Source organism: Gillisella taibaishanensis (assembly GCF_001938985.1).
Taxonomy (GTDB): Bacteria; Pseudomonadota; Alphaproteobacteria; order Rhizobiales; family Rhizobiaceae; genus Allorhizobium; species Allorhizobium taibaishanense.
This window is the reverse complement of the sequence record NZ_MKIN01000018.1, coordinates 1-115,343: the sequence shown is the minus strand read 5'-3', so window position 1 is coordinate 115,343 and position 115,343 is coordinate 1. Positions and strand designations below refer to the sequence as shown.

Annotated in this window: 100 protein-coding genes, 1 tRNA gene and 2 pseudogenes; 46 read left to right on the top strand and 57 right to left on the bottom strand. The window is 60.4% G+C overall.

The annotated features are described in order from the left end of the window. Positions 1–304: 304 nt before the first annotated feature. On the top strand, positions 305–958 hold the full coding sequence (locus BJF91_RS02825; protein WP_075612964.1) for a TetR/AcrR family transcriptional regulator: 654 nt from the start codon (positions 305–307) through the stop codon (positions 956–958). Positions 959–961: 3 nt separating this feature from the next. On the opposite strand, the gene BJF91_RS02820 is transcribed toward BJF91_RS02825, so the two are convergent. Continuing rightward, positions 962–1,525: a nucleotidyltransferase family protein gene (locus BJF91_RS02820; RefSeq protein WP_324615701.1), complete on the bottom strand. Its 564-nt coding sequence runs from the start codon at positions 1,523–1,525 to the stop codon at positions 962–964. A gap of 141 nt (positions 1,526–1,666) precedes the next feature. Between BJF91_RS02820 and BJF91_RS02815 the strand changes: the two genes are divergently transcribed. Beyond that, positions 1,667–2,125, top strand: a complete 459-nt coding sequence (locus BJF91_RS02815) for a cupin domain-containing protein (protein WP_075612963.1) — start codon at positions 1,667–1,669, stop codon at positions 2,123–2,125. Here the strand turns inward: BJF91_RS02815 and BJF91_RS02810 are convergent. Together BJF91_RS02810 and speB are read right to left on the bottom strand one after the other, a co-directional pair. Continuing rightward, positions 2,115–3,320 (bottom strand): winged helix-turn-helix domain-containing protein, encoded by a 1,206-nt coding sequence (locus tag BJF91_RS02810; RefSeq protein WP_075612962.1) that lies wholly within the window; start codon positions 3,318–3,320, stop codon positions 2,115–2,117. The two genes, BJF91_RS02815 and BJF91_RS02810, sit on opposite strands and share 11 nt — an antisense overlap. Positions 3,321–3,601: 281 nt before the next feature. Beyond that, positions 3,602–4,579: an agmatinase gene (gene speB / locus BJF91_RS02805; protein ID WP_075612961.1), complete on the bottom strand. Its 978-nt coding sequence runs from the start codon at positions 4,577–4,579 to the stop codon at positions 3,602–3,604. A 216-nt stretch (positions 4,580–4,795) separates the two neighbouring features. Between speB and BJF91_RS02800 the strand changes: the two genes are divergently transcribed. Genes BJF91_RS02800 through BJF91_RS02785 form a run of 4 tightly spaced genes read left to right on the top strand, consistent with a single transcriptional unit; the run spans position 4,796 to position 7,654 of the window. Then, positions 4,796–5,476 (top strand): energy-coupling factor ABC transporter ATP-binding protein, encoded by a 681-nt coding sequence (locus BJF91_RS02800; RefSeq protein WP_075613090.1) that lies wholly within the window; start codon positions 4,796–4,798, stop codon positions 5,474–5,476. Further along, on the top strand, positions 5,470–6,087 hold the full coding sequence (locus BJF91_RS02795; RefSeq protein ID WP_083943063.1) for an energy-coupling factor transporter transmembrane component T family protein: 618 nt from the start codon (positions 5,470–5,472) through the stop codon (positions 6,085–6,087). The genes BJF91_RS02800 and BJF91_RS02795 overlap by 7 nt, the downstream gene beginning before the upstream one ends. 50 nt (positions 6,088–6,137) lie before the next feature. After that, positions 6,138–6,701, top strand: a complete 564-nt coding sequence (locus tag BJF91_RS02790) for a biotin transporter BioY (protein WP_075612960.1) — start codon at positions 6,138–6,140, stop codon at positions 6,699–6,701. A 56-nt stretch (positions 6,702–6,757) separates the two neighbouring features. Next, positions 6,758–7,654: an aminoglycoside phosphotransferase family protein gene (locus BJF91_RS02785; protein WP_075612959.1), complete on the top strand. Its 897-nt coding sequence runs from the start codon at positions 6,758–6,760 to the stop codon at positions 7,652–7,654. On the opposite strand, the gene BJF91_RS02780 is transcribed toward BJF91_RS02785, so the two are convergent. After that, positions 7,651–8,652 carry a HEAT repeat domain-containing protein gene (locus tag BJF91_RS02780; protein ID WP_139310562.1) on the bottom strand — a complete coding sequence of 334 codons (1,002 nt, stop codon included), beginning with the start codon at positions 8,650–8,652 and terminating at the stop codon, positions 7,651–7,653. The genes BJF91_RS02785 and BJF91_RS02780 overlap by 4 nt on opposite strands. 155 nt (positions 8,653–8,807) lie before the next feature. After that, positions 8,808–9,218 carry an acyl-CoA thioesterase gene (locus BJF91_RS02775; RefSeq protein ID WP_075612957.1) on the bottom strand — a complete coding sequence of 137 codons (411 nt, stop codon included), beginning with the start codon at positions 9,216–9,218 and terminating at the stop codon, positions 8,808–8,810. Between the two features lie 70 nt (positions 9,219–9,288). Between BJF91_RS02775 and BJF91_RS02770 the strand changes: the two genes are divergently transcribed. Next, on the top strand, positions 9,289–10,224 hold the full coding sequence (locus tag BJF91_RS02770; protein ID WP_075613088.1) for a histone deacetylase family protein: 936 nt from the start codon (positions 9,289–9,291) through the stop codon (positions 10,222–10,224). 2 nt (positions 10,225–10,226) lie between these two features. Next, the gene (locus BJF91_RS02765) at positions 10,227–10,478 is read left to right on the top strand and encodes an exodeoxyribonuclease VII small subunit (protein WP_075612956.1); all 252 of its coding nucleotides are present in this window, start codon (positions 10,227–10,229) and stop codon (positions 10,476–10,478) included. Positions 10,479–10,490: 12 nt separating this feature from the next. Here the strand turns inward: BJF91_RS02765 and BJF91_RS02760 are convergent, their stop codons facing one another. The 3 genes from BJF91_RS02760 to BJF91_RS02750 are packed head-to-tail and all read right to left on the bottom strand — an operon-like array spanning position 10,491 to position 13,637. Further along, positions 10,491–12,035, bottom strand: coding sequence for a DHA2 family efflux MFS transporter permease subunit (locus tag BJF91_RS02760; protein WP_075612955.1), 1,545 nt, complete (start codon positions 12,033–12,035; stop codon positions 10,491–10,493). Continuing rightward, complete coding sequence (locus BJF91_RS02755) at positions 12,032–13,189, bottom strand: HlyD family secretion protein (protein ID WP_407639852.1); 1,158 nt, start codon at positions 13,187–13,189, stop codon at positions 12,032–12,034. Before BJF91_RS02755 ends, BJF91_RS02760 begins: the two co-directional genes overlap by 4 nt. Position 13,190: 1 nt before the next feature. Next, positions 13,191–13,637 (bottom strand): MarR family winged helix-turn-helix transcriptional regulator, encoded by a 447-nt coding sequence (locus tag BJF91_RS02750; RefSeq protein ID WP_075612954.1) that lies wholly within the window; start codon positions 13,635–13,637, stop codon positions 13,191–13,193. 366 nt (positions 13,638–14,003) lie between these two features. Between BJF91_RS02750 and dxs the strand changes: the two genes are divergently transcribed. After that, positions 14,004–15,926 carry a 1-deoxy-D-xylulose-5-phosphate synthase gene (gene dxs / locus BJF91_RS02745; RefSeq protein ID WP_075612953.1) on the top strand — a complete coding sequence of 641 codons (1,923 nt, stop codon included), beginning with the start codon at positions 14,004–14,006 and terminating at the stop codon, positions 15,924–15,926. 136 nt (positions 15,927–16,062) lie between these two features. On the opposite strand, the gene BJF91_RS02740 is transcribed toward dxs, so the two are convergent. After that, complete coding sequence (locus BJF91_RS02740) at positions 16,063–18,009, bottom strand: methyl-accepting chemotaxis protein (protein WP_075612952.1); 1,947 nt, start codon at positions 18,007–18,009, stop codon at positions 16,063–16,065. Between the two features lie 637 nt (positions 18,010–18,646). On the opposite strand from BJF91_RS02740, the gene BJF91_RS02735 reads away from it, so the two are divergent. Continuing rightward, positions 18,647–19,156 (top strand): hypothetical protein, encoded by a 510-nt coding sequence (locus tag BJF91_RS02735; protein ID WP_075612951.1) that lies wholly within the window; start codon positions 18,647–18,649, stop codon positions 19,154–19,156. Between the two features lie 84 nt (positions 19,157–19,240). Here the strand turns inward: BJF91_RS02735 and BJF91_RS02730 are convergent, their stop codons facing one another. After that, complete coding sequence (locus tag BJF91_RS02730) at positions 19,241–21,199, bottom strand: methyl-accepting chemotaxis protein (RefSeq protein ID WP_075612950.1); 1,959 nt, start codon at positions 21,197–21,199, stop codon at positions 19,241–19,243. A gap of 425 nt (positions 21,200–21,624) precedes the next feature. Here BJF91_RS02730 and BJF91_RS02725 point away from each other — a divergent pair, with 425 nt between their 5' ends. Together BJF91_RS02725 and BJF91_RS02720 are read left to right on the top strand one after the other, a co-directional pair. After that, on the top strand, positions 21,625–22,473 hold the full coding sequence (locus BJF91_RS02725) for a TlyA family RNA methyltransferase (protein ID WP_075612949.1): 849 nt from the start codon (positions 21,625–21,627) through the stop codon (positions 22,471–22,473). Further along, complete coding sequence (locus tag BJF91_RS02720) at positions 22,470–23,726, top strand: class I SAM-dependent RNA methyltransferase (protein WP_075612948.1); 1,257 nt, start codon at positions 22,470–22,472, stop codon at positions 23,724–23,726. The genes BJF91_RS02725 and BJF91_RS02720 overlap by 4 nt, the downstream gene beginning before the upstream one ends. Positions 23,727–23,753: 27 nt before the next feature. Here the strand turns inward: BJF91_RS02720 and BJF91_RS02715 are convergent, their stop codons facing one another. The 3 genes from BJF91_RS02715 to BJF91_RS02705 form a co-directional block, all read right to left on the bottom strand. Beyond that, positions 23,754–24,050 (bottom strand): hypothetical protein, encoded by a 297-nt coding sequence (locus BJF91_RS02715; RefSeq protein ID WP_075612947.1) that lies wholly within the window; start codon positions 24,048–24,050, stop codon positions 23,754–23,756. Positions 24,051–24,260: 210 nt separating this feature from the next. Next, a complete protein-coding gene (locus BJF91_RS02710) occupies positions 24,261–25,040 on the bottom strand; it encodes a crotonase/enoyl-CoA hydratase family protein (RefSeq protein WP_075612946.1) in 780 nt (259 codons plus the stop codon). A gap of 11 nt (positions 25,041–25,051) precedes the next feature. Then, complete coding sequence (locus BJF91_RS02705) at positions 25,052–26,821, bottom strand: acyl-CoA dehydrogenase (RefSeq protein WP_075612945.1); 1,770 nt, start codon at positions 26,819–26,821, stop codon at positions 25,052–25,054. A 292-nt stretch (positions 26,822–27,113) separates the two neighbouring features. Here BJF91_RS02705 and BJF91_RS02700 point away from each other — a divergent pair, with 292 nt between their 5' ends. After that, complete coding sequence (locus BJF91_RS02700) at positions 27,114–28,115, top strand: transporter (RefSeq protein ID WP_075612944.1); 1,002 nt, start codon at positions 27,114–27,116, stop codon at positions 28,113–28,115. A gap of 58 nt (positions 28,116–28,173) precedes the next feature. On the opposite strand, the gene BJF91_RS02695 is transcribed toward BJF91_RS02700, so the two are convergent. Continuing rightward, complete coding sequence (locus BJF91_RS02695; protein ID WP_407639854.1) at positions 28,174–28,653, bottom strand: BA14K family protein; 480 nt, start codon at positions 28,651–28,653, stop codon at positions 28,174–28,176. Between the two features lie 313 nt (positions 28,654–28,966). Between BJF91_RS02695 and BJF91_RS02690 the strand changes: the two genes are divergently transcribed. After that, positions 28,967–29,572, top strand: coding sequence for a DUF6656 family protein (locus tag BJF91_RS02690; RefSeq protein ID WP_075612942.1), 606 nt, complete (start codon positions 28,967–28,969; stop codon positions 29,570–29,572). 103 nt (positions 29,573–29,675) lie between these two features. Here BJF91_RS02690 and BJF91_RS02685 read toward each other — a convergent pair whose 3' ends face one another. Then, a complete protein-coding gene (locus tag BJF91_RS02685; protein ID WP_075612941.1) occupies positions 29,676–30,755 on the bottom strand; it encodes a hybrid-cluster NAD(P)-dependent oxidoreductase in 1,080 nt (359 codons plus the stop codon). A 2-nt stretch (positions 30,756–30,757) separates the two neighbouring features. Next, positions 30,758–32,002, bottom strand: coding sequence for an aromatic ring-hydroxylating oxygenase subunit alpha (locus BJF91_RS02680; RefSeq protein WP_075612940.1), 1,245 nt, complete (start codon positions 32,000–32,002; stop codon positions 30,758–30,760). 579 nt (positions 32,003–32,581) lie between these two features. Between BJF91_RS02680 and BJF91_RS02675 the strand changes: the two genes are divergently transcribed. Both BJF91_RS02675 and BJF91_RS02670 read left to right on the top strand, forming a co-directional pair. Further along, positions 32,582–33,493: a retron St85 family effector protein gene (locus tag BJF91_RS02675; RefSeq protein ID WP_139310561.1), complete on the top strand. Its 912-nt coding sequence runs from the start codon at positions 32,582–32,584 to the stop codon at positions 33,491–33,493. Beyond that, positions 33,486–34,469: a retron St85 family RNA-directed DNA polymerase gene (locus BJF91_RS02670; protein WP_075612938.1), complete on the top strand. Its 984-nt coding sequence runs from the start codon at positions 33,486–33,488 to the stop codon at positions 34,467–34,469. The genes BJF91_RS02675 and BJF91_RS02670 overlap by 8 nt, the downstream gene beginning before the upstream one ends. Positions 34,470–34,647: 178 nt before the next feature. Here the strand turns inward: BJF91_RS02670 and BJF91_RS02665 are convergent, their stop codons facing one another. Further along, positions 34,648–35,718: a GGDEF domain-containing protein gene (locus BJF91_RS02665; RefSeq protein ID WP_075612937.1), complete on the bottom strand. Its 1,071-nt coding sequence runs from the start codon at positions 35,716–35,718 to the stop codon at positions 34,648–34,650. 310 nt (positions 35,719–36,028) lie between these two features. Here BJF91_RS02665 and BJF91_RS02660 point away from each other — a divergent pair, with 310 nt between their 5' ends. From BJF91_RS02660 to BJF91_RS02645, 4 genes are all read left to right on the top strand, one after another. Next, positions 36,029–37,000 carry an L-threonylcarbamoyladenylate synthase gene (locus BJF91_RS02660; RefSeq protein WP_075612936.1) on the top strand — a complete coding sequence of 324 codons (972 nt, stop codon included), beginning with the start codon at positions 36,029–36,031 and terminating at the stop codon, positions 36,998–37,000. A 67-nt stretch (positions 37,001–37,067) separates the two neighbouring features. After that, positions 37,068–38,522, top strand: coding sequence for an FAD-binding oxidoreductase (locus BJF91_RS02655; protein ID WP_075613086.1), 1,455 nt, complete (start codon positions 37,068–37,070; stop codon positions 38,520–38,522). Next, positions 38,519–38,929, top strand: coding sequence for a winged helix-turn-helix domain-containing protein (locus tag BJF91_RS02650; RefSeq protein ID WP_075612935.1), 411 nt, complete (start codon positions 38,519–38,521; stop codon positions 38,927–38,929). Before BJF91_RS02655 ends, BJF91_RS02650 begins: the two co-directional genes overlap by 4 nt. 155 nt (positions 38,930–39,084) lie before the next feature. After that, complete coding sequence (locus tag BJF91_RS02645) at positions 39,085–39,864, top strand: methyltransferase domain-containing protein (RefSeq protein WP_075612934.1); 780 nt, start codon at positions 39,085–39,087, stop codon at positions 39,862–39,864. 44 nt (positions 39,865–39,908) lie between these two features. Here BJF91_RS02645 and modC read toward each other — a convergent pair whose 3' ends face one another. The 4 genes from modC to BJF91_RS02625 form a co-directional block, all read right to left on the bottom strand. Then, a complete protein-coding gene (gene modC, locus BJF91_RS02640; protein ID WP_075613085.1) occupies positions 39,909–41,006 on the bottom strand; it encodes a molybdenum ABC transporter ATP-binding protein in 1,098 nt (365 codons plus the stop codon). Beyond that, positions 41,003–41,698 (bottom strand): molybdate ABC transporter permease subunit, encoded by a 696-nt coding sequence (gene modB / locus BJF91_RS02635; protein WP_075612933.1) that lies wholly within the window; start codon positions 41,696–41,698, stop codon positions 41,003–41,005. Before modB ends, modC begins: the two co-directional genes overlap by 4 nt. A 31-nt stretch (positions 41,699–41,729) precedes the next feature. After that, the gene (gene modA / locus BJF91_RS02630; protein ID WP_234801525.1) at positions 41,730–42,566 is read right to left on the bottom strand and encodes a molybdate ABC transporter substrate-binding protein; all 837 of its coding nucleotides are present in this window, start codon (positions 42,564–42,566) and stop codon (positions 41,730–41,732) included. Between the two features lie 127 nt (positions 42,567–42,693). Further along, positions 42,694–44,877 (bottom strand): DUF1217 domain-containing protein, encoded by a 2,184-nt coding sequence (locus tag BJF91_RS02625; RefSeq protein WP_075613083.1) that lies wholly within the window; start codon positions 44,875–44,877, stop codon positions 42,694–42,696. Positions 44,878–45,433: 556 nt separating this feature from the next. On the opposite strand from BJF91_RS02625, the gene BJF91_RS02620 reads away from it, so the two are divergent. After that, entirely contained in the window at positions 45,434–46,015 is a 582-nt protein-coding gene (locus tag BJF91_RS02620) for a DUF6101 family protein (protein ID WP_075612932.1), read from the top strand. Between the two features lie 101 nt (positions 46,016–46,116). Here BJF91_RS02620 and dmeF read toward each other — a convergent pair whose 3' ends face one another. The 6 genes from dmeF to BJF91_RS02590 form a co-directional block, all read right to left on the bottom strand. Next, a complete protein-coding gene (dmeF, locus tag BJF91_RS02615) occupies positions 46,117–47,217 on the bottom strand; it encodes a CDF family Co(II)/Ni(II) efflux transporter DmeF (RefSeq protein WP_075612931.1) in 1,101 nt (366 codons plus the stop codon). Then, the gene (locus BJF91_RS02610; protein ID WP_075612930.1) at positions 47,214–47,489 is read right to left on the bottom strand and encodes a metal/formaldehyde-sensitive transcriptional repressor; all 276 of its coding nucleotides are present in this window, start codon (positions 47,487–47,489) and stop codon (positions 47,214–47,216) included. The genes dmeF and BJF91_RS02610 overlap by 4 nt, the downstream gene beginning before the upstream one ends. A gap of 64 nt (positions 47,490–47,553) precedes the next feature. Then, the gene (ubiA, locus tag BJF91_RS02605) at positions 47,554–48,507 is read right to left on the bottom strand and encodes a 4-hydroxybenzoate octaprenyltransferase (protein ID WP_075612929.1); all 954 of its coding nucleotides are present in this window, start codon (positions 48,505–48,507) and stop codon (positions 47,554–47,556) included. 219 nt (positions 48,508–48,726) lie between these two features. Further along, positions 48,727–49,191: a hypothetical protein gene (locus tag BJF91_RS02600; protein ID WP_075612928.1), complete on the bottom strand. Its 465-nt coding sequence runs from the start codon at positions 49,189–49,191 to the stop codon at positions 48,727–48,729. 1 nt (position 49,192) lies between these two features. Continuing rightward, a complete protein-coding gene (locus BJF91_RS02595; RefSeq protein WP_075612927.1) occupies positions 49,193–50,461 on the bottom strand; it encodes an SAM-dependent methyltransferase in 1,269 nt (422 codons plus the stop codon). A gap of 185 nt (positions 50,462–50,646) precedes the next feature. Next, positions 50,647–52,977 carry a Tex family protein gene (locus tag BJF91_RS02590; RefSeq protein ID WP_075612926.1) on the bottom strand — a complete coding sequence of 777 codons (2,331 nt, stop codon included), beginning with the start codon at positions 52,975–52,977 and terminating at the stop codon, positions 50,647–50,649. Positions 52,978–53,306: 329 nt separating this feature from the next. Between BJF91_RS02590 and BJF91_RS02585 the strand changes: the two genes are divergently transcribed. The 4 genes from BJF91_RS02585 to BJF91_RS02570 all read left to right on the top strand — a co-directional run bounded on the left by BJF91_RS02585 (position 53,307) and on the right by BJF91_RS02570 (position 58,278). After that, positions 53,307–54,383: an acyltransferase family protein gene (locus BJF91_RS02585; RefSeq protein WP_075612925.1), complete on the top strand. Its 1,077-nt coding sequence runs from the start codon at positions 53,307–53,309 to the stop codon at positions 54,381–54,383. A 53-nt stretch (positions 54,384–54,436) separates the two neighbouring features. Next, positions 54,437–55,717 (top strand): phosphoribosylamine--glycine ligase, encoded by a 1,281-nt coding sequence (gene purD / locus BJF91_RS02580; protein ID WP_075612924.1) that lies wholly within the window; start codon positions 54,437–54,439, stop codon positions 55,715–55,717. Between the two features lie 107 nt (positions 55,718–55,824). Then, positions 55,825–56,280, top strand: coding sequence for a plant virulence effector HPE1-like domain-containing protein (locus tag BJF91_RS02575; RefSeq protein WP_075612923.1), 456 nt, complete (start codon positions 55,825–55,827; stop codon positions 56,278–56,280). 165 nt (positions 56,281–56,445) lie between these two features. Then, positions 56,446–58,278: a methyl-accepting chemotaxis protein gene (locus BJF91_RS02570; RefSeq protein WP_075612922.1), complete on the top strand. Its 1,833-nt coding sequence runs from the start codon at positions 56,446–56,448 to the stop codon at positions 58,276–58,278. A gap of 146 nt (positions 58,279–58,424) precedes the next feature. On the opposite strand, the gene BJF91_RS02565 is transcribed toward BJF91_RS02570, so the two are convergent. The 11 genes from BJF91_RS02565 to BJF91_RS02515 all read right to left on the bottom strand — a co-directional run bounded on the left by BJF91_RS02565 (position 58,425) and on the right by BJF91_RS02515 (position 69,010). Beyond that, positions 58,425–58,874 carry a DUF523 domain-containing protein gene (locus BJF91_RS02565; protein WP_075612921.1) on the bottom strand — a complete coding sequence of 150 codons (450 nt, stop codon included), beginning with the start codon at positions 58,872–58,874 and terminating at the stop codon, positions 58,425–58,427. 18 nt (positions 58,875–58,892) lie between these two features. Then, the gene (glyS, locus tag BJF91_RS02560; protein WP_075612920.1) at positions 58,893–61,382 is read right to left on the bottom strand and encodes a glycine--tRNA ligase subunit beta; all 2,490 of its coding nucleotides are present in this window, start codon (positions 61,380–61,382) and stop codon (positions 58,893–58,895) included. Positions 61,383–61,498: 116 nt separating this feature from the next. Continuing rightward, a complete protein-coding gene (locus BJF91_RS02555) occupies positions 61,499–61,828 on the bottom strand; it encodes a TM2 domain-containing protein (protein WP_075613082.1) in 330 nt (109 codons plus the stop codon). A gap of 110 nt (positions 61,829–61,938) precedes the next feature. Then, positions 61,939–63,210: a 3-phosphoshikimate 1-carboxyvinyltransferase gene (locus tag BJF91_RS02550; RefSeq protein ID WP_075613081.1), complete on the bottom strand. Its 1,272-nt coding sequence runs from the start codon at positions 63,208–63,210 to the stop codon at positions 61,939–61,941. Between the two features lie 85 nt (positions 63,211–63,295). Next, positions 63,296–64,048: a DUF4328 domain-containing protein gene (locus BJF91_RS02545; RefSeq protein ID WP_075612919.1), complete on the bottom strand. Its 753-nt coding sequence runs from the start codon at positions 64,046–64,048 to the stop codon at positions 63,296–63,298. A 45-nt stretch (positions 64,049–64,093) separates the two neighbouring features. Continuing rightward, the gene (locus BJF91_RS02540; RefSeq protein ID WP_075612918.1) at positions 64,094–65,026 is read right to left on the bottom strand and encodes a glycine--tRNA ligase subunit alpha; all 933 of its coding nucleotides are present in this window, start codon (positions 65,024–65,026) and stop codon (positions 64,094–64,096) included. Between the two features lie 87 nt (positions 65,027–65,113). After that, a complete protein-coding gene (locus BJF91_RS02535; RefSeq protein WP_234801524.1) occupies positions 65,114–66,328 on the bottom strand; it encodes a sensor histidine kinase in 1,215 nt (404 codons plus the stop codon). 313 nt (positions 66,329–66,641) lie between these two features. Beyond that, positions 66,642–66,842: a hypothetical protein gene (locus BJF91_RS02530; RefSeq protein WP_075613079.1), complete on the bottom strand. Its 201-nt coding sequence runs from the start codon at positions 66,840–66,842 to the stop codon at positions 66,642–66,644. A gap of 138 nt (positions 66,843–66,980) precedes the next feature. Further along, the gene (locus BJF91_RS02525; protein WP_075612917.1) at positions 66,981–67,847 is read right to left on the bottom strand and encodes a S49 family peptidase; all 867 of its coding nucleotides are present in this window, start codon (positions 67,845–67,847) and stop codon (positions 66,981–66,983) included. A gap of 99 nt (positions 67,848–67,946) precedes the next feature. Further along, complete coding sequence (locus BJF91_RS02520; protein ID WP_075613078.1) at positions 67,947–68,741, bottom strand: tRNA1(Val) (adenine(37)-N6)-methyltransferase; 795 nt, start codon at positions 68,739–68,741, stop codon at positions 67,947–67,949. Positions 68,742–68,779: 38 nt separating this feature from the next. Next, on the bottom strand, positions 68,780–69,010 hold the full coding sequence (locus BJF91_RS02515) for a putative signal transducing protein (protein ID WP_075612916.1): 231 nt from the start codon (positions 69,008–69,010) through the stop codon (positions 68,780–68,782). Positions 69,011–69,436: 426 nt separating this feature from the next. Here BJF91_RS02515 and BJF91_RS02505 point away from each other — a divergent pair, with 426 nt between their 5' ends. From BJF91_RS02505 to moaB, 4 genes and pseudogenes are all read left to right on the top strand, one after another. Continuing rightward, a complete protein-coding gene (locus tag BJF91_RS02505; protein WP_075612914.1) occupies positions 69,437–70,453 on the top strand; it encodes a polyprenyl synthetase family protein in 1,017 nt (338 codons plus the stop codon). 227 nt (positions 70,454–70,680) lie between these two features. After that, positions 70,681–72,606, top strand: a pseudogene (locus BJF91_RS02500) (tetratricopeptide repeat protein); the annotation flags it as partial. A gap of 239 nt (positions 72,607–72,845) precedes the next feature. Next, positions 72,846–73,772, top strand: a complete 927-nt coding sequence (locus tag BJF91_RS02495; protein ID WP_075612913.1) for a 4-(cytidine 5'-diphospho)-2-C-methyl-D-erythritol kinase — start codon at positions 72,846–72,848, stop codon at positions 73,770–73,772. A gap of 1 nt (position 73,773) precedes the next feature. Beyond that, positions 73,774–74,322, top strand: coding sequence for a molybdenum cofactor biosynthesis protein B (moaB, locus tag BJF91_RS02490; RefSeq protein ID WP_075612912.1), 549 nt, complete (start codon positions 73,774–73,776; stop codon positions 74,320–74,322). 14 nt (positions 74,323–74,336) lie between these two features. Here moaB and BJF91_RS02485 read toward each other — a convergent pair whose 3' ends face one another. Beyond that, a complete protein-coding gene (locus BJF91_RS02485) occupies positions 74,337–74,870 on the bottom strand; it encodes a glycosyl transferase (protein WP_075612911.1) in 534 nt (177 codons plus the stop codon). A 250-nt stretch (positions 74,871–75,120) separates the two neighbouring features. On the opposite strand from BJF91_RS02485, the gene BJF91_RS02480 reads away from it, so the two are divergent. Further along, positions 75,121–76,278, top strand: coding sequence for a PA0069 family radical SAM protein (locus BJF91_RS02480; RefSeq protein WP_075612910.1), 1,158 nt, complete (start codon positions 75,121–75,123; stop codon positions 76,276–76,278). Positions 76,279–76,739: 461 nt separating this feature from the next. Further along, positions 76,740–77,429 (top strand): ribonuclease HII, encoded by a 690-nt coding sequence (locus tag BJF91_RS02475; RefSeq protein ID WP_075613077.1) that lies wholly within the window; start codon positions 76,740–76,742, stop codon positions 77,427–77,429. A 154-nt stretch (positions 77,430–77,583) separates the two neighbouring features. Here BJF91_RS02475 and BJF91_RS02470 read toward each other — a convergent pair whose 3' ends face one another. The 10 genes from BJF91_RS02470 to BJF91_RS02425 form a co-directional block, all read right to left on the bottom strand. Further along, positions 77,584–78,069 (bottom strand): F0F1 ATP synthase subunit B, encoded by a 486-nt coding sequence (locus tag BJF91_RS02470; RefSeq protein ID WP_075612909.1) that lies wholly within the window; start codon positions 78,067–78,069, stop codon positions 77,584–77,586. A 4-nt stretch (positions 78,070–78,073) separates the two neighbouring features. Beyond that, positions 78,074–78,658 (bottom strand): F0F1 ATP synthase subunit B, encoded by a 585-nt coding sequence (locus tag BJF91_RS02465; protein WP_075612908.1) that lies wholly within the window; start codon positions 78,656–78,658, stop codon positions 78,074–78,076. A 79-nt stretch (positions 78,659–78,737) separates the two neighbouring features. Then, on the bottom strand, positions 78,738–78,965 hold the full coding sequence (locus BJF91_RS02460; protein WP_003588243.1) for a F0F1 ATP synthase subunit C: 228 nt from the start codon (positions 78,963–78,965) through the stop codon (positions 78,738–78,740). A 67-nt stretch (positions 78,966–79,032) separates the two neighbouring features. Then, entirely contained in the window at positions 79,033–79,785 is a 753-nt protein-coding gene (locus BJF91_RS02455; protein ID WP_075612907.1) for a F0F1 ATP synthase subunit A, read from the bottom strand. Between the two features lie 77 nt (positions 79,786–79,862). Further along, positions 79,863–80,210, bottom strand: coding sequence for an AtpZ/AtpI family protein (locus BJF91_RS02450; RefSeq protein ID WP_075612906.1), 348 nt, complete (start codon positions 80,208–80,210; stop codon positions 79,863–79,865). 381 nt (positions 80,211–80,591) lie between these two features. Continuing rightward, on the bottom strand, positions 80,592–82,496 hold the full coding sequence (locus BJF91_RS02445) for a potassium transporter Kup (protein WP_075612905.1): 1,905 nt from the start codon (positions 82,494–82,496) through the stop codon (positions 80,592–80,594). 16 nt (positions 82,497–82,512) lie between these two features. Next, positions 82,513–83,490 carry a magnesium transporter CorA family protein gene (locus BJF91_RS02440; RefSeq protein ID WP_075612904.1) on the bottom strand — a complete coding sequence of 326 codons (978 nt, stop codon included), beginning with the start codon at positions 83,488–83,490 and terminating at the stop codon, positions 82,513–82,515. A 402-nt stretch (positions 83,491–83,892) separates the two neighbouring features. Next, positions 83,893–85,056, bottom strand: a complete 1,164-nt coding sequence (gene apbC / locus BJF91_RS02435) for an iron-sulfur cluster carrier protein ApbC (RefSeq protein WP_075612903.1) — start codon at positions 85,054–85,056, stop codon at positions 83,893–83,895. Positions 85,057–85,542: 486 nt separating this feature from the next. Then, positions 85,543–86,820, bottom strand: a complete 1,278-nt coding sequence (locus BJF91_RS02430; protein ID WP_234801522.1) for a CmpA/NrtA family ABC transporter substrate-binding protein — start codon at positions 86,818–86,820, stop codon at positions 85,543–85,545. Positions 86,821–86,880: 60 nt separating this feature from the next. Next, positions 86,881–87,588, bottom strand: a complete 708-nt coding sequence (locus BJF91_RS02425) for a LuxR family transcriptional regulator (RefSeq protein ID WP_407639853.1) — start codon at positions 87,586–87,588, stop codon at positions 86,881–86,883. A gap of 639 nt (positions 87,589–88,227) precedes the next feature. Here BJF91_RS02425 and BJF91_RS02420 point away from each other — a divergent pair. Then, positions 88,228–89,109, top strand: a complete 882-nt coding sequence (locus tag BJF91_RS02420) for an SMP-30/gluconolactonase/LRE family protein (protein WP_075612902.1) — start codon at positions 88,228–88,230, stop codon at positions 89,107–89,109. A 215-nt stretch (positions 89,110–89,324) separates the two neighbouring features. Then, positions 89,325–89,846 carry a PRC-barrel domain-containing protein gene (locus tag BJF91_RS02415; RefSeq protein ID WP_075612901.1) on the top strand — a complete coding sequence of 174 codons (522 nt, stop codon included), beginning with the start codon at positions 89,325–89,327 and terminating at the stop codon, positions 89,844–89,846. Between the two features lie 165 nt (positions 89,847–90,011). Here the strand turns inward: BJF91_RS02415 and BJF91_RS02410 are convergent, their stop codons facing one another. Continuing rightward, on the bottom strand, positions 90,012–91,445 hold the full coding sequence (locus BJF91_RS02410) for an MFS transporter (RefSeq protein WP_075612900.1): 1,434 nt from the start codon (positions 91,443–91,445) through the stop codon (positions 90,012–90,014). Between the two features lie 283 nt (positions 91,446–91,728). Here BJF91_RS02410 and BJF91_RS02405 point away from each other — a divergent pair, with 283 nt between their 5' ends. Then, positions 91,729–92,715 carry an MBL fold metallo-hydrolase gene (locus BJF91_RS02405; RefSeq protein WP_075612899.1) on the top strand — a complete coding sequence of 329 codons (987 nt, stop codon included), beginning with the start codon at positions 91,729–91,731 and terminating at the stop codon, positions 92,713–92,715. Between the two features lie 49 nt (positions 92,716–92,764). On the opposite strand, the gene BJF91_RS02400 is transcribed toward BJF91_RS02405, so the two are convergent. Beyond that, positions 92,765–93,214: a nucleoside deaminase gene (locus tag BJF91_RS02400; protein WP_184412733.1), complete on the bottom strand. Its 450-nt coding sequence runs from the start codon at positions 93,212–93,214 to the stop codon at positions 92,765–92,767. Between the two features lie 72 nt (positions 93,215–93,286). On the opposite strand from BJF91_RS02400, the gene BJF91_RS02395 reads away from it, so the two are divergent. The 3 genes from BJF91_RS02395 to BJF91_RS02385 all read left to right on the top strand — a co-directional run bounded on the left by BJF91_RS02395 (position 93,287) and on the right by BJF91_RS02385 (position 97,012). Continuing rightward, positions 93,287–95,371, top strand: coding sequence for a pseudouridine synthase (locus tag BJF91_RS02395; RefSeq protein WP_075612897.1), 2,085 nt, complete (start codon positions 93,287–93,289; stop codon positions 95,369–95,371). Positions 95,372–95,377: 6 nt separating this feature from the next. Beyond that, entirely contained in the window at positions 95,378–95,938 is a 561-nt protein-coding gene (gene rsmD / locus BJF91_RS02390; protein WP_075612896.1) for a 16S rRNA (guanine(966)-N(2))-methyltransferase RsmD, read from the top strand. Between the two features lie 198 nt (positions 95,939–96,136). After that, positions 96,137–97,012: a patatin-like phospholipase family protein gene (locus BJF91_RS02385; RefSeq protein ID WP_075612895.1), complete on the top strand. Its 876-nt coding sequence runs from the start codon at positions 96,137–96,139 to the stop codon at positions 97,010–97,012. Positions 97,013–97,027: 15 nt separating this feature from the next. Here the strand turns inward: BJF91_RS02385 and BJF91_RS02380 are convergent, their stop codons facing one another. Continuing rightward, entirely contained in the window at positions 97,028–98,839 is a 1,812-nt protein-coding gene (locus BJF91_RS02380) for a monovalent cation:proton antiporter-2 (CPA2) family protein (protein WP_075612894.1), read from the bottom strand. Between the two features lie 217 nt (positions 98,840–99,056). On the opposite strand from BJF91_RS02380, the gene BJF91_RS02375 reads away from it, so the two are divergent. The 6 genes from BJF91_RS02375 (at position 99,057) to lpxK (ending at position 104,809) form a co-directional block, all read left to right on the top strand. Continuing rightward, positions 99,057–100,403, top strand: a complete 1,347-nt coding sequence (locus BJF91_RS02375) for a TldD/PmbA family protein (RefSeq protein WP_075612893.1) — start codon at positions 99,057–99,059, stop codon at positions 100,401–100,403. 55 nt (positions 100,404–100,458) lie between these two features. Beyond that, entirely contained in the window at positions 100,459–101,259 is an 801-nt protein-coding gene (locus BJF91_RS02370; protein ID WP_075612892.1) for a 3'(2'),5'-bisphosphate nucleotidase CysQ, read from the top strand. A 121-nt stretch (positions 101,260–101,380) separates the two neighbouring features. Continuing rightward, a complete protein-coding gene (locus BJF91_RS02365) occupies positions 101,381–101,617 on the top strand; it encodes a DUF4170 domain-containing protein (RefSeq protein ID WP_075612891.1) in 237 nt (78 codons plus the stop codon). 125 nt (positions 101,618–101,742) lie between these two features. Continuing rightward, positions 101,743–103,062, top strand: a complete 1,320-nt coding sequence (gene waaA / locus BJF91_RS02360) for a lipid IV(A) 3-deoxy-D-manno-octulosonic acid transferase (protein ID WP_075612890.1) — start codon at positions 101,743–101,745, stop codon at positions 103,060–103,062. Positions 103,063–103,073: 11 nt separating this feature from the next. Continuing rightward, on the top strand, positions 103,074–103,775 hold the full coding sequence (locus BJF91_RS02355; RefSeq protein WP_075613074.1) for an HAD family hydrolase: 702 nt from the start codon (positions 103,074–103,076) through the stop codon (positions 103,773–103,775). Then, the gene (gene lpxK, locus BJF91_RS02350) at positions 103,772–104,809 is read left to right on the top strand and encodes a tetraacyldisaccharide 4'-kinase (protein WP_075612889.1); all 1,038 of its coding nucleotides are present in this window, start codon (positions 103,772–103,774) and stop codon (positions 104,807–104,809) included. The genes BJF91_RS02355 and lpxK overlap by 4 nt, the downstream gene beginning before the upstream one ends. A 6-nt stretch (positions 104,810–104,815) precedes the next feature. Here the strand turns inward: lpxK and BJF91_RS02345 are convergent, their stop codons facing one another. Together BJF91_RS02345 and mutL are read right to left on the bottom strand one after the other, a co-directional pair. Further along, positions 104,816–105,046, bottom strand: coding sequence for a DUF2093 domain-containing protein (locus BJF91_RS02345; RefSeq protein WP_015915055.1), 231 nt, complete (start codon positions 105,044–105,046; stop codon positions 104,816–104,818). A gap of 177 nt (positions 105,047–105,223) precedes the next feature. Continuing rightward, the gene (mutL, locus tag BJF91_RS02340; protein ID WP_075612888.1) at positions 105,224–107,122 is read right to left on the bottom strand and encodes a DNA mismatch repair endonuclease MutL; all 1,899 of its coding nucleotides are present in this window, start codon (positions 107,120–107,122) and stop codon (positions 105,224–105,226) included. 618 nt (positions 107,123–107,740) lie between these two features. Here mutL and BJF91_RS02335 point away from each other — a divergent pair. After that, entirely contained in the window at positions 107,741–109,429 is a 1,689-nt protein-coding gene (locus BJF91_RS02335) for a response regulator (protein ID WP_083943055.1), read from the top strand. A gap of 213 nt (positions 109,430–109,642) precedes the next feature. Further along, a complete protein-coding gene (locus BJF91_RS02330; RefSeq protein WP_075612886.1) occupies positions 109,643–111,010 on the top strand; it encodes a putative bifunctional diguanylate cyclase/phosphodiesterase in 1,368 nt (455 codons plus the stop codon). A gap of 18 nt (positions 111,011–111,028) precedes the next feature. Here the strand turns inward: BJF91_RS02330 and BJF91_RS02325 are convergent. The 3 genes and pseudogenes from BJF91_RS02325 to BJF91_RS02315 form a co-directional block, all read right to left on the bottom strand. Next, positions 111,029–111,414: pseudogene (locus tag BJF91_RS02325) on the bottom strand (VOC family protein). 39 nt (positions 111,415–111,453) lie between these two features. Further along, positions 111,454–112,239, bottom strand: a complete 786-nt coding sequence (locus BJF91_RS02320) for an RlmE family RNA methyltransferase (protein ID WP_075612885.1) — start codon at positions 112,237–112,239, stop codon at positions 111,454–111,456. Between the two features lie 266 nt (positions 112,240–112,505). Further along, positions 112,506–114,434 carry a Ppx/GppA phosphatase family protein gene (locus BJF91_RS02315; protein ID WP_407639851.1) on the bottom strand — a complete coding sequence of 643 codons (1,929 nt, stop codon included), beginning with the start codon at positions 114,432–114,434 and terminating at the stop codon, positions 112,506–112,508. A 342-nt stretch (positions 114,435–114,776) separates the two neighbouring features. Here BJF91_RS02315 and BJF91_RS02310 point away from each other — a divergent pair. Further along, positions 114,777–114,850: transfer RNA gene (locus BJF91_RS02310), tRNA-Gln, on the top strand. Positions 114,851–115,343 lie beyond the last annotated feature (493 nt).

Genomic DNA, 115,343 nt, shown 5'->3' with positions numbered 1-115,343 from the left:
CGCATGGCCGCCGGGCCTGGTGTCGAGAAGGATGACCTTTCCTGAATTCCCGTCCTGAGGCGCCTTCATGACCTGACCTCTCTCCTGTTTCCTGAATAAAAGAAACGAAACGTTTCATTTTTTATTGACCTAGATCTGGAGCCGGTGGTAGTCAAGACTGACGGGCACAAAAGAATCACCTGTAACGAAAGAGTGAGGGCGAGTTTTGAGTACCGAGACGCGAAAGCGACAGCCGACGGCGAAGAAGCTGCAACCAAACCATTCCCTGCCCAGCAAACCGCGACGCGGCAGGCCGCCGCGCGAGATGGCGGGAGAGGTAGAAGATAGGATTGTCGAAGCAGCTCTCAAGGTCTTCATCGCACGCGGCTATGAAGGCGCCAGCATCGACGAGATCGCCGAAGTGGCACGGGCCGGTAAACCAAGCATCTATGCGCGCTTCACCAACAAGGAGACGCTGTTTCGGGACGTCGTGCTACGCTGGTCGCAAAAATCGACGGCAAACCTGCTGGTCTGCAGCGGCGGCGATATCGAAAAGCGTTTTCAATCGATGGCGCTGACCATCGTGCGCAACGTCATCAAGGAAGAGACCGTCGGTCTGATGCGCAGCGTCATTGCCGAAGTCACGCGCCATCCGGAACTGGCGACGACGATCCACTACGCGCTGCGCGAACATACGGTCAAACTGGTGACATCGCTTATCCTGGATATGGTGGACGCAGAGGAAACCCGTGACCTGACCGCGTTTGCCCCCGACAACCTCGCGGCAACCGCCCGCCGCTTCATCGATACCGTGCTTTTGCCACAGATGGTCTCCGCGCTGTTTCACGCTGACCTGACGCCGGTGCGCGAGCAGATGGAAGACAACGTCCGTAAAACCGCGTCCTTCTTTCTGCGCGGCTGCGGTTTCGAGCCGAAAGCCCCGGTCCAGACCTCGGCAGACGGTAAGGCGAACGGCTAACAGTTAGCCCATGATGCAGAGCCATGGCCATCTGGCCTTGTAGTCCTGACATTTGCTCAGAAATCGATCCGGCTGAACATTGTTTGGATTGGTGCGCAGATGGCCGTTTTCCATGTCTTCAAATCCGTTGGGCGCATAGACTGTGCCGGTCTCAATGCAGATGCCGAGCTTGGTGCAGGCAATCAGGAAGCGGTCGATTCCATCCGTGGCGGATGTCAGCGGCGGACAGGTCCTGCCAAATTTTTGTAAATACCAGAGATGGACACGCGCCTGATTTCTGATCTGAACCTTGTCTGCCAGCGGACCGAGCAGGTCTTTCGCCCGCTGAATGACCGCATTTTCCGCCTCCCAGGACAGATCGTCGTCACAGAAATAGAAGAGGTCATAATCCCTGATCGCCCAATCCGGCGGGTTGTTGCTTCTCAGGTTCCAGACGGTCTGAAACAGGCAACCCGCCGTCAGCATGGCCTGCGGCAGGTGCAGGTCCGGGAGCATATCGAGCAAGCGGCGGTTGGTGTCGTTGCGCTTGATTTGCTCGATGAACTGTTGCGACGATAAAGACATCATTGATCGCCTCTCTGGTTTCCGGCTGGTTTCGACAATGCCCGTAATGCGGGTCTTGTCCGAAAGCTCCTTGTGCCATGTCCTGTCCTTCCATAAGCAATGGATATTCCCTGACAACAACCCGTGCGCCGGAAGAGTGAGACGATGCCGATCATCAAAACCGAAGACGCACCGCTCGATATCGGCACCGCAGAAGGCCTCCACGCCGAGCTCGGTCCCTATGGCGCCAGGCGTTTAAGCGATGCCGGCGGGCTGACGCAGTTTGGAGTGCTTCTCGAAACCCTGCCGCCGGGTTCTCGCTCCTCCCACAAACATTGGCACGAGCAGGAAGACGAGTTCATCTACATGCTCTCGGGAACCGCCACCTTGCTCGAAGGCGAAGCCGTGAACGAACTACATCCGGGCGATGCCGCCACCTTCAAAGCCGGTACGCCGCTCGGCCATTGCCTAGAAAACCGCAGCAGCGAGAATTGCGTCTATCTCGTCGTCGGCAGCCGCTCTCCCAATGAAACCGTCCATTACAGCGATAAGGACATGATCCTCACCAAGGTGAATTTCGTCAAAAGCCTGACGGACCGGGCGGGCAAGCCGCTTACGGATTGAGCCACCCCTCCCCGTAAACCACCCGCTCCACTCCGGTAAACCGCGCCAGTCGCCCCAGTTCCTGATCGAGTTTCTCCAGCCGTCCGGTCGACGGTCGCACGCCTTTTTCCAGCCAGAGCCGTTTGACGTCGAGCGTGCCGGCTTTGCGATTGGCCTTCATGTCGATCCGGCCGATCAGCCGGTCGCCCTCCAGGAGCGGAAAGACGTAGTAGCCGTATTGGCGCTTCGGCTCGGGCACGAAAACCTCAATGCGGTAGAAGAAGCCGAACAGGCGCTCGGTGCGAGCCCGGTCGCGGATCAGCGGATCAAAGGGGCTGAGCACGCGGACACGCCCGGGCGGTTCCGGCGGCGCCAAGAGCATGGGCAGCCGATCGGCCAGCGTCAGCGACAGACGCGGCTTGCCGCCATCGGCGGGTGCAATTTCCACCTCTTGCAGTTCGGCGCGATGGGCATCTACCCAATGCTTCGCCTCCTGCGATGTCACCAGATTCCAGAAGGCCGCGATTTCGCCTGATGTGGCAAAGCCCAACCGGATCAGCGCCTCGCGGCAGGCCCAGTCGATAAAGGCCTCTTGGCTGACCTCGACCTCAGCATGATCAGAGGCGATGCAGCGTTCGGTGAGATCATAGATCTTCTGGAAATTGTCGCGTCCCGATATCGCCAGCTTGCCGGTGCGCCAGAGAAATTCCAGCGCGGTCTTTGACGGATGCCAGTTCCACCAGCCGCCGGACTTGTGATCGCCCTCTTTCAATTCACGCGATAGGGCCGGCCCGTGCTCGGCAATCCGCCGATAGGTTTCCTCGAAGGCATCTTCAAAGCCCGGCTCGCGCCAATTGCGCCAGCGCTCCAGAATCCGGCTTTCCTCGCGGCGGAACCGGTGCTTCCAATAGGGAAAGAAGGCGGCGGGCAGGATCGAGGCATCGTGGGTCCAGTGCTCGAACAGCAGCCGGTCCTGCTCCAGCAGCGCCGTCAGATCCTCACGCCGATAGGTCTGGTTGCGCGAAAACAGGATCTGGTGATGGGCGCGCTCTACCGTGCCGATGCTATCGACCTGCACGAAGCCGAGATCGGTGATCAGCGCCAGCAACCCGTCACGCCCCAGCGCCCGTCCCATTGCCCGCCCAGGCGGCCGCGACAGCGCCTGCCGCTCCAGAAAAATCCGCCTTGCGGTGGGATTGTCGATCCTGATCGTCATGGGACGACGATCACAGCAGAGGGCGGAATGAAAAGATGGCCGCTCCCCAACCCTCCCCACAAGGGGGAGGGAGCAGGTTGAGGACAGCTCCAGCCTTGTGCCTCTTGAAGATTTGCAATGAAAACCATCGGCTTACCAGACATACGACCGGCCCCCTCCCCCTTGTGGGGAGGGTTGGGGGAGGGGTTTTCCTGACGCACAGTCCTGCGCGTCGTGTATTGTGACCGACGATAGGATATGTTCTCTTTTTGTTCAAGACGAAATCCGCCTTGAATGCGGGTTCACCTTCTCTCCGCAACACCTTTCGCCATCACGCAGAGCAGTTCGAACAGCATGGTGGCGCCAGCGAGCGCGGTCATGCCGCCGACATCGAAAGGGGGTGCGACTTCGACCACGTCGGCGCCGACGATATTGACGCCGTCGAGCCGCCGCACCATGGCCTGGGCCTCGCGGGTCAGGAAGCCGCCGATCTCGGGCGTGCCGGTGCCAGGCGCCATCGACGGATCGATGCAGTCGATATCGAAGCTGACATAGGTCGGGCCAGTGCCAGCAATGGCGCGGGCTTCCGCCATCACATCGTCGACGCTGCGGGCGCAAAACTCTTCCATGTAGATGATGCGGATGCCCTGATCCTTCGCCCATTGATGTTCGTCGAGTTCGTAATTGGAGCCGCGAATGCCGATCTGCACCATGCGTTTCGGGTCGAGCAGACCTTCTTCGATGGCGCGACGAAACGGCGTGCCGTGGGTAAAGCGCTGGCCGCCGAAATAGCTGTCATTGGTATCGGAATGGGCGTCGAAATGGATGAGGCCAACGGGCCGGGACTTGGCGACGGCCCGCAGCACCGGCAGCGTCGTCAGATGATCGCCGCCAGCCGACAGCGGCAGCGCACCGGCGGCCACAACAGCCGCAACGCCATCCTCTATCTGTTGCAGCGCCATCATCAGGTCGATGGGGTTGACGGCGAGGTCGCCGGCATCGGCAATATTGGCGAGATTGAACGGCTCGATCTTGGAGACGTGATGCACCCGGCGCATCAGGCTCGACTGGTTGCGGATTTCGCGCGGCCCATGGCGGGCGCCGGCCCGGTTGGTGGTGCCGCCATCCCAGGGAATGCCGATCAGCGCAATATCCAGCCCCTTGGCCGAGGTCACCGCCGGCAAGCGCATGAAGGTGGCATGGCCTGCAAAACGCGGCACTTCAGCGGCATCGATGGGCTGGTGGAAGGATGAGGTCACGGGCGCGGTCCTTGCGGTCATGGAGTTTGTCAGGGAAAAGTGGAACCCGGTTTTCCCGCAAAGACAAACGAAAAAAAGAATCTAGAGGCTGCCTGGTTCAATCTGAACCTGGCAGCCTCTAAGAGAAGGAACCGGCATCGGAGCAAATAGCAGGGCGGCTGTAAACGGAAAAATCCCGGATTTGCCTTTGCGGCTGCAGAGGTTATAGATCCCAGCACTGATGACGGGGTGACGTTTGTGCTGATCCAATTCGACCGGGCTACGGCCATATTCGATGGTCATGTGGCGCTGGAGCCTTTGACGCTGACGCTGACCGAGACGCGGATCGGCGTGATCGGCCTGAACGGCTCGGGCAAATCCACCTTCGCCCGGCTGATCAACGGCCTGGTCAAGCCGAGTGCCGGCTGCGTGACGCTTGATGGCCTGGATACGGCCAGGGATGCCAAAGCGGTGCTGGCGCTGACCGGCTTCATCTTTCAAAACCCAGCCAACCAGATCATTCTGCCCGTTGTCGGCGAAGATATCGCCATGGGGCCGCGCGCGCGGGGCCTAAAGGGCAAGGCGCTGGATGAGGCGGTCGGCGCGGTCGCGGAACGGCTCGGCATCGCCCATCTGCTGCTGCGCCGCCCTCATGAACTGTCGGGCGGTGAGTTGCAGCTGGCGGCGCTGGCCGCCGTGCTGGTCAACCGACCGAAACTCGTGATTTTCGACGAGCCAACCAACCAGCTCGACCTGAAAAACCGGAAACGGGTGGCTGCCACCATCCATGGGCTCGAAGAACAGGCGCTTGTCATCAGCCATGATCTGGAACTGATTGCCGATTTTCCCCGCGTACTCGTCTTCGATCGGGGCCGGCTAGCCTTCGACGGCGCAGCCGAGGATGCCATCGTCCGCTACAGGGAGATCGCCGCATGCTGACCAGCCTGCATGTCGAGGGCAATACCTGGCTGCATCGCCTGCCGGTGCGGCTGAAACTTGGCGGGCTGCTGGTCTTCGGTCTCGGTCTTGCCTTCAGCCTGTCCATGCCTTTGCAGGCGGCAGCCGCCGTTCTAACGGGCGGCCTCTATTTCAGCCTTGGCCTCGGGTTGCGCCCGGCGCTGCGGCGTATCCGGCCGATGCTGGTTAGCATTGCCGCGCTAGGCCTCTTCAATATCTACGCGCTCGACCTCGCGACATCGGTGACGCTGACGCTGCGGCTGGTCGCCATCCTGTTTCTCGCCTCGGCGATCACGGCCACCACTTCACTCGCGCAGTTCATGGCCGTTCTGGAGGAGGTACTGGCGCCGCTCGACCGGCTGGGTCTGGTGCGCGCCGCCGATGTCAGCCTGGCGCTTGGCCTCACCTTGCGCTTCGTGCCTGAGATCGCCAGCCAATACGAAGCGCTGAAGGCAGCGCACCAAGCGCGTGGCCTGCCGGTGCGGCTCCACCGGCTGTTGGGGCCGCTGTTCATCCTGGCGCTGAAACAGGCTGATTCGATTGCCGAGGCCATTGACGCGCGCGGCATTCGCGGCCACGAAAAGACACGCTGATTTTTTGGAGCATGGCGTTAACGTCATGCCGTCATGATTGGGAGATCACCATGACCACGCGAGATCTGGTTCTGATTGCCTTGTTTGCCGCCATCGTCGTGGTGCTCGGCCTCATTCCGCCGGTGCCGCTCGGCTTCATTCCGGTGCCGATCACCGCCCAGTCCATGGGCGTGATGCTGGCCGGCTGCATTCTCGGCGCCAAGCGCGGCGCGCTCGCCTATGCGCTGTTCGTGCTGCTGGTGGCCATGGGTCTGCCGGTTCTGTCAGGCGGACACGGCGGGCTGAATGCGCTGTTCGGCGCCACCGGCGGCTATATCTTCGGCTGGATTCTTGGCGCCTTCGTCACCGGCCTTGCGGCGGAACGCTTTATCCGCAATTCCTCGACCGCCAGCGGCCAGACCATCGGCTTCTTCGCCGCCAGCATCATCGGCGGCATCGGCGTGGTCTATGCCTGCGGCATGCCCTGGTGGAGCTTCGTGGCGGGCACCCCGATCGACAAGGTGCTGATCGGCTCGCTGGCCTTCCTGCCCGGCGACCTGATCAAGGCCGCCATCGCGGCGCTTGCCGCCCGCGCCGTCATGGTCGGCTATCCGCTACTGCCGAAGCGGGCCTGAATTTCTGTCACCATTCCCGCGTATAGCAGCTGCAGAACAAGAGGGCTGCCGCAGACATGGATGACAGATTGACGATCCCGACGGATCTGGTCGAGCGGCTGATCGCCGACCACTTTCCACAGTTTTCATCGCTGGCCGTCCAGCCGCTCGTCCCGGGCGGCTGGGACAACAGAAGTTTTCGCCTTGGCTTACAGATGATCATTCGTTTGCCAAGCGCCCAAAGTTACGAAGCGCAGGTGGCAAAGGAACAGCGCTTCCTGCCACTCCTGGCGCCGCATCTGCCGCTTCCCATTCCAGAGCCTGTCGCGATGGGGCGTCCGGGCCATGGCTATCCATTCTGCTGGGGCATCTATCGGTGGATCTCCGGCGAAACGGCCCTTTCGGCTGATATCACCGACCGCGATCAGTTTGCAGTTGATCTCGCAGGCTTCCTCAAAATCCTGCACAGAATGGATGGCGGGGATGGCCCGCCGGCTGGGGCACATAATTTCTATCGCGGCGGCTCACTCGCCACCTATGACCAGGAAAGCCGCGCAGCGATCGACCAGCTCGGCGAAGACATCGATGCTGATCGCGCATTATCACTTTGGGAGCAGGCCCTTGCCAGCCAGTGGCAGAAGCCGCCGGTCTGGCTGCATGGCGATATCGCGCCCGGAAATCTGCTTGTCGACAATGGCCGCCTCGCCGCCATAATCGATTTCGGTTGTTGTGGCACAGGCGACCCCGCCTGCGATCTCGCCATCGCCTGGACCTTCATGGATCGAGCGATCGCCGCGCGTTTTCGCGCCACACTCGACCACGACGAAGCGACCTGGACCCGTGCACGCGGCTGGGCCTTGTGGAAGACGCTGATCACCCTGCAAAAGCAGGTGGAAACCGGCGCCCCGGAGGCGACGGAAAGCCGGATCGTGCTTGAGCGCATCCTCGCAGAAGATCACGCCAACAAAGCCTAGATTTTGAAACCCGGCTGTTGGCTTCGCCTCAGAAAATCCAATCGACCCTGCACGGCAGGATTTGGGTCGTTGGCAAGATCGACGAGAGTCTTTTGTACCAAAGGCTTGAGCTCGTCCTCGTCGCGGCGCCTGGTCAGCAGATCAAGGGCGCGCCGACGGACCAAGCTTGAGCGGTCGTGCAGGGATGCAGTCAGAATCGGAACGATATCAACGTCTAACGTCAAAGGGCGTGTGCGCCATATCTCTTTGTCTTGATAACGCCCGAAAACCTTGTCGTGCCAAACTCTCTCGAACTTTCCAGTAGACCATCGTGCCTCTCGTTCCATGATGGAAACAAGAGCAAGCGTTCGAACGTGAGGCTGGCAGGCTCCAAGAGCCAAGTCAGGTAGGAAGCGATCAAAATTTGGACTGCGTGCGAGCAATCGAAACATCGTGGTTGAGCCGGATGACCGGCTCGCCGCCAATCTCGAAACAAGACCTTGCAGTTGCTCCTGTCTATTGGCGGCCGCACTGTAGAGAACCTCCTCGTGTTTCTGCTGCATGAACCACCGCCGCCATTCGGTGGATCGGGGCAGCAGATGCCAAAGCGCCTCCTCCCAAATTTCCGGTGGCGTTGACGCATAGCATCTATCAAATGTTATCTTCGCAACCCGCCTGATTTCGGGAACCCAATCGTTCAGCCTTAGCCCAAGGCCATAAGCTACAAAGGGATGATTCAGGGGTGAGGCCAGTCTTTCAAGTGCCATTTGCCGGAGAAACCCGTCATCATGGAAGAGGAAGATCTGGCTCAATGCCTGGCAAGCATTCAACTGCCTTTCGTGTTGCTTAACCCACTGCGTATTAAATGATTCGCTCCACCATGAGGGATCGTAACGGAGCGCGGCTTTGACAACCTTTTGAGTCTTTTGAAAATCGTACGAACTTTCAACGTCGTCGAGGATAGCCAACAGGGTCGAGGATGACGCGAAGTGGTATTTCGTTGAGGTCTGATCATCCAATCGCATCTCGGCCCGCGGCTCATCGGCAACGAATGGCGGCGGTTGTTCACTCTTATGAGCCCGATTGGGCGTAGGGGCCCGATTACGAGGATGCTTAAGCTTCAACCTGAAGATCTGAACCAGCTTTCTAACAAACTTTGCCAGGCGATGTGCCATCACGGCAGCCACTGATAGAGCCAGTCGCGCAGGGCTTCCGGCAGCGCTACCGGTTCGGCGCTATCCTTGTTGACGGCGGTCCAGGTGATTTCGACGTCGGCGGCGCGGGTTTTGGCGCTTTCGACCGAGATGGCGAAGCCGACGGATTTGCCGCCGATCTTGTCGACCTGCACGGTGAAGCGTAGCGGGTCGCCGGGGCCGAGGGCTTCATAGAGGCGGGCCTCGAATTTGGTGGTACGGAATTCCGGCTCGGTGCTGCCATCCTCCTGGCTCGGCCTTGCCTGCCAGAAGCGATGCAGCGCTTCCTCGGCAAGCGCCATCAGCGCGCTGGTGTTGAGCCGGCCGTTTAAGCCGACGTCGCGCAGGCCGACCGCCGTATCGGTAATGTCAAGCCGTTCTCTTTTCGCCATGGCCCTTGCCCTCCCTGCCGTGATCGCTCATGTAATGGCAAACAGATTTGTCGTGCAAGGTGACTGGATCATGACAACCCGGCTCTACGAAAATCCGATCTTCCTCGAGCACAATACGCCGGAGGGTCATCCTGAACGGGCCGACCGGCTGCGTTCGCTGAATATTGCGCTCAACCATCCGAATTTTTCGGCGCTGGAGCGGCGCGAGGCCCAACAGGCCAATGAGGACGCGGTCATGCTGGCCCATCCGGAAGAGCATTTCATCGCCGTGATGCGTCAGGTGCCCGAGGAAGAGGACCGGATCAACCAGCTGGAAGCCGATACCTACGCCTCGCAAAAGAGCCTGCAATGCGCGCTGACCGCCATTGGCGGGGCCATGGCCGCCGTGGATGACGTGATGACCGGGGCGGCCGACAATGTTTTCGTTGCCGGACGTCCGCCCGGCCACCACGCGGAAAAGACCAAGGCCATGGGCTTTTGCCTGTTCAACACGGTTGCCATTGCGGCCCGGCATGCGCAGCAGGCCTATGGCGTAGAGCGGGTGGCGATCGTGGATTGGGACGTGCATCACGGCAATGGCACGCAGGACATTTTTTGGGATGATAGTTCCGTGCTGTTCTGTTCCACCCACCAGATGCCGCTTTATCCCTGGACGGGCAAGAAGGACGAGGTCGGCCCGCACAAGACCATCGTCAACGCGCCTTTGTCGGCCAATAGCGGTTCGGATCATTTCCGCGAGGCGTTCAAGTCGCGGGTGCTGCCGGCGCTTCATGATTTTGCCCCCGACCTGATCCTGATTTCCGCTGGCTTCGATGCACATCACCGCGATCCGCTGGCGCAGATCAATCTGGTCGGCGAGGATTTCGATTGGGCGACCGGGCGACTAATGGAAGTGGCCGACCGCTTCGCCAAAAACCGGGTCGTCAGTCTGCTGGAAGGCGGCTATGATCTTGAAGGTTTGGCCGAATCGGCCGGAATGCATATCCTGCGACTGATGAAGGGTTGAGTATGAGTGACACCGCGACCGCCGATCTCTCCGGCTATTCCTTCGAAAAGGCCGTGGCCGAGCTAGAAAGTATCGTTGCCCGGCTGGAGCGGGGCGATGTGGCGCTCGACGAATCCATCGCTATTTATGAGCGCGGCGAACTGTTGAAGAAACATTGCGAGGCGCTACTGTCAGCTGCGGAAAACCGCATCGAAAAGATCCGCCTCGACCGCGCCGGCAAGCCTGCGGGCGCAGAGCCGCTCGACCGGGAGTAATATTGCTGACGATCACTCCATGGCGATGGAGTGATCGACCTGTGCCGGACCTTTTTTCCTCAGCAGCAACAGCAGCGGCATCACCAGCAGCGACATCACCATCAAAGCCCGGAAATCGTCGATATAGGCGATAATGGAGGACTGCGTTTGGATGACGCTGTCCAGCGCTGCCCGGCCGGCCGGGGTATAGGGGCTGAGACTCTGCGCCGCTGTTGCTTGGAAGGCGTGGTTATAGGGCGTCACCTGGGCGGCAATCTCGGCGTGATTGACCTGTCCGTTGCGCACCAGCAGCGCCGCCATCACCGAGATGCCGACGCTGGAGCCGATATTGCGCGACAGATTGTAAAGCCCGGTGCCATCGCCGCGCATCGAAGCCGGCAGGGTGGAAAAGGCGACTGTGGTCAGCGGCACGAACAGGAAGCCGAGGCCTGCACCCTGGATGAAGCCGACATAGACGATGGTCCATTGCGACACGGCGGGCGTCCAGCCGCTCATGGCATCCATGGCCCAGGCGGTCAGTCCAAGGCCCGTCGCCAGCAGCAGGCGGGTATCGACCTTGCCGATCAGCCGGCCGACCAGGAACATGCAGACCATGGTGCCGACACCGCGCGGGCCCATGACGATGCCGGCTGTGACGACGGGATAGCCCATCAGCGTTTGCAGATAGGGGGTCATCAGCGCCAGCGACGAGAAATAGGTGATGCCGACCACGAAAATGAACAGGAAGGACACCGCGAAATTGCGGTCGAGAAACAGGCGCGGATTGATGAAGGGCTTGTCGCGCGTGAAGGTGTGGACCATCAGCATGTAGAAGGCCACGCCGCAAACCAGCGCCTCGATGATGATTTCGCCTGATGAAAACCAGTCGAGCTGCTCGCCGCGATCCAGAAACAGCTGTAGCGCGCCGATCGATATGCTGGTCAGGGCAAAGCCCAGCCCGTCAAGCCGGGCGTTCCAGTCGATCTTGGTTTCGGTAACGAAGGCGGTGATGCCGATGAAGGCAAGCAGGCCGATCGGCACGTTGATGTAGAAGACCCAGCGCCAGCTGAGATGATCGGTCAGCCAGCCGCCCAGGACAGGCCCAAGCACCGGCCCGACCATGACGGACACGCCGAACAGCGCCATGGCGGCACCGCGCTCCTCCACCGAGTAGATATCGAGAAGAATGCCTTGCGACAGCGGCACCAGTGCCGCGCCGAAAAAGCCCTGCAACAGGCGAAAGCCGACGATCTGGTTCAGCGATTGCGCCAGGCCGCAGAGCACGGAGGCAAAGACGAAGCCGCAAATCGCCACCAGCAGCACGCGCTTGCGCCCGAAGCGGGCAGAGAGGAAGCCAGACGGCGGCGTCATGATCGCGGCGGCGACGATATAGGAGGTCAGCACCCAATTGATTTGGTCGGCGCTGGCGGAAACGCTGCCCTGGATATAGGGCAGCGCCACATTGGCGATGGTGCTGTCCAGCGCCTGCATGATCACGGCCAGGATGACGCAGGCCGTGATCGCACCGCGGTTGGCAATGACGGGTGCCGGCTTAGCGGCAGCGGCCGGCGTGCTCATCTGGCCGGCTCCGAAGCATAGGCGGTCTCCTGCCCGATCAGCGCCCTAACGAAATGCGGCAGGCCGTTGCGATGGCCGGTATCGATAGAGACTTCCGTGCTCATGCCGACCCGGAGCGGCGGCTTGTTTGCGCTGTCATCAACGGTAACGCGCATTGGAATGCGCTGCACCACCTTCACCCAGTTGCCCGAGGAATTCTGGGCTGGCAGCAGCGAGAAGCTGGAGGCCGAGGCCGGGCTGACGCTTTCGACCTTGCCATGCCATTCGACGCCCGGATAGCTGTCGACGGTGATGACCGCATCCTGGCCGGGCCGGACATAGGTGAGTTCGGTTTCCTTGGGGCTGGCGTCGATCCACAGATGTGTGTCGGAGACCAGCTGGAAACCGGCCTGTGCCGCCGCCATATAGCTGCCGGCCTGAAGGCTGCTGACATTGGTGACGATACCGCCGAATGGCGCACGCACCACGGTATGATCAAGCTCGCGACGGGCTTCATCCAGGGCGGCCTTGGCTTCCTGATAGGCCGGGTAAGTTTCGACCGGGGCATCGGGACGATTGCCGAGTTGCGCCAGCGTCACCTTGACGCCCGCCTCGGCTACGTCGACCTTCTGCTTGGCTGATATCAGCGCATGCTCGGCATCGTCGAGATTGGCCTGGCTGGCGACGGACGTGGTCTGCAGCTTCTGCTGGCGGTCGACGTTGGTCTGGTAATAGGGCAGATCGGCCTTGGCCTGGGCCAGTTCAGCCAGGCTTTGGCGATAGCTTTCCTGCAGGTTGAGGATCTGGTTCTTTGCCGCATCCAGCCGCGCTTCGTCGCCATCGACAGCTGCCTTGAAGGCGCGCTGGTCCAGGGTAAACAATACCTGGCCCGGCTTGACCGCCTCGCCTTCATGAACATCGACGCTTTTGACGATGCCGGAAATATCCGTGGTGACGCCGACCATGTCGGCTTGGATATAGGCATTATCAGTGGTCATCACCTGGCCGCCATTGACGTAGAAATAGCCGCCGGCAATCAGAACGACGGGTACAAGCCCAAAGAGGATGAGCCGCGTACGGGCCTTGCGACTGCGCTTTGGCTTGGTGGCAGCGTCGGAACTGGCGGTATCAGTGGTTTCAGGCTGCTTTTCAGGATTAGAGGACATATCGGACATATTATTCGCAAGCCGTCGACCGGCAGGCTCCCACAAGATTGGTCTTCATTGCCAAGAGAATTTCAAAGAAGCGGGCGAGATCCTCGGCGGAAATCCCCTCCAGCGCTTCGGCGCGGGTGGCGTCGCCACGCGCGTGCAACTCGCTGATCAGCGGCCGCGACAGATCGGTCAGGTGCAGGCGGTTGATCCGGCGGTCGGTCTCATCCGGCCGCCGCTCGATCAACCCCTTTTCACAGAGCTTGTCGGCGACGCGGGCGAGCGTGATCGGCTCGACCTCCATCATCTCGGCCAGTTGCTTCTGGCTCGCACCCTCAAGCCGGGCCAGATAGACCAGCGTCTGCCACTGCGTGCGCGTCAGACCAATGTCACGGGTGCGCTGCTCGAACCGCTTGCGCAGCAGACGGGCGACGTCGTGGAGGAGAAAACCGAGAGTAGGATTTTGCGGCATGGCGCGCCTTGATCGATAAGCACCCATATGATGAGCATGCTTATTATATAAATTGCAAGACTTGAATAGCAATACCTGTTTTAGATTTTATCCATGATAAAAAAGGCGCGCTCGCGTGCCTGTTAACAGGCCTTTTTGAGGCGCTTGTCCGGCTTTTCTCTTTCTCTCTTTGCCGCGGCACGGTTAAGGCCTATATAAATCATTACCTCCCCGCGCATGGATGCACCTCCGTCTGGCGCGCGGCGGTGCAGAGCATAATTCGACCGGAGTGAAACGAGATCGAGCGGTTATGCTTCAAAAATAAAACTTGGAGCGGCGAGCCCATTCGTCCAGCTTGCGCTCTGAAGACAGAAAAAGGCAGACTCCGTGACACCGAAGCTTGATACCCCTCTGCTCGATCAGATCGCCTATCCGGCGGATCTCAGAGATCTCGACGATCGCGTTCTGCCGCAACTGGCCCGTGAACTGCGCGACGAGATGATCGACGCCGTATCGGTAACCGGCGGCCATCTCGGGGCAGGTCTTGGCGTGGTCGAGCTGACCATCGCCATCCACAAGGTGTTCAACACGCCCGAAGACCGGCTGATCTTCGATGTCGGCCATCAATGCTATCCGCACAAGATCCTGACCGGCCGGCGCGACCGCATCCGCACGCTGCGCCAGGAGCACGGTCTTTCCGGCTTCACCAAGCGGGCCGAAAGCGAATACGACCCCTTTGGCGCCGCCCACTCCTCCACGTCGATTTCTGCCGGTCTCGGCATGGCCGTGGCTGCCGAGTTGGGACAGACCGACCGCAAGGTGCTGGCCGTGATTGGCGATGGCGCGATGTCGGCGGGTATGGCGTTTGAGGCGCTCAACAATGCGGGGGCGCTCGATGCGCGGCTGATCGTCATTCTCAACGACAACGACATGTCGATCGCGCCACCGACCGGCGCGATGAGTGCCTATCTGGCGCGGCTTGCCTCCGGGCGCACCTATATGGGCATGCGCGAGATCGGCAAGAAACTCACTGCCTATCTCGGCAAGAATATCGATCGGGCGATCACCCGCGCCGTCGAGCATGCGCGCGGCTATGTGACTGGCGGCACGATGTTCGAGGAAATGGGCTTCTACCATATCGGCCCTATCGACGGTCATTCCTTCGACCACCTGCTGCCTGTGCTGCGCAATGTGCGCGACAATGCCAAGGGGCCGGTGCTGATCCATGTGGTTACGCAAAAGGGCAAGGGCTATGCGCCTGCCGAAGCGGCGGCCGACAAGTATCATGCCGTCAACAAATTCGATGTTATCGACGGCACCCAAGCCAAGGCGAAGCCGAACGCGCCGAGCTATACCGCCGTTTTCGCCGAGGCGCTGGTCGAGGAAGCCCGCCACGATGAGAAGATCGTCGGCATCACTGCCGCCATGCCATCAGGCACCGGGCTCGACAAGTTGCAGGCGCTTTATCCAGAGCGCACCTTCGATGTCGGCATTGCCGAACAGCATGCGGTCACCTTTGCAGCAGGACTTGCCGCCGAGGGCTACAAGCCGTTCTGCGCGCTCTACTCCACCTTCCTGCAACGCGGCTATGACCAGGTCGTGCATGACGTCGCCATCCAGGGACTGCCGGTGCGCTTTCCCATCGACCGGGCCGGCTTCGTCGGCGCCGACGGGCCGACCCATGCCGGGTCCTTCGATACCGGTTTCCTGGCAAGTCTGCCCGGTTTCGTGGTGATGGCTGCGGCTGATGAGGCGGAATTGAAACATATGGTGCGCACCGCCGCCGCCTATGACGCTGGTCCCATCTCCTTCCGCTACCCGCGTGGCGAAGGCGTGGGCGTGCAGATGCCGGAGCGCGGCGAGATCCTTGAGATCGGCAAGGGCCGGATCATCAAGGAAGGCACCAAGGTGGCGCTGCTCTCCTTCGGCACACGGCTTGCCGAATGTCTCGTTGCGGCCGAAGATCTCGATGCCGCCGGGTTGTCGACCACGGTTGCCGATGCGCGCTTTGCCAAGCCGCTCGATGTCGAGATGATCCGCCAGCTCGCCCGCCATCACGCCGTCCTGATCACCGTCGAGGAAGGCGCCGTCGGCGGCTTCGGATCGCAGGTGCTGCATATGCTCGCCAATGAGGGCCTGCTCGATACCGGCCTGAAGGTCCGCAGCCTGGCGCTGCCGGATCTGTGGATGGATCAGGCCAAGCCCGAGGTGATGTATGAAAAGGCCGGCCTCGACGCCAAGGGCATCGTCGCCACTGTCTTTGCCGCTCTCTCCTGCGATACGCTGCCCCAGGATGGTCGCCTGCGCTGAGGGTGAACGAGAGTGACGAACTCACTCTCCTGGAATGCTCTAGCGCTCTCCGATAACAAGGCCGAAAAACGACAATGCCGCCGGCTCCAGCCGGCGGCATTGTCGTTTCACGCACTATGTCTGGGGTGGGATCAGCTCAGAATTCCGACCATTCCTGTTTCACCTGTGCCGAACCGCCGGCACCGAAGGCCTTGCCGATCTTCGCGGCCAGCGTCCTGGCCGGAGAGGCCACGGGGCGGTGCGAGGATTGAGCCGTGGCCGGGTGCGCGGCGCCAGCATTGAAGGACGTGCGGCTGGCCAGAGTGAACTGGCTGACGAGCATTTTCAGCCGGTTGGCTTCGTTGGCCAGCGCGCCGGCGGCGGCCGTCGACTGTTCTACCATCGCGGCGTTCTGCTGGGTGGTCTGGTCCATCTGGTTGACGGCAGAATTGACTTCCGCAAGACCGGTGGACTGTTCGCGGGCCGAGGTGGCAATCGCTTCCATCAGCTGGTTGATCTGCACCACATGGTCGCCGATCGACTTGAGCGCGACGCCGGTTTCGCGCACCAGGCGCACGCCGTTGTCGACTTCTGCAGAGGAATTATGGATGAGACCCTTGATCTCCTTGGCGGCATTGGCCGAGCGCTGGGCAAGCTCGCGGACTTCCTGAGCCACGACCGCAAAGCCCTTGCCGGCTTCGCCTGCGCGGGCGGCTTCGACACCGGCATTCAGCGCCAGCAAGTTGGTCTGGAAGGCGATCTCGTCGATGACGCCGATGATGTTGGAAATCTGCTGTGAACTTTCCTCGATCCGGCGCATCGCGTCTTCGGCCTGGTTGACGACCTGCGACGAGTGGACGGCGCTGTGGCTGGCGGTAACGGCCACCGAGCGGGCCTCCTCTGTGCGCTTGGAGGAATTGCTGACATTGACGGTGATCTCGTCCAGGGCAGCGGCCGTCTGCTCCAGCGCTGCGGCCTGCTGTTCGGTGCGCTTCGAAAGGTCGTTGGCGCCATCGGCAATTTCGCGGGTGCCGTTTTCCATGCCTTCGACTGTTGTGAGAACCGAGCCGATCGTGGTGCCGAGCTGTTGCAGCGAGGCGTTGAAGTCCTGGCGCAATGGCTCGTATTCGGCGGCGAAGGGCTCGTTGAGCTGGAACGAGACATCACCACCGGCCAGGCGCTTCAAGCCTTCGCCGAGCGTCTGGGTAGCGAAGCGCAGATTGGCGGCTTCCTGTTCGGCCTGCTTCTGGTGGGCGGCCTGGGTGCGGGCCGTCTCGTCGCGGGCGGTGGTGGCCTGGTCTTCCAGCTGGCGATTGGCGATCGCATTCTTGCGGAACACTTCGACGGCATCGGCCATGTGACCGACTTCGTCCTTGCGGCCGATGCCGGGGATATCGACTGTGGTATCGCCGGTGGCAAGGCTGCGCATCGACTGAGTAATGCGTACAAGCGGAGCAATCAGGCTCTTGTTGAGCAGGAGCAAGGCGAAACCGACAACCGCGAACAGCATGACGCTGCCAATGATGATGTTATTGCGGGCATCGTCAGCGGCGGCCTGCGCCTCGTCCGAACGGAGGGTCAGCAGCTTGCTTTCTTCGTCGGAGATTTCCTTGGCCTTGGCGCGGACGCCGTCCATATACTGCTTGCCGGCACCGGACACTTCAAGCGCCCGGCCCTGTTCCACGGTCGCAGGGTTTCTCGTCAGGGCGATTTCCTGGGCGACGACCTTGGTCTGCCAATCCTTGACTGTCGCGTCCAGTTCGGCGAGCCGCTTTTGCTGCACGGCATTATCCGCGGTCAGCTGGCGCACCGCCGCGTAGGCATCGGCGTAATGCTGCATGCCAGCCTTCTGTGGATCGAGAAACTTCTCGTCACCACCCGACAGGAGATAGGCACGAATGCCGGTTTCCTGATCGACCATGGCGCCGATGATGGCATCCATCTTCTGCAGAACGATATAGGTGTGAACCGTCATATCAGACGCTTCTTCCTGGTGGTTGAGCGAACGCCAGCTCACCAGACTGATCAAAAGGCTCACGACCAGCAAGGCCGCAAAGGTCAAACCGACCTTCGCCACGATGCGCATGTTGTCCAGCAGTCCCATTTTTCAAACCCTTAATACAGCCTAGCAGATCGCATCGCGACTTCGGCCATCGTTCCCAAAGCCCGATATGGGCGAATAAGCCGGCTCTCCCCGGCGGGAGGCAGCAACGGCAGCGGGGTCAAACAATGGTTAATATTGTATTTGCCCTTGAGAAGGGTTTATCTCTTATATGCCTTAAAGAATTTATAATCATGCACATGAATATCTCTTATCAAACATGGCAACGACAATATTTTCGGTGCAATGCTAACGCTAAACGGAAGTATACTCTACCTAAGCGCGCCGAATTTCGAGGCTGTTGCCGCTCTCAAACAATTAGAAGGCCGGATTTGCGACATTCTCAACAACCGTTGCTCCGGTCGATTTTTTGTTTGCTTCTATGCGATAAATTCACAAGAACAATACTTAAGGTAGAATTCTTGAAAATTGCAATTCGTCAAATCCGCGTGCCGATGCGTCATGATGCGCCCATAGCTCAGGCATCTATGGAACCTCAGCGTGAACGCCGTTGGTCCGGTCAGAGGTGAAGAACGATGTCAGCGTCCTTGATGAGCGGAACGCGATAGCACAATCGCGCTATCGCCAAACGACGTGCGCGCGCCACCTATCCCGGGTTTTATGGCTATTGGAGGAATTGATGATCCAAGTCTATTTCTGGCCCTACAGGTCGACTAAAATTGTCGGACATGCCGCGTTGCGGATCAGTGTCGGTCAGGGAAATGGTCTCGATACCTATGTGAGTTGGTGGCCCAGTCCGGATGGCAGCGGGCCAGTTGCTCCAAACTCCTATGAAACAGATGTATCCTGGGAAGGTCCTCCAAAAGGGATCGTTTCCATTTCGGGTCTTGATGAGGCTGCCATGCGGCGGACATGGCAAACGATGCTCGCTCGCGACCCGAAATATAATGTCCTACGCAAAAACTGTGCATGGGCTGTCAAGACGATCCTCGATGCCGGAACTGGCTACGACTTTGTCGCCGCCATTGCAGACCTCGGGAACTTGAATTTGGCACCCCAGTCCGTGTGGACGCCGCGGAAGGTCTTCGACTATGCGGGTATTGTCAAAATGCGGTTTCAAAGAAAGGACCCCTCAACAGGCCCGTTCAAGGACGCCTCTCATAGGTCCAGTCACCTACGGCTAAGTTGAACAAGCCCGGCTTTCTCCAGGCGAAACGATGGGAAAGCCAGGCTTGATAGGGTCGCAAAGGCAGAGGTAACGCCAATCTGCGTCTTAGAACTCCGACCATTCCTGCTTGACGGCCGCCGAAGCCGAGCCTCCTCCGAAGGCCTTGCCGAGCTTGGATGCGAGCGCCCGGGCGGGAGAAGCAACAGGAGGCTTTCCTGCGGCCTGTGTCGGGCGGGCGCCGGCGCTCATGGCCGAGCCTGCAGGGGCTCTTGAACCCGTGGCGGGACCGTCTTCCAGCTTGAACTGGCGCAGCAGATCCATCAGCGCATCGGCCTCGGAGGCCAATGTGTGGCTGGCCGCAGTCTGCTCTTCCACCATGGCGGCATTTTGCTGGGTGCCCTGGTCCATGGCGGTTACGGCGGTGTTGATCTCGGACAGACCGGTCGACTGTTCGCGCGCGGCCGTCACAATCGCCGTGACGTTTTCGCTGATTTCCTGCACGGCCTTGACGATCTGCTCCAGTTCGCGGCCGGTTTCGCCGACCAGCGACACGCCTGACCCGACCTGGGCCGAGGAAGCGCTGATCAGGACCTTGATTTCCTTGGCGGCCTTGGCCGAACGCTCGGCCAGCGCCCGCACTTCCTGGGCAACGACGGCAAACCCCTTGCCGGCCTCACCGGCACGCGCCGCCTCGACGCCTGCATTCAGCGCCAGGAGATTGGTCTGGAACGCAATGTCTTCGATGACGCCGATGATGCTGCCGATCTCGCCGGAGGACTTCTCGATCTCGGTCATGGCGGCCACCGCATTGCGCACCACTTCACCGGAGCGTTCGGCACCGGTGCGTGTGGTCGCGACCAGTTGACCGACATCTTCGGCGCGGCGCGCGCTGTCGTTGACCGTGCGGGTCACCTGCTCAAGTGCTGCCGCGGTTTCCTCGACCGAAGCGGCCTGCTGTTCAGTCCGTTTTGCCAGATCGTCAGCGGAGGCGCGGATTTCCGCTGCACCCGCGTTGATCGCCTGAGCATTGGCGCCGACCGTCTTCAGCGCCGCCTGCAGCTTGGAAAGCGACTCGTTGAAATTGACCCTGAGGCCATCCAGGCGCTCGACGAAGGGCTCTGTCAGGCGATAGGCGACATTGCCGTTGGCAAGCGCCGAAAGCCCCTGCGCCAGTTGCACGACAACGAAGGAGATCTCGTCGGCCTCCTGCTGCTTCTGGGCCTGAGCCGCCTGCTGCTCGGCCTCGACGCGGCGGCGCATGGTTTCGGTTTCACCAGTCAGCCGTAGCTTTTCGATGGCCGCATCCTTGAAGACCAGCACGGCCTTCGCCATGCGGCCGACTTCGTCGGCGCGGTTTACAGCGGGAACGTCAACGCCATGATCACCTTCGGCAAGCCTGGTCATAGCAACCGTCATGCCGGTGATCGGATTGACGATCGAGCGGGCCAGCAGCCAGATCAACAGGATCGCCAGCGCGCCCGCAAGTGCTGCACCGAGAAACAGTGCCATTTCCAGCCGGGCCTGGGCCTGGCTCTGGATCTGTCGCTGCTCGTCGCTCAGCGAAATCACCGCCGTCTTCGCCTTGGCCGCCGCATCGCGGAAGGCATCGAGTTCACCCTTGGCGGCATAGAGTGTGGACACCTCTTCCGCCGTCTTGCCAGCCTTGCGGGCTTCAACCTGCGGCAGAACCAGTTGGGTGTGGAACGTGTCTGCCGTGCGCTTGATATCATCGAGTAGTGCCAGCACGGCCGGCTTGCCTGCGGCGGCAATGCGGGCATCGCCGAGATATCTCACCACCTTGTCGCGATTGTCGAACAGCGCCTTGTAGGTGGTGTCCGACCCCAGCAGCAGATAACCACGGTGATTGACGGCCTCTTCCAGCATGGCCTGCAAGGTCAGATCCAGCGCATAGCCGACCTGCTCGATCTGCGCATGCTCTTCCAGGGCGGCCTTGACCTGTCTGCCCTGCAGAAACACCACCGCTGAGGCGATGAAGCAGCCGGCCATGATGGCAACGAAGGTCAGATAGAGTTTCTTGCTGAGGGATAAATCCTGAAACGACATGGGGCTGCTTTCTTTCTTTATACGTCTGCGGCGCGGTGCCCGGCACCCGCCATGAAAGCCAAGCCACGTCAGCCTTTGCAGGCAACGCGGGAACACCCTTTGGCGGCCTGCCCAGAGAACCGCAACCGGTTTCGGATGGCGCTATCAGGGCACTCGACAAGGGCCGGACCGCGCTTTTCAGGGCGCAGTTCGGCATCCATGACTTTCCTTCTTCGCAATTATGGCCGTAGCCGCTCTAAAAAAGCGTTACAGCCTTACGTGGAATTCACGAGTTTACACGCTGGCAATGGACGATTTTTCTCTGACGCATCATGGACATGACTTTTGTCAAAATCTCTTCCCGTAAAGTTCTAGAAGGCGATGCGATCTCCTGCCGCGCAGGCAAGAGGCTTGCAAGTGCGGGCGGAAACCGGCATTGACGGACCATGACCCAAACGCCAGAACCTCAACGTCTCGACCAGCTGCTGGTTGCCCTCAATCTTTTTGCCAGCCGGTCGCGGGCGCGCGATGCCGTGCAGCGCGGCGGCGTCAAGGTGAATGGCCGGACCGTCACCAAGCCGAGCCTGACCTTCAGCCCCGATGTCACCATCGAGATCGATGATCCCGCCCAGGATTACGTGTCGCGCGCGGCGCTGAAGCTGGTGGCGGGGCTCGACCATTTCGGCCTCGATCCCAAGGACCAGGTCTGTCTCGATGTCGGCGCCTCCACAGGCGGCTTTACGGAAGTGCTGCTGCATCGCGGTGCAGCGCATGTGATTGCCATCGATGTCGGCCACGAGCAGTTTCACCCCCGGCTGGACAGCGATCCGCGCACCACCAATATCGAAGGGCTGAATGCCCGCTATCTGGAGCCCGAGGATATCGACAACCAGGCCTTTACCTTCCTGGTGTCGGATGTGTCCTTCATCTCGCTGAAGCTGGCGCTGGTGCCGGCGCTTGATATGGCCGAACCCGGCAGCCACTGTCTGCTGCTGGTCAAGCCGCAGTTCGAGGCGGGCCGCGAGGCGATCAGCAAGGCTGGCCTGTTGAAGGAACCGGAAACCGCGCCGGCCGTTGCCGCCGAGCTGGAACGCTGGCTAAGCGAAGAGATGGGCTGGGAAAGCCTTGGGCTGATCCCCTCGCCGATTGCCGGCGGCGACGGCAATGTCGAGTTCCTCCTGGCTGGCCGCAAGCCTGAGGATGCCGACGACGGCGGCGATGAAGACAGCGACGAAGATGAGGATCGCGCCGGCGACGATAAGGATCGCGCCGGCGACGACGAGGGCGACGCATGAGCACGGAAACCCTTGTGATCAACGCGCTGGGTGCCCAGGGTGACGGCATTGCCAATGGTGCTGACGGCCCGATCTACGTGCCGTTTTCGCTGCCCGGCGAAAAGCTGGCTGTGGCCCGCGTCAAGGACCAGGCGACGATCATGTCGATTGCCACCCCCTCGCCCGACCGGATCGAGCCGGCCTGCCGGCATTTCGGCCCAGACGGGGTTGGCGGCACCTGCGGCGGCTGTTCGCTGCAGCATATGGAAAAGCAGGCCTATAACGCCTTCAAGCGCTCGACGCTGATCGCGGCCTTGAAATCCAAGGGCATTGAAACTGAGATCGCGCCGCTGATCGAGGCCCACCCGGGCGAGCGGCGCCGGCTGGTGTTTACTGCCCGCAAGCGCGAAAAGGGCCTGCTGATCGGCTTCAACCAGCCTGCCTCGCGCCACATCGTCGAGCTGGAGGAATGTCCCGTCACGTCAGCAGGCATTCTCGCCCGGCTGGACGACCTGCGCGGAATTGGGGCGGCGATTGCCACGGGCTCGGACCATTTCCGCATGACGGTGACGGAAACCACGACCGGGCTAGACGTATCGCTTGACGGCGTGCGCGGCGGCCTGCCGGACCGCGAGCGCCGCGCCATTACCGAAACCGTGCTGAAGATGCGCGGCATCGCCCGCGTCTCGGTCAATGGCGAGATTGTCATCGAGCCGGCAAAGCCGCTGCTGGATTTTGGAGGCGCGCTCGTCTCGATGCCGCCGGGAGCCTTTACCCAGGCGACGCGGCCAGCCGAAGACGCGATGTCGGCGCTGGTGCTTACCCATGTCGGCAAGGCGAAAAAGGTTGCGGACCTGTTTTCCGGCATCGGCACCTTTGCGCTCAGGCTGGCGCGCCAGGCCCAGGTTCTGGCCGTGGAGTCCGACGAAAAGGCCGTGAAGGCGCTGGATCTCGCCGCGCGCGGCACCCAAGGCCTGAAACCGATCAAGACCGAACGGCGCGACCTGTTTCGCCGGCCGCTGATGACCTCGGAGCTGAAGGGCATCGATGCTGTCGTCTTCGACCCGCCACGGGCTGGCGCCGAGGCGCAATGCGCCGAACTGGCGCGCTCGCAGGTTAAGACCGTCGTCGCCGTCAGCTGCAATCCGCTGACGCTGGCACGCGACCTGTCGATCCTGATCGATGGCGGCTACAAGATCACGTCGATGACGCCGGTCGACCAGTTCCTCTGGTCGCCGCATCTGGAAGTCGTGGCAGCATTGAGCAAGGGCTAATCAGCCTTTGCCAATTGCCTGATCTTGTTAGTATTGCCGTAATTTGCCGCTGCCAACCGTGTTGGGGCAGCGGCAGCTTTCACCGACGCGGCCGGGGCTGGCCGGGCAGGAATAGCGGCCGGCGCCGGCATCACTCGATGGCGGCCTGATGATGCAGACATAACGCGGCGGCCGCATGCCCTGACCCGGCGCCGGCAAATTGCGATTGATCACATCCGGCTGCGCCTGGGCGATTTCGAAAGGAACCGGGGAGAAAGCGCCCTCGGCCGCATATCCATCCGCTGCGACCGTCACAAGAGCCAATGCAAGAAGCAGACCGCGCATATTTACCTCCCAGCCATCAAAGATGCGGCAAGATAGACGGCAAGATCTGAAGATCCGCTGAACGAAAGCCGACAGCAATGATGCTCTTTACAGCGCCGTGCGTTTTATAAAACGCACTAAGGACGCTGTAACGCTTTAAATCTGCTGCATAATTTTCTCCTTAAATCGATTCCGATTTCAGGAATTATGCAGTAGTGCTCGTTCGGCTGCTTAAATCGTCTTCTTTGCAAGGAAGGTCTCAAAGGCTGCGCGGGCTTCCGCGCTCTTCAACCGTTCCTTGAAATGCGCCAATTCCTCATCGATGCGGGCCAGAACCAGGTTGCGGTCGCCGCGCAGGAGATCGCGGGCGATCTTGAGGGCCTGCGGCGGCTTTTTGGCGAGATTGGCGGCGATTGCCAGGGTTTCGCTCTCTACCGCATCCGGCTCGACCACTTTCCAGATCAGGCCGGCCTCGCGCGCCGCTTCGGCCGAAAAGCCCTCCCCCATTGCCAGCAGCGCGAAAGCACGCTGGTGGCCCATGGACAGCGGCGCCAGTAGGCTGGATGCCGCTTCCGGCACCAGCGCCAGATCGACGAAGGGCGTCTTGAACAGGCTGCGGCTGGAGGCGACCGTCAGGTCGCAATGCATGTTGAGCGTCGTTCCGATGCCGATCGCCAAGCCATCGATGCCTGACACCAGCGGCTTGGAAGCAGCAACCAGCGCCTTCAACAGCACGGCGGCGGCGGGAAGCTTGGAGCCATCGGACAGGGCATAGGCAAGGAAGTCGCCCATGTCATTGCCGGCGGTGAAGCAGCCTTCCGTGCCGAGGAAGGCGATTGCCCGGACCGTCTCGTCGGCTTCTGCCAATTCCAGTGCGGCCACGATGCGAAGATACATCGCCTCGGTCAGCGCGTTCTTCTTTTCCGGCCGGTTGAACCGAATGACGAGAACGCCGGGATGGGCCTGCGGCCGCTCGGTCAGAACATGCTCGTTTGCGCTTGGCTCTGTCATGGTTTTGCTCCTCAGGCCAGAACGGCGCGGGCAGCGGCCAGGCTTGCAGCGCCGCCTGTCACTGTCGATTTCAGCGCAGCCGTCTCTGCCAAAAGGTTTTCGGCGGCAAAGCGGGCGAGCGCAGCACGCTTGTCCTCACCATCGGCAAGAGCGGCCTTGGCGAGGTAGCTGCCGGTCAGGGTGAGGCCAAACAGGCGCTGATAGGGCGTGGCGCCCGACAGCGCTTCGGTCATCGCGCCTTCGCCAAGCTTGGCGAGCAGCCATTCGGTCGCCTCTTCCAGATCCTTGATCGCTGTCAGCAGCCGGGTTGCCGTATCGCCGAAGTCCGGCCGGTTGGAAGCATCGACGGCGACGGCGATCGCCTTCAACTCCCCGATAAAGCCACGCACCTGGCCGCCGCCCGACAACGGCAGTTTGCGGGTGACAAGATCGATGGCCTGAATGCCGTTGGTGCCTTCATAGATCGGGGCGATGCGGGCGTCGCGCAGCAGGCGGGCAGCGCCGGTTTCCTCGATATAGCCCATGCCACCATGCACCTGGATGCCGAGCGAGGCGACCTCGACACCGATATCGGTGGCAAAGCTCTTGGCAATGGGGGTCAGCAGCGCGCCGCGTTCGGCGAAATGCCGGGCCTCGTCACCATCAAGGTGATGGCTCATGTCGATGGCATGGGCGCAAGAATAGCAGATGGCGCGCGCGCCTTGCGTCAGCGCCTTCATCGTCACCAGCATACGGGCAACATCGGGATGCTCGACAATCGGGCTCATCGTCGCTTCCGTCCAGCCGGGCGCCTTGCCCTGGCGGCGCTCCTGAGCATAGGCAAGCGCTTTCTGGGTGGCGGCCTCGGCGATGGCAACGCCCTGCATGCCGACGGCAAGGCGGGCATTGTTCATCATCGTGAACATGCAGGCGAGACCCTTGTTTTCCTCGCCGATCAGATACCCGATGGCACCCGGCATATCGCCGAATTTGCCGTCGCCATAGATCATCGTGCAGGTCGGTGAGCCATGGATGCCGAGCTTGTGCTCCAGGGAATGGCAATGCAGATCGTTGCGGGCGCCAAGCGAGCCGTCGTCATTGATCAGGAATTTCGGCACCAGAAACAGCGAGATGCCGCGCGAGCCGGCCGGCGCATCCGGCAGGCGGGCGAGCACGAGATGCACGATATTATCCGTGGCGTCGTGATCGCCCCAGGTGATGTAGATCTTCTGGCCGAAAATCCGGTAGCTGCCATCTTGGTTGCGTTCGGCGCGGGTGCGCAAGCCGCCGAGATCAGATCCGGCGCTCGGCTCGGTCAGGTTCATGGTGGCCATCCACTCACCTGAAATCATCTTGGTAAGATAGCGTTGCTTCAGGGCGTCGGAACCGTGCGCGTCGAGCGCTTCGGCAGCCCCCATGGTGAGCACTGGACCGAGGGCAAACCCCATCGAGCCGCCGTTCCACATTTCGAGCGCCGCGACATTGAGCATATGCGGCAGGCCCTGGCCGCCGAAATCCTGCGACAAAGCCAGGCTGTTCCAGCCGCCTTCGGCCCAGCGCCGGTAGAGGTCGGCCCAGCCCTCAGGCAGCACAACGCCGGCTTCGGTTAGCTTGGCGCCCTGACGGTCGCCAGCCTCGGACAGCGGCGCGATCTCATCTGCGGCAAACCGGCCGGCCTCTTCCAGAATGGCATCCACCAGATCTTCAGAAAGATCGCCCATCTGGCCGGCTTCGAGCGCCTTGGCCATGCCGGCAACCTGCTTCAGGGTAAAGGCAATCTCCTCCACAGGGGCCTTGTACATCGCGTCTCCTCCTCCGCCTTAACTCGTCTCGATGCGCCACTGCGGCATGCTTTATAAATGTCGCCGGGCGCCGATCGTCCTCAACCAGACCCGCGCGCAGTCGACATCACATGCAGCGGTGCGTTCACGTCAGCTAATTGATTTTTACGTAAACGTCAATCAAACGCAAGTCCGTTTGCGCTCTGCGACCGATCACGCCGACCAATTTCCGTGTGTTGATCGCACCGTCACAATCGGCGCATATAGGGACAAGATGCGCAGGCCGCGCCAAACCGGCGACCCGAGGACAGCTATGGATATCTTGAGATCGACCACCCCCATTCCCGGTCTGGTCTGGGCCTATCACATCGATGCCCGCAGGCAGAGCGCCACGCGCCTGCCGATGGAGGCATCGGCGGCTGACCTGATGCCGGCAGAAGGGTTTTTATGGCTGCATCTGAACCTTGCCGACACCAGGGTTCCCGCGTTTATCGAGCAGTTCGAAGGACTCGTCGAAGCGGCGCGCGCAGCTCTGATCAATCACGAGCACCACGCCGCTCTCTCCGTCGATGAGCAACTGATCTATGGCACGCTCGTTGATTTCCAGCGGGAATTCGCTGCTGCCACCCGCGATATCGGCTGGCTGCATTTTGCCCTGTCGGACCGGTTCATCATCACCACGCGGCTACAGCCGATCCGCTCCGTCGACCTGCTGCGCGTTGCCATCGAAAAAAACCCGGCCAAATTTGCCTCGCCGATGCAGGTCTATGAAGTGCTCGTGGCGGAATTCCAGCGCGGCATCATGGCGCTGGTGCTCGAACTGATGGACGAGATCAACCGCATCGAAGACGTGGTCTATGACGCCGACATGCGCGACGAGCGCACGCAATTGGCGCCGCTCCGGCGGATCATCGTGCGGCTGCACCGGCATTTGCGCGGCATGCTGTCGATGATGCGCCGCGCCAACGCCGCCGACGAGGATGAAATGCCTGTAGGATTCGAGGATGTCTCGGGCCGGCTGATCAACCGGCTGGAGGCGGCCGACCACGACGTCTATGCGCTGCACGAACGCGCCCGGCTGCTGCATGAAGAGATCGACAGCAAGCTCTCCTCCGAGACCAACCGCCATCTCTACATCCTGTCGCTGATGACCGCTTTCCTGCTGCCGCCCTCGCTGGTCACGGGGTTTTTCGGCATGAATACGTCGCATCTGCCCTTTACCAGCGGGCCCGAGGGATCGGCCTATGCGATCGCTTTCATCATCGGCTCGATCCTGCTGGCCTGGTTTATCCTGAAGCGGGCGCGGATTCTTTGAAGGCTACAAACGCAAAACGCCCGGCACGAGGCCGGGCGTCTGTTAAATGGAAGACCTATCAATAGTAGGGCGAATAGCACTGCTGGCGGGTGCCGTTATAGGTCACGAAAGTGTTGCTGTAGGAATCGTAGCTGCGGTAGCGGCCCGAGCACCATTCGTAGTGGCGCGGGTTGACACCATTGCTATAGGTCGGCTCCACCGGAGCCGGGCGCGGCTGCGAGGCAATTGCCCCCCCAATTAGCGCACCGGCGGCAAAGGCGGCCAGCGGGTACCAGTTGCCGTCGTGATGACGGCGATAGCCTGGACGCGGGCCACCGTAGCCGCGATAGCCATTGTAATAGCCCGGGCCTGGGCGATAATAGCCACCACCGTGGCCGTAGCCGTCATAACCGCGCCATTGCACCTGTTCGACCGGAAGCGTCGGTGCCTGTACGGATGTCGGCGCGCCAAGCGGCATGGCATCGGCGCTGATGAAGGAAGTCGCCAGAACGGCCAAAGCCGTGCCAGCCACTGCAAAACGCTTGATAAGGCTCATGATCGTCGTCTCCACATGATCTTTAGAGATAGGTCTGCAAGGCGCTGTCTTCCAGATCCGCTTCGATCACGCTTGCCTGATGCGGGAGCGGAGTGCCTTTGCTGCCTTTCTTATCTGACAATTTAGCGAATGCTGGATGAACTGGCGATTAATGCAAATTCGGCCACTCGCGCGCCAGGCAAGGGCGAAACGACAAGCCTCGCGTAACGCAGCCGGCCTAGAACGCTATAAAGTTTCTATTAACAAGCATCCGCTAAAATTTTTGGGCGACAGCCAGTGCGACGGTCCGTCATCCCATCCGTGGAGAGTGCGTTCGATGTCCAAACTGCGATATTATGCGGCCCCCAAGCTGCCGGTGGCAGAAGCAAAGCCACCCAAGGCCATTCACAGCGAATTCCTGCGGACCGGCAAAATCATCCGCGACGAGGATGACTGGGTGGCCGATGAAAAGCGCTACCTCTCCTACGAGGAAGTAGCGGAACGCACCGGTCGGCGCCTACAGGCAGCAGCCGACACCACCCATCAGCGCATCAACGGCGTTCACAAGGCCATCCGCTTTCCAAAATTGCTGTTTCACCAGACGCTCTCGGACATCCCGCATCTCGGCTACTGCCACGTCACGGCGTCACGCGCGAATTTCGCCGATTATGCCGATGTGAAATGGGCCTTTTACTTCGCCAATTTCAACGCCGAGATCGGCGGCGAGGAAAGCTTCTTCAAGCGCATCACCCCGCAATATGGCCGGATGTATTTTGCCGTGGCGCTGAAGCCGGATCGGGTGAAGCGCGAGATGGTCGTCGACCGCTCGATCCGCGAGGATGGGCTGCTGTTTCGCACCAGTGATCCGAAAGTGGCGCTGAAAAACGTGCTGCTGCTCGGCGCCCGCACCTCGGCCCTGCGCAAGATCATTGCCAGCATGTAAGCCTTACCGCCCAGAGTTTGTCAGGGAAAAGTGGGCCCCGTTTTTCCCGAACAGACTCTCGACGCGGCAAGGCGTTATTTTAAAACAGACGTTTCAGGCTCGATCAAACCTCGATCTCGACATCGCCCTTCGGGCGCGAGCAGCAGGCGAGAATATAGCCTTCCTCGATCTCGTCATCGAGAATGCCGCCATTGTGGTTCATCTCGACTTCGCCCGAGAGTTTCATGACCCGGCAGGTGCCGCAGAGGCCGGATTCACAGGCCGCACCAATGCGCACGCCGATGGAGCGGGCGGCCTGCAGCACGGTAAAGCCCGGTTCGCACAAAGCCTCCTTGCCAGCCAACGTGAAAGATACCTTGTTCGGCTTCACCTCGCCCGAGGGATCGGCGACCACGACCAGCGGCTCCGGGGCCACCGGCTGGAAGGTTTCCTCGTGATAACGGCTCATATCGAAACCGGCACCGGCCAGCGATTCCCTGACCGTTGCCATGAACGGTTCCGGGCCGCAGCAGAACACCGTGCGATCAAGGAAATCGGGCGCCAGCAACCCGATCTTTGCCTTGTCGATAAAGCCGCGCAGGCCCGACCAGAGCTGCGAGCGCTGCAATTGCTCGACGATAAAGCCGAGCTGGAAGAAGGGCAGATGCCGCGCCTTATATTCCAGCTCCCACCGAAAGATGATGTCGTCGGGCGAGCGGGCGCAGTGGATGAAGGCAATATCGCTGTCGGGCTGGCGGTCGGCCATATCCCGGGTCATCGACATCATCGGGGTGATGCCGGAGCCGGCCGAGATGAACAGGTATTTCTCGCCGGGATGTTTCACATAGGAAAAATCGCCGAGCGGGCCGAAGGCCTTGATCTTCATGCCCGGCTTCAGATTGTTAAACATCCAGCGGGTGCCGATGCTGTCTTTCTGCGCCTTGACCGTGACCGCCACCGTATAGGGCCGCGACGGGCTCGACGACAGCGTGTAGGTGCGCATGACCGGCTCGGGGCCAACCGGCAGTTCCAGCGTCACGAACTGGCCGGGCAGATACCGGAACCAATGGCCCGGTCGGTCCGGCTTGAAGGTGAAGGTCATTACATCGGGCGCCTCAGGCGTCCAGGCAACGCATTCCAGCAGATGCTCCCGGTCGGACCAGGGGCGCATCTCGTCGACATGGCGGTAGATCTTATCCGCCATGATCAGGCGACGACCGAGAGAGGGGCTTTTTCGCCCTGAAGACGGTCAACCATGAAATTGGCATACCATTCTACGAACTGCATGACGCCCCCTTCGTGATCGGGCGAGTAAGGACCGGGCTCATAGGCCGGCGAGCGGATGCCGAAGGCGTTTTCCTCGACGATCGACCGGTCCTGGTCATTGGTCATGTTCCAGACATGGGTGAGGTCGTGGAGATTGTAATCCACGCCTTCGACCGCATCCTTGTGCACCAGCCAGGTGGTGGTGACCGCCGTTTCCTCGGCGCTCAAGGGCAGCACGCGGAAGGTGATGGCGTGGTCGCCAAGCAGATGGTTCCAGGTGGTGGGGTAATGGAACATCAGCATCGTGCCGATATGAGAAATGGTGACATCATCAGACAGAGGCCGCTTTACGGCACGCTTGCCGTCCATCGTATAGCTCTCGGCATCCTCAATCAGCGGCATGCGGGCAACGCGGAACTGGCCGCTTTCATGCATGGTGAAGGCGCTGGGCAGGCCGGCGGCCTCGCAGCGCTGCCAATGCTCTGTTATCACAGGATCTTCGCCGGCACCCTGCACGCCAGTCGCGCTCGGCGCTTCCGGATAGGTGCGGCACAGTTCCGGGTGATTGCCGGCGCAGTGGTAGCATTCGCGGTTGTTTTCCCAGACGAGCTTCCAATTGCCCTTCTCGACGATCGTATTGCGATGGGCGATCTTGGACTCCGACAGCCGATGCGGCTGCAGATAAGGCAGAGCGGTCGCACGGAAGCTGGCGAAATCCTGCGGGGCCTGCGCCAGACAGATGAAGATATAGCCGCCGAAACTTTCGCAAGCGACCGGCTTCATGCCGTGCTCGGCCTTGTCGAAATCCTCGCCCATCTGGCGGGCAAAGACCAGCGATCCATCGAGATCGTAGGTCCACTGGTGATAGGGACAGACGAGCTTTGCCGAGGCGCCGCGCTCCTGGGTGCAGACCCGGTGGCCGCGATGACGACAGGTATTGTGGAAGGCGCGGATCACACCATCGCGCCCACGCACGATGACGACAGGGTAATCGCCGATCTGGACGGTGAAATAGTTGCCAGCGCGCGGGATCTCGCAGTCATGGCCGATGAACAGCCAGTCGCGATACCAGATCATCTCCATATCGAGCTTGAAATAGTCCTTGTCGATATAGAAGGGCTGCTCAAGGCTATAGCCTTCGCGGCGATTTTTCAGCTGGCGCAAGACGGCAGATTGAAAATCCATGACATCCTCTCATTCTTAATCACGCGGCTTAATCATGCGGCCTTCATCGCGCGAGACCATTGAAAGCCAGGGCGGCGAAAGGAAGGGCGTCGCGGCCGCAGCCTTGACTGTTTCAATCGGTTCCGGCTTTTCCCCATCTAGCCACAAGCGCCTCCCCCACGCCGCCTTGGCCTACGACATCGCCCCGATGGATTGCGACATAGAGGCGTTTGCATGTCGCGAATGAGGGGATGATAGCGCCGTTTGGTTCAAACTCAAAGGGTAGTAGAAACATCCGACGGAATGCACACCATTTACATTTCACTTTTCGATTGAATTTTTCAGACCTCTATGCTCTCCTAAAGTTGCTTGGGAAGGGATTGAACACTGGAGCATGAATCACTTACGCGAAGAGCAGTTTTTCTGCTTGGTCGGGCGCTTCGCCGGACCTCATAATATTGGTAACTCTTTTGTTGCGCGGAAGGTTTCGACGTCTCGTCGTCTTCAGACCGCTTCCGCTCGACAAGACGTCGAAACCTTCCACGTCTTAGGTAAGTGCTAACAGATCCCTCCATTCCTGAGTTGCTTGAGCGAGTGGACATGACAACAGTTCGTGTCCACTCGCCCACATCTCTTTTATTCTTATGCGGCGGACCTATCGACATTCATGCCGTAAAACCTCCGTCGCTACGCGAAGCGTTCACGCGAGTTCTCAACCAAAAGCCTTTTAAAAAATACACAATGCTCTTAGCAGAGCAGCTAAATGCTTTTTTTCCAAAAGGAAACTATCAAGACATCCTTACTTTTGAGGCCCATATCGCACAAATATCTGAACTCATCGTGCTATTTTCGGAGAGCTTCGGAAGCGCTGCCGAACTAGGCGCTTTTTCTATGGTGCCCGACATCGCCCACCGGCTTTTGGTTGTGATTGATGACGACCACTACAATGCCAATTCATTTATATCGCTCGGACCAATTCGCGCCCTCGAAAACAAATTTGACTCATCAGTATGCGTTCTACATCGCCAAGACATTGGAATCCAAAATATTCGCAATGTGGCGGATGTCAAAATTGACGTGCTTTCAGAGCAAATGGAAGCGGCAATCGGAGCAAGAGAACGATCGTCAAAGGAACACACAACCTTTGACGCGACGAGGCCAGGGCACATTATCAAGTTCATTGTCGGTCTTATTCAGAGCTATGGCGCTCTGACGATCGATGAAATTGAAGCGCATTTATTTAGCGTGGATCTTAATACGTCAGTCGATACATTAAAGAATTACCTTCTTTGCGCCGAATTTGCGGACTGGATTATGCAGGACAAGCGAGGCACTAAGACTTATTTCTCTGCTCTAGATCGAAAAAGAGCGGTCCAATTTGAATCTCGTAAAGATCGGGAAAAGTTTGATAAAATTCGATGGCATGCATCTGTAATGGAGCACTGGAAGGCAACCGATTCGATCCGTTTCAGCAGCATTCAAGCTGCGATGAAGAGAGGACGGCATGACTAACTTGCTTAGATCAATGGCAATTGAGACCGGCCTGTCTGAAGTCATTGTTCAGCGTATTATGCAGTCCGCACCCAATAGGTATAAGCATTATAGTATAGAAAAGCGAAGCGGCGGGAAAAGACTAATATCACAACCTGCAATTGAAGTTAAGCTTCTACAGCGCGCATTCGTCAGCCTGTACCTTAGCAAGCTTCCAGTGCATGCTGCAGCAATCGCCTACCGCCCCAACAAATCTATTTTGGACAATGCACTTCCACATGTGAGTTCAGGCTCTATTCTAAAAATGGATTTTAAGGATTTTTTCCCTTCCATCCGAAAAGCACATTGGATGAATTACTGCGCGGAGTTTGGTATTTTCGAAACCCAATCCGAACGCGAACTGGCGGCGTCTTTGCTATTTCACCGCCCAAAAGGTTCTAGCGTCATGCAGCTCGCAATCGGAGCACCCTCTTCGCCGACGCTATCCAATGTTTTGATGTACAAATTTGATGAGATCATTAGTTCCGAGGTAGCAACTGATAAAGTAATATACACCCGTTATGCTGACGACCTCACTTTTTCAGCAGATCGATCCTGGAACTTAGTTGACGTCGAAAGGATAGTTAAAAAAACACTTCAAAATATCTCCTACCCGAAGCTCCAGCTGCATCCAAGCAAAACCATTCATGTCACCAAGAAATTTAGCAGAAGCGTAACCGGCCTTATTCTTGCGAACGATGGACGCGTAACAATTGGTAAAAAAAGAAAGCGTATTATTCACGCTGCAACTCACGCTGCATCGTTAGGGCGCTTGGACGATAGACAGCTTCAAAAACTTGCTGGAATGCTTGCGTTCGTTCACTCTGTTGAACCTAGTTTCATCGCTTTGCTTGAACGTAAGTATGGATTTGAGACAATTAAGGGATTGCAAAAGATCGGCGCAAACGATCGTCGGAACCTGCGTGCCGCAGTGGGAGAAGCCGATTTCGGGACATGATCACATCGACCAGCCATAAATTCACTCGACGCTCCAGCCTATGCAGGAATTGTTGATGACGTGGCGAAAATGGTGATGTCGAGAACCGGAGCACAGCGTACTTCAGTACGTGAGCACCGGAAGCGCAGATAGCGCCATTTGGAGCCCGTCAGCAGCAATTCATGTGTAGGCTGGCCCCTCACACCACATGCGGCTTGTAGATCAGCCAATCCTTCGGAACGTAGCTGTTGTCGGTCGCGCCGTAGATGGTGACGGTGTCGCCGCCGGCGGATTTGGAGGAGGCAAGTGCCCGCTCGGAAAAGCTCATCAGGTCGAAGGCATTGGGGGCCTGCTGTGACAGGCAGATACCGAAGGACATGGTGAGCGCCGCCAGCGAGCCGTTGGAGCCGGCATTGACCACCGCCGTCGCCTTCAGCTTGACGCGCACGGCGTTGACGATGCGGCTGATTTCTTCCTGATCCGACGTGTAGAACAGCAGGCCGAAGCGGCTGCCGTCGAAGCGGCAGGCGAGATCGTCCTTGCCGGCCACGGCCTTTACCACCTTGGCGATCTGCTTGATGAAGCGTTCGGTGACCGTCGGGCCGAGATGGTCGGCGAGCTTGCCAAATTCATCGATCTCACCCACTGCCAGGCCGCACAGCGTCGGCAATTCCGGATTGGCATAGACTTTTGCGAGCGCTTTGTTGAAAGCGCGGCGGCTGCCCATGCCAGTCAGCGGATCGATGAATTTCGCCTGTTCGACCTGGTCGGCCTCGCGCTGAACGTCGGCGAGTTGCTCGGTCTTTTCCACGACGGTTTTCACGACATTGCTGTTTTCGGCAACGCGCTGGTCGGTGGCGGCCTTCAGTGCCTGGATAGAGCGGCTCAGCTCCGGATTGCCAAGATCAGTGTCGGTCAGAATGCCTTTGGTGGCATCGCCGATCAGCCGACCGTAATCGGTCAGCGACAGCTTTTCCTGATTGAGCAGGCTGATGAAGCTGCTCATCTCTGCACGCACCTTGTTATTGTGGCGCGCCAGAAGCCCGTCTTCGTGATGGTGGGGAAGATATTTACGGCCGAGCGCATCCAGCGCTTCCTGGGTCTTGACCTTGCCCAGCGCGATGAACTCGCGCACCAGATCCGGATTGCTGCCGGAATAGGCCTCGTAAACCAGTTCATAGTTGCGTGGCAGGCCCTCGATTCCCATCTGATGCATGGCAGTCGCAACACGCAACGCAATGCTGGAAGCCGGATTTTTCATAGGCTGCATCGGATGTATTCCCCACATCGAGTCATTGTTTGCGTAAGATTAGCGCGACACTTCTTTCTTTCGGTTACAGGGGTATTTAAAATTTTATCGATTGATGTGGACAGGGAAAAACACTGGGGCGCGACCGGAAAGCTGCGCTGCATAAAAGTCTTTGCCCCTACAGCGCCGTGCGCCATATATGGCGCACAAAGGTTCGCTGTAGCACTTTAAATCTGCTGCATAATTTCCTCCTTAAATCGATTCCGATTTAAGGAATTATGCAGTAGGCCTGCAGCAGGTTATTTCACCGGGAACACAGCGACAGGCAAGCATGGCACAGCACCTTTCAGTCATCACCTACCCAGATCAGGCAATTGCGAGCGCCTTGCCGCTGCTCCATGCTGGCGCGGTGATCGCCATGCCGACCGAGACCGTCTATGGCCTGGCGGCGGATGCCACCAATCCGCAAGCGATCACCCGGATCTATGAGACCAAGGGCCGACCGCGCTTCAACCCTTTGATCTGCCATGTCAGCGATCTCGCCATGGCCGAGCGCTACGGCCGCTTTGATCCGCTGTCGCGGCAGCTGGCCGAACAGTTTTGGCCGGGGCCGCTGACGCTGGTCGTGCCGGTCAAACCGGGCTGCGGTCTTCACGATCTCGCGACCGCCGGGCTCGACACGGTCGGGCTCAGGGCACCGCGTGGTTTTGCATCGGAGCTGATTGCCGCTTTCGGAAAGCCGCTTGCCGCCCCCAGCGCCAATACATCGGGCCGGATCAGCCCAACCACGGCCGCCCATGTCGAAGAGGATCTGGGCGGAAAAATCCCGCTGATCCTTGATGCCGATGCGGCAGCCGTCGGGGTAGAATCCACCATTCTCAAGGTCGAAGACGGCCAGATCCGGCTTTTGCGCCCGGGTGGGCTTTCCGTCGAGGATATCGAGGCGGCAACAGGCCTGACGGTGATCCGTTCGGAAAAGGCAGGCGCAATCATCGAGGCGCCCGGCATGCTCGCCTCCCATTATGCGCCAAATGCCAGCGTGCGGCTGAATGCGACGGTGGTCCATCCGGGCGAAGCGGCGATCACCTTTGGCTCTGCGGCACCCGAAGGGCTTGAAAAAGCTGTGGCGGTGCTCAATTTGAGCGCGAGTGGCGATCTTGCCGAGGCGGCGGCCAATCTGTTCAGCTTCATGAAACAGGCCGATGCCAGCGGCGCAGCGTCGATCGCCTTTACCGCCATTCCAGCCCATGGGCTCGGCGAGGCGATCAATGACCGGCTGGAGCGGGCCGCCGCGCCGCGGTAAGCAGCGCCCTTGTAAGCAGCGCGCCCGTGACCAGCGCAGAATATCAAAGGATGGATCGATGACCGATATGCCCATTTCTCAAAAGCCTTCGGCTTCGCTCGCTCCTGATACTGCATTGATCGAGCGGTTCATTGCTATCGTCGGCACGACTCACGCCCTGACCGAACCAGCCGATATCACACCCTATCTCACGGAAAATCGCGGGCTTTATCACGGCGCCTCGCCGCTGGTGCTGAAACCCGGCTCTACGGAAGAAGTGTCGAAAATCCTGGCGCTGGCCAGCGAAACGAACAGCCCGATCGTCCCGGTCAGCGGCCGGACCGGCCTTGTCGGTGGCCAGGTGCCGCGCGATGGATCGAGCGATATCCTGCTGTCGCTGGAGCGGATGAACCGGGTGCGCGAAGTCGATCCGGTCGGCAATGTCATCGTCGCCGATGCTGGCTGCATCCTTGCCGATATCCAGAAGGCGGCCGAAGAGGTCAACCGGCTGTTTCCGCTGTCGCTCGGCTCGGAAGGCTCCTGCCGCATCGGCGGCAATCTCGCCACCAATGCCGGCGGCACCGCCGTGTTGGTATATGGCAATATGCGCCAGCTCTGCCTCGGCCTCGAAGTGGTGCTGCCGACCGGCGAGATCTGGAACGGGCTGCGCCGGTTGAAGAAAGACAATAGTGGCTACGACCTGCGCGACTTGTTCATCGGTGCGGAAGGCACGCTTGGCGTCATTACAGGCGCGGTTCTGAAACTCTATCCGCGTCCGCTTGGCCATGAAGTGGCATTTGTCGGGCTGAAATCACCAGCGGAGGCGCTTTCGCTGTTCGAAAAGGCCGGCGCGCTCTGCGGCCCGGCGCTAACCGGCTTCGAGCTGATGCCGCGCATCGGCGTTGATTTCACCAGCCGGCATATTCCCGGCGTGCGCGATCCGCTCTCGACCCGGCACGACTGGTATGTGCTGATCGACATTTCCACATCCGATGCTGTCGAGACGGCGAAGACGATGATGCAGGATATGCTGGAACAGGGGCTGGAGGCCGGCCTGATCGACGATGCCGTGGTGGCCGGATCGGAGGCGCAGCGCAAGGCGATCTGGCACATGCGCGAAAGCATGTCGGACGCGCAAAAGCCGGAAGGCGGTTCGATCAAGCACGATGTGTCCGTGCCGATCGCCAGTATTCCCGTGTTCATGAAAGAGGCGGAAGATGCCGTGCTTGCCGCCATGCCAGGCGCCCGGGTCTGCGCCTTCGGCCATCTCGGCGACGGCAATATCCATTATAATATCAGCCAGCCCATCGGCGCCGACAAGGCAGAGTTCATTGGCCGCTGGCGCGAGATCAACAAGGTGGTGCACGACATCGTGCGCGCCCATGGCGGCTCGATTTCCGCCGAGCATGGCGTCGGCCAGTTGAAGCGCGCGGAATTGGCCGAGACGCGGCCGCCGATTGAAACCGTGCTGATGCAACGCATCAAGCAGGCTTTCGACCCCACCGGCATCATGAACCCAGGCAAGGTGGTGCCCAACGGATGACCACGCCCGGCGACCCCGAGAGCGGCCTTGAGGCCGCGCCGCAGAAGGTGCTGTTTCGCATCGATCTCGCCAATGGGGCGCGGCTCGGTCCCGGCAAGGTGGAACTGCTGCGGCTGATCGGCCAGCATGGCTCGATCCGCTCGGCCGGCGCTGCCATGGGCATGTCCTATCGCCGCGCTTGGCTGCTGGCCGACGAGATCAACCGCATGTTCCGTGAGCCGGCCATCGCCACCCGCCACGGCGGCAAAAGCGGCGGAGGCGCCTATTTGACCGCATTCGGCGAGGCCCTGCTGCAGCGCTCGATGGCGATGGATGAAAAGATGCGCCATGTGGTGGGTGACGATATCGCTTGGCTTGAGAGCGTCGCGGCTCAAAGAAACGCACCAGCCGAAGAGCAAAATCCATAACCGAATTAAAGTTATAATATATAATTAAATACAAATCAGTCCTATCCTTGCCGCCAACTGGGCCTGAAGGTTCTGGTTCTAGAGTTTTTTTATGCGGCCTCCTTCACCGGATGCCGTCGCGGTGATAAGTCTCGCGGCCGTAAAAGGAGATGCTCATGGGATTGCTCAAATCGGTGACCGACAAGGTCCGTCAAGTCAGCAGTTTCGGCCGATCGATACCTTCGGTCCCGAAGACCCTGCGTGACGCGGGTTGGGACGACGAAATGTCCTTCTGGCGAGAATTTTGCCAGAGTGAGCGCTTCATCGAAAATTTCTGCGTTCGCGCCCCGAATCCGGAAATGGACCAGGACATCGAACTGTTTATCAAGGGCTATGCGGTGGCCCAGAATGCTCATGGTCAGGTACCAAGAGTGCTGGATATCGGCTCGGAGCCGGTCAGCATGCTGTCGCATAGCTTCGACGGTGAGAAGGTGGAATTGCATGCCGCCGATCCCTTGGCCGACGACTACCGAAAGCTCTGGGATCCCAGCAAGTACAAGAACCTGGTCCTGCCTGTTGCCTGTCCGGTCGAGGAACTCAGCCAACGGTTCGAGCACAATTCTTTCGACGTCACACATATTCGCAACGCGCTCGACCATGTCACCAATCCGCTGGATGGGCTTGAGCAGATGCTCACGGTCACCAAGCCGGGCGGTTTCCTGATCGTGCATGGCTTTGCCAATGAAGCCGTTTCTGAAAACTGGCAGGGTTTTCATCAATGGAACCTGTGCTGGGCGGAAGACAATGATTTTACCGTCAGCGGCAAGGATGGCTCCGTTCGCAGCCTGAGGAAATTCTTCGGTAAACGCGCCAGGATCATGCGTCCGTGGATGCGCTACCCCCAGGACTCAAAGGCGTGGTGCGGCTTTATCGCCCAAAAGGCGCCGCTGATCTAATACAGGTCGGCGCTACCGGGCGGCGCCGCCAATATGACATGCCATTATGCGCCCGGCTTGACCGCTTGCCGATAAACCCCGCCAGCCTCGACCGAGACGGCCTTGAACAGCACCGAAACCGGTTTGCCGGGTTCGAGATCGAGCGTGGCGCGGGAGCGGCGGGTTATCTCTGCATCGAGAACCTCGCCGCCGCAATCCACCCGCACCAGTACCGTCGTACCGGATTCGAAAATCGCGCTGACGCGTCCGCTGAGGCTGTTCAGCGTCGAGAGCGAGCCTGTTTCGCCGGTGGCCAGTACCAGATCACTGGCCGGCACGAAGACGCGGATCGAGGTGCCCACAGGCAGGTCGGCCTGCTTCAGAAAGAGCGAACCGGCCGGACCGGTGGCCAACGTCAACCCGTTTTCCGGATCATGGCCGGTCACGCGAGCGCGCAAAAAGCTGCCGGCGCGGCTCTGGCCAAGACGTGGCAAGTGCTGCAGCGTATCTTCGACCGCGTCAGCCATGGCCGCCCGTCCCTGGTTCAGCGTCACCACCCGGGTCGCGAGCCGGGTGACTTCCTCGACGGCGTGACTAACATAGAGGATCGGCACGCCGGCCTCGTCGCGGATGCGCTCGATATAGGGCAGGATCTGCGCCTTCAGCCCGACATCGAGCGCCGAGAGCGGCTCGTCCATCAGCAGCAATTTCGGGCTGGTCATCAGGGCGCGGGCAATTGCCACCCTTTGCTTTTCCCCGCCTGACAGCCGGTTGGGCGCGCGGTCCAACAGGGTATCGATGCCAAGCAGAGCGCTCACCCGATCCAAGTTTTCGCGCCGCTCGGGTTTCGGCGTAAAATGGCGACCGTAGGTCAGGTTGGCGCGCACGCTTAAGTGCGGAAACAGCCTTGGCTCCTGGAAAACATAACCGATCCGGCGGCGATGGGTCGGTAGGAAGGTGCCGGTGGCGGCATCGCTCCAGGACTGGTCCGAGAAGGCGATCCGGCCGTGATCGGGGCGGATCAACCCGGCGACTGCGTTGATCAGCGTAGTCTTGCCGGAGCCGGACGGGCCAAACAGCGCCGTCAGCCCCTGCCCCAGGCGCAGATCGGCCTGCAATTCGAAGCCCCCCTGACGGTGGCGGATATCGATCTCCAGCATCAGCCCACCAGCCGCGCGGACAGCCGGCGCGTCAAGAGTTCGGAAGCAAGCAGCGCCGTAAGCGATAGGGCAACCGAGACCAGTGTCAGTCGCAGTGCGCCGGCATCGCCGCCCGGCACCTGGGTAAAGGTATAGATTGCCGCCGACAGGGTTTGGGTTTCGCCGGGAATGTTGGAAACAAAGGTGATCGTCGCGCCGAACTCGCCCATGGCCTTGGCAAAGGCCAGCACGGCGCCTGCGGCGATGCCGGGCAGGATCAGCGGCAAGGTGACGGTGAAAAATACCATTGGCGGCGAAGCGCCAAGCGTGGCGGCAGCGGTTTCGAGCTTGCGATCCACCCCGTCCAACGACAAGCGGATGGCGCGCACCATCAGCGGAAAACCCATGATACCTGACGCAAGCGCCGCGCCGGTCCAGCGGAAGGAAAACACCAGGCCGAACCACTGATCGAGAAAGGCGCCGACCGCCCCCCGCCTGCCGAAAGTGATCAACAGCAGATAGCCCGTGACGACAGGCGGCAGGATCAGCGGCAGATGCACGAGGCCATCAAGGAGCCCGCGACCGAAAAAGGTGGTGCGCGACAGGACCCAGGCCATCGCCACGCCAAGCGGCAAGGAGACCGCCACGGCGGTCAAGGCCACCTTGAGGGTGAGGAGAACGGCAGTAATTTCTTCCGGTGACAGAAAATCGCTCATGCGTTCAAGGTCCACGCTCGCACGGGGCGTGTCAATTGCTCTTTGCCAAAGCCGTGAAACCGGCTGCCTTGAAGACTTCTGATGCTTTTGGCGCCTGCAGATAAGCAAGGAAGGCCTTTGCCTGAGGGTTGGCAGAAGATTTCAGCACGGCCGCCGGGTAAACGATCGGCGGATGCGACGTTTCAGGAAAGCGGTCGAGGATACGGACGCCCGGATCGATCTTGGCGTCCGTCTCGTAGACGATGCCAAGTGCCGCTTCCTGGCGCGACACCAGGGCCAGCGCGGCACGAACATTGTCCGCCTGCGCGACCCTCTCCTTGACGCTATCCCAGATGCCAAGCTTTTCCAGCGCTGCCTTGCCGTAAACACCAGCCGGAACGGCCGCGACATTGCCCATGGCAAGCCGTTCCTTGCCGAGCAATCCTGCCAGATCGAAGTTTGGAGCAATGCTGATCTTGAGCGTCGAGGCGGCGGGCGCCACCAGCACGATGCGATTGCCAAGCAAATCGACACGGCTGCCCGGTGCCAATTCGCCTGCCTTGTCGAGATGATCCATCCAGGCAAGATCCGCGGAGATGAAGAGATCGGCAGGTGCACCCTCGTCGATCTGCTTGGCAAGCGCCGAAGACGCGGCAAAGGAGAGCTTGACCTCCTGACCAGTCTCCTTTTTCCAGCTATCGGCCAAGGTACTCAAGGTTTCCTTGAGGCTCGCGGCGGCAAAGACAGTGAGGCTATCTCCAGCCATCGAGGCTTGCGGCTGGGCGACAAAAACACCCACCAGCACGGCGACCAGTAACTGCGCCTTGCCGCCCGCCTTAACGGCCCGCGCCACTTTACCCCGTATCCGCCCAAACCAAGCCTGCATCATGCCTCTCCATGCCTATCGATATATATCATCGGATATATCGATAGGCATGGAGAGGTGCAAGCCGGATCTGCAGGAGGGCACGAAGCCCGCCTCTGCAAATCTGGAGCTTATACTTTGCTTGCTTCGATCAGCGGCTATTGAGCGATTCCAGCAGGCTGGCGCTGATGCCGCCTGAGGAGGAACCGCCGCCAAGGATTGTCAGGGCCGCATTGGCGGAGGAACCATTATCGTTCTGAAGATCGTACATGGCGGTAAACCGCTGCAGGAATTTCTTTTCCTTGTTCGGGTCCTTCAGATCGTTCAGATCCATCTTCTTCTCGATCACCTTCTTCTGCTGATCGATATCCATGTTGCTCATGTCTGACGGCAGGCTGTAGGCGGTGCGGAACACTTCCAGCAGAGCGGAGTCCGCGAGGATGTCGTAAGCAGAAGTGATGGTCGGCGCCTGGCGCTGCCAGTAAAGCGCCAGGCGCACGCCCTGGTCGCTCTGGCCCTGCTCGGTTTCCAGGGACTGGTGCAGGTAGAGATTTTCCGTGCTCTGGACTTCGCCGCGGTTCTGCACGCCCTTGGCATAATTCTTGTCGAGCTTGCCGCTGGTGTCGAAATTGAAGGAGGCGACGAATTGCGCGTAGCGCTCGTCCGATTGGGCATTGGCAAAGCTTTTGGGGTCGGTGAGATCGGACGAGAACAGCTGCTTGAGCATGTCATCGGTGACCTTGGTCGCATCGAGCCCATTTGCGGTCAGCGCGAAATCCACCAGCTTGCGGTCCTTCAGAAGGTCGGTGACCGAGGTGACCTTGACGATATTGTCCTGGTAATATTTGGCATCGGTCTGGGCCGCAGTCTTGGCATCGGTCTGCGCCTTGCCGCTAAGGAACCGGGTCTTCTGAACGATATAATCCTTGGCAGTTTCGGTAATCGTGCGCTCCGACTGCGCGAGCAGCGGCACGTCGGGTGTGCCATCGGACTTGAAGTTGAAGGCCGAGGCAAGGCTAATCAGCCGCTTGTCATTGGTCTTGTTGGCATAGCTCTTCGGATCGGTCATGTCGCTGGTGAGAACCTTCTTGAGGTTCGCCTTGGAAAACTCGTCCTCGCCGATGCCATAGGCCTTCATCAGCATGTCATAGACACGGCTGTTGTTGAGCAGATCGTCAACCTTGGTGAAGGACTTCATCTGGGTGGTGTAATAGGTCGTCAAACTGTCGAGACTGGCCTGGTCGGCATCGTCGTAATTGGTGTTGTAGCCCGTTGTGGTCTGGGAGAGCTGGGCGGCGCTCTGGGCATCGCCGGCGGTGGTGTTGCCGCTGGTGTCGAAGTTGAACATGGCGGCGATCTTGGCGTAATCACCCTTCACCTTGCCCTGGGTATTGGCATAGCTGGTAGGGTCCGAGAGATCGCTGGTAACGATGTTCTCGAAGGTCGACTTCAGCATGTTCTTGTCCATGCCGAGCGCCGTCTTGACGTAATCGAACAACCGCGAATCGCCTGTAATGTCGGAGACCTTGGTGACGGCGGCGATTTTTGTCCGGTAATTGGTTGTTTCTCGCTCGGCTCGAAAGGCGGTTTCCGTGCTGGGAACCTCCTCCAGGTAGAGATCTTCCATCGCCGTCTTCTGGTCGGCGGTCTGCGCGGTTGCGTTCTTCAGTGAGCCATCAGTGTCGAAGCTGAAGGCGTTGGCGATTTTCAGATAGTCCGATTTGTTGGTCGTCAGCGTATTGGCATAGCTGGTGGGATCGGAGAGATCGCTGGTCAGGATCTTCTTCAGATGGTCGGTTGAATAGTATTTGGTGTCCAGACCATAGGAATTCAGCACGAACTTCGTCAGGCGGCTATTCTTCAGGAGATCGTCGACGTTTTTGACGCCGTCGATAGCTGTGTCGTAATACTGAACCTCGGCCTTGGCATCGTCTCCTTCGGTAACAAGCGACTGCTTGTAGAGCCCAATGACGTCATCTTCCTGCTTCTCGGTCTGCATATCAGCCGTTTCGGAGGAAAAGTTGAAGGAGCGGGCGAAATTACGGTAGCGGTCGTCGGCTAGCTTGTTGGCATAGCTGTTTTCGTCATTGAGGTCGCTTTCCAGCACCTTTTTCATGAAGGCCTTGGCATAGGTCATGTCCTCAAGACCATGCGCCTTCATCGCATAGGTATAGAGCCGGTCGTCCTTCATGAAGTCGTCGACGGTTTTGACCTTGCCGATATTGTCCTGATAATATTTTAGCTCGCGCGCAACTTCAGGCTCCTGAGCGACCCGTTTCAGGCTCGTCTTCATATCGCGATTGACGAGATCATAGCCAATGTAAGTAGAAACCATGGCAGTGCATTCCTCGATAAGCTCCGAAAGCACTGCCTGCCACGTCCTGCAAGCACCGCTTTCAATCACCGCATGATCCTGCCCCTGGCCACCCCTGGCCTGTTGCATCATACGGATGTCGGGTAACCCATCATGGTCTACCTGCCTTGCTCCTGGCTTTTGCCGCAAAACAGAATGGCCCTTGAGTTTGAAGCGGGACAGATAACCGCCGCCGCCAAGAGGACCCACCGCAATACACATTCGCGGCGTCTATACACGTTTTGATCAATTCGCCCCAATAAAGGTCGCGGAAACGCATCGATCACGCATAGCATTATCTCCCTAACATAGTAGGATACACTTAACTAATCCTTCACAATTTTAAAAAAGCGGTTCACGAAAATGAAACCGTTAGCGCTTGCAATTCGATAACCATCTGGAACGTCAGGATTTTCTTAACCGCGATTTTTAAGCGCTCCGGAACACACGAAGGCTATCTTTGGCCTCAGAGGACGAAAAGTCCCAAAAAAGAAGAGTACGGCAACGAACGGCTCTCAGGTAAAACAAGGGTAGTAAGATGACGAACACGGTTATGAAGCCCGTCTGGGCCGGCGCGACCTTCCGATTGGAGCCATCGCGATTCCCGCAGCATGTAACCTATGCGATGCGTGATGCCTCCGGCCAGAGCGCGTCAGGCAATGTCTCCATTACGCTCGACGAACGCGGCGCCGTGTTGCGCAAGATCCTGCCGTCCAGCGGGCTGCCGATGTCTTTTGCCTTACCGGCCCGGGCCTTCAAGGGGATAGCTGCCCGCGCCATCGACCATGGCAATGGCGAAGTGACCGTGACGCTGGAACTGCATCACACCGATCCCGAGCTTTGCATTCCGCTGCTCGTCGCTCATGACCTTTGCGACATCGCCGCCGACTGGCGCAGCTGGGCCGAAACCTTCCGTATTCCCATGCTGATGGTCGAGGCCGATGGCGTTGCCCGTCCTCTGGAAGAGCATTTGGGCGAACTCCGAGCCGCTCCGACGCGCAGCCGCCGCCGTCATTCCTATTTTGCAGACCGCCGCCCACGCTTCCTCGTGCGCCGCACGACAGGCAATCTCGGCGTCTCCATGAAGATTTCGGGCAAGGAAATCATCGCCCGCCGTTAAAATCTTCGGACGCGCCAAGCGTCAAAATCTTACCATGGCTCGCCCAAACCGGCGGGCCATGTGTCGTTTCTGGGCAAGCGCCCTGCCCGACGCCGCCGGCCTCAGGCCGCTTTAGCCCGCTCGACTTCCACCGTCACATGCGACAGGGCAGCAATATGGGACAGTTTTTCGCGGTACCAGGCGCTTGGTTGCGGATTGGATGCGACCAGCGAGACGATAGCGCCGTGGTGGCCGGGTCCCAATTGCCAGACATGCAGGTCGGAAATATCAGCCCCTTCGGCCTCGATCGTCCGGCGGATCTCCCCGGAAAGATCTTGCGTTTCGGGGACATGATCAAGCAGGACCATGGCGCTATCGCGCATCAGCCCGAAAGCCCAGCTGCCAATCACCAGCGCGCCGGCGACGCCGATCAACGGATCGAGCCAGAGCCAACCAAACACACTGCCGAGCAACAGAGCCCCGATGGCCATGACCGAGGTCAGGGCATCCGCAAGCACATGGATATAGGCAGCACGCAGGTTGCGGTCGCCACCATGGTGGCTGGAGGCATGGTCGTGATGATCATGATGATGGCCGTGCCCGTGATGATGATCTTCCTGCAACAGTAGCGCGCAGACCAGATTGACGACGAGACCGATGGCGGCGATCACGATGGCCTCGAAAAAGTCGATCGGCACCGGATCGACGATACGCCATAGGCTTTCCCAGGCGATGATCACTGCGACAAACCCAAGAAAAATAGCGCTGGAGAAGGCGGCGAGATCGCCAAATTTGCCGGTGCCGAAGGTGAATTGGGGGTTGCCGGCATGGCGGCGGGCAAGACTGTAAGCCAGCGCCGAGACCAGAATGGCGCCGGCATGGGTGGCCATGTGCCAGCCGTCGGCCGTCAGCGCCATGGAACCGAACAAATGGCCGGCGGTAATTTCCACCACCATCATGACCGTGGTGACGGCGATGACCGCCCAGGTGCGACGCTCGTTGCGCTGGTGGTCGCGGCCGAGAAAGACGTGATCATGCCGGCTGGCGAGGCGATCGGCGTGGTCATGGTTGTGGTTATGGTTATGGCTATGACCGTGCTCATGATCATGGTCGTGATGATCATGAGTGTGCGGATGGGGATGCGAGTGGTGGCCCTCGTCGTGCCCGCTTTCCCCGTGCCCGACTTTCCCGTGCCCGCTTTCGCCATGGGTGTGCGATGTCATTTGAGATAGCTCCTGATCACCTCGATGAGATCTTCAGCGCCCTTGTTGCGGTCGGAAGAATCCAGTCCCTCGGCAACGACATGCTCGCGGATATGCTCCTCGATCAATTCTGCCATCAGCCCGGTCAGCGCGCCGCGCACCGAGGCCGTCAGGTTCATGATGTCTTCGCAGGGCTTCTCGGCGAGAAGGGCGGTTTCGATGGCCTCCATCTGCCCTTTCATCCGCCTGATGCGGGCGAGCAGCTTGGCCTGGTGTTTGATTGTATGGCTCATGCCATAGGGGGGTACCCTATATGGCATTAGAATACAAGATCTCTCTTATATGAGAGCTATGCGATCACGCGAATGGGATGGCGCAGACGAGGCCGAGGAACAGGATCAATCCGACCTTGCCATTCAGTTTGAACAGCGCGTGGCACTGGAGGGGATTGTTGATATCCAACACTTTGATCTGGTAGCCGAGAAGGACAAGCGCGGCGATCAGGCCGAGATAGGCCGGGAAACCGGCGCCGGCGAGGAGGAAAGAGACAAACAGCAGCAGGCCCATGGCGACATAGAAGCCCGACAGCCAAATCTTGGTATCGTCGGCAAACAGCCGTGCGGTGGAGCGCACGCCGACCAGGGCGTCGTCCTCCCTGTCCTGATGGGCATAGATCGTGTCATAGCCGATGGTCCAGACGATGGCAGCGCCGTACATCAGCACGGCGGCCAGCGACAGCGAGCCGGTGAGCGCGGCCCAGCCCATCAAGCCGCCCCAGGAAAAGGCAAGGCCAAGGAAGAACTGCGGCCAGTCGGTAAAGCGCTTGGCAAAGGGATAGACGGCGACGATGACCAGCGAGGACAAGCCCAGCAGGATGGAAAAGCCGTTGAAGCAGAACAGCACCACGGCGCCGACCAGGGCTTGGCCAAGAATGAAGAGCTTCGCCTGGCGTCGCGTCACCCGGCCCGATGGCAGCGGCCGCGAGCGCGTGCGGGCGACTGAACCGTCGATTTCTTCGTCGACAAGATCGTTATAGGTGCAGCCCGCGCCGCGCATGGCGACCGAGCCGATGAAGAACAGGATGAGATGTGCAACAAAGGTCCAGACCGGCAGGGCATTCTCGCCTGCGAGGTAATTGGCCGCCAGCGCCGACGACCAGAGGCAGGGCCACATCAGCAATTCCCAGCCGATCGGCCGGTCCCAGCGGGCCAGCTGCGCATAGGGCCAGACAGGCCGCGGCAGATGCCGGTAGACCCAGTTATCGGGGGTCGCGTCGTGGACGCGGGCGGTGGTGTCACTGGCGGTGCTCATGGCATGATCTATAGAGCATTTCCAGGGAAAGGGGAAAGCGGTTTCCCCTCTGAAAATGCGCAGGAACATAAGCGTGTGTCGGCGCGCGACACACCTCCCCCACAGTACACGACGCAGAGGATTTGCGGATTTAGGTAGCAACTGCCACCAGCTTTGAATTCCAGGCTTCGGGGCGCATGTCAGGCAATCAGCCGCTTGAACTACCGAGCGTCCAATGCCTCAGCCGATCGACGCCATTCCATCGATCCTGATTTCAACCGAGCTTCCGTCTGGAATGTCGCTTTTTTCAAGACCGACCAAGAGAAAACCCTCGACCTCGTGGACTGCTGGTGTTCGACGGAGAAGCCAATCCTTATAGGCGACCGTCTCCGTAGTCGATCCGTCAGGCCTGCGCACAATCGCCGTAAGCTTTCTGCTCACAGGCAAATCCGAGATACCCGCCACCAGAACCATCGTTCCCGGACGACTTTCAACAGAAAATACGTCTTTGATTTCACGCAAATCCGTCATTCCTTCGCTCCGGCCCAACTCGGAAGGTCGCTCCAGCTCGCTCGCGAACTCGGCTGCCAGTACAAAACAGCATGGGTGCTGCTCATTAACATGCGCGAGGCCATCTTGACGCGGCGTTTCCGGATGATGCTCGAAGGCGAGATCCACACCGACGGCGAGTATGCGGGCGGCCACATCAAAACAGCACTTTTTCCAACGGCGCTCTGGACGCCTCCTTCCCCTTCAATGCCTCTTCGCGGCCGGCGATATAGTCGCGATTGTTTGGCACGCTCATCCGCTTCTTGGTGATCTGCAGCTGGAAGATGAAAAAATCCTCATGGGTGAAGGCCATTTCCGAGCCGGCGAGATAAAACTCCCACATGCGCACGAAGGCCTCGTCATAGAGTTTCGCAGCCTCCTCTTTGCGCGCCATGAAACGCTCGCGCCAATGGCGCAGCGTATGGCCGTAATGCATCGGCAGGATCTCGCAATCGGCAACGAGCAGACCCGACTTCTCGACATCTGGCAGCACCTCGGCCAGAGACGGAATATAGCCACCGGGAAAAATGTATTTCTCGAAGAAGGGATTGTTGTAGAGCGCCGGATAGGGCTGGCCGATCGAATGCAGGATCATCACCCCGTCATCGTCCATCAACTCGTGCACCTTGCGAAAGAAGCGCCGGTAATTGGCGACGCCGACATGCTCGAACATGCCGACCGAGACGATCCGGTCGAAGGGCCCTCCGAAGGATTGCGCCTTCATCGTGCGGTAATCCTGAAGGTCGAAACGGACCCGGTCGGTCAGGCCTCGCTTGGCGGCCCGGTCGCGCGAGACCTTCAACTGCTCTTCGCTCAGCGTGATGCCGCTGACATCGACGCCGCAGGTTTCCGCCAGATAGATCGCCATGCCACCCCAGCCGGAGCCGATTTCCAGCACGCGCTGGCGCGGTTCCGGCATCAGCTTGGCGGCGATGTGACGCTTCTTGGCAAGCTGCGCCTCCTCCAGCGAAATGCCTGGCGGATTGAAATAGGCGCAGGAATATTGCCAGTCCTCGTCGAGAAACAGATCGAACAGCTTGGCGCTGAGGTCATAGTGATGCGCAACATTGCGTCTGTTATGGTTGACGGGCAGCAGTCCACGCGCTCGCGCTGCGGCGATGCGCAGCAACCCGCGCCAGATCATCGGGAACGTCAGGTCTGCCACCAGCGTGTTGGTTTTGACCAGCGCCAGGAGATCGTAGATATCGCCTTTTTCGAAGGCCATGCGGCCCTGCATATAGACTTCGCCCAGCTTCAGCTGCGCATCGCGGTAGATTTCCTCTTCCGCCCGCTCGTCGAAGAAATGGATGGTGATCGGCGTACCAGACCCGTCGCCGAAGCGCTGGACCTGTCCATCTGCCCCGATAACATCAAGGGTGCCTTTTCGGATGATCTTCGCCAACATGCCACGAAGAGATGAAGCCATTGACACCTCCAGAGAAGAAAGAGATTGCCCATTCACCGAATGGCTAACCCTATCGTCTCTGATGGCGCTGACAAGTGTGCTTTTGTCACATAATTTTCAAAAATCGATGGAACATTCTGCAAAATCAAACGGCCATGCACCGGAAAGCGCATGGCCATTTGCTATCTCTACTTTGGGTTTTATTTCTACTTCTTGCGCATTGCCTCGGCCAGCGCGGCACCCAACCCGCCAAGCGCAGGCTTTTCCTCGCGTCCAGCAGATTTAGGATTGGCATGGCGCATGACCGCAGGCCCTCGGTTGTCGCGGGCCGAAGGCGGCGGCGCTTCGCCACCATCCTTGCGCATGGTCAGCGCAATGCGTTTGCGCTTCACATCCACCTCGACCACGCGGACCTTGACCACATCGCCGGCCTTGACCACTTCATGCGGGTCTTTGACGAACCGGTCGGCCAGTTGCGACACATGCACCAGCCCGTCCTGATGGACGCCGATATCGACGAAGGCGCCGAAGGCCGCGACATTGGTGACCGTGCCTTCCAGCAGCATCCCCGGCTTCAGGTCGGTGATCTCATCGACGCCATCGGCGAAGGTCGCGGTCTTGAAGCTCGGGCGCGGATCGCGGCCCGGCTTTTCCATTTCCGCCAGAATGTCCTTGACCGTCGGCAGGCCGAATTGCTCGTCGACAAACTGGCGCGGATCGAGGCCCTTCAGCAGACTGCTGTCGCCCATGATGGTGCGCAGGTCGCGGCCGCAGGCGGCAACGATCTTCTTGGCCACGCCATAGGCTTCAGGATGCACGGCGGATGCGTCGAGCGGCTCCTTGCCATCGGGAATGCGTAGGAAGCCGGCGCATTGCTCAAAAGTGCGCGCACCGAGCCTCGGCACCTTCATCAGGTCCTTGCGGGTGGAAAACGGCCCGGTCTGATCGCGATGGGCAACGATGGCCTCCGCAATCGAGCCGCCAAGGCCGGACACCCGGGCAAGCAGCGGCGCAGACGCCGTATTGAGATCGACACCGACAGCATTCACGGCGTCTTCGACCACGCCGTCCAGCGAGCGACCAAGCTTGCCCTGGTCGACATCGTGCTGGTACTGGCCGACGCCGATCGACTTCGGATCGATCTTGACGAGTTCGGCCAGCGGGTCCTGCAGGCGCCGGGCAATCGAGACGGCACCGCGCAGTGACACATCAAGATTGGGAAATTCCTTGGCAGCCAGCTCAGAGGCCGAATAGACCGAAGCACCGGCCTCCGACACGATCACCTTGGTCGGCTTCTGGCCTCCCCCGTTTTGCGAGGATGCTGGTAGGTTCGCCAGCATGTCAGCCACCAGCTTTTCGGTCTCGCGGCTGCCGGTACCATTGCCGATGGCAATGAGATCGACACCATGCTTGCGGATCAGGCTGGCCAGTTCCGCCTGAGTGCCGCGGATATCGTTTTTCGGCGGGAAAGGATAGACGGTCGTAGTCTCCAGCACCTTGCCGGTACCATCGACGACAGCCACTTTGACGCCGGTGCGGATGCCCGGATCAAGCCCCATGGTCGGGCGTGAGCCGGCCGGTGCGGCGAGCAGTAGGTCCTTGAGATTGCGGGCAAAGACATGGATCGCCTCTTCCTCGGCGCGTTCGCGAAGCTCGCGCATCAGGTCGAGCGATAGCGACATCGACAGCTTCACCCGCCAGGTCCAGCCAGCAACCTCCATCAGCCACTTGTCGGCCGGGCCTTTGTTGCTGATGCCGAAAGCCAGCGCCATCGTCTGCTGGGCCGGCTTGACCGGCGAGACATCGTCCCGGTCAGCCTCTATGGTCAGCGTCAGCACTTCCTCGTTCCAGCCGCGCAGCATGGCCAGCGCCCGGTGGCCCGGCACCGTCGCCCAACGCTCGGAATGATCGAAATAATCGGCGAATTTTTCGCCTGTCGCCTGCTTGCCGTCGACCACCTTCGAATAGAGGATCGCCTTATCCTTCAGATAGTTGCGCAGGCTCTTCAGGAGATCGGCATTTTCCGCCATGGTCTCGGCGACGATGTCGCGCGCGCCTTCGAGAGCGGCCTTCACATCGGCAACCTCACCCTTCACATAAGCCTCCGCCAACTTGGCCGGATCGACCGTTCGGTCGGCCCAGATCGCCTCGGCCAAAGGTCCCAGCCCCTTTTCGCGGGCGATTTCAGCGCGGGTGCGGCGCTTCGGCTTATAGGGCAGATAGAGATCTTCCAGCTCGGCCTTGGTCGTGGCGCGGGCGATCTTCAAGGCAAGATCGTCGCTCATCTTATCCTGGGAGACAATGCTGTCGACGATGGCTTTGCGCCGCGCACCGAGCTCGCGCAGATAGGTCAGCCGTTCGGCCAGGTTGCGCAATTGCGTATCGTCGAGGCCGCCGGTGACTTCCTTGCGGTAACGGGCGATGAAGGGAACGGTAGCGCCGCCATCCAAGAGATCCACGGCGGAAACGACCTGGTCCGGCCTGGCATTGATCTCGCCCGCGATGATTGCGGCGATGGATTTGATGTCGTCGGCCATGGGTCTTCCTTCTGAAATTTGCCGCGCGACTGTAGTCGGCCAATCGGGCAAGACAACAGCCAAGCACCGGGTTCCACAGGAAAGCAAGCCGCAATCTAGGGTCTGTCAGGTTCAGATTGAACCTGACAGACCCTAGATTCTTCTGTTTTCGTTTGTCTTTTCGGGAAAACCGGATTCCACTTTTCCCTGACAAACTCTAGCCTTGCCGGTTAACCATCGAACCGGGAAATCAGCCCTCTGACAGGGTTAACCATTTATGAGCATTCTCTTTTGACCGGCCCCGTCTATAGTTCGAAACGAGACGGGGCTTATCGGGGACGACTGTTAATATGGACCAGAAGCAAGGCGGCAAAGGCCAGTATATCGAAAGCCTGGACGGATTGCGCGGCTTTGCCGCCTTTGCGGTGGTCATTTCACATATGCCGCTGCTCACAGGCATCAGCATGCCCGCCCTTCTGGTCGGCGATCCCTCGGTGGCGCTGTTCTTTTCGCTGAGCGGCTTCCTGATGGCGCATCTTTATGGCGGCAAAGCCTTCACCCGCGCTGCCGTTGCCGATTATCTCGTGCATCGCTTCGTGCGGATCTATCCGGTCTATCTGGTGGCTGTGCTGCTGGTGATCGCGCTCTCGCACCTGCCGGCACTCGGCTATATCCAACCAGTGCTGGGTGCCGTCGAGATCGTCAGGCATCTCGTCATGCTGGGCTCGACCGGCGTGTTCTGGTCGGTGCCGCCGGAAATCCAGTTTTACCTTTTCTTCCTGATCCTCTGGCTGTGTGTCGAACATCCGGCCCGTCGAAAGGGCCTGATTGGCCTGCTGGTCCTCGCTTTCGCAGTCGCCTTTTATTTCGGCTTTCCCGGCCCCGGCATCGTGCTGCTGTCGAAAATCCCCTATTTCCTGTTTGGTGCGCTGGCAGGCAGGCTGTTTGCGACAGGCATTCTACGGCCCGCAAATGCCCTCACGGGTCTTGCGGTGCTCGCCCTTCTCGCGCTGTTCTTTGTCGGCAAAGACCTCTTTCTGAGCGCGTCCGCCACTGCGGTTCAGGTGGACACGTTCTGGGGTGTGTCGACGGCGCTCGTTGCCACCGTCATCGTCTATCTCGCCGCCTGCGAAGCGCCCGTGTCCAGGGCTGTGCTCGCCGCCTCACCGCTCAGGTTTCTCGGCCGCATCAGTTTCTCGCTCTATCTCTTCCACATGCCCGTGAGCTTCCTGACGCTCACCCTGATCCGCGCGGGCTTCGGCACCGCCCTCCCCGGCTGGCTCTCCGCCCTCCTGATGATCGTGGCAAGCCTGATTGCGGCAACGCTGAGCTACCACCTGATCGAAAAGCCGTCGCGCCGGTGGCTTATCGGCGCTTGGAAAGCCCGCCATCCCCAAGCAAAGCTCGTTCAACCGCTTTCCTCTTGACCTTTGCATCCACCTACCCTAACCGCCGGGCAGGTTTTCTGGAGAGGCGCGCGATGAATATTCTGCTGATCGGTTCGGGTGGACGCGAACATGCCCTGGCGTGGAAGCTGGCACAATCGCCGCTGATCGGCGCCTTCTACGCCGCGCCCGGCAATCCCGGCATCGGTGAACATGCCGAGCTGGTCAGCCTCGATATCGACGATCACCAAGCAGTCGTAGGTTTCTGCAAGGACAAGGCGGTCGATTTCGTCGTGGTCGGGCCGGAAGCACCCTTGGTTGCAGGCCTTGCCGATGCGCTGCGCGCCGCTGGCCTTGCGGTCTTCGGCCCTTCTGCGGCCGCTGCCCAGCTGGAGGGTTCCAAGGGCTTCACCAAGGATATCTGCGCCCGCTTCAACATTCCGACCGGCGCCTATCAGCGCTTCAACAATGCACCGAAGGCCAAGGCCTATATTCGCGAGCAGGGCGCACCGATCGTCATCAAGGCCGATGGGCTGGCCGCTGGCAAAGGCGTGACCGTGGCGATGACGCTGGATGAGGCGCTTTCTGCTGTCGACGATTGTTTCGAAGGCGCCTTCGGCGCTGCCGGTGCCGAAGTGGTGGTCGAGGCCTTCCTCGATGGCGAGGAAGCGAGCTTCTTCTGCCTCTGCGACGGCAAAACGCTTTTGCCGCTCGCCACCGCCCAGGACCACAAGCGGGTCGGCGATGGCGATACCGGCCCGAACACCGGCGGTATGGGCGCCTATTCGCCCGCCCCCGTGATGACGCCCGATCTGGTCGAGCGGACGCTGAGCGAGATCATAGAGCCGACCATGCGCGGCATGGCAGAGCTCGGCATGCCCTTTTCCGGCGTGTTCTTCGCCGGCCTGATGATCACGGAGAAGGGCCCGGAACTGATCGAATACAATGTCCGCTTCGGCGATCCCGAATGCCAGGTGCTGATGATGCGGCTGAAAAGCGATCTGCTGCCGCTGCTGCATGCCTGCGCCACCGGCACGCTCGATCAGGTCAAGGCGGAATGGCACGACGATCCGGCCCTGACGGTGGTTCTCGCTTCCAAGGGCTATCCCGGCAGCTATGAGAAGAACACGCCGATATCAGCCCTGCCCGCCGCAACCAGTGAAGCCAAGGTCTTTCATGCCGGCACGGCCCTCAAGGATGGGCAGCTGGTTGCGACCGGCGGGCGCGTGCTGAACGTTACCGCCCGCGGCACGACCGTAGCCGAAGCGCAGAAGGCCGCTTATGCTCTGGCAGGCCAGGTCGACTGGAGCAACGGCTTTTGCCGCAGCGATATCGGCTGGCGGGCGATTGCCCGGGAAACCGGCTCTCAATCCTGATCCAAATCCTGACCCAAAACGGGTAATTGTTAAAATTCGAGCTTTGCCGCTCACCGCGTGGCAATCTTCCCGGACTAATCTCCTCGCAGATTATCCGAGGAGCCGTCATGCGTGTCGTCATCGCCCTTTCCGTTGCCCTCCTTTCCGTTGCTCCTGCGCTACCGGGTCTCGCCGCGACTGCTGCAGCGTCGTCAATCGAACGGATCGGCGGTGGCGAGCGGCCAACGCCGAGCGTCACCATCGTAACCTGCGCCGATTGCCCTGCTGAGGCGAAGGCAGCCGAGCCGACAAAGACCCTGCCGCAGGTGCAAGCCGAGGCCCTGCCCGAGGGGACGCAGCGCATCGAACTGCGCGATACGAACGGCCGCAAACAGTTATTGCGCACCGAAGCCTGGCGGGGTGGCTCGCCGGTCACCTTCGTCAACAAAGCCGATGGCTGGCTCGATCACGGCGACCAGCTGGTCGGCCTTGCCGGAGACGGCGTCGATCCAGCGGCCACGACCGCAGCCGTCGACAAGCCGGTTCCACTCGATGGAAATAGCCTGCAGCTGCGCCTGAAATAAGTGGGCCATCGCTCCAGCTTTCCATCAGCGACATCAGTACCGCAACTTTAACGCGATAATTCTTGGTTTTCAGCTCTCATAGAGAGCAATAAGTCTTTGTGTTCACTCTTTTTTTAGCAGATACAACTATAGTCTGATGAAAATAGATGGCTACGGGATAGACCCATGAAAAACCTCAGGATTTCGCTGCAATTGTTTCTGTTGGTCGGCGGACTGATGGCGGCTTTCGCCGTTGCGACATATTTCCAGATCCGCTCTTCGACCGAAACGATCTACACTCAGCGCTACGAGATGCTGCGCACCGAGGTCGAAACCGCGATTTCGGTGATGAAGCTCTACAACGAAAAGGAGAAAGCCGGTCTCCTGTCTCGAGCCGATGCTCAAAAGCAGGCTTATGAGACGATCAATGCGATGAAATTCGATCCTGACGGCTATTTCTTCGGCTATGACTATGACGTCACCATGCTGTTTCACCCTGATCCGAAGCGCGTCGGGCAGAATTTCAAGGGCAAGGCCGACAGCAAGGGCTATGCGTACCGTGACGAGTTGGTGAAACTAGCCCGCGCCGGCGGTGGCCGTACCGACTTCTATGGCCCGAAGCCCGGTGAGGAAGGCAATGACTTCCGCAAGACGTCCTATGCCAAAGCTTTCGAGCCTTGGGGCGTGGTAGTAGTGACCGGCCTTTACATGGACGATCTCGATGCAGAGGTGAATGCCGCGATCTTCAAGGCGATCTCGATTGGCCTCATTGTCTTCGTCATTGGCCTTGGCGCCGCCTATCTGGTCATTCGCGGTATTTCCCGACCGCTGACCGCGATCCACGATGCGTTGCGCGCCGTGGCCGACGAGAATGTGACTCTGGCCATTCCCCATACGGATATGGCCAATGAAGTCGGCATGATGGCCAAGGCCACCCAGGAGCTGCAGGAAAAGGTTCGCGAGCGCCATGCCATGGCCGCGCGCGAGGAGGAGCAGAGCCGGGCGCTGGACAGCGAGCGTCAGCAAAATGCCGAGCGTCAGGCCGCCGAAGCCCGCGAACAAGCCCATGCGGTCGCAACCATTGGCTCGGCGCTGGAAATGCTGGCAACCGGCGATCTCACCGTGCGTTGCGGTGATCTCGGCCGCCAATACGAGGCCCTGCGCGACAATTTCAACGATGCCCTGACCCGCCTTGAACAGGCCATGGCCCGCGTCAATCTGAAGGGCACCGATATCAGCGTCAGCAAGGAAGAGATCCGACGCGCCTCGGGCGAGCTTGCCACCCGGACCGAGCGGCAGGCTGCCAATCTCGAGGAAACCTCGGCGGCGCTCGACGAGTTGACCGTTGCCATTCGCCAGACCGCAGATGGCGCCCGCGAGGCGGCAAGCCGGGTGAAATCGGTCAGCCAGGAAGCCCAGCAGAGCGACGGCATCGTCAACCATGCCATCGAGGCTATGAGCAGCATCGAGAAATCTTCGGAAGAAATCACCAAGATCATTGGCGTGATCGACGAGATCGCCTTCCAGACAAATCTTCTGGCGCTGAATGCCGGCGTCGAGGCCGCCCGCGCCGGCGAAAGCGGCAAGGGCTTTGCCGTCGTCGCCCAGGAAGTGCGTGAACTTGCGCAGCGGTCGGCGGCAGCCGCCAAGGAAATAAAGGAGCAGATCGCCCGCTCCTCGGCCCAGGTCAATCAAGGTGTGCAACTGGTTGGCCGCACCGGCGAGGCGCTGCGGCGGATTTCCACCCAGATAACCGAGGCCAATGACGTCGTGGCACGGATCGCCGCCAGCGCTGCCGAACAGGACACGACCATGCGGTCGATTTCGTCAGCCCTCAACCAGCTCGACACGGCCACCCAGCAGAACGCTGCCATGGCCGAGGAAACCACCGCCTCTGCAGAAGTGCTCGCCAACGATACCGGCGATCTCCTGAACCTGATCCAGGGTTTCCGCGTCAGCCAGCAGGCTGACGGAGCCACACTTGCTGGCATGGCCCAGCAGATGCGCCGGGCGGGCTAAAGCACATCACTCCCAAAACAAAAGCCGCCGGAGAAATCCGGCGGCTTTTGTGTGTGGTTGTCAGTAGAGCCTGATTTTCTCGAAAAGCAGACGAAGACGAGAGAATATCGTGTCGTCTGGCTTAATCTGAACCTTACAAACACCAATCAAGACCCGTTTGAAAGCTCTGCCTCCAAAGCGTCAATTCCATCAGGGCTGAACACCGCGATCCCCGCCCGCTTCAGCAGCGCGGCCGTGACGCCGAAGCCGGAGCCGCAGGAGGGGCTGCCGGCGATCAAGAGGGCAAAGCGGCAGTTCTGTTGCCTCGCCAGCTCGACGGCCTTGTTCCCGCCAGCGATAAACTCAGCGCTGGCATCACGCCCCGTGTTTTCCATGACACGGGCACGACCCGCCAGCACATCCTCGCCAGTGCCGCCCTGCTCGATTTCCGCCGGTGGACGTGGGGTTGGCAGGCCGCCGGCCTGTTCCGGACAGAACACCACCAGCCGGCCTTCATCACGCCAGCGGGCGATCAACGCATGGGAAAGCGGTTTGCCCTTGCCATCGTAGCGGACCGGCAGGCCCATCAGACAGGCGCTGATCAGGATTTTGTCCATATCGCGCCCGCCATCCGGTTAACCCGCGATTTTCGAGAAGTCCGCGACCGTGCCGGTTGCCTCGCGGATCGCCTTCAACAGCGCCAGACGATTGGCGCGGATCGCGGCGTCCTCGTCATTGACAAGTACATCCTCGAAGAATGTGTCGACGGGTGCACGCAGCGTCGAGAGCGCCTGCATGGCGGAGCGGAAGTCTTCCTGCGCGACGGCCTCGGCCGCTGCCTTGGTGGCCTGCACGATGGCAGCATGGAGCGCCTTCTCGGCGTCGAGCTTCAACAGCTGCTCGGAGACGCTATCAGCGACGACGGTCCCCTTCTTTTCCTCGGCGGCCAGCAGCTGGGTGGCGCGCTTGGTGCCGGCCAGCAGGTTCTTGCCGTCTTCAGACGTGATGAAGGCCGTGAGGGCTTCGGCGCGGCGGGCGACCATCAGCAGATCGTCGGCGGCAGAGAAAGCCCCCTCACCCTGCGCTGCTGGCGACTGCCGCACCGCATCGCTTCCCTCTCCCCGCTGGGGAGAGGAGGCCGATACCGCAGCACTTTGCTCCCTCTTCTCCCCAGCGGGGAGAAGGTGGCCCGCAGGGCCGGCTGAGGGGGCGGCGAGCACAGCGTCGATGATATCATGGCGAGCGCCCTGGTCGCGGAGATAGACTTTCAGGCGGTCGTGGAAGAAGGAGAGGAGCGATATCGAGATATCCCATGCCATCGGACCGGTTGCATCAACCAGAGCTTCAAACCCAGACCCGCCAACAAGGCGCTCGTAGACTTCTTTTCTCGAATTTTCTTCCAACAAACCAATGCTGGCTAATTTATCTGCGGCGGCAAGATGTTCACCAGAAGACTGGATTTGCTGCGCGACGAAGAAATCGACCAACGGACTTGTGAACGCCCTTATTAAGCTAAGCCGAATTCCCTTCTCCAGCAGAATTCGCACCACACCCAGCGCCGCACGTCTCAGCGCAAACGGGTCCTTCGACCCTGTCGGCTTCTCATCGATGGCCCAGAATCCAACCAGCGTATCCAGCTTGTCGGCCAGGGCCACGGTGATCGCCACCTTGTCCGAGGGCAGGCGGTCGGAGGGGCCTTGCGGCTTGTAGTGATCCTCGATGGCGGCAGCAACGCTGGCATCCTCGCCCTGAAGCGCTGCATATTTGCGGCCCATCAGGCCTTGAAGCTCGGGGAATTCGCCAACGGCTTCGGTGCGCAGATCGGCCTTGGCGAGAACCACGGCGCGATCGACCAGTGCCTCGTCAGCGCCAACAATGGGAGCCAGAACCTTAGCCAGCGCCCGGATGCGCGTGACCCGCTCGCCCTGGGTGCCGAGCTTGGCGTGGAAGGTGACATTCAGCGCGTCGAGCTTGGCCATGCGCTGGTCGAGCGGCTTTTTCACGTCGAGGTCGAATTTTGCGGCAGACGCAGTCAGCGTTTCCAGATCCGGCAGGTTGCCCTGGTCACGTTTCCAGAAATGCAGGGCATCCGACAGGCGGGCACGCACGACCTTGCCATTACCATGGATGATTTCCTTGCCGCCGTCATGGGCAGCGATGTTGGAAATCAGGATGAAATGGTTCGACAGCTTTTCCGTGTCGCCAACCGGACGGGTGACGAAACACTTCTGGTTGGTCTTGATGGTCAGGCGGATGATTTCGGCCGGGATCGACAGATAGTCGTCCTCGAACGTGCCGAGCAGCACCTGCGGATATTCGACCAGGCCCGAGACTTCTTCCAGCAGGCCCTCGTCCTCGACCAGATCGAGACCATTGGCAAAGGCGACATCGCGGGCGTCGTGCAGGATGATGTCCTTGCGGCGCTCGGCGTCGAGGATCACCTTGGCCTTTTCCAGGTTCGAGACGTAATCGTCGAAGCGGCGCACGGTGATGGCATCAGGCGCGTGGAAGCGATGGCCATAGGTGATGTTGGACGCAGTAATCCCGTCGATCTCGAAGGGAATGACCACGACCTCGTCATGTTCGGAGCCGAAGGTGCAGACGATCGATTGCAGCGGCCTCACCCAGCGCAGGCTTTCCGAGCCCTTGCCCTCGATGCCGGCAAAGCGGGAGCCCTTTGGCATGGAGGCCGGGCCGGAGCGCATGCTCTTTGGCCAGGGGAAAGTGCGGATGATGCCGGGCATGACATCGGTGATGATTTCCTCGGCCGAGCGGCCGGGCTTGTCGATCATCGCGACGTAGAAATCACCCTTCTTCGGGTCGCTCTTCACCACGGCCTGATCGATGGAGGCAAGCCCTGCCCCGCGCAAAAAGCCTTCGATGGCCTTTTCCGGCGCCGAAACGCTCGGGCCCTTGCGCTCTTCCTTGACATCGGCAGAGCGGGCCGTAAGCCCCCTGATATCGAGGGTCAGCCGGCGCGGCGTCCAGTATTCGCGCGCACCTTCATAGGTCAGGCCCGCATCAACCAGCGCATCGGTCACCAGCTTTTTCAGATCGCCCGCCGCCTTGCGCTGCATGCGGGCGGGGATTTCCTCGGAGCGGAGTTCAAGCAGAAGATCGGGCATCGGACTGACTTTACGTTGGTTTTATCGTGACGCGGACTTAGCAAGCCCGGAGCGAAAAGTCATCCATGCAGTAGCAGCAAAACGCCGTCCTTTGGATGGCATTTTGCACTTTCGTCTTAATGGGCCGAGAGCAAGGCCTGCTGGAGCAGTTCGTTGCGGACCTTATTCTTATGCTCGGCAACCATCCCCGGAATAAGAAACGCATCGATCAGCAACCATAGGCCAACAGCCGCAAGCAAAATCAACCCAACGCCGACAACTGCCAATAACCATCCTACAATCGTCATCAGCAGCATAGTAATCGCCGAGCCTTTGCGCCCGAGATAAAATCGATGTCCACCGAGATAACCGACGAAAAACCAGAGCGCATAACTACCGCCCATTGATTTTGCTTCGTTAGTTACTCGTTGCTCTATTAGAATTTGTTGTTCCGTAGATACAGCCATAATTGCCCCCATTCAACTGAAGCAATCTATTGCCTACCTCCAGAAATCGCAACCTAAGTATGCGTGAAACACGAAAATACAATCATTCAATTGAGGAAAACCTTGCTCAGTCAGTGAGCCACATACTCAACCCCGAGCGAGGCCAGCGCATCCCAATAGCCGGGATAGGTTTTGGCCACGCAGCCGGGATCGAGAATGGTGATGCCACCCATCTTCAGCCCCGCAAGCGCAAAGCTCATGGCGATGCGGTGATCGGCGAAGGTGTCGATGCTGGCCGCCACGGTCTGGCCCGCGAGAGCGGGATCCGCAGCGACGATCAGGTCGTCGCCTTCTTCCGTCGCAAGACCGGCGCGGATGTTATTGAGGCCGGTCGACAGCGCCCGGATACGGTCGCATTCCTTGACGCGGAGGTTGGCGATGCCGGTGAAACGCACCGGCGTCCGGTTGAAGGCGGCGAGCACGGCGATGGTCGGGATCGCATCCTGCATCTGGCTGCCATCGATCACCTCGGGCATGTCAGGAAAGGCAGCGATGACCGCATGGGCCTTGGCGTCGGGCTGGGTAAAGGCGTTGGCGGTCGTACCGATGTCGATCTTGCCGCCTGTCAGCACTTGCGCCGCCCAAAGATAGGTGGCGGCGGAGGCGTCAGGCTCGATGTGAAAATCGGTGGCCTTGTAGCCTGTCGGCTCAACCCGCCAGACGGTGTCGCTGGGTTGCTCGATGCGGGCGCCGAAGGCGCGCATGGCCGACAGCGTCAGATCGATATAGCCGCGCGCACCGATCTCGCTGCCGGCAAGCTCGACCTCGAAGGACGTGCCAGCCATGGGAGCGGCCATCAGCAGCGCCGAAACATATTGGCTGGACAGACCGGCATCGATCACCACCCGATCCTTGTTAAAGGCACCCTTGGCATCGATGGCCACCGGCGGGCAGCCGCTGGGCGCAGCGATGGCAACGCCGAGCGATTGCAGGGCATCGACCAGCGGCTGGATCGGCCGCTTGCGCATATGCTCGTCGCCATCGACGGTGAAACGGCCGGTCGCCAGCGCCACGGCAGCGGTCAGAAACCGGGTCGCCGTGCCGGCATTGCCGAGAAACAGCGGCTTTTCAGGTGCCGTCCAGATGCCGGTGCCTGTGACGACGAAGGTGGTGTCGTCAGGCTCTTCGACGGTGACGCCCATGGCGCGCAGGGCTTCCGCCATATAGCGGGTATCGTCGCTTTTCAGCGCGCCGGTCAGCCGGCTGGTGCCAACGCCAAGGCCCGCCAGCAGCAGCACCCGATTGGTAATCGATTTCGAGCCGGGCGGGCTGACATGTCCGGTCAACGGCTTTTCCGGCGGCAAAATAGTGAGGGCGTCGGCGGTCTGGGCGGCAAGGGTCATGAACATATCCGTGTGTTAGGCGGGTTTTGCGTAGCGCGGCGTCGTTGCCATTGCAATCGTCAAAACTTTCGGCGAGGCCATGTGGTCAAAGGCTATCGGCTGGCAAACCGCTTGGAGGACCATCGAGAAACAGGCGCGCCGCGCGGGTTTCCTGGGCCTTGGCCACGGTGCGCATATAGGCATCGACACAGAGAAGCAGGAGCAGGCCGACAACGCCAGCGGCCGCAGCAAGATGCAGGATGTGCTGGCCATGGGTCGAAAACGTCAATCCGCCGCTCATCGCTTCGCCGATGACTTTCATCAGACCGAGGCTGACAAGATTGCAGACCAGGATCGCGGGCGTCAGCCAAAACAGGTCTCGGCTGTCGAGGTTGGGCAGAGCCTCACCATCGCCCTCGTCAGGCGGGCTACGATCATCACGAACGGTGATCCGGGCGATGTCGATCATCACCACCTGCGGCAGGATATATTGGACGACGGGCACGAACCAGCAGAGCACCGAGATCCATGGTCCGTAGCGCGGCGGTGCATCGGGCGAAAGCCGGATGGCGAAACAGACGGCGTACCAGAGCCAGGCGAGCCAGAAACAGGCGCCCAATACCCTGAAGGCGATGGACAAGACCTCGAGCCTGCCGGCGGAATGGGCAACGACCTGCACCAGCCAGCTGTTGACCCCCGTACGGGTGGCAACGCCGGTTGCCGCCATCACATATTCCACCCAGGCGGTGTAGAGATAGAACGGCACCAGGATAAGGTAGGTCAGCCCACACAGGACAGCGAGGATCAACCAGCCACGGCGCATCAAGGTCAGCCGCCACAGCAGGGTTTCCAGCGTCATCCCCTCGCCCTTCCTCTCCCCATGGCCCCAACCCGGTCCATAGTGTTAAGCAGCCTTGACGAAATTGGCACCGCCAGCATCGGTATCAAGGAAGGCCTCGCCACAGGCCTTGGCCAGCGTGCGCACCCGCAGGATATAGCTCTGCCGTTCGGTCACCGAAATCACCCCGCGCGCATCGAGCAGGTTGAAGACATGGCTGGCCTTGATGCACTGGTCATAGGCCGGGAAGACGCATTTGTGCAGGCGCTGATTGTCGTTTTCACCTGGCGCACCAGCCTTCAGCAGCGCCTGGCATTCGGCCTCGGCATCGGTGAAGTGGCGCAGCAACATCTCGGTATTGGCGAATTCGAAATTATGGCGGGAATATTCCTGCTCGGCCTGCAGGAAAACATCGCCATAGGAGATCTTTTCTTCGCCCTCGCGGCCGTTGAAGTTCAGGTCATAGACATTGTCGACGCCCTGGACATACATGGCCAGCCGCTCCAGACCGTAGGTCAATTCCCCGGCAACAGGCGAGCATTCGATGCCGCAGACCTGCTGGAAGTACGTGAACTGGCTGACTTCCATGCCGTCGCACCAGCATTCCCAGCCGAGACCCCAGGCGCCGAGCGTCGGGCTTTCCCAGTCGTCCTCGACGAAGCGCACATCGTGCAGCAGCGGATCGAGCCCGATCGCCTTCAGCGAGCCGAGATAGAGTTCCTGCAGGTTGGACGGGTTCGGCTTCAGGATCACCTGATACTGATAGTAATGCTGGAGGCGATTGGGGTTTTCGCCATAGCGGCCATCGGACGGACGGCGCGAGGGCTGCACATAGGCGGCCTTCCATGGCTTTGGCCCGAGTGCGCGCAGCGTGGTGGCCGGGTGAAAGGTGCCAGCGCCCACTTCCATGTCATAGGGTTGCAGCACGGCACAGCCTTTATCGGCCCAGTAATTATGCAGCGTCAGGATCAGCGCCTGGAAGGAGCGCTTCGGGTCCATATGCGGGGCGGGAGAGAGGGTCATGGCAGGCTTGCATCCTATCGAAGTCGAACAGTCTGCTTGACCTGCCACGCGCCGCCGTTGCGGTCAAGACGTGCCACCATCTGGCTCGCTATCGGCAGCGGGCCGCAGCGGCGATAACGGGTCAAGCTGGCCGCGCAGCTTGAACACCACGCCATCAGGCTCAAAGCCGATTTTCGCCTCGCCGCGAAACAGGTCGGCCACCACCCGCTCGGTCAGTTTCGAGCCGAAGCCGCGCCGCTGCGGCTGGGGCACGGGAGGGCCGCCGCTTTCGGTCCAGGTCAGAAAAAAACCATCTGTCGTCTCGCCCCATTCCACCCGCACCGTACCGCCTACCGAGGAAAGCGAGCCGTATTTGGTGGCATTGGTGGCAAGCTCATGCAGGGCGAGCGACAGGCCGAGCGCCTGGCGCGACGAAGCCTTTAGCGATGGCCCGGCGAGAGTGAAACGGTCCGGTCGGTCGCAATGCGGGCCGATGGCGTTTTCGACGATCTCGCGCATCTCGGCCGAGGCAACGCTCTTGCCGGTCAGGAGATCTTGCGCCTTGGCAAGCGCCTGGATGCGGGCAGAGACCTGGCTTGCCGCCTCGCTCAAGGACGCCGCGCCGCGAATGGTCTGGCTGGCGATAGACTGCACCATGGCCAGCGTATTCTTCATACGATGCGCCAATTCGCCGTTCAGCAGCCGCAATTCCTGCTGATAGGCTTCCTTGTTGTGCAGATGCCGGCGAGCATCCTCGATGCTGGCCTGAAGGGCCATGCGATCGGCAACGGCCTGCGTCTTTTCGGTGACAATGTTGAGAAGACCACAGATGGCGCCATCGTCGCCATAGATCGGGCTATAGGAGAAGGTCCAGTAGGTCTGCTCCTCGAAACCATTGCGAAACATCACCAGGGGCAGCTCTTCTGCCCAGGTCCCCTCGCCGGCCAATGCTTTCTGGGCGTAAGGGAGAATGCCCTCCCAGATGTCGGCCCACACATTGGCAAAAGGCTGACCCAGTGCGGTGTCCTTACGCAAACCGAGCATCGGCAGATAGGCATCGTTATGAACTTGCAGGAGATTGCGGCCCCACCAGAAACACATGGGCTGGCGCGAGGCGAGCACCAGCCGCATCGTGGTTTTCAATGAAACCGGCCAGGTCTTGATCGGCCCAAGCTCGGTCGAGGCCCAGTCAAAGGTGCGGATCGCCTCGGCCATCTCGCCGCCGCCGGCTAGAAAATCATCGGTGCTGATGCGAGTGGGAGCGGATGGCCAGGCCTGAGTCGCATCCGGAAAAGACAATCTTACGTTCCCCCACGCTTTTCCCGTTGAGAGCATTTCCGCGCTTCATGGAGACGCACAATACTCTAACTGTTTGTTTTAATGCATTTCCGAACGCAAAACCGTTATAGAATTTTGCTGGAAATGCTCTCTGTCTTAACGCATTCCCGGACGCAAAACCGCTGCGCACTTTTGCTGGAAATGCTCTAACGACCGTCGCGCACCACGCAACTCGCGCCTTTTCGGTAGCTCATCATTTTGTCGGAAACAGGTTGTCCCCGTCGCTTGTTCCAGGACGCTGCGGGATTATTTCCACGCATTTGATCGCGAAACGTCAATCTTCCTTCTCGACCCGGTATTCGCCGGTCTTTGGGTCCTTCACAAGGGTCGTCACAGCCTCGCGGCGCGTGCGGTAAGGGTCCGTGCTGTGAGGGTCTTGAGCAGGCCGGCGGGTGGTGGGGCGCGGCGTCGTCCAGCGCCTGTAGTACCAGACGGCAATACCGATCAGGATCAGAAAAAAGAGTATGCGCGTCATGCTGCCTGCTCGCCAAAGGATGACAGGCCCCGCCATGCGTCGGCGCCTGTCCTTATCTCAAGCCTTAGTGCATATCAGGTCGCCGACCGGTTCGAAAGCCCAAACCATGGAGCGTCCGGTAACGGCGTCATCGAAACGTCACAACCCGTAGCGGGCCCAAAGCGCCCTGTCTTCAAGGGTTTCGGCAAGGCCGGAGGCGGCCGCACCGGCGATATCGGCAGGTTGGCTCAGAAATGTGCCGACACCGGGTTGACGGCGACCGAACAGGCCACGGCCGCCGGACACCAGTTCCAGCCGCGCCGTCCTGCCATAGCGCGCCATGATCTCCTCGCGCATGCTGGCGAGCTTGTCGACCAGGCCAAGCTCGAAGCCCTTGCGTCCGGTCCAGAACTTGCCGGAAAACAGATCGGGATCATCGCCCAGCCGGATGCCGCGCCGTTCCTTGACCATAGTGATGAAGACATCGTGGATGTCGAGCTGCAGGGTCTTCAGATACTCGATATCGCTCTGTTTTTCCGGCTGGAACGGGTCGAGCATCACCTTGTTTTCGCCAGCCGTATAGACACGCCGCTCGATGCCGATCTTCTTCAGCAGATCGGGAAAGCCGAAGCCGCCGGAGACGACGCCAATCGAACCGACGATGGAGGTGGGATCAGCGATGATCTCATCTCCGGCAACGGCAATCATATAGCCACCGGATGCCGCGACATCTTCGACGAAGACCAGCACCGTCTTGCTGTTTTCCTCGGCGAGCGTGCGGATGCGCTGGTAAATCATCCGCGACTGAACGGGAGAGCCGCCCGGCGAGTTGATCGACAAAGCCACCGCCGGGCTGTCCTTCATCTTGAAGGCCTTTTCGAGCAGCGGCGCCACGGAGGCCAGATTGAGGGCCGGACGAAACCGGCTGCCGCCGCTCATGATCGCCCCATGCAGCCGCACCACGGGAATGACGATCTCCTGCTTGCGAAACCGCTTCGGCACCAACCGCTTCAACAGACCTGCCATGCCCGATCATCCCTTTGTTCTTGAACCTGAAACCTCATGTAAGTCCTGCCAGAACAAACGCAATGGTCAGCGGCATTTTTGCCGCCGATGCCTGCGACATCACATGGCTTTGACGTCGAGCCGCGGATAGGCCATCCGGCCATTGTTGAGGCTGTCGACCTCGGGCAGGAAGGCGTGGCCATCGGGACCGTGCATGGTCAGCGGGCTACGGAAGGCGAGCCTGGCGCGCGAACCCTTGATGGCCGTGAGCAGCAGGCGGATGGCACTTTCGCCGGGTCTTGGATGGAGCAGCGTGATCTCGATACCGCCGAAGCGCTTGCCGCAGGCGGCGATGATTTCGGCCACCGATTGCGGCCGGGCGATCAGCGACAATTGCCCGCCGGGCTTCATGATCGCGCCCGCCGTTCTGATCCAGCTCTCGAACAGATCCTCGTCCATGGCATGGGCCTCGGCCTTCAGCCGATCAGGTGTCAGCCGGTCGCGGCCGTCGTTGAAGGGGGGATTCATGATCACATGATCGAACGAACCATCCGCGAGCCCCGCCGCCCGTCGCGCCCGGCCGGTCAGCGTCACGTCGGCCTCGATCAGGTTGATGCGATCAGCAAGATGGGCGTTTTCGGATAAAGCCAACGTCTTTTCAGCGAAACTCAGCATCTCGCCCGACCGCTCGACCAGCGTCACCTGCGCCTGTGGCAGCCGCGAGGCAACCGCCAGGCCAGCACCACCGGCGCCGGCTCCGAGATCGGCCAGCAGCAAGGGCCGCGCATCGGCCACCAAGGCCGCCAGCAGCATGGCGTCCATGCCCGTGCGATGGCCGCGCCCCTTGGGCTGGACCAGAAAGAAACCGCCACGGTGAAAGGCGTCGACTGTCTCTGTCACGGCTGGCTCTTGCATATCATCCGCGACCGCGCCAAGCGGCTCGCCGACCTTGCTCATTGAGATGCCTCACGCAGCTCATGGCCGAGGCCAGCATCGATCAGAATGCGGCGCGCCTCCTGCGCCCGGTCGCTCTCCACCAGAAAGCGGCGTGGCAAAAGCCCGAGCGAACCTTCGAGAATGCTCATCGACTGATCGGCAATCAGGCTCTCGATCCCGGCATCCTTCATCAGGCTTTGCGCGAAAGACAGCAGAACGGCGTCATTGGTGCGAATGAGCTCATGCATGCGATCTCTGATCCTTCTTTCTTTGTCTTTGTCTCATCCGAAAACCGCTACGCACTTTTCGGGCCGGTGCTTCTCTTGCGCATCGGCTTATCCGAAAACCGCTACGCACTTTTCGGGCCGGTGCGACATCAAATTTCCGGGACAGCAGAATTACGCTCTTGCCGCCTTGCCAAGGGCTTTTTATGGTCTGCCCAGCATTATGTCCCGATTTTTTGCGAAAGGCCCGCTTGATTGCGCGACAGGCCGAAAAAAACACCGTAAGTTGGGGCAGCGCTGCGGCATGACAGTTCGGACCGGTCGGGATCGGAATTTCGTCGTGCCGCGGGATGGAGGAGGCAAGAGCCGCCGTGCAACGCCCTGATCAAACCAGGGCCGGCAGGAGCAGCGGGCCGCCTTTAAGACAGGAAGAGACAGGAGTCCGGACAGTTGGGCGCAGTGATACCGCTTGGTGATAAAAAGAACAGACAGGCCTCGGTGCAGCCGCTGGTGGACCTGACCCGAAGCGGCATGGAACGGGTCAACCAGTTGATCCTGTCCAAGGCCGGATCCGACGTCCAGATGATTCCGGAAGTCGCCAACCATCTGATTTCATCGGGTGGCAAGCGGCTGCGGCCAATGCTGACGCTCGCCTCTGCCGCCATGTTCGGCTATGAAGGCGAAGGCCATATCAAGCTCGCCACCAGCGTAGAGTTCATGCATACCGCCACGCTTCTGCATGACGACGTCGTCGACGAAAGCGATCTCAGGCGCGGCAAATCCACCGCCCGGATGATCTGGGGCAATCAGGCGAGCGTGCTGGTTGGCGACTTCCTGCTCGGCCAGGCCTTCCGGATGATGGTCGAGGTCGGCTCGCTCGAAGCGCTCGACGTGTTGTCGTCCGCCGCCTCCGTGATTGCCGAAGGCGAAGTACTGCAGCTGTCCGTCGCCAAGAACATGGAAACAACCGAAGACGATTACCAGTCGGTGATCCGCGCCAAGACGGCCGCCCTGTTTGCCGCCGCCGCCGAAGTCGGCCCGATCGTGGCCGGCACGGACAAGGCAGCCCGTAATGCGCTGAAATCCTACGGGATGAATCTTGGTCTCGCCTTCCAGCTGGTCGACGATGCCCTGGATTATGGCGGCAAGGTTGCCGATCTCGGCAAGAATACCGGCGACGATTTCCGCGAAGGCAAGATCACGCTGCCCGTCATTCTCGCTTACCGGCGCGGCAACGAGGCCGAGCGCACCTTCTGGCGCGAAGCGATCGAGGGCGGCAAGAGCGACGACGCCAATCTGGAAAAGGCCATGGGCCTGATCACCAAATACAATGGCCTGTCCGATACCGTGGCCCGGGCCGTGCACTATGGCGATGTCGCGCGCGATGCGCTGGCCTCCGTTCCCGGTGGCGAATGGAAGGATGCGCTGATGGACGTGATCGATTTCTGCATCGAGCGGGTCAGCTGAAATTTTTATGCCATTCACGCAAAAAAGCCATGCTGTTGCCATCAGATCGACTGGTCACGTGGGGGCAAGGCTCTTACATCTAGGCTTCGGTGTCAGCGAATCGGCAGCGGCAATCGCTGCCGAGTCGAATGGCCGGCTGCTGACGTTTCCGATCCGGCCTTGAGCCGGTCACTCTGGTTGCCCGATCCGGCCCTGATGGCCGGTGACATTGGTTGAAAGGCTTCTTCATGCGGCAGATCTTTGCCAAACGCTTCCTCTCGGGCACCGCGCTCCTGCTTCTGGTGTCTTTTGGCGGCAGCGTCCTCCCGTCTCCTCTGATGTCCTCGGTGGTGATGGCGGCAGAACCGGCCAAACCCATGGTCGAAGGCTTCGATATCGACGACGTCGATACGATTTCAGGCGCTTATCTGGCAGCCCGCACGGCCAATACCGACCGGGACTTCTCGATGGCGGTGGCGCTCTACCAGAAGGCGCTGCGCTTCGAGCCACAGGACCTGGAAATCCGCGAAAGCCTGATGCTGTCGCTGCTGATGGCTGGCCGCTTTGAAGAAGGCGCGAAATTTGCCACCGAGTTGCGCAAGGATCAGGCTGTCGAGCGGGTCACCGCCATCGTGCGCGGGCTCGATGCCATCAAATCCAAGAATTACCGCGCCGCCGAAAAGATCCTGGCCTATAAGGGTCCTAACGATCTCGACCGTCTCACCAACGCGCTCCTGACCGCCTGGGCAAAGATGGGCGCCGGCCGCGGCAAGGAAGCGCTGTCCGATCTGGACAAGCTGAAGGGTCCGGCCTGGTACGGGATCTTCAAGAATTACAATTCCGGCGTCATGGCTGCCGCTATCGGCGATCAAGCCCGGGCGCGCAGCTATCTGAGCAACGTGATCACCGACCGCGAAGGCGGTGCGACCGCGCCCGATACCTTCCTGCGCTCTGTCATGGCGCTCGCCACACTGGAAGCCAAGGCCGGCAACAAGCGCCAGGCGCTCGATGCTCTGGCAGCAGGCGATGAAGTGCTGAACAATTACCCCCCCTTCAAGGCGATGCGCGAGCGCGTCGAAAAGGGCGAAGACATCAAGCCACAGGTAGCGACCGCCAATGAAGGTGCTGCCTCCGTGCTGTTTTCCATCGGTGGTGCGCTGAACCGCCAGGGCGCCCAGGACACCGTTGCGCTCTACCTTCAGCTGTCGCGCGCGCTCGACCCCGACAGCGCCGATGCATTGATCATGCTCGGCGGCATCGCCGAGGGCAACAAGCAGAACGATCTCGCCATTTCGCTCTACAAGCAGGTGCCCGCCGATTCGCCGATGCGGCGGATTTCGGAAATGCAGCTGGGCCTTGCGCTGGCAGAAGCCGGCAAGGTGGAGGAATCGAAGGCGCATCTGAAGTCGCTGATCGCCTCCGACCCGCAGGATATCAGAAGCTATCTCGCCTATGGCAGCGTCCTGTCCGACGCCAAGGACTACGCTGAGATGGCTGCTAATTACGACAAGGCAGCCGAGATCATCGGCCCTGCGCCGGGCAAGAACCAGTGGCCTGTGTTCTTCCAGCGCGGCATTGCCTATGAGCGACTGAAGAAGTGGGACCAGGCCGAGCCCAATTTCCGCAAGGCGCTGGAACTCAATCCGCAGCAGCCGCAGGTTCTCAACTATCTCGGCTATTCCTGGGTGGACATGAACCGCAATCTCCAGGAAGGCCTTGATATGATCAAGAAGGCCGTGGAGCTGAAGCCTGATGACGGCTACATCGTCGATTCGCTCGGCTGGGCCTATTACCGGCTCGGCAGGTTCGACGACGCGGTCGAAGAACTGGAACGCGCCGTGCAGCTGAAGGCGGGCGACGCCACCATCAACGACCATCTCGGCGATGCCTATTGGCGCGTCGGCCGCAAGCTGGAAGCCACCTTCCAGTGGCGCCAGGTTCTGGCCTTCAAGCCGGAGCCGGAACTGATCACTGCCGTCCAGGAAAAGCTGGAAAAGGGTCTGCCGGATCTGCCGGCAACATCGGCCGCCGATGCGACCCCGCCGGCAGCACCTGCGCCTTCGGCACCCGCCCAGACGACAGCACCGGCTCAACCTGCCCCACCGGCAACGCCACCTGCTGCTCCGGCCGAGCCACCAGCTCCGGGTGCGGAGACGCCGAAGGCTCCGACAACGACGCCTGCACCTGCACCTGCGGAAATTCCGGCAAAGCCACCGGCAGATTCTCCGGTTCAGCCGCAGGCTCCGGAGCCGAACAAGCCGATGGACAAGGCCCCAGAACCCGCTCCAGCACCGGCTCCCGCCACGCCGCCGGCCTCCGATCAGCCCGAGAAGAAATCCTGATCCGCGCTCGCCCCTGACAAACCAAGCCAGGGGCGAGACGCTATCGGCAGGAGCAAGAGGGCGAAGACGTCATGCAGGCGACGGCATATCGAGAGATGGCGGCGGCAAAGCTTAATCTTGCACTGCATGTCACCGGTCGCAGGGCCGACGGCTATCACCTCCTCGACAGTCTGGTGACTTTCGCTGACTATGGCGACACGATCACCGTGGAGTCGGCCGCCCAGGATGCTTTTACGCTTGTCGGGCGGTTTGCCCCGCTATTGGCGAACGACAATCCGTCCGGCAACCTCGTGCTCAAGGCGCGCGACCTGCTGCGGGCTGCTTGCCTTGGGGCTGGTCAGGCCGCGCCACCGGTGGCGATTACCCTTGATAAAACTTTGCCGGTTGCCGCCGGCATCGGTGGCGGCTCTGCCGATGCCGCCGCGACGCTGCGGGTCCTGCTGAAGCTTTGGGACGTGACCCTTGCGCCGCATACCCTTCAGGATCTCGCGCTATCGCTTGGGGCCGACGTGCCCATGTGCCTCGCCGGCGTGCCGCTCAGGGCGCAAGGGATAGGCGAAGACCTCACGCCTTTGGCGACCATGCCGCACTTTGGCCTGGTCATCGGCAATCCGCTGAAGAGCGTCTCGACGCCGGCGATCTTCAAGGCCCTGACCCGGCGTGACAATCCACCAATCGGCGCACTGCCAGCAGGTCATGATCCAGCCGAATGGATCGCAACACTGAAAAGTCTGCGCAACGACTTGCAGCCCGTTGCCGAAAGCCTCTGCCCCGAGATCGGTGACCTCTGCCAGATGATCGCCCGGACCGGGCCGCTGATGGTGCGGATGTCCGGGTCAGGTGCGAGCTGCTTCGGCCTTTATGCAAACAGGGCAGCCGCGTTGGCCGCCGAAAAGACGCTTCTTTCTGAAAAGCCGGACTGGTATTTTCAGGCTGGCCAGACCATTTCAGCATCATCAGTGACGAAACCAACTGCACAATTTCTAGCGGAGACCTGACATGTCCGGAGCTTCCGATACTCGAGCGTTCATCCCCCTCGGCATTGCCGTGATGACCGTGTCCGACACCCGCACGCTCGCCGACGACAAATCCGGCGATGTGCTGACTGACCGGATCTCTACCGCAGGGCACAGGCTGATCGACCGCGCCATCGTCACCGACGATGCCGAGCGGATCGCCAATCAGGTGCGCGCCTGGAGCCTGTCGCAGGATGTCGATGTCGTCATCACCACAGGAGGGACCGGCTTTACCGGCCGCGATGTCACGCCTGAGGCATTGGAACCGCTGTTTGAAAAGCGGATGGACGGATTTTCCGCCATCTTCCACCGGATCTCCTATGACAAGATCGGCACCTCGACTATCCAGTCACGGGCCACGGCCGGGCTCATGAACGGCACTTTTGTGTTCGTGCTGCCGGGCTCTCCCGGCGCCTGCAAGGACGCCTGGGACGGCATTCTCGGCCAGCAACTCGACTATCGCCACCAGCCCTGCAACTTCGTGGAAATCATGCCGCGGCTCGACGAGCATCTCAAGCGCGGCAAAAGCTGAACCCGTTAGTATCCTCAGACTTTCTGCTCGGCCCTTGCCGCCCGCGCGGCCCAGGCCGGCACGATTTCGCTTGTCAGTACCTTCATCCGCAGGCCCGCGACCAGATCCGCCAACGTCGTATCCGGCTTGGCGAGAGCCTGCGCCTGGCTTTTGCGCAACAGCAGCCCGCGTTCCAGCGGCGGATAGCGGCGGATGATCCGGCGCAGCAGCGACGGCTTATGATGCCGCGACGGCACGAAGCGAGCGGGCGCGGTGTTGAGCGCGATATATTCGGCGGTTTCCTCGATCCAGCCGAGAGAGGGGCGCGCGCCCGGCTCGATCAGCAGCAGCCATTCGCCGCGGGCCGCAGCGACGATGTCACGTAGATCCCAATCACGATGAAACCGGCAGCCGGCGGCGTCGGCTAACCGTGCGGTGCCATCATTCGAGCCATGGTCGAGAATAACCACGTCGCAAATCAGACCTTCCACCGCCCCGGCGACAAGGGTGGTCAAGGTCTGCGCCAATTCGCTTTCCTGGTCACGGCATTCGATAAGAACTGTCAACATGCTCCTGTCTTATCGCAAGGCCTCATGCTTTACCACGGCCGAACCATGCTTGACCGCAATTTGATCTGAGGGCCGGCAACCTCTTGGGCGTCTTTGGAAATCGGTGTTTTACTTGAGGCCATTGCAGCCTCCGCACGCGGTATCGAATTGCTGGGATCAGCACGTTTCCGGATTTTGTTCTTGCATTGTTCTCTTTGGCGCGCTAAATCTAAGCCCATGAGAGGGCTCGTTGGCCCGTCAGGAGTTTCACATGACCGCACTGTACGATGTGGGGCAGGCTGCCTTCCAGCCTGCCAATACGGCTGACATTGCCGATGCCTTGCTGACGGCCTCCGGGCTGCGGGTTGACGGTGGCCGCAGACGCGGGCGCGGCGCCGGCCTCAATCCGTCCGGCCGGTTCGAGGTGCTGGAACGCGAACTGGTCGATGACGGCTGGGCAAGCCTTGAAGACCTGCCGCCGTTTCGCACCGAAGTGCAGGTGGAAAAGCCGAAGACGGCAATCACCCGCAACGATTCCCCCGACATTCCCTTCGACCGCTCGGTCAATCCTTATCGCGGCTGCGAGCATGGCTGCATCTATTGCTTCGCGCGGCCCAGCCACAGCTATATGGGGCTTTCGCCGGGGCTGGACTTCGAGGCAAAGCTATTTGCCAAGCCGGATGCGCCAAAGCTGCTGGAACGGGAATTGTCGAAGCCCGGCTACAAGCCACGGACGCTGGCGATCGGCACCAATACCGATCCCTATCAGCCGATCGAAAAGGATTGGCGGATCATGCGGCAATTGCTTGAGGTGTTGAAGGCCGCCAACCATCCGGTTGCGATCGTCACCAAATCGGCGCTTGTCACCCGCGACATCGATATTCTTGCGGAGATGGCCGACAAGGGCTTGGCGAAAGTCGGCATGTCGGTGACGACGCTGGACCGCAAGCTGGCACGGGTGATGGAACCGCGTGCCGCAACGCCATCAAAGCGGCTGGAGGCGATCAAGAAGCTTACCGAGGCGGGCATTCCGACCAGCGTGCTGGTGTCGCCGATCATCCCGGCGCTCAACGATCATGAGATCGAGCGGATACTCGATGCCGCCAAGGCGGCTGGTGCCAGCGAAGCCAGCTATGTGCTGCTGCGTCTGCCGCTGGAAGTGAGCCCGCTGTTTCGCGATTGGCTGCTGCAGCATTATCCCGACCGCTACCGGCATGTGATGTCGCTGATACGGTCGATGCGCGACGGCAAGGATTATGACGCGGAGTTCGGCAAGCGGATGAAAGGCACAGGCCCTTATGCCTGGCAGATCAGCCGCCGTTTCGAGATTGCCACGAAGCGGCTCGGCATGGGCCGCCGCAGCATGCAATTGCGCGACGACCTGTTCACCCCACCCTTCGGCAGCGGCGTGCAGCTGTCGCTGCTGTAGTGGGTGTGCCGGAAGCTGGCCCCAGCACATTTTGTCCAGCACTGTGACGACAATAGCGGCAAGAGGCCAATGGACGTTCGGATGATTGAGGCCATGGGCTAAAGATCGTTCAGCTAGCCGGAAGCCCTCCTTGCGACACTCGCTGCGTAGTTTCCTCAATTGACGTCATTCCGGGGCGTCGCCCGCCGCAAGGCGTGTCCCGGATAGGCCGGGACGGCTTTCCTTGGCCGTCCGTCCGGCGCGGCGTCACCTTCTTGCCCGCAACAGCCGACCCCTTTCGGTTCCTGCGGCAAGACGACGCCGAAGCCTGCCGCCTGCCTTCGTCTTGACCTGTCGTTTGCCGCCGCAGACAGGGCAAGACCATGGACCGACAAAGGATGTAACTGGCATCCTTTGTCGACAGGAAGCAGACAATGCCGGAAGGGCTTGCAGCAAGTCGGGTGGTGTGCGAGGTCTGCCGCATGCCCAAACGTTCACCACCCGACATGCCTGATCTCTTCGACATCAACAGGGGCCTGCTGCGGCCGACAGAGGCCGAGCTTCTGACAGGTCCGGATTTTGCCTTGGAACTCGCTGCCCGGGGCAAAGGGGTCTGGCCGGTGGCGGGTACGGACGAGGCTGGGCGAGGGCCACTCGCCGGGCCGGTTGTTGCGGCCGCCGTCATCCTTGATCCCGATGCCATTCCTGATGGTCTGAACGATTCGAAGAAACTGACCGCCGCCCGACGCGAAGCGCTGTTTGCCGAGATCATAGCGACGGCCACCATATCGATCGCCTCATCCGGGGCCGCTCACATCGACCGACGTGACATCCGCAAGGCAAGCCTCGACGCCATGCGCCGCGCCGCAGCCGGTCTCGCCGTCACACCCGCCCATCTTTTTTGCGATGGCCGCGACATACCGCCGGGACTAGAGTGCACGGCGACCGCCGTCATCAAAGGCGATGCCCGCTCGCTCTCTATCGCCGCCGCCTCTATCATCGCCAAGGTGACGCGGGACCGGATGATGGCGCGGGCCGGGCTGGTGTTTCCCGCCTATGGTTTCGAAATCCATGCGGGCTATGGCACAGCGATCCACCGTAAGGCCATCGACGACCATGGCCCCTGCCCGCTGCATCGCATGAGTTTCGGCTCGTTAAAGGCCGTGGAATAGCGCAGTCCGCGGTCAACCAACCTAATTATCAGAACATGTCCGGACTGCCGTCCTCCGCCAGTGCCGCCATCTCAGAAAGCTCCAGACACAAAAAAGCCGGGCAGAACCCGGCTTTATTTTCTAAACGACGCTATTTTACAAACCGCGTAGTGCGTTAGTTCAGGCGGCCTTTGACTTCACCGATCGAAGCGGCAAACAGGCTAGACTGCAGTTGGGCATCAGCCTTCTGCTTCAGGATTGTTTCAGCGGCAGATACGGCGAGATCAACGGCAGCGGAACGCACGGCATTGATGGCGTCAGTTTCGGCCTGCTTGATCTTCTGTTCCGACAGCGCATTGCGGCGCTGGACGAATTCCTCGGTCTTCTGACGAGCTTCCTCCGTCAAGGCAGCGGCTTCGCGTTCGGCGGCGGCAACGATGGCCTGCGCCTCGGCTTCGGCTTCCTTACGCTTGGCGCGATATTCGGCCAGCAGCTGCTGGGCTTCTTCGCGCAGGCGCTTGGCTTCAGCCAGTTCGTCGCGGATGTTGGCAGCGCGCTCGTCGAGCGACTTCGCCATCATGCCTGGAACCTTCAAATAGGCGATCAGGCCAAGAAAGATAATGAGGCCGACGAAGGCGAAAAATGTTGCATCATACTCCATCGTTTCAACCCCTCTTGCCGGCGACAACAGCCGATTGTGCTTCGGCCGCCGATACATTGGCGCCGGTGAGCTGTTCGACGATGGCAGCCACGGTTTCGGTGGCGATGGCGTCGACCTCGGCAAAGGCCTTGGTCTTCAGGGCAGCGATGCCGGCTTCGGCAGCAGCGATCTTCTGCGCCAGTTCGGCCTCGACGGCAGCGCGGTCGGCAGCAGCCTTGGCCTTCGCGGCTTCGCGGGCTTCAGATGCAATCTGATGACCCTTGGCCTTGGCGGCACTCAATTCTTTTTCATAGGTCTCGACTTCGGCATCGGCTTCAGCCTTCAGGCGGCTCGCCTCGTCGACATCCTGTGCGATACGATCATGACGATTCTTCAGGATACCGCCAACACGCGGCACGATGACCCGCTGCATCACGATGTAGAACAGGCCAAAACTGATGACCAGCCACAGCAGCTGCGATGCGAATGTGGAGTGGTCGAAAGGCGGGAAAACGCCCTTGACGTGGCCCGCGTCATGGGGAACGCCGGTCTCCGTGTGAGTCTCAGCCGCTGCCGGAACATCCTCGGCATAGGCGGGGGTAACGAACATACTCGCCTCCAGTATCCTGCACATACAAAAGATCACGGCCGACTGCGACAGTTGGCCGTGATCCAGAATTCCGCTGAAATCAGACAGCGAACAGGAGCAGGAGGGCTACGAGCAGCGAGAAGATGCCCAGAGCTTCCGTAACGGCGAAGCCGAATACCAGACGGCCGAACTGGCTGTCAGCGGCAGACGGGTTGCGCAGTGCGCCCGACAGGTAGCTGCCGAAGATGTTGCCGAGGCCGAGAGCCGTGCCGGCCATGCCAAAGCAAGCCAGACCTGCGCCGATGAACTTTGCTGCTTCCGCTTCCATGAGAGTACTCCTTTGAAATGGTTATTGCGGCGAATGACTGACGCTTGTTACGCCAATGTCGATATCCTTAGTGCCCGCCCGGATGGATTGCGTCGTTCAGGTACATGCAAGTCAGTACCGCAAAGACGTAAGCCTGAAGGAAGGCAACGAGGAACTCCAGACCGGTCAGAGCGACGGTCATAGCGAGGGGAAGGATGGCGCCACCGACGCCGAGAGCGCCGAGGCTGCCAAGCGAGGCAACGAAGCCCGCAAACACCTTCAATGTGATATGGCCTGCCAGCATGTTGGCAAACAATCGGATCGACAGAGAGATCGGGCGCGACAGAAACGAGATGATCTCGATCGGCACCACGAGGAACAACAAAGCGAAAGGTACGCCAGAGGGCACGAACAAATTGAGGAAGCCAAGGCCGTGCTTATAGAAACCATAGACCAGCACCGTGCCGATCACAAAAATCGCCAACGCAAAGGTGACGATGATCTGGCTGGTGACAGTGAAGAAGTAGGGCATCATGCCGAGAAGGTTCGCGGTCAACACGAACATGAACAGCGAGAATACCATGGGGAAGAATTTCATCCCGTGGCTGCCCGCCCCTTCCCGCAGCATCGACGCCACGAATTCGTAGGACATTTCAGCCACCGACTGCGCACGACCAGGGATCAGGCCGCGGTTAGACGTGGCAAAATACAGGAAGCCGGCGGCGCAAGCCACCGTCGCGACCATGAACAAGGAGGCATTGGTGAACGAGAAATCCATGCCACCAATTTCGATCGGAACAATCTTGTGGATCTGGAACTGATGGGTCGGATCGTTTGACACCTGGTGATCTCTCTCGCTTTTGCCACCCTTGAGTGGCGTTCCTTACCTCGTCCGTCGGATGCAAAGCATCCGCCGTGTCATTTCGTCTTGCCGTCCGGCCTGCGATCGGCTGGATGCGGCGAAGCCACCTTGCCTGCCGCGCGCAGCACGTTCAGCACACCGGCACAGAAACCAAGCATCAGGAACACAATAAGCCCCCAAGGCGAAGTCCCAGCAAAATGGTCAATCAGAAAGCCGAGAATGATACCGACGATAATCGCGGAAAGGAATTCGCTGGAGAGCTTCATCGCCTGAGCATAGCCCTTTCGGCCTACCTCCGCCCGCTCATCCCTTGCGGCATCTTCCCCCGTTCGCACCTCTTTTGCCGCCAGTTTGGCTGCAAGTTCGCTGCGACGCCGTTCCAATTCTCTTTCCTGATCGTCCATACGCCCTCCCCGTCCGAACCCGAGCCACCTGTTAAGGCCTTGCTCCGGTATGCAAACGGCTCGGATATTACATGGTCCGGCCGGTCTTGAATTTGGCCGCACCATAATTTTGCAAGCTTTGATAGTCAAGGCATTGCCGGGGGTTGCTTCACGACAAATTAACCGAGAAAAATCAGGGTCTTGCACGATTTTTTGTAATTCCCCACAGAAACCGGCACGAAAAAGCCGCCTTCACGGCGGAAAAATCGCCGTTTAGCCCGAAGCAGTTACGGCCAAAGCATCATCAGGTGCGACTGCTCAGAGCTTGAGAATCACGGGCCCAGCAGGCCCGTTCAATCCTGTTATCCCTGGAGTTGGAGCGGCGCTATCAGGCCGCCTCTGTCAGATAATGACATGCGAACCGAGTTCGACGACGCGGTTGGCCGGCAGACGGAAATAATCCGAGGGGTCAGTTGCGGAATTGGCCAGCGCGATGAACAACCGGTCCTGCCAGTTCGGCATACCAGCCTTGGCGTCGGGCACCAGCTTGCGGCGGCCGAGATAGAACGAGGTCGACATGATGTCGAACTTCAAGCCGCCCTTGCGCAGCTTGGCTAGCGCCTGCGACACATTCTGCTGCTCCATATAACCGAAGCGGATTTCAACCCGGCTAAACCGTTCCGACAGGCTCTCGGCCACGAAGCGCTCCGCCTCGCTGGCGCGTGGCCGGTTGACGGTCTTGATGGTGAGAATGATGTTCTTCTCGTGCAGAACGTGATTGTGCTTCAAGTTATGCAGCAGGGCGGCAGGCGCGGTTTCCGGGTCGCTGGTCAGGAAGATCGCGGTGCCAGGCACGCAGACTGGAGCATGCTCGCTCTTGCGCTCCACGGACGAGATGAAAGACGACAGCGGAATGTCGGCATGACGGGTTTTGGCAAACAGGATCGCCGTGCCGCGCCGCCAGGTCCACATGACGATGGTAAAGCCTGCCGCAAACAGCACAGGGATGTAGCCGCCGTCATGGATCTTCAGGAGATTGGCGCCGAGGAAGACCATTTCCAGCGCCAAAAGCGGTACAATCACGGCAAGCGCGACGATGACCGACCATTTCCACTTCTTGCGGACGAATTCAAAGGCCATGATCGTGGTCACGACCATGGCGCCCGTGACGGAAATACCATAGGCGGTGGCCAACGCATCCGAGCTTTCAAACAGCAGCACGAGGCTGAGCACGCCGAGCAGCAGCAGCGTATTGACCGCCGGCAGATAGATCTGCCCGGTATTGGTCTCCGAGGTGAAGAGGATTTCCATGCGCGGCAGGAAGCCAAGGTGAATTGCCTGGCGCACCATCGAGAAAGCGCCTGTGATCACCGCCTGGCTGGCGATGACGGTGGCCGCCGTTGCCAGAATGATGACCGGCAGAATCGCCCAGCTCGGAAACATCAGGAAGAATGGATCGGACGCCATGGCCGGATCCTTTAGAACCAGCGCGCCCTGGCCGAGATAGTTCAGCACCAGAGCCGGAAACACCAGAGCGAACCAGGCCCACTGGATCGGCCGGCGGCCGAAATGGCCAAGGTCGGCATAGAGCGCTTCGGCGCCGGTCACCGTCAGGAAGACGGCGCCGAGGACGACGAAGCCGAGAAACTTTTCCTGGAACAGGAAGGTCACGGCGTGAATCGGGTTGAAGGCCCTGAAAATCGCCGGATCGTCGAAGATATGGCCGATGCCGCCCGCGGCCATGACCACGAACCAGACCACAGTGATCGGTCCGAAGAAATTGGCGACCGCGCCTGTCCCGCGCGACTGCACGGCAAACAGCACGATCAGGATCACCACCGAGATCGGCACGATGAAGCTCGAAGATTGCGGCGCGACCAGTTTCAGACCTTCGACGGCCGAGAGAACCGAGAGCGCCGGCGTGATCATCGCATCGCCCAGGAACAGCGCTGCGCCAACCAGACCGAGCACCATCAGCACCATGGTATGGCGGCCAGCTGATTTGCTGAGCAGGGCCAGAAGCGACAGGGTTCCGCCTTCGCCGTCATTGTCGGCGCGCAGCAGGAACAGAACGTATTTCAACGTGACGATGATCGTCAGCGTCCAGACGATCAGCGAGGTCAGGCCGATCACCTCGAAACGGGTGATGCCGTCATGGGCAATCGGCTTCAGCGCCTCGCGAAATGCGTAGAGCGGGCTTGTGCCGATATCGCCATAGACCACGCCGACCGAACCGAGAGCCAGCAGCAGCAGGCTGCGCAGATCTTTCTTTTCGGCTGGAGCTGCATGGGGAGTTTCCTGGGACATCAATTGTTACAGGCTCTCAGAGCCAGCCTTTCGAGCGGAAAAACAGGAAGGGAATGATCGCGGACAAAACCATGACGATGAGAGCAAATGGGTAGCCGAAGACCCACGTCAACTCCGGCATGATCTGAAAGTTCATTCCGTAGATGGAGGCGACCAGCGTCGGCGGCAGGAACACCACCGAGGCAATAGAGAAAATCTTGATGATAGCGTTCTGCTCGACATTGATCAGGCCAAGAGAGGCATCGAGCATGAAGCTGATATTGCTTGCGATGAACCCAGCATGCTCCGACAGCGACTGGATGTCATGGGCGACGACCTGACAGAGGTCGCGCGCCTCGGTGTTATCCTTGACCAAGCCAACCGACAGAAGAAAGGAAACCAGCCTGGAGAGCGATGCCAGGCTATCGCGGGTCTTGCTGACCAGCCGGTGATGGGCGGCGATGTCGAACAGGCGATCTTCAAGAAAGCGCGCCTGACGACGCTTGGCATGACTGCGGTCGACAAAAACCTGTCCGGACAGGTTTTCGAGCCGCATGCCGGCAATCTCAAGCACTTCGGCGGTACGGTCGACCACGGTTTCGAGAAGGCGCGCCAGCATCACGGCATTGGACGTGCATTGGGCATGGCTGCGGCCAAGGGCTGCGGTGAACAGGCCGAAGGCACGCGGCTCGGTATAGCGCACAGTGACGAGGCGGCCGGCTCCCAGAATGAAGCCAACATCACCCAGCAGCGGAGCGTCGGATTCGGCTTTGCAGATCAGTGAGGCGGTCATGTAAACGCCATGATCGTCCATGTACAATCTGCTTGAAGGCTCGATATCCTTGAGGTCTTCGCGGGTGGGAAGCGGCAGGCCCAGCAATCGCTCCGCCAGCGCTTCCTCCTCCCGGTCAGGGCTGAGAAGATCGAGCCATAGAACATCCTTGTCCAGTAGCGATGGCGCTTCGCTGGGCAGAATCAGTTCTGCCGTCCCGTCACACCTGTAAGCTTTGATCAAATGTTCGATACCTTTGCCCGATAACGGAGCCCGCTTGTCCGCGATCCGCCAGCTAATCTACTCACGGAACATCCGCGAGCACTTGAAACGACTGTTTACAGCATCGCACAGAAAACTGAAATCGGCTTTCCGCTGTCAATTTGCGCTCTGCTCCACGTGACCAAGCCCCATCCTCAACTGCGAAGCTTTAGCACCTGCCGTGCGGATGGCAAGGCCAATTGCGCGTGAGGTGTTGATCCTTATCAAAGCAACCCTAAGCATTGTTTGTCACTATGCTTGCGCCAGGGTAGCGAAACCTTGTTGTAAGAGCGCTGGACCCTACAACCGCGCGACCAGCCGTTGCAGAGACGATCTGCAACGGCTTTTTTGACTGTTCGACCGACGATCCTAGAGGATCAGAACTTACTCGAAAGTGATGGTCGGGGCCTGACGGGCCGAATGACGGCCAACCTCGCTCCAGACGCGGGTTGCGATCTCCCGGTAAACCTTGGCCTGCGGCCCGTCGGGCTCGGCAACGACGATCGGCGTGCCGGCATCGGAATGTTCGCGAATGGAGATGGTCAGAGGCACCTCGCCCAGGAAAGGCGCGCCGATCGCCTCCGCTTCGGCTCTCGCACCGCCATGGCCGAAGATGTCGTAGCGGGCACCGGTGTCGGGCGCGATGAAATAGCTCATGTTCTCGACGACACCGAGAACAGGCACCTCGACCTTGTTGAACATGCTGATGCCCTTGCGGGCATCGATCAGCGCCAAGTCCTGCGGGGTGGACACGATGACCGCGCCTGTCAGCGGTACCTGCTGGGCCATGGTCAGCTGCGCATCACCCGTGCCGGGCGGCATGTCGACGACGAGCACATCCAACTCACCCCAGGCCACTTCGCGCAGCATCTGCATCAGCGCCGACTGCACCATCGGCCCGCGCCAGATCATCGCCGTACCCTCGTCGACCAGGAAACCGATCGACATGGCTTTCAGTCCGTAATTCTCCATAGGCACGATGATGCGCCCGTCGATCTGCTGTGGTCGACCGGTGATGCCGAGCAGGCGCGGCATCGAAGGGCCGTAGACGTCGGCATCGAGAATGCCGACCTTCAAACCGTTTGCCTGCAGCGCCAGCGCCAGATTGACGGCGGTGGTCGATTTGCCAACTCCGCCCTTGCCCGAAGCGACAGCAATGATCGCACCGATGCCGGGAATACCTGCCTTGGCCGGCCGGGCCGGTTGGCCGGGGGCAGCTGTCGCATGGGAATGCCCGTGAGAATGGTCGTGGCCATGGGAATGGGTATGTTGAGGCGGTGGTGGCGGCGCGGATCCTGCCTTGCGCTCTGCGGTCAGGCTGACCAGAGCGCCCTTGACGCCGGCCATGGCCTTGACCACCCGCTCGGCTGCCTGGCGCATGGGCTCCAGCTCGCGCGCCCGCTCGGCGGGAACATTGATCGACAGATAGACTTTGGCATCGGAGATGAATACGTCGGAGACCATGCCGAGATCGACGATATTGCCGTCCAGATCCGGCCCCCGCACTGTCTTCAGGGCTTCGAGAACGGTGTTTTTATCAAGCGCCATGGATCCGCTTCCTAGATTGTGCCTGCTCGGGCAGACGCGACGACATCGCCGCGATGCAAAAAGGATAAGCTGCTGACATAGGGAGGAATCGGGGCAAACGGAAGAGCAAATCCGGTCAAACCGCATCGGACGAAAGAGCGGGAACCAATTTCCAGGACAAATCCGGCACGAAACAAAAGCAGAGCGACGAACCACAGAGGAGCGCGTCCGACGAACAATATAAAAAAGCCGCCAAACCCAGGTCTTGACGACCGGTTTCGGCGGCTTTTGCGAGAGCGGTTTCGAGACCGTTCTTCTCCAAGTCCCCTCTGGACCCTGTTTGATCTCTTAGAAAGCACGAACCGTGCCAGATTGAAAACCTCCCGGCTTTTCCACGATGTGACGCAGAAAAGCCTCGCGAGCCTTTCGGAAATCCGCATTTTTCGGCAGCAGGTGATCACGCATGCTCAAAAAACCATCAGGGAAGCAATCCGTTTACCAAACCCCTTATGGGATAACCGCTGGTGCAAGATAGTCGTCCAGACATTCTGGATCGAAGACCCGGCTGTCGAAGAACATGTCCGGGCCGAGCAGCAATTTGCCCGTGGTGGCTCCGACATACTGGGCAGCAGCCAGTGCGCCTTCCAGTTTGGTTGAAGCACTGGGTATGGGAGCGAAGACCGGCTTCAGCGCGCGCCGAAACAGGTCGGGCCGGTAGGTGTCGAGTACGATCTGACGGCTTTCGTCGCTGGGAGATAGCTGCCGACAGAGCATCATCTGGCTGTAGAACCAGAGAGCCTGACTGACCCAGGGAAAGTTGGCCGCCTTGCGATCGAGCAGCAAGAAGTCGGCGAAGGGCTCCACCTGTCCCGGAGCGGTGATCAGGTCTCCCGTCAGCGCCGGCAAAAGCAAGCTACCGTCAACGCCGAGATAGCGGGGAGCCGCCAGAATGCCGGCCAGTTCTTCGGTATTGCCGGGATGACTACACCACTGCGCTGCGCGGTAGAGCGCGCGAATCAGCGCATCCAGCTCGCCCTGCTGGCGCTCTTCCCACGAGCGGGTCATTGCCAAAACCTTGTCAGGCCCGCCGCGCCAGATCGCGGCGGTGGCGGCGATCATGCAGCCCACCCCCCGGTCGACCGCTACGCTGCTCCAAGGTTCGGCGGCACAGAATCCGTCGATTGCGCCCGTTGCCAAGCCATCGGCCATCAGCGGCGAAGGCAGCGCCACGATGCCGATGTCGCAAGGCGACACCTCACTTGTTTTAGAGTTTTCAAAGCGCGCATGGAGGCCGCTTGCGGCAAGCCAATAGCGCAGATGATAGGCCTGGCTTGAATAGTCGTGGCCAACCGCAAATTTGAGCGGCAACAAGCCTCGGCTGCAGCGTTGCTGCGCGACCTGTTTGAGTGCTTGCCCGGCGCTGAGTGGATCGGCCAGCCGCAGCGGCCCGAGTGCCCGCATGGCATCGGCCAACGCAGGCGAAACGGTAACGGCTCCTCCGCCGAGTGACAGCGTCATCGGCACGATCAGGCTTGGCGACAGGGGAAAGAGTGCAAGGCTGGATGCCAGCGCGAAAGGCGCCGGGAGATGCGCCCCGTCAAATTGACCGACAGCCAGGCGATTGCCGATCTGTCCCCAGGAGGTTTCGCGCACCAGCCTGAGGACAATGCCCTCATCCCCGGCAAAGCCTTTTTCCACCGCCGCCACCAAGGGTGCGCAATCGAGAAACGGCATGTAGCCGAGCGTGATCTGCGTTGAGAACTGCTTGCCCATCAGATCATTCATGCCGCAAACGACGGTACCCGGCAAGCCGAAGCACAGGAGCATTCGTCCTGCCGGGATCCTCTATTTTATCAGATTGAGACGCAGTGCCTTGGCGACCGCCTGGGTGCGGTTGACCGTATCCAGCTTGCGGGTGGCGCGATTGAGGTAGTGATTGATCGTATGCTCCGACAAGCTCATGATTTCGGCAATTTCCACCGAGGTCTTGCCGGCTGCCGTCCATGTCAAACACTCGATCTCGCGCTCGGTCAGCGTTTCCGTGACCCGCGCATCGAGATCGCGGATTTCCGCCAACCGGTTAAACACATGGCTCGACAAATACTGCAGCAGCACCATGTCCTGGAAGGAAAAGGCCGGCATTTCGCCGCAAAGGCACACGGCGCCGCGATTGCCGGCAGCGTCATGCACGGGAAAACAGGCGCCGCGCGGCATGCCGAAGCGGATGAACAGATCGCTCGCCAACTGCACGGTCTTCGGGTCGCGTTCGCGGGCCACAATATGAACGTCATAAAAGACAGGCACGGCCGCATTGCGCAGGCGCTCGAAGACCGGGCTCGTGGTCAGCAATGACGCCATATCGTACTCGGTCAGGAAATCTGCTGGCCAGTTGGTGATGACAGAGCTGCCGATCAGGGTTTTTGCCCCCGCCGACGGCACGTTCATCACAAGGAATCCCTTGGCTGCAAAAAATTCAGTGACGCGCTTCATCAGCCTGAAGACATCGAACTGCGTCTTATAGGTGCTCACTTCCCGGATATAGCGTTCGACCATGGCTAATTTCGATGCCGTATCTTCGGCAGCCGAGACCATGTGGACGAGATCGTCACCCATTTTATAAAAGGTCCTGTTGTTGATATATCGTCACGACTGAACCGTGACCGCATGCCATGGTTATCGCAAACGAATTACGCGGTCTGAAACACCAGTCGCCCGAATGAGTTACAACTAAAATATTTCGAACTAAAAAAGCCGTTCCTCAAAATTTAATGAAACCCTGTATCTCCTCATTTCTTGCGTCCCACAACAGATTTCCGACCCATCGAGGCGCTTTTCTCCAGAGAATTTCAGTCTGTATGCTTATGCGACAAAGGTTTAAGTGACCATCATGACGTTAGACTAAGAGACCTACCTTGCTCCAGCATCAAGGCGATAGGGTGGACATTGGCCATATTACGCAAGCTGGAGCTATTCGGATTGGGTACGGCCCGGTTTTTCTGCACGCACCGCACTCACGTCAGCTCGAAGCCGAGGCTGCCCGGTCTTTACACCATGGGAATTCGCGGGTTTATGGAGCACCGTATCGTTTCGCACCGGCCGAATCGAAGCTAGGCCGTCTCAGTCCTGCTTCTCGCGCCTTCAATTGCCATGACACATTGCGAAATCTTTGGGCGAAATCTTTAGGAGAGCACCGTGGAAACAGCCTATAGCGGCACCATCCTTGTCGAAAACCGCCTGACGCTGGGCGAAGGCCCGACCTATGATCCATCGACCGATACGGCCTGGTGGTTCGACATTCTCGGCAAAGGCCTGATCGAGCACCGGTTCGCCACCGGCGAAACCATTACCCATGCCCTGCCCGTGATGGGCAGCGTTCTGGCCAAGATCGATGCCGACAGGCAAATGCTCGCCACAGAAAAAGGCATTTTCATTCGTGAGGTCAGCACCGGCGCGCTGACACTGTTGACCGAGCTTGAACCGGAACGGCCCGGCAATCGCTCCAATGACGGTCGGGTGCATCAGAGCGGTGCGCTCTGGGTCGGCACCATGGGCAAGACCGCGGCCGACGGTGCGGGTGCGATTTATCACGTTGCTGGCAAGACCGTGACCCGGCTCTACGACGGGATCAGCATTCCCAACTCGATCTGCTTTTCCCCTGACGGTAGCCTCGCCTATTTCGTCGATACCCGCGTCAACCAGATGATGAAGGTGAGCGTCGACCCCGCCACAGGTCTGCCGACGGGAACCCCAAGCCTCCATATCGATGGTCGTGAACGCAAAGGGGGGATCGATGGATCAGTCTGCGATGCCGAGGGCGACATCTGGAACGCCTGCTGGGGCGTGGGCGCGGTTGACCATTATAATAAGGATGGAAAGCACCTTGCCCGCTACCGCCTGCCGGCGGCGCAGACCACTTGCCCGGCCTTTATCGGCGCCAAGGCCGACCGCCTGCTGGTGACGACGGCAACCGAGGGTCTCGATGCGGAGGGCCTTGCTGCCGACCCTGAAGGCGGAAAGATCTTCCTGCTGGATGTGACCGTCAATGGCCGGCACGAGCCTAGCTTCCGCTTATAAAGCCAACCCTTCAATTCCTCAACCGGAGGTCTTCAAAGCGAAGGCCTCGAACTGACGATTCTGCCTAAAGTTCCATCAGTATGCAAAAATAAAATGCAGGCAACTATCGGAACTGACTTGTGTTTCGGGCATTTCCCTACCGAGCCGAGCAGAGAGCGACATGATTGTTCTCAACTCAGTCCGACACGAAACAAAGACCGAAAGGCAGGTTCAAAATGAACAAGACCCTTACCATCGTAGCAGCAACCGTTTTCATGGGTTCTACTGCTGTCGCGCCCATGGCCTTTGCGCAGAGTGCCACGACACCAGCAACGCCCGGCGCGACCACAACCGCTCCTGCTACTGCCCCAGCAACCGCGGCTGGCGGCATGTCCGAGACCTATCTGACGCAGCAGGGCAGTGATCAGCTGTCGGCCTCCAACTACATTGGCCAGAACGTCTATGCCGGTGACAAGAGCATCGGCGAGATCAAGGACCTGATCATGCAGCAGAATGGCGGCCTCGTCGCAGCTGTGATCGGCGTTGGCGGCTTCCTGGGCATGGGCGAAAAGAATGTCGCCGTCCCGGTCAGCAAGATCACCGTCACCCGCGATGCGCAGAACCCCGACAAGCTGCGTCTGACCACGACGGAAACCGCCGATACCCTGAAGTCGGCTCCGGAATTCAAGACGCTGTCGGATCAGAAGTCCAACGCGGCTTCGACGACGACAACGACGCCGGCTGCGCCGTCCAAGTAAGACAGTCAGCTGATCATCGTCCGGCATGATGCCGGATCAGCATTCTCAGGGAAAATGGTTTCCAGTTTCCCGTAAGGGCATGCTTGAAAAGCGAGATCAGACCGAAGCGGAGCCGCAAGGCTCCGCTTTTTTTGTGTGTGCATGCCGTGTTGACGCCGGGAAGCGTTATTTCGCGGGTACGTTTTCCGGCGTGACTTCAGCTGCTGCCACAGTGGCAACGAGCCGGCGGCGATGGCCGGAAACGTCAGCACCGGCATTCTTATCCATGAAGATATACGGTACGACCGCCGCCAGCGACAACAGCGCGACAATGGCAAAAGCCGCATGAAAATCGGCAAGATCCAGATGGCCGCCTGTCATCATAGTGCTGATTTCAAGCACGAAGGCAGCGCAGGCGACGCCGAGCGCCAAGCTGACCTGCTGCAAGACCGAAGCGATTGACGTGGCCTGACTTGCTTCGTTGTTGTCGATATCGGCATAACCCAACGCATTGGTCCCGGTAAAGAAGAAGGACCGGCAGAAACCGGCGAGCAGCAGGAAGAACATCAGCAGCGCATGCGGGGTCTGCGGCGTGAAGAAAGCGTTGAGCATGGTGGTTGCCGCGCCACAGACGCCGGCGATGATCAGCACACTGCGGAAACCGGCAGCGGCAAATACGCGGCGCGCCAGGAACTTGGTGGTGATGGCGCCGATGGCGCCGACAAAGGTGGTCATCCCGGATTCGAAAGGGCTCATGCCGAAACCGAGCTGCAGCATCAGTGGCATCAGGAAGGGAATGGCGCCAGCCGAAATCCGAAACGCCGTGCCACCGATCTGGGCGGCCCGAAATGCCGGCTTGCGAAACAGGGTGAGATCGAGCAGCGGCGCGGGATGCCGCTTGGCGTGGACTATGTAAAGGGCGCCACACAGCACGCCCAGCACCGCCGTGCCAATGCCAACCACCGGCGGCAGGGCCGGCAGGCTGATGACGGACAGGCCGAAGACGATGCCGGCTGCCGACAGCGAGGTCAGCGCAAACCCGCTCCAGTCGATCGGCGCGGTCTTTAGCCGCTCGATGTCAGGCAAAAAGATCGTCGACAGGATCAGGCCGAGCACACTGATCGGCACGTTGATGAGAAAAATCCAGTGCCAGGTGAAATAGGTGGTGATGAACCCCCCGACCGGCGGACCGGCGAGCGGGCCGACAAGGCCGGGAATGGTCAGGAGCGCCATGGCTGAGACCAGTTCTTCGCGCTTGGTGGTGCGCAGCAAAACCAGACGGCCGACGGGCGTCATCATCGCGCCGCCCATGCCTTGCAGGAAGCGAGCGGCCACGAATTCGAACAGCGAGCTGGACATGGCGCAGAACACCGATCCGACGATGAACACCGCCATCGCGGCACGGAAAATCTGCTTGGCGCCGAATTTATCGGCCATCCAGCCACTGACCGGGATGAAGATGGCGAGTGCCACCATGTAGGAAGTCAGCGCCAGCTTGAGCGTGATCGGCCCGACGCCGAGATCATGGGCGATAGCCGGAAGTGCCGTGGCAATCACGGTCGAGTCCATGTTTTCCATGAACAAGGCGACGGCCAGGATGAGCGGGACGATGCGATTCATAGCAGCACTCTTCAATCAGTCGGCAGCGAAACCTGCAGATCATGGCCGGGAGCAACACCAACAGGAGTGAAACCGGCGGCCGGTAAGCATAGCATCGAGACGCCCTCGATCGCCCATAAGGGCTTGCTTTCGGACACCTGATTAGTCCCCTCCCCTCTATCTTACAATCGTTATCGTCCCGATAAGAGTAGCGATCACGTACACGTTATGGGCATTGACAGACCCGCCCCTACCCCTACCTCTTGGGGCTGTACGGGGAGTTTTACCATTGAGGGAGGTTGCAATGGTTTCAATAGACAGACGAACACTGATCGTGGGGTCGGCTCTGTCAGCACTGGCCGCGCCAGCGTTGATAACACGGGCTGCCTTTGCGCAAGCGGAGACATCGATGGATATCAATCACGCCATGCCACCTGAGACGAACCGGTTCCAACTCGGCGATTTCGAAGTCGTCGTCATCAAGGACGGCGCACGCGTCTCTGACAAGCCGGGCGAAACCTTCGGTACCGACCAGAAGCCGGAGACGGTGTCGGCGCTGCTGACCCAGAATTTCCTGCCAGCCGATAAATTCGTCAACGGCTTCTCGCCCGTGCTGATCAACACCGGAAAAGACGTGATCCTATTCGATACCGGCATGGGCGAACAGGGCCGCCCCAATGGCATGGGCCGTCTTTCCGAAGGCATGATGGCCGCCGGCTATTCGCCTGAAGACGTGACCATCGTCGTACTGACCCATATGCATGGCGATCATATTGGCGGGCTGATGGAGAAGGGCAAACCGGCCTTTACCAAGGCGCGCTACATCGCCGGCCAGCGCGAATATGATTTCTGGACCGATCCGGCACGGGCCGGAACCCCGGCAGAGGCCGGACAAAAAGGCGTGCTGGCCAATGTGAAGCCGCTGGCCGAGAAGACCACCTTCCTCAGCGACCAGGGCGGCGATGTCGTCTCAGGCATTCGGGGCGAGGCAGCGTTTGGCCATTCGCCCGGCCATATGATCTTCCACGTCGAATCCAAGGGCAAGCGCCTGCTGCTGACTGCCGATACCGCCAACCATTTCGTGCTGTCGCTGCAGCGGCCGGATTGGGAAGTGAAATTCGACATGGACAAGGCCAATGCTGCCGCTACCCGCAAGCGGGTGTTCGATATGGCCGCCACCGAGCGTGTCGCCTTCCTCGGCTATCACATGCCCTTCCCCTCGGTCGGCTATGTCGAAAAGCTCGATACCGGCTATCGCTTCGTGCCGAAGAGCTACCAGTTCGATCTGTAAGCGGCTCCGTCCGTCAGTTATTTTCAGGCCGTGCGCATCCGCGTGCGGCCTATCTTTTTTGTGAGAAGAAGTCCTTGAGAAGCGCCGCCGCATCCGCCTCGCCGATGCCGGAATACACATCCGGCGCGTGATGGCAGGTGGGCTGGGCATAAAAGCGTGCGCCGTGCTCGACGCCGCCGCCCTTTTCATCGGATGCGCCATAATAGAGACGGCGGATGCGGGCAAAGGATATCGCCGCCGCGCACATGGTGCAGGGCTCCAGCGTCACATAGAGGTCGGCCCCGGCCAGCCGCTCATCGGAAAGCACGGCAGAAGCGCGGCGGATGGCGAGGATTTCCGCATGCGCTGAAATGTCGTTCAGCGCCCGGGTCTCGTTGCCGGCGCGCGCAATGATCGCGCCGTCCTTGACCACGACCGCGCCGATAGGCACTTCCCCGCGCGCGCCGGCAAGCCGGGCCTCTTCGAGGGCCACATCCATGAAACGAGTCGTCGGCATCACAATGGGCGAACTTTCCACTTAACCAAGCCTTCGCGAACTGATAGGACACAGCAAACGACAGGCAAGCAAAAAATGACCGATAAAGAAAAGTTCAAGCGGCCGGGCAGCAAGCCCGCAGGCCGCCCCTTCAAGGCATCCGCCGACAAAGCCGGCAAAACCGGACCGAAAAAGCCTGATTTCGCACAGAAATCAGCCGCGAAATCCGAGGCAGCACCGCGCAAGAGCGCGGCACCGGCATCCGCCGGCGAGGACGTGCTGAAGCCCGAGCGGATCTCCAAGCTTCTGGCGCGCGCCGGCATCGCCTCGCGTCGCGACGTGGAGCGGATGATCATGGAAGGCCGCGTTGCGGTCAATGGCAAGGTGCTTGATAGCCCGGTGCTGAACGCGACACTCGCCGACAGAATAGAAGTCGATGGCGAGCCGATCCGTGGCATCGAGCGCACAAGGCTCTGGCTCTATCACAAGCCATCAGGCCTGGTGACCACCAATTCCGATCCCGAGGGTCGCCCGACCGTGTTCGAAAACCTGCCGGCAGATCTGCCGCGGGTCATGTCGATCGGCCGGCTCGACATCAATACCGAGGGCCTGCTGCTCCTGACCAATGACGGCGGCCTCGCCCGGGTGCTGGAACTGCCGACCACGGGCTGGCTGCGCCGGTACCGCGTGCGCGCCTATGGCGAAATCGATCAGGTCAAGCTCGACACGCTGAAGGACGGCATTGCCGTCGACGGCGTGCTCTACGGCGCCATCGACGCCGTGCTCGACCGCGCCCAGGGCCACAATGTGTGGATCACCATGGGCCTGCGCGAAGGCAAGAACCGCGAAATCAAGAACGTGCTGGGTGCGCTTGGCCTCGAGGTCAACCGGTTGATCCGGATTTCCTATGGTCCGTTCCAGCTCGGCGACCTGCCGGAAAGCCAGGTGCAGGAAGTGCGCGGCCGCATGCTGCGCGACCAGCTCGGCCCGCGCCTGATCGAAGAATCCAAGGCCAATTTCGACGCGCCGCTCTATTCCAACGCCCCTGGCGAGGATGACGAAGCCCCGGTCGCCAAGCCGAAGGCCAAGGCTGACGAAGGCAATTGGAAGAAAGAAACCCGTGCGCCCAAGCCACGTGGCTTCGATAACCGCGAGGATGCCCGCGAAAAAGCGTTGAGCCGGCTCGATACCCGCCGCGACGGCGCCAAGCCCAGCTTTGGCAACAAAAGCGGTGGCAAGCCAGGCTTTGGCAGCAAACCCGGCTTTGGCCGCGATGACGATGCCGGCAGCCGCGATGGCAAGCCGAAGCGCATGCCGCTTGGCCAGAGCCGCACCGCCAATGTCTGGATGGCGCCCGGCGCCCGTCCCGTTTCGGAAAAGAAGGCAGCCAGCGAGGAGGCCAAGAAGAGCGGCGGTCGTGGCCGTCCCGATGGCGCGCCTCAGTCCAAGCGCTATGGCCGCACCAAGGATGGCGCGCCGACCAAGGCGCTGACGCGTCACGATCCAGACCGGGCACGCGCGGCCTATAGTGATGACAATGCTCTGCGCGTCCAGGTCAGCCGTGCTCGCGACGCCGAGGGCGAATGGATTCGTGCTGAAGGCCCGGACACCAAGCCGCAGGGCGGCCGTGGCAGTCGGGATGGCGGGCGTGATGGTGGTTTCGGTGGCAAGCGCGACGGTGCAGGTTTTGCCGGAAAGCGCGATGGCGCAGGCTTTGGCGGCAAGCGGGACTTTTCCGCAAAGCGCGAAGGCGGCGAACGCAGCGCGCCTTCCGACCGTCCATCGCGTGGCCAATGGCCTTCTGACCGCGAACGGGGTGACCGGGACCGTGGAGGCGATCGCGCAGATCGTCCGGCCCGCAGCGACCGGCCCTATTCCGGCCGGCCAGCCGGCGAAAGAGCCGAGCGGCCAACCGGTGACCGTCCCTATGACGGCCGGCCGAAATCGCGTGCTCCGTCTGGAGACAAACCTTCTTTCGGCGGCAAGCCTTCCTTTGGTGGCAAGCCGGCGGGTAAGTCCTCGTTCGGTGGTAAGCCGTCTGCGGGTGGAAAGCCGGCCTTTGGTGGCAAGCCATCCTTCGGCGGTAAGCCGGGTGGTAAGCCCAGCACCGGTCGCGGCCCCTCGCGTGGTCCGTCTTCGGGTCCGCGTGGCCCGTCTTCGGGTCCAAAAGGCAAGAGGTAAGCCGGCATGCGCATCGTCGGTGGAGAATTTCGCGGGCGAAGCCTTGCCACGCCGAAAACTGACGCGATCCGGCCGACCATCGACCGGACCCGCGAAAGCCTGTTCAACATCCTGATGCATGCGCATCCCGACTGCCTTGATGGCACAAGGGTGCTCGACCTGTTCGCCGGCACCGGTGCCGTCGGGCTCGAAGCCCTGTCGCGCGGCTGCCGCTCGGCGCTTTTCGTTGAAAACAGCGTCGAGGGCCGTGGCCTGCTCTGGCAGAATATCGACACACTCGGCCTGCATGGCCGCGCCAAAATCCTGCGCCGTGATGCCACCGATCTCGGCTCGGTCGCCAATATGGAGCCGTTCCACCTGCTGTTTGCCGATCCGCCTTATGGCAAGGGTCTTGGCGAAAAGGCCCTTGCCGCCGCCCACCAGGGCGGCTGGCTGATGCCCGGCGCGCTGGCGCTGCTCGAAGAGCGCGCCGATGTGATGGTTCAGGTGCCCGAACCGTTCACGCTGCTCGAAGAACGTATCTTCGGCGATACGCGCATGTCGTTCTTTGCTTACAAGCCGGCTTGAAACGGCGATGCAATATCTTAAATGCGGTGCGGTATAAGCGATCCGGAAAGCCAAAATTTGCTTTCCCGTTGTTATAGAAGAACAGAGTCAGCATGTGCCGGTAGCGATGTCCCATTGCCCGGCAAACAGATCTTATAAAGCACCCACTTGCCCGTTTTACCGAATGGCGGGCTTGGAGAAGAAGGTTCGTTTTCCATCATGCCGCAGGAAGCCCCAGCCCATCAATCCCTCGTCGAGGCGCGGTCAGCCACGCCCACGGTCGCCGTAGCGCTTGGCGCCGGTGGTGCGCGCGGGCTCGCGCATATCCATGTGCTGGAAGCGCTTGAGGAACTCGGCATCGAGCCTGTCGCCATCGCTGGGTCCTCGATCGGCGCGATCATCGGCGCCGGCAAGGCGGCCGGCATGTCGGCGGCGGAAATGCGCGACCACGCGCTGGAAACGGTCGGCAAGCGCAATGAAGTGTTCAAGCGGATCTGGGGCCTGCGCCCGCCGACCATGCGCCACGCTATCGGCGGCTTCCGGCTTGGCCAGTTCAATCTCGAACGCATCCTGCGCGCCTTCCTGCCGGACCGGATTCCCGACGATTTTTCGGCGCTCGGCATACCGCTGAAGGTTATCACGACAGATTATTACGGTCATTGCGAGCAGCTTTGCGAAGAAGGCGACCTCTATCAGGCGCTTGCCGCCTCCGCCGCCATCCCGGCGCTGTTCATGCCTGTGATGCTGAATGGCCGGCTGATGATCGATGGCGGCATCTTCAACCCGGTGCCCTATGAACATCTGCTCGGCCTTGCCGATATCGTCATCGGCGTGGATATCGTCGGAGGACCTGTCGGGACCGACGACGTGCCGAACCGAATCGACAGCCTGTTCGGCGCTTCGCAATTGATGATGCAATCGCATCTCGCGCTCAAACTCAAGCTCGGCCCGCCCGCGATCTTCCTGCGTCCGCCAGTCAACGGCTTCGGCGTCATGGACTTCATGAAGGCAAGGCAGATTTTCGAAGTGTCGGAGCCCGTCAAGGACGAGGTCAAGCGGGCACTCGACGCGCAGTTCGCGCTGCTTACGGCCTAAATAGAAATCGCCGCCCTAAGCCGCGTCGTCCCGCTCCTTCACCTCATCCCGCTCCGCATCGTGGCCGCGCTTGGGCTTGACCAGCGGCTCCGGCTGAACAGGCCGGTTATAGAGCATATGCGACCCGGCCCTGATACCTTCGACCGCCTGGATGCGCAGTCGCTCCTCGTCACGGCGGCGGATGTCGGCTTCGATATCGGCGGCCATATCCTCGGCAACGCCAAGCGCCTCGATGGTCTTGCGCCCGAAGGTCAGGCCTGACTCCACCGTTTCGCGCAATTCGTATTCGACATTGCGAGCCCGAAGCGACAGGCTGTGGATGCGGTCATAGGAGCGCACGAACAGCCGCGCCTGCGGGAACTCGGCCGCCACGAGATCGACGATCCGGTCGGTGACCTCGCGTTTTTGCGTACAGATCGCCACGACCTTGGCTTTTTCGATGCCGGCGGCGCGCAACATATCCAACCTTGTGCCGTCCCCGAAATAGATACGGAAACCGAAGGAGGCTGCCTGGCGGATACGGTCAGCGGAATCGTCGATGATCGTCACGTCGCGGCCGCTGGCCAGCAGAACCTGGGCGGCGATCTGGCCGAAACGGGAAAAGCCGATCATCAGCACATCGGAACCGGCTCCGTCGAAATCCTCGTCGAGTTCTTCATGCTGGTCGCGGCGCGTCAGCAGCCGTGACGATAGTGCGGCAACGACGGGCGTCAGCGCCATGGTCAGCGTCACGATCGAAATCATCAGCGATGCCGTGGCGCTGGAAAACAGTCCGGCAGAAACCGCCGTGGTAAACAGCACAAAGCCGAATTCGCCCCCCTGCGGCAGGATCGCGGCAATGCGGATCGCATCGTCATGGTCGGACCCCGCCAGCCGGCAAAGCCCGTAGATGCTGCCTGCCTTGATCAGCATGATCAACGGAACTGCGGCAGCCAGCAGCCAGAGATTGTCAAGAATTACGTCGAACTGCACCGACAGGCCGACGGCCATGAAAAACAGCGCCTGGAGAATGCCGCGGAACGGTTCGATATCCGCTTCCAGTTCATGGCGATACGACGATTCGGCCAGCATGACGCCAGCGAGGAAGGCGCCCATGGCCATGGAGAGGCCAACAGCCTGCATCAACATGGCCGACCCGAGCACGATGAACAGCGCGGCGGCAATCATCACTTCGCGGGCGCCGGTGCGGGCCATGATCTGGAACAGCGGGTTCAGCACATAGCGGCCGGCAAAAATCATCGCCAGCGTCGCGGCGACAGCCACGCCGATATCGATCCACAGGGAGCCGGGCGCCGGGGCTGCCTGGGCACCCAGAATGGAAATCAGCGCCAGCAGCGGCACGATAGCGAGATCCTGGAACAGCAGCACCGAGAAGGTGCGTTGGCCGTAACGGCTGTTCATGTCACTGCGGTCATTGAGGATCTGCAGGGCAAAGGCGGTTGACGATAGCGACAGGCCGAAGCCGGCCACCACGGCGGCGCGCCAGTCCATCAGGTTGAAAGCAAGCGCTGCCCCGGTCAGCAAGGCGCCGCCGACGAGGACCTGGGCCGTGCCGAGGCCAAAGATATCGGCACGCATCTTCCACAGCGTCGAAGGTTTCAGTTCCAGCCCGATGACGAACAGCAGGAAGACGATGCCAAGTTCGGCAACCGAAAGGATTTCCTCCGCACCCGTTATGATATGGGCAAGCGGTCCGATCACAGCGCCGGCGGCCAGATAACCCAGCACCGTGCCAAGGCTCAGCTTTCGGAAAATCGGGGCGGCAACGACAGCACCGCCCAGAAGAACCAGGGCCTCGGTAAACAGCAGGGTTGGTGCGGTGCTCATGCGGGGTCTTTCCTTTGCAGAGCTTTGATCGCAGATATCAGCGTCAAGCTCATTTCATTCCACGACCTTGGTGGCCGTCTCTATGTTCGCCCTGTTTATGTCCGAACGACAATCATTCAAACACAGCCGATTGTCGGGGTCTTGCACAGATCGACCGCTGCGCCCTTGATGCCTGACGTAATGCACAATAAATGGAGGTGACGAGAAAGGCCAAGCCATGTCATCTGAAAATTCTTCCGAACATCTGCTGTCGCGTGCCCACCAGCTGGTCGAACTGGCCAAAAAGGCTGGTGCCGATCAGGCGGATGCCGTCGTGGTGCGTTCGCGTGCCCGCGCTGTCAGCGTCCGTCTCGGCAAGGTCGAGGATACGGAAGCCTCCGAAAGCGACGATTTTTCGCTGCGGGTTTTCATCGGCAAGCGGGTCGCCTCGGTCTCGGCCAATCCCGGCTTCGACTTGAAGGCCTTGGCCGAACGGGCCGTGGCCATGGCGAAAGTCTCGCCGGAAGATCCCTTTACAGGCTTAGCCGACGAGGCCGATCTTGCCCGCTCCTATCCGGATCTCGAGCTTTATGACGCAAGCGAAGTGTCCACGGAGACGCTGCGCGAGACGGCGCTGGCCATGGAAGAGGCAGGGCTTGCGGTCAAGGGCGTGAGCAATTCGCTCGGCGCCAGCGCCTCTGCCGGCATGGGCGGGCTGGTGCTCGTGACATCGCATGGCTTTTCCGGCAGCTACCAGGGCTCGCGCTTTTCGCGCTCGGTCGGGCTCATCGCCGGCGAAGGCACCGGCATGGAGCGCGATCACGATTTCGACAGCCATCTCTATTTTGCCGACCTGGATAGCCCGGAAGAGATCGGCCGGCGCGCGGGTGAGCGCACGGTGCGCAAGATCAGTCCCCGCAAAGCCGAAACGGCCAAGAATGTCACCGTGGTCTTCGATCCACGCGTGGCCCGCGGCTTCGTCGGCCATATCGCTGGTGCCATCAATGGTGCAGCGGTCGGCCGCAAGACCTCCTTCTTGCGCGACAGGATGGACCAGCAGGTGCTGAAATCAGGCCTCAACATCACCGACAACCCGACCGTAGTGCGCGGCTCGTCGTCCCGTCCCTTCGACGGTGAAGGCGTGACGGGCCAGCCGCTTGTGATGATCGAGGACGGCGTGCTGCGCCACTGGTTCCTGTCGACATCGGCGGCTCGAGAGTTGGGCCTGAAAACCAATGGCCGTGGCGCGCGCGGCGGCACCTCCGTCTCGCCCTCCTCGTCCAACCTGGCGCTGGAGCCGGGCACGATAGCGCCGAAGGATCTGATCGCCAGTATCGGCACCGGTTTTTACATCACCGACATGATCGGCCATGGGGTTGACATGATTACCGGGGATTACAGCCGTGGCGCGTCCGGCTTCTGGATCGAAAACGGTGAGTTGACCTATCCGGTTTCAGAAGTGACGATCGCCTCGAACCTGAAAGACATGTTCATGGCAATGACGCCAGCCAGCGACATCGACCGCAAATTTGGCGTGGCCGCGCCGACGCTTGCCATCGAAGGCATGACGATTGCCGGCAAATGAAATGCAAGCAAGTGAACCGAACCAGGGACCATAAAGGGTGAGCAGCGCAAGCGACATGCCGGATATCAAGGCCGATCTCGACCTCATCGCCGAGGCCGCACGGCTGGCCGGTCAGATTGCGCTCGGCTTCTTCGGTGCCGATCCGGATGTCTGGTGGAAGAACGAGGGCCGTTCGCCGGTCAGCGCCGCCGATTATGCGGCAAACAGCCTGTTGGAAAAGCTCCTGCGCAGCGCCCGCCCCGACTACGGCTGGTTGTCGGAAGAGACCGATGACGATGAAAGCAGGCTGTCCCGCGACAATGTCTTCGTGATCGACCCGATAGACGGCACCCGCGCCTTCCTGGCCGGTGAGAAGACCTGGTGCGTATCCGTCGCCGTCGTGCACAAGGGCCGGCCCGTCGCAGCCGTCCTGGAAGCGCCGGCGCTGGGCGAGACCTTCCTGGCTACGGCGGGTGGCGCCGCACTTTTGAACGGCGCGCCGATCGCTGTCGCGGACCGCCTGCCCCATGAAAGCCTGCGGGTGGCAACGCCAGCCGAATTGCTGAAAGCCTTCCGCGACGGCATCCGCGACCGGCTGGAGCGGGTGGCGCATATTCCTTCGCTCGCTTATCGGCTGGCGCTGGTGGCCGATGGACGGATCGATGCGACGCTGGTCATGAAGAATTCCCACGACTGGGATCTTGCCGCTGCCGACCTGATCCTGGAGCGCGCCGGCGGGGCGCTCACCGACATCCACGGGCGGCCGCTGATGTATAATCGTCCGCAGGTGCGCCACGGCCATCTGCTGGCCGGATCGAACGCCGTGCTGCCGGAACTTTTGGCTACCTTTTCGACCGGGCCGGACACGGCGCGCTAGAATGTACCAAGCCCAATTCCCGGCTGCCGCCAAAGCAGGACCGGATCGGCCAGACCGGTTGACCTTGCTGTGAAAATCAAGCAGATGACTTAGGCGGGAGGAACAGGATGGGAAAGACAAGATGACCGAGACAAGCGACAAGAAACAGCTTCTGCATCTGGTATTCGGCGGCGAACTCAGCAGCCTTACCGATGTTCAATTCCGCAATTTGCAAGAATTGGACATTGTCGGGATCTTCCCGGACTATGCAAGCGCGCTGACGGCTTGGAAAAGCAAGGCACAGCAGACGGTCGACAATGCCCATATGCGTTATTTTATTGTGCATATGCATCGGTTGCTGACGCCCGGCGAGCAATAAGCGTAATATGGTGTGGTGCCGTCGGTGCTGGCCCCGCACCATGATGGTATGCGCATAAGCACGCTGAATGAACGGCCCAAGCCAGATGGCAAGGTGCCGGCAGCGTATTTCAAGGTTGGAGATGGATGAGCGCACTGGCACGCATCGCACTGACCGCCTATCGCTGGGCAGGGGTCGCAGCCTTTCCCTGTGCAGGGCTGTTTTTGTCCATCCGCGCCGCCAAGGGCAAGGAAGATCGCACGCGCAAGCTTGAGCGGGTCGGCTATGCCAGCGCCGACCGCCCGCGCGGACCGCTCGTCTGGGTCCATGCCGCCAGCGTCGGCGAGATGATGGCGGTGACGGCGCTTATGCGCGAATTGCGCCGCTGCGACATCAACGTGCTGCTGACCACGGGCACCACGACCTCCGCCCAGATTGCCGGCGACCGGCTGCAGGACGGCGTCATCCATCAATATGTGCCTGTTGACGCGCTGCCTGGCGTGCGTCGTTTTCTCGATTACTGGCATCCTGACCTGATGATCGGGGTGGAATCGGAGATTTGGCCGACGACGCTGCAGGAATTGCACGACCGGCAGATCCCGCAAATCCTGGTCAATGCCCGGCTGTCCGACCGCTCCTTTGCCCGCTGGCAGCGCCATCCGACGGTTGCCGCCTCGCTGTTTTCAAAGCTGGCGATGGTGGTGGCGCAATCGGATCTCGATGCCGAGCGGTTTCGCGATCTCGGCGCCTGGCCTGTCAGCATGTCCGGCAATATCAAGGTCGACACTGATGCGCCGGCCTGCGACAGCGCTCTGCTGGCCAGCTATGAGCGGCAGATCGGCCATCGCAAGGCCTGGGCGGCAATCTCCACCGCCGAGGGCGAAGAGAAGATCGCCGCCATGGTGCATCGGGCTCTGAAGGCCCATATGGGCCAGCTGACCGTCGTCGTGCCGCGCCATCCAGACCGCGCCGATGCGATCGAGGCGATGCTGATCGAGCAGGGCCTTGTCGTCGCCCGCCGCAGCCGGGACGACCGGATCACGCCTGAAACTGATGTGTTTCTCGGCGATTCCATCGGTGAGATGGGGCTCTATCTGCGGCTGACCGACATAGCCTTTGCCGGCCGCTCGCTCATCAAGGATGGCGGAGGCAGCAATCCACTGGAGCCGGCGGTGCTGGGTTGCGCCGTTCTCAGCGGCCCGCATGTGGAAAATTTCCGCGAAAGCTACCAGAAACTGGTGCGCCACGGCGCAGCGAGGGTAGTGCGCGATGCCGAAACGTTGGCAAAGGCCGTGCATTTCCTGATGAACAATCACGTCGTACGCCACAAGATGGCCGATTCCGGCATGGAGGCGGTACAGGATATGCGCGGTGCACTGACCTCCACCATCAAAGCGATGGAGCCCTATATCAATCCGCTGACCGTCAAGGCACGTCTCGAACCGAAGAAAGCGGCCGGCGAATGACGGATGTGATCATGCCAGGACAAATAAAGGGTATTTTGTTCGATAAGGACGGCACGCTGCTGGACTATGATGCCAGCTGGGCGCCGGTAAACCGGCAATTGGCACTGATGGCAGCCGATGGCGATGCCGTGCTTGCCGAGCAATTGCTGTCCGCCTGCGGCATGGACCCGGAAAGCGGCTATGTGGTGCCTGACAGTCTTCTAGCCGCCGGCAATGCCCGCGAGATTGCCGAGGGTCTGGCGCAGGCCGGCTCGCCCTTCCCTGTCGAGCATCTGACGGTGGAACTGGACACGATCTTTGCCAATGCCGCTGCTCTCTCCGTGCCGGTTACCGATCTCTTGGCGCTGTTTACCCGGCTGAAGGCGTGCGGCCTGAAGCTCGGCATCGCCTCCTCCGACAACGAGCGGTCGATTCGGGCCATCGTTTCCCGCTTCGGGCTTGAAGGTCATGTGGATTACGTCGCCGGCTATGACACAGGCTTCGGCTGCAAGCCGGAACCCGGCATGGTGCACGGCTTTTGCGACGCGACCGGGCTTGCGCCGCATGAAGTGGCGGTGGTTGGCGACAACAATCACGACCTGATGATGGGCCGCAATGCAGGCGCCGGGCTTGCCGTGGCGGTGCTGACCGGCACCGGATCACGGCTGACGCTGGAAGCCGGCAGTGATTACTGCCTCAACGATATCACCGAACTGGAACGGATTCTGGCGTGAAGTTGCAGGCGCCTGCTTTCTGGTGGGAAAAGCCGGGTTTCAAAGCCTGGGCCTTGTGGCCGCTGTCCTGCCTCTATGGCAGCATTGCCGGCCGGCGCATGCGCGGCACCGGCGCCTATCGCCCTACAATACCTGTCATCTGCGTCGGCAATGTCACGCTTGGCGGCGCCGGCAAGACGCCGACGGCGCTGGCATTGGCCGAGGCCGCCAAGGCCATGGGTCTGATCCCCGGCTTTCTCAGTCGTGGCTATGGCGGCAAGATCCGCAAGGCGACAAGGGTCGATCCCTCAAAGCATGGCGCTGATGATGTCGGTGACGAACCGCTGCTGCTGGCTGAACAGGCCATCACTGTCGTTGCCAGACGCCGCGCCGAGGGCGCGCGCGAACTGGAGCGCCAGGGCGTCAATCTGATCATTATGGATGACGGATTTCAAAGTGCCCAGATCCGCGTGGATTGCGCCGTTGTTGTCACCGACAGCTACAAAGGCGCCGGCAATGGCATGACATTCCCGGCAGGGCCGCTGCGGGCGCCACTGAAGCTCCAGGTGCAGGCGCTCGACGTCATTCTGTTGGTCGGCGATGGCGATGGTGCGACGCCGCTGGTGCGCCAGGCGGCGCGGATGGGCAAGCCGGTGCTGAATGCACGCCTAAGCCCCCTGCCCTCAGCCGATGTGCCGGATGGTAGCCTCAAGGGCCGTGCCGTGCTTGCCTATGCCGGCATTGCCGATCCGGAAAAATTCTTCCGCACGGTGCGCGAGGTCGGTGCTGAAATCGCTATCGCCAGAGGATTTGGCGATCATCAGGCGCTGTCGCGCCAGGAGATCGACGATCTCATCGCCACCGCGCAAGCCCGGAATTTGCGGCTGGTCACCACCGCCAAGGACCGGGCGCGGCTGCGCGGCAACCCACTGCCTGCGGCTCAGACCCTGCTTGCGCAGTCGAGCGTTATCGACGTGGCGATGCGATTCAACGACCCCGCGGCCGGACAATGGCTAATCCGGCAGGCACAGGACCGGTTTGCAAAAACGAGATAGCCTGCTTTAACGCTTCTGGTTGGGCAGATTGCCGGCGCGCTTTTCTGCCTCCAGAGAGGCTGCGGCATCGACATAGGCCTCCTGGCGGTCGACGCTCCAGTATTTCAGCTCGTCGATGGTGATCGGTCGGCCGGTGATGGCGCAGACGACATAGGATCCCGGGAAGGTGATCTGAAAATCCGCATCCAGATATTTGACCGTGGCCTCGCGATTCCCACGGCTTTCGAACCTGTTCATGGACGTGATCCTAACTCTTTTCTTGGTCTTGCTGCGAAACATACCGCTGCCTATCAATGCCCCTAAAGCCTACCGCATAAATCCTTAAATCGGAATCGATTTACGGGTAAATTATGCAGCAGATTTTAAGTGCGACAGCAGCGTCTATAAAACGCACGGCTGTCACTCGATCAAGCATCAACTACGGCCGAACAACCGCTCTATATCCGATAGTTTCAACTCAATATAGGTAGGCCGGCCGTGATTGCACTGGCCGGACCCCGGGGTATCCTCCATTTTGCGCAGCAGCGCATTCATTTCCTCGACGCGCAGCAGCCGACCGGAGCGAACAGAGCCGTGGCAGGCCATGGTGGCAGCCACATGTTCCAGCCGGGCAAACAGGCTGTCGGCGGTCTGCCACTCCGCGATCTCGTCGGCCAATTGTCTGACGAGGCCCGACACATCGACTTCACCAAGCATGGCCGGCGTTTCGCGCACGGCAACGGCCCCCGGACCGAAACGCTCGATGGCCAGCCCCAGCCGGTCCAAGGCTTCGGCATGCTCCATCAGCCGGTCGCAATCTTCTTCCGGCAGGCTGATGATTTCAGGAATGAGCAGGCCCTGGCTCGGCAACCGCCGACCGGTCAGCGCCTTGCGCATGTCCTCGAACACCAACCGTTCATGGGCGGCGTGCTGGTCGACGATCACAAGCCCATCGCCGGTCTGGGCGACGATGTAATTGGCATGCACCTGCGCGCGGGCAGCACCGAGCCGGAAGGCACCACTTTCCGTTGGTACGGCCACGGGCTCCGCAATCTCCGACACAGTGGCATGCCCATCGGCGCGGGCCGCAGGCATGGCCAGGGTATCGAACCGGGCCTGACCGCCCTCAAGCGGCCGGTTTGGCGATCTGTCGAAGCTCCAGTCTGCCGATGGGCCCGGTCTTGCACCATAGGGTCTTGCGCCATAGGGCGGCGCTGGATGGCTGGCGCCGGATGATCCGCCTCGTTCGCTGAAGCCATCGGCAAAGCCACCACCACCAAAGCCCGGCCGGAAGGCGCGCAGCATGGCGCCAGCGCCCGCCGTGGATGCCCGGTCACCTTCGCGGGCAAGCGCCTGCCTGACAGCACCGACAATCAAGCCGCGCACCAGACCCGGATCGCGAAAGCGCACATCCGATTTGGCAGGGTGGACATTGACGTCTACAAGTGCCGGATCCACCGTCAGCGACAGCACCGCCACCGGGTAACGGCCATGCGGTACGGTTTCGGCGTAAGCGCCACGGATGGCCGAAAGGATCAGCTTGTCCTGCACCGGCCGACCGTTGACGAAGGCGTATTGATGAGCGGAATTGCCGCGATTGAAGGTGGGAATACCGGCAAAGCCGCCGAGATGCACATCCTCACGTTCCGCATCGAGCGCAATGGCATTGTCTCGAAATTCAGCGCCGAGCACCTGGGCGATGCGGGCGAGATGGTCATCACCGGTCGAGGGCAATTCCAGCGTCGAGCGGTCGGAACCTGACAGCACGAAACGGATCTGCGGAAACGCAATCGCCAGCCGCTTGACCATTTCGGTGATCGCGGCAGCCTCTGCACGCTCGGTCTTCAGAAATTTCAGCCGGGCCGGCGTTGCAAAGAACAGATCGCGCACCTCGACGACCGTGCCGGGATTGCCGGGTGCCGGCCGTACCTCGCCGACCTTGCCGCCTTCGATCGCGATCTGGTAGGCGCTGGCGCTGTCAGCCCTGCGGCTGGTGATGGAAAGCCGCGCCACCGAGCCGATCGAGGGCAGCGCCTCACCGCGAAAGCCGAGGCTTTTGATATCCATCAGCGGATTGGAGTCCAGCGCCGCACTCAGCTTGGATGTGCAGTGACGGCGCACGGCAAGCGCCAGGTCCTGATCGCTCATGCCGCAGCCATTGTCGGTGATGCGCAGCAACGCCTTGCCGCCGCCTGCCGTGGCGATCTCGATGCGGGTTGCTCCGGCATCGATGGCGTTTTCGATCAACTCCTTGGCGGCGCTGGCCGGCCGTTCGATCACTTCGCCGGCGGCGATCTGATTGATCAAGGTTTCCGGAAGCTGCTTAATGGTCATCTGCACATTGTCGCCAATTGTCGTTCCAGAGAAAAGCCCTGCCGTCGGTTCTCAACGGCGATCTTTCCGGCATTGAGGCTCCCGTCATTAAGGGGGCATTAATCGAATACCAATAGGTTTAATTCAACTTTAATCGTTTTTTGATCCTGTCTTGCATACGACAAGATCGAGCTCAATTGTTCTGCTTGCGCCTGGGCAACCTGTTACGGGCCGCGCGTACAAGAGATGGTCGATCGGCTTGGCGGGATCGAGCGCATACGCCGACATGAAAGCGGGATGCGGGCAAGGCAGTGAAGACGGAGACCGGTGGCGATGGAGGAAACCACCTGTCTCAGCGGTGACCGAGGGCATGACAGCCCAATGTCAGCGTAAACATCAAAAAGTTAAAGTGGCTGCATAATACTACCGCCGGTCGATTCCAGTCCGGAAGATCATGCAGTAGGGTTTCCTGCATAGTTCCTTAAATCAAAATCGATTTAAGGCAAAAATTATGCAGCAGATTTGAAGTTTTACAGCGTCCCGACTGCGTTTTATGAACACTGTGGGGCTGCGGTAATGTCGGTAGAACGATGCGGCCGATGCTGATCTTGAACGAGATGCAACGCCTTGGAGGCGACCATGCACAAGCAGCCGGGCGATAGGCCAGCTTCGGACAGGACAAGAGCCAGCGCGCTTGTTCTGGAACATAGTCTTCTAGACGCGGTCTGCGATGCGCAGGGCAGCGCTCTTATGGTTGTCGACCGCGACGACCTGCTGGTCTATGCCAGCCCTCAGCTTTTGCATTTCTTTGAAATTCCGGACTTTTATTTGCAGGCCGGCACCCGGTTGCGAGACTGCCTGGGCGCGATTTACGACCATTGCATCCGCTCGCTTCTGGCGCCGAACCCGCCATCGCGCGAGGAATGGCTGGCCGAACGGGTCGCTGCCCACTGGCGCGAACGGTTCGAAGCCTTCGACCGCACGTCGAAGAAGCGCATCGTCAGGCTTCTCAACCGTCGCCTGCCCAATGGTTTCGGCATCTGCGCGATTTCCGATGTCACCGAGCAGAAGAAGCGCGAAGAACAGTGGCGCTCGGATCTTGAACGCGTCGAGGTCACCGAGGACATTCTCGATAACCTGCCGCAACCGATCATGGTCTGGGACGAGCGTAACATCGTCGTCGGCATCAACAAAGCCTTCGCCGCCATGACGGGTCGCAGCGAAGAAGCCATCCTGGGCTGCCCGGCCGCAGAGGTACTGGAAGGCCGGTTCCTGACGAGCCTTAGGCAGGCCGAACAGCAATTGGGCTGCAAGCGTTTCGTGCGGATTGCCGACCCTGCTTCGTCAGATGCGACGACCGCTGCCTACATCAACCGGATAGGAAAGGCCGAGCGTCCGTTCACCGCGGTAACCTTCGTTCATATCGACGGCGCCCCACATCTGCTGCGTGGCATCATGCCAGCCTCGACCCACGAGACCAGCAAATCGCCTGTCGTCGGACATGCTGATCACAGCAGGCATGCCAGCCGGATCGTAGATACCGATCTCGTGGCCATTCCGGCATCGTCAGTATCGCCGATTGGCGCTGCAGATCGGCGCATGCGGGTTGCGATTGCAAGCAGCGATACGGTTTTCGTGGCCAATGCGTTGAGCGTCCTGCCGCGGCAGGCAAGCGATCACTGCATTGTCGAAAGCCCGTATGAATTGCAGGCGCTGATTGAACTTGCCCGATCTGCATCACTGTCGATCGATCTGATTGTCAGCGACGGAGTGTTTTTCTCCGGCAGGCGGGACTGGGACAGCATCGCGACCCTTATAGCCGACCGTGGAACCGTCGCGCATCGGCTGGACCGCCATCTCAGAGCGACACCAGGGGTGCCGGCAACTGCGGATCGCAGCGTCCGCGAACCTGAAGCCGCGGGCCGCGCCAATGCCGAAATTCTCGTCGTTGAAGACAATGAAGTCAATCAGATCGTCTTCTCCCAAATTCTCGAAGGGCTTGGCCGCAGCTACAAGCTGGCGGTAAACGGTGCAGAAGCACTTGCGATCTGGCAGGCCGACCGCCCAGCCATCGTGCTGATGGATATTTCGTTGCCTGATATCAACGGCATGGATGTCTGCCGGCTTATGCGGCAAAGGCAAAAGCAAGGCGAACCACGCGCCGCCATCGTCGGCGTGTTGGTGCCTGCTTTCGATCACGACCGCGAGCGTTGCATGGAAGCGGGCATGGACGACGTCATCGTCAAGCCGCTGAGCCCCGACATGATCGAGACCCTGCTCGACCGGCACTTGGGCCTGCGGCCTACCGCAGACGCGCGACGTTTCTGAAGCTGGCTCCGCGGAGAATCGACGGAGATTACATTTACCCACAAGCTCGGGTACACTTATCCCTTCACCAGAAGCCTTACCGCGAACTCGGATAAAATATGCAGTAAATCACGGGTGAGAATCCACAGTCATGCAGTAGCCAACCGCTAGAAATTTATTAATTTTTGATGCCCATGGTGATCGCGTGAAGCATGACTTTTTTTGGGATAATGAATGGGTGCGGCCAACACCATAACGCCTGAGGTCGAGCACGGAGAGGCCAAGGGCTTCACCGATTTGCTGACGGGGCTGGGCAACCGTTACCGGTTGCAGGATAGGTTCCGTAGCCTGTCGTCGGAGCGTGCGCTCGACCCTGCGCCTTTTTCGGTGGCACTGGTCAATCTCGACGGCTTCAAGCCGATCAACGACCTGTTCGGCTCGGAAGCGGGCGATGAAATTCTGTGCCAGGTGGCGCATCGGCTCAAGGCCTGCATTCCCGACGGCGCCATGGTCACCCGTCATGACGGGGACGAATTCGCCGTGGTCCTGCCGCTCGTCTTCGAACAGATCGGCGCAGAGCGGATCGGCAATCTCATCAAGGACGTTTTGTCGGCTCCATACGATCTCGGCGACCGCAATGTGCGGCTGTCGGCTTCGCTCGGCTTTGCCATCTATCCTTTTGCCGGCAGCGATTTTGAAACGCTGATGAAAAGTGCGGAAACCGCGCTTTATCGCTCCAAACGACGCGGGCGCGGCCAGATTACCGTCTATTCCCGCGAAATCGCCCAGGAAATGCGCCGCTCCACCCAGCTGGAGCAGGCACTGCGCAACGCTATCATCAACGACGCCGTCGATACGCATTTCCAGCCGATCGTGTCGCTTGCCGATGGCAAGGTGCTGGGCTTCGAGGCTTTGGCGCGCTGGATCGATCCCGATCTCGGCTTCGTTTCGCCGGCGATCTTCGTACCATTGGCCGAAGACAGAGGCTTTATCGACACGCTGTCGGAAACGCTGCTGCGCAAGGCGGCGGAAGCTGCCCTTACCTGGCCGCGCGAGCTGTTCCTGTCCTTCAATCTCTCCTCGGTACAGTTGACCGATTCCAGCACGGCGGCGCGCACGCTCTCGATCGTCAACAGCGTCGGGCTCGACCCCTCGCGGCTGGAACTTGAAATTACCGAAACCGCCGTGATGAGTTCCGCCGACATGGCCGGCCGGATCATCGCCGAGCTGCGCCAGGCCGGCGTGCGCATCTCGCTCGACGATTTCGGCACCGGGCAATCGAGCCTCGGCCGGCTTCGCGAATTCACCTTCGACAAGGTGAAGATCGACCGCGCCTTCGTCTCTGCGATCACCACCGACACCACATCAGAACATATCGTGCGAGCGATCATCACTATGTGCGAAGGCCTAAAGCTGCATGTGGTGGCCGAAGGCATCGAAACGCTGGCGGAAGCAACCCGGCTGCAGGCGCTAGGCTGCACCATGGGACAGGGCTACTATTTTGGCCGCCCGGCGGACGCCATGGCGACGCTGCGTTATTTGTCGCGTCAATATTCCGACTTCGCCGGCCGCCGCCAGTCGTCACCGTTTTCCAGCTACTAATCCTGACAGATTCCCTGGCTATTGCGGCCGCTCGCAAACCGCCGAGAGCTTATTGCCGTCGGGATCTCTGACATAGCAAGCATAGAAGTGAGCGTGAAACGGCCGCAAGCCCGGCGCACCTTCATCCGAGCCGCCATTCGCCAAGGCCGCCGCGTAAAAAGCAGCGACATCAGCCCGGCTTGCTGCCTCAAGCGCAATCATCGATCCATTGCCGACGGTGGCCCCGGGCGGCCGTCATACGGCGTGACGACCCAGAGACGGCAACGTGCGTCAGATGCCGCCGCATAGCCGATTTCGTCTTCTTTGGTGACGCGGCGGCTCAAGCCGAGCACGCCTAGGCAGGCGTCGTAGAAGCGCAAGGACCGCTGCAAATCACTGGAGCCGAGGGTGATATAGAGCAGCATTGACCGTCCCTTTCATGCCATTCCGAGCCCCCCAGGTTTTTAGTCCTGATCCTCGTCTGCCGTCGCATCCTCGCGCGGATCGTAAGGCATCGGGCCTTCATCCTCCGCCTCATGACCAAGCGGTCGATCGCTGCGCCGGCCCTTGAAGCCCTTAGCAAGCAGGAACATCTCCACCGATTCCTGACGCGATGACGCGGGCTTGATATGGATGACCTGCTTGAAATTCTGCTTGAGCATATTCAGCAAGTCTTTTTCCGTCCCGCCCTGGAAGGTTTTCGCCAGGAAATGTCCGCCCTCGGCCAGCACTTCCACGGCAAAATAGGCGGCGACCTCGCAGAGATGCATAGTGCGCAAGTGGTCGGTCTTCTGATGGCCGGTCGTCGGCGCCGCCATGTCTGAAATCACCAGGTCGGGCACGCCGCCGACTGCTTCCATCAGCATCGAAGGTGCCTGCGGATCGAGAAAGTCGAGCTGCAGGATTTTAACCCCCGGCAGCCGGTCCATCTCCAGAAAGTCGATGGCGGCAACCCGGACGTCCTCATCCGTCGATCCCGTGACATTGGCGGCGATCTGCGACCAGCTGCCAGGGGCGGCGCCAAGGTCGATGATGCGGCGGGCGCCTTTCAGGATGCTATGCTTCTCGTCGATCTCCAGCAGCTTGAATGCGGCGCGCGCGCGGTAGCCTTCAAGCTTCGCCCGCTGCACATAGGGATCGTTGATATGCCGCTCCAGCCAGCGCCGTGACGAGGCCTTCAGCTTGCCCTTCTTGACCTTCTGGCCGAGTTTGCGCCCGGTGCGGTTACCGCCGACAGGTGGTTTGGTCATCTTCTGCTCAACTTTGCTTGGCGGACCGGCCGGCAAATTTGCCTGGCTCGACCGCCCTTTTACGTAAAAGCACTCCTAAAGGAAATGCTCTCTATCACTTCGCCACATTCCCGATTGGCAAAACCGCTACGCACTTTTCCTGGGAATGCACTTATCTGTCACCGTTTTCCCGGTTGGCAAAACCGCTACGCACTTTTCCTGGGAATGCACTTATCTGCCACCGCATTCCCGGACGGAAAACCGCTACGCACTTTTCCTGGGAATGCTTATCCCTTCCCCGGTCCAGGCTTTGCCTGATGCCGGCGGCCGCGATTGCGTCGCCAGACGCCGTCATCGGCCATCATGTCCGTCAACAGCCCTTCCCTCAAGCCTCGATCCGCCACTCGCATGCGGCTCGACGGCCAGCGCCGGCGGATCGCTTCGAGAATGGCGCAACCGGCCAAAACCAGATCCGCACGATCAGGCCCGATGCAGGGATTGGCCGCCCGGCTTTGATAATCCCAGGACAGCAGCTTGGCCTGCATGGCCGAGACCTCGTCATCGCTGAGCCAGAGCCCATCGACCCGGCGCCGATCATAGCGCGGCAGATCGAGATGCACGCCGGCGAGCGTGGTGACCGTGCCCGAGGTGCCGATCAGATGGAAATCGACATCAGCAGGCGAATGGCCGAGTGCTTCGACGGAGGGGCAGTCGAACTTGTCGAGCATGCCTGCCACTTCGGCAATCATCGCCTCGAACACGGCAGGCGAAACATCGCGACCGCCGTGGCGTTCCGACAGGGTGACGACCCCGACCGGCAGCGAAGTCCAGTGGGTGATATGGTTGGCGAGCCGGCTGGACCTGTTATCACCGATGCGGATAACAGCGATTTCAGACGAGCCGCCGCCGATATCAAACAACACGACGGAACGGGTCTCGCGCCCAACCAGCGACGAGCAGCCGGACACAGCGAGCCGGGCTTCCGTCTCGCGGTTGATGATTTCAAGTTCGAGACCGGTCTCGGCACGCACCCGCTGCAAGAATTCTTCGCCGTTTTCCGCCGCTCGGCAGGCTTCGGTTGCAATCAGCCGCTTGCCGCGCAATTCCAAACCATGCAGCTTGCTGGCGCAGACTTTCAGCGCCTCGACCGCGCGGTCCATCGCGTCCTGCGACAGCCGGCCAGTGGCGGCCAGCCCTTCGCCCAGACGCACGATGCGCGAGAAGGCATCGACGACACGGAACTGCCCGGGCCGGGTCGGCTGGGCAATCAGCAGTCGGCAATTGTTGGTTCCGAGATCGAGCGCCGCATAGAAATCAGCGGGATGATCCTCCCAGGCCCCCTGCCCGGCCGGATGGGCTTGCGCCGGACCATGATGGCGGGCCGGATGATGGCCACGCCCACTCCCGTGCGCCCCATGGCCATGGTGGCCCGTGTGGTGGCCGGCATGATTGTTTGGATGATGGCCGGACTGAACACCGTTCTGCCCGTGCCCCCCTTGGCCATGTCCCCCTTGGCCGTGACGGCCGCGGCCCTGAGACGGCGACACCGCGCTCGCGTTCTGGCCGTCACCGGCAGGAGGGCAATAGCTGGCCGATGGCGGCCGGGCATCGACGCTACGGCCAGGCTGAAGAGGACGCACCTGCGCGCTCTGCTTGCCACGGTTCTTGCGGCGTTTTCGACCCGGCTTCTTGGCGCCTGGAAACAGACCTTGCGGATTGTCGGCATCATGGCCCTGACCGGAGATGTTCCGATTCGAGCGTTGCTCGCTCCCCTCGGCCTCAGCAGACAGGGCAGATAACCCATCATGCACACCACGACTGCCAGCAGAGGCAGCCGTATCACGCCGGCTCTCATCCGTTGTAAGACCTGATTGCGAAGAAGCCGATCGAAGCCCGCCATCGGGCCGCAAATCAGACCCCTCAGGCCCCGGCTTGCTGCCATGGCCCTTCCTGCGACGCTTACGCTTGCGGCCCGCAGTCTGCGGAGCCGGGTGCTGATTTGAGCTTATGGAACGTCGATCCGGCGCGGCCTCAGCCGTCCGGTCCTTCGCCACGGGATCAAGCGTTGTGGGATCGGCCGCTACGGCACCAGGACCTGGCCCGGCTTTCCGCCCCTTACGCTTGCCCCTGCCGCGCCTGGAGGACTTGGCCTCGGCACGGTTAGACGTCGACGCCCCGTTTGCCGGCGGAAATCCGCCATTGCCAGGGTCTACCACTGATGTCTTCCATAGCGCCGCGCAAGATCCGGTCTGGCCTGAGACAGAGCTCCGTCCCGGCATGCCGCTGGCGATCCTTAGATTTTCGTTGGTAAAATTGTAGCAGGCCCCGCAAGCTTCTCCAAACGGTTTTTAACCACACCGCCCACAGCAACCCGCACCAACCTCACGCCAACTCAAACATCCACCTACGGTCCCGAGAGGGACACAGCCAAAAACCTGCTAAAGCCTTTCCATTCAACGCTTATTTTCAAGTCTACATTTTTTTGGAAAAAGGGTGTTGCAATCACCCGGCATTTGTTTATAAGCCGCATCCATCAGACGGCAACACGCCGCCCCTGCTGGGGAATAGTTCAACGGTAGAACGACGGACTCTGACTCCGTTAATCTTGGTTCGAATCCAGGTTCCCCAGCCAATTCTCTCTAAAAGCCCTGAATTCCTTGATTTTCCAGTCGTGCCGGATAGTGTTTTGGCATCATTGGCGACCTGATGCCCAGAACTGTAGCCCACAGGTGATGCCCACGCGAGTTGCGCGCGGCGGCAACGCCGGTGGCAGGCATGGGCAACAACCTCATGGCGGTCTGCCACGACGTCGAAAACCTCACCCGCTGCGGCAATATCTTCTATTGGCGCGCGCGCCTCAAACGCTTTCCAGCAACCCGATGATCAAGTTCGCGATGCTCTCCTAAAGGTAGGATCGGAGAAAGGCTGTTGGGCAGCGCGGCTCCCAATCTCGGCCAGTTCCCCCCCCTCAGCTTCCGACAACCAGTCGGAACCCTTAGCGCAGGTATTGATGCAATACAGAGTAAAGCAAAATCACCGCCAACGATAACGCCATGACGAGGATTATCCGCCTGTTTTGTCCGCGCACCTCATGCGGTTCCGGCTGCTTTGCGCCGCAACGCGGA

Excerpts from the sequence above, each read along its gene's own strand:
- BJF91_RS02825 (WP_075612964.1), top strand. The coding sequence starts at position 305 with ATGGCGGGAGAGGTAGAAGATAGGATTGTCGAAGCAGCTCTCAAGGTC.
- BJF91_RS02820 (WP_324615701.1), bottom strand. The coding sequence starts at position 1,525 with ATGATGTCTTTATCGTCGCAACAGTTCATCGAGCAAATCAAGCGCAAC.
- BJF91_RS02815 (WP_075612963.1), top strand. The coding sequence starts at position 1,667 with ATGCCGATCATCAAAACCGAAGACGCACCGCTCGATATCGGCACCGCA.
- BJF91_RS02810 (WP_075612962.1), bottom strand. The coding sequence starts at position 3,320 with ATGACGATCAGGATCGACAATCCCACCGCAAGGCGGATTTTTCTGGAG.
- speB (WP_075612961.1), bottom strand. The coding sequence starts at position 4,579 with ATGACCGCAAGGACCGCGCCCGTGACCTCATCCTTCCACCAGCCCATC.
- BJF91_RS02795 (WP_083943063.1), top strand. The coding sequence starts at position 5,470 with ATGCTGACCAGCCTGCATGTCGAGGGCAATACCTGGCTGCATCGCCTG.
- BJF91_RS02790 (WP_075612960.1), top strand. The coding sequence starts at position 6,138 with ATGACCACGCGAGATCTGGTTCTGATTGCCTTGTTTGCCGCCATCGTC.
- BJF91_RS02785 (WP_075612959.1), top strand. The coding sequence starts at position 6,758 with ATGGATGACAGATTGACGATCCCGACGGATCTGGTCGAGCGGCTGATC.
- BJF91_RS02775 (WP_075612957.1), bottom strand. The coding sequence starts at position 9,218 with ATGGCGAAAAGAGAACGGCTTGACATTACCGATACGGCGGTCGGCCTG.
- BJF91_RS02770 (WP_075613088.1), top strand. The coding sequence starts at position 9,289 with ATGACAACCCGGCTCTACGAAAATCCGATCTTCCTCGAGCACAATACG.
- BJF91_RS02765 (WP_075612956.1), top strand. The coding sequence starts at position 10,227 with ATGAGTGACACCGCGACCGCCGATCTCTCCGGCTATTCCTTCGAAAAG.
- BJF91_RS02760 (WP_075612955.1), bottom strand. The coding sequence starts at position 12,035 with ATGAGCACGCCGGCCGCTGCCGCTAAGCCGGCACCCGTCATTGCCAAC.
- BJF91_RS02755 (WP_407639852.1), bottom strand. The coding sequence starts at position 13,189 with ATGTCCGATATGTCCTCTAATCCTGAAAAGCAGCCTGAAACCACTGAT.
- BJF91_RS02750 (WP_075612954.1), bottom strand. The coding sequence starts at position 13,637 with ATGCCGCAAAATCCTACTCTCGGTTTTCTCCTCCACGACGTCGCCCGT.
- BJF91_RS02740 (WP_075612952.1), bottom strand. The coding sequence starts at position 18,009 with ATGGGACTGCTGGACAACATGCGCATCGTGGCGAAGGTCGGTTTGACC.
- BJF91_RS02735 (WP_075612951.1), top strand. The coding sequence starts at position 18,647 with ATGATCCAAGTCTATTTCTGGCCCTACAGGTCGACTAAAATTGTCGGA.
- BJF91_RS02730 (WP_075612950.1), bottom strand. The coding sequence starts at position 21,199 with ATGTCGTTTCAGGATTTATCCCTCAGCAAGAAACTCTATCTGACCTTC.
- BJF91_RS02725 (WP_075612949.1), top strand. The coding sequence starts at position 21,625 with ATGACCCAAACGCCAGAACCTCAACGTCTCGACCAGCTGCTGGTTGCC.
- BJF91_RS02720 (WP_075612948.1), top strand. The coding sequence starts at position 22,470 with ATGAGCACGGAAACCCTTGTGATCAACGCGCTGGGTGCCCAGGGTGAC.
- BJF91_RS02715 (WP_075612947.1), bottom strand. The coding sequence starts at position 24,050 with ATGCGCGGTCTGCTTCTTGCATTGGCTCTTGTGACGGTCGCAGCGGAT.
- BJF91_RS02710 (WP_075612946.1), bottom strand. The coding sequence starts at position 25,040 with ATGACAGAGCCAAGCGCAAACGAGCATGTTCTGACCGAGCGGCCGCAG.
- BJF91_RS02705 (WP_075612945.1), bottom strand. The coding sequence starts at position 26,821 with ATGTACAAGGCCCCTGTGGAGGAGATTGCCTTTACCCTGAAGCAGGTT.
- BJF91_RS02700 (WP_075612944.1), top strand. The coding sequence starts at position 27,114 with ATGGATATCTTGAGATCGACCACCCCCATTCCCGGTCTGGTCTGGGCC.
- BJF91_RS02690 (WP_075612942.1), top strand. The coding sequence starts at position 28,967 with ATGTCCAAACTGCGATATTATGCGGCCCCCAAGCTGCCGGTGGCAGAA.
- BJF91_RS02685 (WP_075612941.1), bottom strand. The coding sequence starts at position 30,755 with ATGGCGGATAAGATCTACCGCCATGTCGACGAGATGCGCCCCTGGTCC.
- BJF91_RS02680 (WP_075612940.1), bottom strand. The coding sequence starts at position 32,002 with ATGGATTTTCAATCTGCCGTCTTGCGCCAGCTGAAAAATCGCCGCGAA.
- BJF91_RS02675 (WP_139310561.1), top strand. The coding sequence starts at position 32,582 with ATGACAACAGTTCGTGTCCACTCGCCCACATCTCTTTTATTCTTATGC.
- BJF91_RS02670 (WP_075612938.1), top strand. The coding sequence starts at position 33,486 with ATGACTAACTTGCTTAGATCAATGGCAATTGAGACCGGCCTGTCTGAA.
- BJF91_RS02665 (WP_075612937.1), bottom strand. The coding sequence starts at position 35,718 with ATGCAGCCTATGAAAAATCCGGCTTCCAGCATTGCGTTGCGTGTTGCG.
- BJF91_RS02660 (WP_075612936.1), top strand. The coding sequence starts at position 36,029 with ATGGCACAGCACCTTTCAGTCATCACCTACCCAGATCAGGCAATTGCG.
- BJF91_RS02655 (WP_075613086.1), top strand. The coding sequence starts at position 37,068 with ATGCCCATTTCTCAAAAGCCTTCGGCTTCGCTCGCTCCTGATACTGCA.
- BJF91_RS02650 (WP_075612935.1), top strand. The coding sequence starts at position 38,519 with ATGACCACGCCCGGCGACCCCGAGAGCGGCCTTGAGGCCGCGCCGCAG.
- BJF91_RS02645 (WP_075612934.1), top strand. The coding sequence starts at position 39,085 with ATGGGATTGCTCAAATCGGTGACCGACAAGGTCCGTCAAGTCAGCAGT.
- modB (WP_075612933.1), bottom strand. The coding sequence starts at position 41,698 with ATGAGCGATTTTCTGTCACCGGAAGAAATTACTGCCGTTCTCCTCACC.
- modA (WP_234801525.1), bottom strand. The coding sequence starts at position 42,566 with ATGATGCAGGCTTGGTTTGGGCGGATACGGGGTAAAGTGGCGCGGGCC.
- BJF91_RS02625 (WP_075613083.1), bottom strand. The coding sequence starts at position 44,877 with ATGGTTTCTACTTACATTGGCTATGATCTCGTCAATCGCGATATGAAG.
- BJF91_RS02620 (WP_075612932.1), top strand. The coding sequence starts at position 45,434 with ATGACGAACACGGTTATGAAGCCCGTCTGGGCCGGCGCGACCTTCCGA.
- dmeF (WP_075612931.1), bottom strand. The coding sequence starts at position 47,217 with ATGACATCGCACACCCATGGCGAAAGCGGGCACGGGAAAGTCGGGCAC.
- BJF91_RS02610 (WP_075612930.1), bottom strand. The coding sequence starts at position 47,489 with ATGAGCCATACAATCAAACACCAGGCCAAGCTGCTCGCCCGCATCAGG.
- ubiA (WP_075612929.1), bottom strand. The coding sequence starts at position 48,507 with ATGAGCACCGCCAGTGACACCACCGCCCGCGTCCACGACGCGACCCCC.
- BJF91_RS02595 (WP_075612927.1), bottom strand. The coding sequence starts at position 50,461 with ATGGCTTCATCTCTTCGTGGCATGTTGGCGAAGATCATCCGAAAAGGC.
- BJF91_RS02590 (WP_075612926.1), bottom strand. The coding sequence starts at position 52,977 with ATGGCCGACGACATCAAATCCATCGCCGCAATCATCGCGGGCGAGATC.
- BJF91_RS02585 (WP_075612925.1), top strand. The coding sequence starts at position 53,307 with ATGGACCAGAAGCAAGGCGGCAAAGGCCAGTATATCGAAAGCCTGGAC.
- purD (WP_075612924.1), top strand. The coding sequence starts at position 54,437 with ATGAATATTCTGCTGATCGGTTCGGGTGGACGCGAACATGCCCTGGCG.
- BJF91_RS02575 (WP_075612923.1), top strand. The coding sequence starts at position 55,825 with ATGCGTGTCGTCATCGCCCTTTCCGTTGCCCTCCTTTCCGTTGCTCCT.
- BJF91_RS02570 (WP_075612922.1), top strand. The coding sequence starts at position 56,446 with ATGAAAAACCTCAGGATTTCGCTGCAATTGTTTCTGTTGGTCGGCGGA.
- BJF91_RS02565 (WP_075612921.1), bottom strand. The coding sequence starts at position 58,874 with ATGGACAAAATCCTGATCAGCGCCTGTCTGATGGGCCTGCCGGTCCGC.
- glyS (WP_075612920.1), bottom strand. The coding sequence starts at position 61,382 with ATGCCCGATCTTCTGCTTGAACTCCGCTCCGAGGAAATCCCCGCCCGC.
- BJF91_RS02555 (WP_075613082.1), bottom strand. The coding sequence starts at position 61,828 with ATGGCTGTATCTACGGAACAACAAATTCTAATAGAGCAACGAGTAACT.
- BJF91_RS02550 (WP_075613081.1), bottom strand. The coding sequence starts at position 63,210 with ATGACCCTTGCCGCCCAGACCGCCGACGCCCTCACTATTTTGCCGCCG.
- BJF91_RS02545 (WP_075612919.1), bottom strand. The coding sequence starts at position 64,048 with ATGACGCTGGAAACCCTGCTGTGGCGGCTGACCTTGATGCGCCGTGGC.
- BJF91_RS02540 (WP_075612918.1), bottom strand. The coding sequence starts at position 65,026 with ATGGACCCGAAGCGCTCCTTCCAGGCGCTGATCCTGACGCTGCATAAT.
- BJF91_RS02530 (WP_075613079.1), bottom strand. The coding sequence starts at position 66,842 with ATGACGCGCATACTCTTTTTTCTGATCCTGATCGGTATTGCCGTCTGG.
- BJF91_RS02525 (WP_075612917.1), bottom strand. The coding sequence starts at position 67,847 with ATGGCAGGTCTGTTGAAGCGGTTGGTGCCGAAGCGGTTTCGCAAGCAG.
- BJF91_RS02520 (WP_075613078.1), bottom strand. The coding sequence starts at position 68,741 with ATGCAAGAGCCAGCCGTGACAGAGACAGTCGACGCCTTTCACCGTGGC.
- BJF91_RS02515 (WP_075612916.1), bottom strand. The coding sequence starts at position 69,010 with ATGCATGAGCTCATTCGCACCAATGACGCCGTTCTGCTGTCTTTCGCG.
- BJF91_RS02495 (WP_075612913.1), top strand. The coding sequence starts at position 72,846 with ATGCAGGCGACGGCATATCGAGAGATGGCGGCGGCAAAGCTTAATCTT.
- moaB (WP_075612912.1), top strand. The coding sequence starts at position 73,774 with ATGTCCGGAGCTTCCGATACTCGAGCGTTCATCCCCCTCGGCATTGCC.
- BJF91_RS02485 (WP_075612911.1), bottom strand. The coding sequence starts at position 74,870 with ATGTTGACAGTTCTTATCGAATGCCGTGACCAGGAAAGCGAATTGGCG.
- BJF91_RS02480 (WP_075612910.1), top strand. The coding sequence starts at position 75,121 with ATGACCGCACTGTACGATGTGGGGCAGGCTGCCTTCCAGCCTGCCAAT.
- BJF91_RS02475 (WP_075613077.1), top strand. The coding sequence starts at position 76,740 with ATGCCCAAACGTTCACCACCCGACATGCCTGATCTCTTCGACATCAAC.
- BJF91_RS02470 (WP_075612909.1), bottom strand. The coding sequence starts at position 78,069 with ATGGAGTATGATGCAACATTTTTCGCCTTCGTCGGCCTCATTATCTTT.
- BJF91_RS02465 (WP_075612908.1), bottom strand. The coding sequence starts at position 78,658 with ATGTTCGTTACCCCCGCCTATGCCGAGGATGTTCCGGCAGCGGCTGAG.
- BJF91_RS02460 (WP_003588243.1), bottom strand. The coding sequence starts at position 78,965 with ATGGAAGCGGAAGCAGCAAAGTTCATCGGCGCAGGTCTGGCTTGCTTT.
- BJF91_RS02450 (WP_075612906.1), bottom strand. The coding sequence starts at position 80,210 with ATGGACGATCAGGAAAGAGAATTGGAACGGCGTCGCAGCGAACTTGCA.
- BJF91_RS02445 (WP_075612905.1), bottom strand. The coding sequence starts at position 82,496 with ATGTCCCAGGAAACTCCCCATGCAGCTCCAGCCGAAAAGAAAGATCTG.
- apbC (WP_075612903.1), bottom strand. The coding sequence starts at position 85,056 with ATGGCGCTTGATAAAAACACCGTTCTCGAAGCCCTGAAGACAGTGCGG.
- BJF91_RS02430 (WP_234801522.1), bottom strand. The coding sequence starts at position 86,820 with ATGAATGATCTGATGGGCAAGCAGTTCTCAACGCAGATCACGCTCGGC.
- BJF91_RS02425 (WP_407639853.1), bottom strand. The coding sequence starts at position 87,588 with ATGGTCGAACGCTATATCCGGGAAGTGAGCACCTATAAGACGCAGTTC.
- BJF91_RS02415 (WP_075612901.1), top strand. The coding sequence starts at position 89,325 with ATGAACAAGACCCTTACCATCGTAGCAGCAACCGTTTTCATGGGTTCT.
- BJF91_RS02410 (WP_075612900.1), bottom strand. The coding sequence starts at position 91,445 with ATGAATCGCATCGTCCCGCTCATCCTGGCCGTCGCCTTGTTCATGGAA.
- BJF91_RS02405 (WP_075612899.1), top strand. The coding sequence starts at position 91,729 with ATGGTTTCAATAGACAGACGAACACTGATCGTGGGGTCGGCTCTGTCA.
- BJF91_RS02395 (WP_075612897.1), top strand. The coding sequence starts at position 93,287 with ATGACCGATAAAGAAAAGTTCAAGCGGCCGGGCAGCAAGCCCGCAGGC.
- rsmD (WP_075612896.1), top strand. The coding sequence starts at position 95,378 with ATGCGCATCGTCGGTGGAGAATTTCGCGGGCGAAGCCTTGCCACGCCG.
- BJF91_RS02385 (WP_075612895.1), top strand. The coding sequence starts at position 96,137 with ATGCCGCAGGAAGCCCCAGCCCATCAATCCCTCGTCGAGGCGCGGTCA.
- BJF91_RS02380 (WP_075612894.1), bottom strand. The coding sequence starts at position 98,839 with ATGAGCACCGCACCAACCCTGCTGTTTACCGAGGCCCTGGTTCTTCTG.
- BJF91_RS02375 (WP_075612893.1), top strand. The coding sequence starts at position 99,057 with ATGTCATCTGAAAATTCTTCCGAACATCTGCTGTCGCGTGCCCACCAG.
- BJF91_RS02370 (WP_075612892.1), top strand. The coding sequence starts at position 100,459 with ATGCCGGATATCAAGGCCGATCTCGACCTCATCGCCGAGGCCGCACGG.
- BJF91_RS02365 (WP_075612891.1), top strand. The coding sequence starts at position 101,381 with ATGACCGAGACAAGCGACAAGAAACAGCTTCTGCATCTGGTATTCGGC.
- waaA (WP_075612890.1), top strand. The coding sequence starts at position 101,743 with ATGAGCGCACTGGCACGCATCGCACTGACCGCCTATCGCTGGGCAGGG.
- BJF91_RS02355 (WP_075613074.1), top strand. The coding sequence starts at position 103,074 with ATGCCAGGACAAATAAAGGGTATTTTGTTCGATAAGGACGGCACGCTG.
- BJF91_RS02345 (WP_015915055.1), bottom strand. The coding sequence starts at position 105,046 with ATGAACAGGTTCGAAAGCCGTGGGAATCGCGAGGCCACGGTCAAATAT.
- mutL (WP_075612888.1), bottom strand. The coding sequence starts at position 107,122 with ATGACCATTAAGCAGCTTCCGGAAACCTTGATCAATCAGATCGCCGCC.
- BJF91_RS02335 (WP_083943055.1), top strand. The coding sequence starts at position 107,741 with ATGCACAAGCAGCCGGGCGATAGGCCAGCTTCGGACAGGACAAGAGCC.
- BJF91_RS02330 (WP_075612886.1), top strand. The coding sequence starts at position 109,643 with ATGGGTGCGGCCAACACCATAACGCCTGAGGTCGAGCACGGAGAGGCC.
- BJF91_RS02320 (WP_075612885.1), bottom strand. The coding sequence starts at position 112,239 with ATGACCAAACCACCTGTCGGCGGTAACCGCACCGGGCGCAAACTCGGC.